This window comes from Sutcliffiella rhizosphaerae (assembly GCF_917563925.1).
Taxonomy (GTDB): Bacteria; Bacillota; Bacilli; order Bacillales; family Bacillaceae_I; genus Sutcliffiella_A; species Sutcliffiella_A rhizosphaerae.
The window spans coordinates 1-108849 of the sequence record NZ_CAKJTJ010000010.1 but is presented as its reverse complement, the minus strand read 5'-3'; the positions used below and the strand labels follow the sequence as shown (position 1 = coordinate 108849).

The 108849-nt window shown below is 37.1% G+C and carries 93 protein-coding genes and 1 pseudogene; 17 read left to right on the top strand and 77 right to left on the bottom strand.

Annotated elements, in window-relative coordinates; all coding sequences use genetic code 11:
- Positions 1-155 precede the first annotated feature (155 nt).
- The 5 genes from LRP81_RS11200 to LRP81_RS11180 all read right to left on the bottom strand — a co-directional run bounded on the left by LRP81_RS11200 (position 156) and on the right by LRP81_RS11180 (position 3813).
- Complete coding sequence (locus LRP81_RS11200) at positions 156-380, bottom strand: DUF2198 family protein (protein ID WP_230501364.1); 225 nt, start codon at positions 378-380, stop codon at positions 156-158.
- 84 nt (positions 381-464) lie between these two features.
- Complete coding sequence (locus LRP81_RS11195) at positions 465-1043, bottom strand: hypothetical protein (protein ID WP_230501363.1); 579 nt, start codon at positions 1041-1043, stop codon at positions 465-467.
- Entirely contained in the window at positions 1012-1569 is a 558-nt protein-coding gene (locus LRP81_RS11190) for a sigma-70 family RNA polymerase sigma factor (protein WP_230501362.1), read from the bottom strand. The genes LRP81_RS11195 and LRP81_RS11190 overlap by 32 nt, the downstream gene beginning before the upstream one ends.
- An 87-nt stretch (positions 1570-1656) precedes the next feature.
- Positions 1657-2088: a hypothetical protein gene (locus LRP81_RS11185; protein WP_230501361.1), complete on the bottom strand. Its 432-nt coding sequence runs from the start codon at positions 2086-2088 to the stop codon at positions 1657-1659.
- 150 nt (positions 2089-2238) lie between these two features.
- Positions 2239-3813 carry a peptide chain release factor 3 gene (locus LRP81_RS11180; RefSeq protein WP_230501360.1) on the bottom strand — a complete coding sequence of 525 codons (1575 nt, stop codon included), beginning with the start codon at positions 3811-3813 and terminating at the stop codon, positions 2239-2241.
- 244 nt (positions 3814-4057) lie between these two features.
- Between LRP81_RS11180 and LRP81_RS11175 the strand changes: the two genes are divergently transcribed.
- Positions 4058-4273 (top strand): hypothetical protein, encoded by a 216-nt coding sequence (locus LRP81_RS11175; protein ID WP_230501359.1) that lies wholly within the window; start codon positions 4058-4060, stop codon positions 4271-4273.
- A 2-nt stretch (positions 4274-4275) separates the two neighbouring features.
- Here the strand turns inward: LRP81_RS11175 and gntK are convergent, their stop codons facing one another.
- From gntK to gnd, 3 genes are all read right to left on the bottom strand, one after another.
- Positions 4276-5811, bottom strand: a complete 1536-nt coding sequence (gntK, locus tag LRP81_RS11170; RefSeq protein ID WP_230501358.1) for a gluconokinase — start codon at positions 5809-5811, stop codon at positions 4276-4278.
- Between the two features lie 103 nt (positions 5812-5914).
- Positions 5915-7258, bottom strand: a complete 1344-nt coding sequence (locus LRP81_RS11165; RefSeq protein ID WP_230501357.1) for a GntT/GntP/DsdX family permease — start codon at positions 7256-7258, stop codon at positions 5915-5917.
- A gap of 19 nt (positions 7259-7277) precedes the next feature.
- Complete coding sequence (gene gnd, locus LRP81_RS11160; protein ID WP_230501356.1) at positions 7278-8174, bottom strand: phosphogluconate dehydrogenase (NAD(+)-dependent, decarboxylating); 897 nt, start codon at positions 8172-8174, stop codon at positions 7278-7280.
- Between the two features lie 172 nt (positions 8175-8346).
- Between gnd and LRP81_RS11155 the strand changes: the two genes are divergently transcribed.
- Entirely contained in the window at positions 8347-9204 is an 858-nt protein-coding gene (locus LRP81_RS11155) for a MurR/RpiR family transcriptional regulator (protein ID WP_230501355.1), read from the top strand.
- A gap of 363 nt (positions 9205-9567) precedes the next feature.
- Here the strand turns inward: LRP81_RS11155 and LRP81_RS11150 are convergent, their stop codons facing one another.
- Together LRP81_RS11150 and LRP81_RS11145 are read right to left on the bottom strand one after the other, a co-directional pair.
- On the bottom strand, positions 9568-10578 hold the full coding sequence (locus tag LRP81_RS11150; RefSeq protein WP_230501354.1) for a DUF1646 family protein: 1011 nt from the start codon (positions 10576-10578) through the stop codon (positions 9568-9570).
- 92 nt (positions 10579-10670) lie between these two features.
- Complete coding sequence (locus tag LRP81_RS11145; protein ID WP_230501353.1) at positions 10671-11270, bottom strand: DedA family protein; 600 nt, start codon at positions 11268-11270, stop codon at positions 10671-10673.
- 267 nt (positions 11271-11537) lie between these two features.
- Between LRP81_RS11145 and LRP81_RS11140 the strand changes: the two genes are divergently transcribed.
- The 4 genes from LRP81_RS11140 (at position 11538) to pdxA (ending at position 16673) form a co-directional block, all read left to right on the top strand.
- On the top strand, positions 11538-13199 hold the full coding sequence (locus tag LRP81_RS11140; protein WP_230501352.1) for a sigma-54-dependent Fis family transcriptional regulator: 1662 nt from the start codon (positions 11538-11540) through the stop codon (positions 13197-13199).
- 161 nt (positions 13200-13360) lie between these two features.
- Positions 13361-14347, top strand: coding sequence for a 2-keto-3-deoxygluconate permease (locus LRP81_RS11135; RefSeq protein ID WP_230501351.1), 987 nt, complete (start codon positions 13361-13363; stop codon positions 14345-14347).
- A 27-nt stretch (positions 14348-14374) separates the two neighbouring features.
- The gene (locus LRP81_RS11130; protein WP_230501350.1) at positions 14375-15676 is read left to right on the top strand and encodes a four-carbon acid sugar kinase family protein; all 1302 of its coding nucleotides are present in this window, start codon (positions 14375-14377) and stop codon (positions 15674-15676) included.
- Complete coding sequence (gene pdxA, locus LRP81_RS11125) at positions 15663-16673, top strand: 4-hydroxythreonine-4-phosphate dehydrogenase PdxA (RefSeq protein WP_230501349.1); 1011 nt, start codon at positions 15663-15665, stop codon at positions 16671-16673. The genes LRP81_RS11130 and pdxA overlap by 14 nt, the downstream gene beginning before the upstream one ends.
- A gap of 145 nt (positions 16674-16818) precedes the next feature.
- On the opposite strand, the gene LRP81_RS11120 is transcribed toward pdxA, so the two are convergent.
- The 33 genes and pseudogenes from LRP81_RS11120 to LRP81_RS10960 all read right to left on the bottom strand — a co-directional run bounded on the left by LRP81_RS11120 (position 16819) and on the right by LRP81_RS10960 (position 50702).
- On the bottom strand, positions 16819-17385 hold the full coding sequence (locus tag LRP81_RS11120; RefSeq protein ID WP_230501348.1) for a DUF4256 domain-containing protein: 567 nt from the start codon (positions 17383-17385) through the stop codon (positions 16819-16821).
- A 340-nt stretch (positions 17386-17725) separates the two neighbouring features.
- Positions 17726-17899, bottom strand: a complete 174-nt coding sequence (locus LRP81_RS11115; protein ID WP_230501347.1) for a hypothetical protein — start codon at positions 17897-17899, stop codon at positions 17726-17728.
- Between the two features lie 121 nt (positions 17900-18020).
- Positions 18021-18221: a cold-shock protein gene (locus LRP81_RS11110; RefSeq protein WP_230501346.1), complete on the bottom strand. Its 201-nt coding sequence runs from the start codon at positions 18219-18221 to the stop codon at positions 18021-18023.
- Positions 18222-18572: 351 nt separating this feature from the next.
- Positions 18573-19769, bottom strand: a complete 1197-nt coding sequence (locus LRP81_RS11105) for a PDZ domain-containing protein (protein WP_230501345.1) — start codon at positions 19767-19769, stop codon at positions 18573-18575.
- Between the two features lie 91 nt (positions 19770-19860).
- The gene (locus tag LRP81_RS11100; RefSeq protein ID WP_230501344.1) at positions 19861-21333 is read right to left on the bottom strand and encodes a S41 family peptidase; all 1473 of its coding nucleotides are present in this window, start codon (positions 21331-21333) and stop codon (positions 19861-19863) included.
- Positions 21334-21536: 203 nt separating this feature from the next.
- Positions 21537-22880, bottom strand: coding sequence for a murein hydrolase activator EnvC family protein (locus LRP81_RS11095; protein ID WP_230501343.1), 1344 nt, complete (start codon positions 22878-22880; stop codon positions 21537-21539).
- Between the two features lie 86 nt (positions 22881-22966).
- Positions 22967-23863 carry a permease-like cell division protein FtsX gene (gene ftsX, locus LRP81_RS11090; protein WP_230501342.1) on the bottom strand — a complete coding sequence of 299 codons (897 nt, stop codon included), beginning with the start codon at positions 23861-23863 and terminating at the stop codon, positions 22967-22969.
- Positions 23853-24539, bottom strand: a complete 687-nt coding sequence (ftsE, locus tag LRP81_RS11085) for a cell division ATP-binding protein FtsE (protein WP_230501341.1) — start codon at positions 24537-24539, stop codon at positions 23853-23855. Before ftsE ends, ftsX begins: the two co-directional genes overlap by 11 nt.
- 360 nt (positions 24540-24899) lie before the next feature.
- Positions 24900-27320 (bottom strand): S8 family serine peptidase, encoded by a 2421-nt coding sequence (locus tag LRP81_RS11080; protein ID WP_399207542.1) that lies wholly within the window; start codon positions 27318-27320, stop codon positions 24900-24902.
- 516 nt (positions 27321-27836) lie between these two features.
- On the bottom strand, positions 27837-28175 hold the full coding sequence (gene cccB / locus LRP81_RS11075) for a cytochrome c551 (protein ID WP_230501340.1): 339 nt from the start codon (positions 28173-28175) through the stop codon (positions 27837-27839).
- A 61-nt stretch (positions 28176-28236) separates the two neighbouring features.
- A complete protein-coding gene (locus LRP81_RS11070) occupies positions 28237-29106 on the bottom strand; it encodes a YitT family protein (RefSeq protein ID WP_399207539.1) in 870 nt (289 codons plus the stop codon).
- A gap of 467 nt (positions 29107-29573) precedes the next feature.
- Positions 29574-30672, bottom strand: a protein-coding gene (gene prfB / locus LRP81_RS11065; RefSeq protein WP_230501338.1) for a peptide chain release factor 2 whose coding sequence is annotated in 2 segments (ribosomal slippage) — positions 29574-30599 and positions 30601-30672 — 1098 coding nt in all. Because the reading frame shifts where the segments join, the coding sequence is not laid out codon by codon here.
- Positions 30673-30835: 163 nt separating this feature from the next.
- A complete protein-coding gene (gene secA / locus LRP81_RS11060) occupies positions 30836-33343 on the bottom strand; it encodes a preprotein translocase subunit SecA (RefSeq protein ID WP_230501337.1) in 2508 nt (835 codons plus the stop codon).
- Between the two features lie 270 nt (positions 33344-33613).
- The gene (gene hpf, locus LRP81_RS11055; RefSeq protein ID WP_230501336.1) at positions 33614-34174 is read right to left on the bottom strand and encodes a ribosome hibernation-promoting factor, HPF/YfiA family; all 561 of its coding nucleotides are present in this window, start codon (positions 34172-34174) and stop codon (positions 33614-33616) included.
- 272 nt (positions 34175-34446) lie between these two features.
- Complete coding sequence (locus LRP81_RS11050; RefSeq protein WP_230501335.1) at positions 34447-34824, bottom strand: hypothetical protein; 378 nt, start codon at positions 34822-34824, stop codon at positions 34447-34449.
- 5 nt (positions 34825-34829) lie between these two features.
- A complete protein-coding gene (locus LRP81_RS11045) occupies positions 34830-35183 on the bottom strand; it encodes a hypothetical protein (RefSeq protein WP_230501334.1) in 354 nt (117 codons plus the stop codon).
- Positions 35183-35584, bottom strand: a complete 402-nt coding sequence (fliS, locus tag LRP81_RS11040; RefSeq protein ID WP_230501333.1) for a flagellar export chaperone FliS — start codon at positions 35582-35584, stop codon at positions 35183-35185. The genes LRP81_RS11045 and fliS overlap by 1 nt, the downstream gene beginning before the upstream one ends.
- A 19-nt stretch (positions 35585-35603) precedes the next feature.
- Complete coding sequence (locus tag LRP81_RS11035; protein ID WP_230501332.1) at positions 35604-37358, bottom strand: flagellar hook-associated protein 2; 1755 nt, start codon at positions 37356-37358, stop codon at positions 35604-35606.
- Positions 37359-37371: 13 nt separating this feature from the next.
- Positions 37372-37716, bottom strand: a complete 345-nt coding sequence (gene flaG, locus LRP81_RS11030; protein WP_230501331.1) for a flagellar protein FlaG — start codon at positions 37714-37716, stop codon at positions 37372-37374.
- Positions 37717-39004: 1288 nt separating this feature from the next.
- A complete protein-coding gene (locus LRP81_RS11025; protein WP_230501330.1) occupies positions 39005-39778 on the bottom strand; it encodes a flagellin N-terminal helical domain-containing protein in 774 nt (257 codons plus the stop codon).
- A gap of 167 nt (positions 39779-39945) precedes the next feature.
- Positions 39946-40173, bottom strand: a complete 228-nt coding sequence (gene csrA / locus LRP81_RS11020; protein ID WP_230501329.1) for a carbon storage regulator CsrA — start codon at positions 40171-40173, stop codon at positions 39946-39948.
- A gap of 15 nt (positions 40174-40188) precedes the next feature.
- Positions 40189-40626 (bottom strand): flagellar assembly protein FliW, encoded by a 438-nt coding sequence (gene fliW, locus LRP81_RS11015; RefSeq protein WP_230501328.1) that lies wholly within the window; start codon positions 40624-40626, stop codon positions 40189-40191.
- 12 nt (positions 40627-40638) lie between these two features.
- Positions 40639-41232 (bottom strand): DUF6470 family protein, encoded by a 594-nt coding sequence (locus LRP81_RS11010; RefSeq protein ID WP_230501327.1) that lies wholly within the window; start codon positions 41230-41232, stop codon positions 40639-40641.
- Positions 41233-41313: 81 nt separating this feature from the next.
- A complete protein-coding gene (flgL, locus tag LRP81_RS11005; protein ID WP_230501326.1) occupies positions 41314-42192 on the bottom strand; it encodes a flagellar hook-associated protein FlgL in 879 nt (292 codons plus the stop codon).
- A 9-nt stretch (positions 42193-42201) separates the two neighbouring features.
- On the bottom strand, positions 42202-44064 hold the full coding sequence (flgK, locus tag LRP81_RS11000) for a flagellar hook-associated protein FlgK (protein ID WP_230501325.1): 1863 nt from the start codon (positions 44062-44064) through the stop codon (positions 42202-42204).
- 11 nt (positions 44065-44075) lie between these two features.
- Positions 44076-44540, bottom strand: a complete 465-nt coding sequence (locus tag LRP81_RS10995) for a flagellar protein FlgN (protein WP_230501324.1) — start codon at positions 44538-44540, stop codon at positions 44076-44078.
- Between the two features lie 9 nt (positions 44541-44549).
- Positions 44550-44813: a flagellar biosynthesis anti-sigma factor FlgM gene (flgM, locus tag LRP81_RS10990; RefSeq protein WP_230501323.1), complete on the bottom strand. Its 264-nt coding sequence runs from the start codon at positions 44811-44813 to the stop codon at positions 44550-44552.
- A gap of 62 nt (positions 44814-44875) precedes the next feature.
- Complete coding sequence (locus LRP81_RS10985; protein ID WP_230501322.1) at positions 44876-45292, bottom strand: TIGR03826 family flagellar region protein; 417 nt, start codon at positions 45290-45292, stop codon at positions 44876-44878.
- 60 nt (positions 45293-45352) lie between these two features.
- Entirely contained in the window at positions 45353-46069 is a 717-nt protein-coding gene (locus LRP81_RS10980; protein ID WP_230501321.1) for a ComF family protein, read from the bottom strand.
- A complete protein-coding gene (locus LRP81_RS10975; protein WP_317987064.1) occupies positions 46062-47552 on the bottom strand; it encodes a DEAD/DEAH box helicase in 1491 nt (496 codons plus the stop codon). Before LRP81_RS10975 ends, LRP81_RS10980 begins: the two co-directional genes overlap by 8 nt.
- Before the next feature lie 84 nt (positions 47553-47636).
- Positions 47637-48479 carry a DegV family protein gene (locus LRP81_RS10970; protein WP_230501320.1) on the bottom strand — a complete coding sequence of 281 codons (843 nt, stop codon included), beginning with the start codon at positions 48477-48479 and terminating at the stop codon, positions 47637-47639.
- 335 nt (positions 48480-48814) lie between these two features.
- Positions 48815-49546: a response regulator gene (locus tag LRP81_RS10965; protein WP_230501319.1), complete on the bottom strand. Its 732-nt coding sequence runs from the start codon at positions 49544-49546 to the stop codon at positions 48815-48817.
- 14 nt (positions 49547-49560) lie between these two features.
- Positions 49561-50702 (bottom strand): annotated as a pseudogene (locus tag LRP81_RS10960) (sensor histidine kinase).
- A gap of 355 nt (positions 50703-51057) precedes the next feature.
- Between LRP81_RS10960 and LRP81_RS10955 the strand changes: the two are divergent.
- Both LRP81_RS10955 and LRP81_RS10950 read left to right on the top strand, forming a co-directional pair.
- Positions 51058-51690 carry a YigZ family protein gene (locus LRP81_RS10955; protein WP_230501318.1) on the top strand — a complete coding sequence of 211 codons (633 nt, stop codon included), beginning with the start codon at positions 51058-51060 and terminating at the stop codon, positions 51688-51690.
- A 25-nt stretch (positions 51691-51715) separates the two neighbouring features.
- Positions 51716-52711 (top strand): LCP family protein, encoded by a 996-nt coding sequence (locus LRP81_RS10950; protein WP_230501317.1) that lies wholly within the window; start codon positions 51716-51718, stop codon positions 52709-52711.
- A 252-nt stretch (positions 52712-52963) separates the two neighbouring features.
- Here LRP81_RS10950 and LRP81_RS10945 read toward each other — a convergent pair whose 3' ends face one another.
- The 7 genes from LRP81_RS10945 to LRP81_RS10915 form a co-directional block, all read right to left on the bottom strand.
- A complete protein-coding gene (locus tag LRP81_RS10945; protein WP_230501316.1) occupies positions 52964-54022 on the bottom strand; it encodes a glycosyltransferase family 4 protein in 1059 nt (352 codons plus the stop codon).
- 242 nt (positions 54023-54264) lie between these two features.
- Positions 54265-55029, bottom strand: a complete 765-nt coding sequence (locus tag LRP81_RS10940) for a glycosyltransferase family 2 protein (RefSeq protein WP_230501315.1) — start codon at positions 55027-55029, stop codon at positions 54265-54267.
- Between the two features lie 161 nt (positions 55030-55190).
- Positions 55191-57242 carry a S8 family serine peptidase gene (locus tag LRP81_RS10935; RefSeq protein ID WP_230501314.1) on the bottom strand — a complete coding sequence of 684 codons (2052 nt, stop codon included), beginning with the start codon at positions 57240-57242 and terminating at the stop codon, positions 55191-55193.
- A gap of 31 nt (positions 57243-57273) precedes the next feature.
- Positions 57274-57774, bottom strand: coding sequence for a hypothetical protein (locus LRP81_RS10930; protein ID WP_230501313.1), 501 nt, complete (start codon positions 57772-57774; stop codon positions 57274-57276).
- A 73-nt stretch (positions 57775-57847) separates the two neighbouring features.
- Complete coding sequence (locus LRP81_RS10925; protein ID WP_230501312.1) at positions 57848-59161, bottom strand: UDP-glucose dehydrogenase family protein; 1314 nt, start codon at positions 59159-59161, stop codon at positions 57848-57850.
- Between the two features lie 45 nt (positions 59162-59206).
- The gene (gene galU, locus LRP81_RS10920) at positions 59207-60088 is read right to left on the bottom strand and encodes a UTP--glucose-1-phosphate uridylyltransferase GalU (RefSeq protein ID WP_230501311.1); all 882 of its coding nucleotides are present in this window, start codon (positions 60086-60088) and stop codon (positions 59207-59209) included.
- A gap of 19 nt (positions 60089-60107) precedes the next feature.
- On the bottom strand, positions 60108-61478 hold the full coding sequence (locus tag LRP81_RS10915; RefSeq protein ID WP_230501310.1) for an O-antigen ligase family protein: 1371 nt from the start codon (positions 61476-61478) through the stop codon (positions 60108-60110).
- A gap of 332 nt (positions 61479-61810) precedes the next feature.
- Between LRP81_RS10915 and LRP81_RS10910 the strand changes: the two genes are divergently transcribed.
- Positions 61811-62185: a hypothetical protein gene (locus LRP81_RS10910; RefSeq protein ID WP_230501309.1), complete on the top strand. Its 375-nt coding sequence runs from the start codon at positions 61811-61813 to the stop codon at positions 62183-62185.
- Between the two features lie 9 nt (positions 62186-62194).
- On the opposite strand, the gene LRP81_RS10905 is transcribed toward LRP81_RS10910, so the two are convergent.
- The 10 genes from LRP81_RS10905 to LRP81_RS10860 form a co-directional block, all read right to left on the bottom strand.
- The gene (locus LRP81_RS10905) at positions 62195-63004 is read right to left on the bottom strand and encodes a glycosyltransferase family 2 protein (RefSeq protein WP_230501308.1); all 810 of its coding nucleotides are present in this window, start codon (positions 63002-63004) and stop codon (positions 62195-62197) included.
- A gap of 37 nt (positions 63005-63041) precedes the next feature.
- On the bottom strand, positions 63042-63959 hold the full coding sequence (locus LRP81_RS10900; protein WP_230501307.1) for a glycosyltransferase family 2 protein: 918 nt from the start codon (positions 63957-63959) through the stop codon (positions 63042-63044).
- Positions 63960-64075: 116 nt separating this feature from the next.
- On the bottom strand, positions 64076-65101 hold the full coding sequence (locus tag LRP81_RS10895) for a glycosyltransferase (protein ID WP_230501306.1): 1026 nt from the start codon (positions 65099-65101) through the stop codon (positions 64076-64078).
- Complete coding sequence (locus LRP81_RS10890) at positions 65101-66210, bottom strand: glycosyltransferase (protein ID WP_230501305.1); 1110 nt, start codon at positions 66208-66210, stop codon at positions 65101-65103. Before LRP81_RS10890 ends, LRP81_RS10895 begins: the two co-directional genes overlap by 1 nt.
- 11 nt (positions 66211-66221) lie before the next feature.
- A complete protein-coding gene (locus LRP81_RS10885; protein WP_230501304.1) occupies positions 66222-67646 on the bottom strand; it encodes an oligosaccharide flippase family protein in 1425 nt (474 codons plus the stop codon).
- A 384-nt stretch (positions 67647-68030) separates the two neighbouring features.
- Positions 68031-70328: a SpoIID/LytB domain-containing protein gene (locus LRP81_RS10880; RefSeq protein WP_230501303.1), complete on the bottom strand. Its 2298-nt coding sequence runs from the start codon at positions 70326-70328 to the stop codon at positions 68031-68033.
- Between the two features lie 25 nt (positions 70329-70353).
- Positions 70354-71091, bottom strand: coding sequence for a hypothetical protein (locus LRP81_RS10875; protein ID WP_230501302.1), 738 nt, complete (start codon positions 71089-71091; stop codon positions 70354-70356).
- Between the two features lie 69 nt (positions 71092-71160).
- Positions 71161-73239, bottom strand: a complete 2079-nt coding sequence (locus LRP81_RS10870) for a cell wall-binding repeat-containing protein (protein WP_230501301.1) — start codon at positions 73237-73239, stop codon at positions 71161-71163.
- A 374-nt stretch (positions 73240-73613) separates the two neighbouring features.
- Positions 73614-78167: a cell wall-binding repeat-containing protein gene (locus LRP81_RS10865; protein ID WP_230501300.1), complete on the bottom strand. Its 4554-nt coding sequence runs from the start codon at positions 78165-78167 to the stop codon at positions 73614-73616.
- A gap of 392 nt (positions 78168-78559) precedes the next feature.
- Positions 78560-79675 (bottom strand): heparan-alpha-glucosaminide N-acetyltransferase domain-containing protein, encoded by a 1116-nt coding sequence (locus tag LRP81_RS10860; RefSeq protein ID WP_230501299.1) that lies wholly within the window; start codon positions 79673-79675, stop codon positions 78560-78562.
- Positions 79676-79749: 74 nt separating this feature from the next.
- On the opposite strand from LRP81_RS10860, the gene LRP81_RS10855 reads away from it, so the two are divergent.
- A complete protein-coding gene (locus LRP81_RS10855) occupies positions 79750-80469 on the top strand; it encodes a PIG-L family deacetylase (RefSeq protein WP_230501298.1) in 720 nt (239 codons plus the stop codon).
- A 51-nt stretch (positions 80470-80520) separates the two neighbouring features.
- Here LRP81_RS10855 and LRP81_RS10850 read toward each other — a convergent pair whose 3' ends face one another.
- The 4 genes from LRP81_RS10850 to LRP81_RS10835 all read right to left on the bottom strand — a co-directional run bounded on the left by LRP81_RS10850 (position 80521) and on the right by LRP81_RS10835 (position 87545).
- Positions 80521-81858 (bottom strand): cell wall-binding repeat-containing protein, encoded by a 1338-nt coding sequence (locus LRP81_RS10850; protein ID WP_230501297.1) that lies wholly within the window; start codon positions 81856-81858, stop codon positions 80521-80523.
- 143 nt (positions 81859-82001) lie between these two features.
- Positions 82002-84278, bottom strand: coding sequence for a cell wall-binding repeat-containing protein (locus tag LRP81_RS10845; RefSeq protein ID WP_230501296.1), 2277 nt, complete (start codon positions 84276-84278; stop codon positions 82002-82004).
- 176 nt (positions 84279-84454) lie between these two features.
- Complete coding sequence (locus tag LRP81_RS10840) at positions 84455-86305, bottom strand: cell wall-binding repeat-containing protein (RefSeq protein WP_230501295.1); 1851 nt, start codon at positions 86303-86305, stop codon at positions 84455-84457.
- Between the two features lie 487 nt (positions 86306-86792).
- Positions 86793-87545 (bottom strand): SGNH/GDSL hydrolase family protein, encoded by a 753-nt coding sequence (locus LRP81_RS10835; RefSeq protein WP_230501294.1) that lies wholly within the window; start codon positions 87543-87545, stop codon positions 86793-86795.
- Between the two features lie 125 nt (positions 87546-87670).
- On the opposite strand from LRP81_RS10835, the gene LRP81_RS10830 reads away from it, so the two are divergent.
- Entirely contained in the window at positions 87671-88381 is a 711-nt protein-coding gene (locus tag LRP81_RS10830) for a hypothetical protein (RefSeq protein WP_230501293.1), read from the top strand.
- A gap of 150 nt (positions 88382-88531) precedes the next feature.
- Here the strand turns inward: LRP81_RS10830 and LRP81_RS10825 are convergent, their stop codons facing one another.
- From LRP81_RS10825 to LRP81_RS10805, 5 genes are all read right to left on the bottom strand, one after another.
- Positions 88532-89224, bottom strand: coding sequence for a DUF4956 domain-containing protein (locus LRP81_RS10825; protein WP_230501292.1), 693 nt, complete (start codon positions 89222-89224; stop codon positions 88532-88534).
- Positions 89225-89265: 41 nt separating this feature from the next.
- A complete protein-coding gene (locus tag LRP81_RS10820) occupies positions 89266-89865 on the bottom strand; it encodes a leucine-rich repeat domain-containing protein (RefSeq protein WP_230501291.1) in 600 nt (199 codons plus the stop codon).
- Positions 89866-89889: 24 nt separating this feature from the next.
- Complete coding sequence (locus LRP81_RS10815; RefSeq protein WP_230501290.1) at positions 89890-91653, bottom strand: CotH kinase family protein; 1764 nt, start codon at positions 91651-91653, stop codon at positions 89890-89892.
- Between the two features lie 15 nt (positions 91654-91668).
- The gene (locus LRP81_RS10810; protein ID WP_230501289.1) at positions 91669-92409 is read right to left on the bottom strand and encodes a polyphosphate polymerase domain-containing protein; all 741 of its coding nucleotides are present in this window, start codon (positions 92407-92409) and stop codon (positions 91669-91671) included.
- Between the two features lie 152 nt (positions 92410-92561).
- Complete coding sequence (locus LRP81_RS10805; RefSeq protein ID WP_230501288.1) at positions 92562-93842, bottom strand: nucleotide sugar dehydrogenase; 1281 nt, start codon at positions 93840-93842, stop codon at positions 92562-92564.
- A gap of 237 nt (positions 93843-94079) precedes the next feature.
- Here LRP81_RS10805 and LRP81_RS10800 point away from each other — a divergent pair, with 237 nt between their 5' ends.
- Positions 94080-94451 carry a hypothetical protein gene (locus LRP81_RS10800; RefSeq protein WP_230501287.1) on the top strand — a complete coding sequence of 124 codons (372 nt, stop codon included), beginning with the start codon at positions 94080-94082 and terminating at the stop codon, positions 94449-94451.
- 120 nt (positions 94452-94571) lie between these two features.
- On the opposite strand, the gene LRP81_RS10795 is transcribed toward LRP81_RS10800, so the two are convergent.
- The gene (locus LRP81_RS10795) at positions 94572-95369 is read right to left on the bottom strand and encodes an SGNH/GDSL hydrolase family protein (RefSeq protein ID WP_230501286.1); all 798 of its coding nucleotides are present in this window, start codon (positions 95367-95369) and stop codon (positions 94572-94574) included.
- 195 nt (positions 95370-95564) lie between these two features.
- Here LRP81_RS10795 and tagU point away from each other — a divergent pair, with 195 nt between their 5' ends.
- Positions 95565-96482: a polyisoprenyl-teichoic acid--peptidoglycan teichoic acid transferase TagU gene (tagU, locus tag LRP81_RS10790; protein WP_230501285.1), complete on the top strand. Its 918-nt coding sequence runs from the start codon at positions 95565-95567 to the stop codon at positions 96480-96482.
- A 135-nt stretch (positions 96483-96617) separates the two neighbouring features.
- Here the strand turns inward: tagU and LRP81_RS10785 are convergent, their stop codons facing one another.
- The 4 genes from LRP81_RS10785 to LRP81_RS10770 all read right to left on the bottom strand — a co-directional run bounded on the left by LRP81_RS10785 (position 96618) and on the right by LRP81_RS10770 (position 99845).
- Positions 96618-97388: a tyrosine-protein phosphatase gene (locus LRP81_RS10785; protein ID WP_230501284.1), complete on the bottom strand. Its 771-nt coding sequence runs from the start codon at positions 97386-97388 to the stop codon at positions 96618-96620.
- A gap of 304 nt (positions 97389-97692) precedes the next feature.
- A complete protein-coding gene (locus LRP81_RS10780) occupies positions 97693-98286 on the bottom strand; it encodes a class D sortase (RefSeq protein ID WP_317987063.1) in 594 nt (197 codons plus the stop codon).
- A 96-nt stretch (positions 98287-98382) separates the two neighbouring features.
- Entirely contained in the window at positions 98383-98700 is a 318-nt protein-coding gene (locus tag LRP81_RS10775) for a hypothetical protein (RefSeq protein ID WP_230501283.1), read from the bottom strand.
- A gap of 365 nt (positions 98701-99065) precedes the next feature.
- Positions 99066-99845, bottom strand: coding sequence for an N-acetylmuramoyl-L-alanine amidase (locus LRP81_RS10770; protein WP_317987065.1), 780 nt, complete (start codon positions 99843-99845; stop codon positions 99066-99068).
- 243 nt (positions 99846-100088) lie between these two features.
- On the opposite strand from LRP81_RS10770, the gene LRP81_RS10765 reads away from it, so the two are divergent.
- From LRP81_RS10765 to LRP81_RS10755, 3 genes are all read left to right on the top strand, one after another.
- The gene (locus tag LRP81_RS10765) at positions 100089-100616 is read left to right on the top strand and encodes a BsuPI-related putative proteinase inhibitor (RefSeq protein ID WP_230501281.1); all 528 of its coding nucleotides are present in this window, start codon (positions 100089-100091) and stop codon (positions 100614-100616) included.
- 266 nt (positions 100617-100882) lie between these two features.
- Positions 100883-102424 carry a hypothetical protein gene (locus LRP81_RS10760; RefSeq protein ID WP_230501280.1) on the top strand — a complete coding sequence of 514 codons (1542 nt, stop codon included), beginning with the start codon at positions 100883-100885 and terminating at the stop codon, positions 102422-102424.
- Complete coding sequence (locus LRP81_RS10755) at positions 102417-105224, top strand: DEAD/DEAH box helicase (RefSeq protein ID WP_451923573.1); 2808 nt, start codon at positions 102417-102419, stop codon at positions 105222-105224. Before LRP81_RS10760 ends, LRP81_RS10755 begins: the two co-directional genes overlap by 8 nt.
- Positions 105225-105427: 203 nt before the next feature.
- Here LRP81_RS10755 and LRP81_RS10750 read toward each other — a convergent pair whose 3' ends face one another.
- The 3 genes from LRP81_RS10750 to LRP81_RS10740 all read right to left on the bottom strand — a co-directional run bounded on the left by LRP81_RS10750 (position 105428) and on the right by LRP81_RS10740 (position 107946).
- Complete coding sequence (locus tag LRP81_RS10750; RefSeq protein ID WP_230501278.1) at positions 105428-105955, bottom strand: VanZ family protein; 528 nt, start codon at positions 105953-105955, stop codon at positions 105428-105430.
- Between the two features lie 76 nt (positions 105956-106031).
- Complete coding sequence (locus LRP81_RS10745) at positions 106032-106496, bottom strand: hypothetical protein (protein WP_230501277.1); 465 nt, start codon at positions 106494-106496, stop codon at positions 106032-106034.
- Between the two features lie 922 nt (positions 106497-107418).
- Positions 107419-107946 carry a single-stranded DNA-binding protein gene (locus LRP81_RS10740; protein WP_230501276.1) on the bottom strand — a complete coding sequence of 176 codons (528 nt, stop codon included), beginning with the start codon at positions 107944-107946 and terminating at the stop codon, positions 107419-107421.
- Positions 107947-108218: 272 nt separating this feature from the next.
- Between LRP81_RS10740 and LRP81_RS10735 the strand changes: the two genes are divergently transcribed.
- Complete coding sequence (locus LRP81_RS10735) at positions 108219-108647, top strand: YwpF-like family protein (protein WP_230501275.1); 429 nt, start codon at positions 108219-108221, stop codon at positions 108645-108647.
- Positions 108648-108849 lie beyond the last annotated feature (202 nt).

The window sequence follows — 108849 nt, the reverse complement described above, 5'->3', positions numbered from 1 at the left end:
CCGCCCGCTTCCTTCAGATTCCACGTCGCCATGGACACCCTTGCGTTAAGCTAACTGCTACTTCTGTCTTCACAGTTCGGGACTTGCACCCTATAGATTGCACCCATGCCGGGCGCACATATAAAAAGAAATGGAGCATATTTTCGCTCCATTTCTTATCTAAATTTCTTTACCATTCTTTTTGCATACCAAAAGCCAATCACCAACGACACGATATCTATTAAGATGACATACCATTCATTCCCGTGCCCCTTGTATAAGGAACCTGCTAGCAGGACTACTGCCAGACAAGTACCAACATATAAATTATATGTGACTCGTGTAAACAAAATAACAAGTAACGCGGGGAGAACTAGTGCCAATAAAAGCTTTACTAACAAAATAAAAACCTCTTTTCCATCCTTGCCGATATTCTATTATTGTTAGTATAGCAGTTTTTAGCTATTGAAAATAGAATCAATCAGTTACGGTGCAATTTCTTCTACTTTTTCTCCCCAAACTGAATGAATGAGCGTTTTTCCGGCATTATTTTTATATAGCACAGAATAACCTGCCACATGGTTATTGGAATCAATAAATACTGACACTTGCATCCCCATCATTCCCGTTTTTACCCCTTCAATATCTAATTCATCAATGCTCGTTATAAACTCATACCCTTCCTTTAGCGGGTAATCATAACGATGCAATTCATATTTAGGACCGCTATCCTTACTTGGTTCTACTTCTAGATAATCTGTTCCTAAATAACTCCACACTTCTTCCTGAGACATTCCCACATAAAGAGTATCTATTACTTCTTGTGCTGATAAAACCTCTTCTTGATTGCTCTGGTTTATCAACACATACAAACTTCCAGCTACGATGAATAACAGTAGGATGCTCAATGCCATTTTAGGATTACCCCACCATTTTTTTCTTCTTTTTGCACGTTCAATGCGTTCGAGAATTCGGTTTCGGTCAACCCCCGTAAACATTGAGTGTGGGGAGATATAATGATCCATCTCTTTTTTAAAGTGATCCTTTTCTGGATTCCTGTTCATAATCGAGCCCTCCTTTTGCTAAAATGCCCTTTATTTTTTCCCTTCCTCTTCGCAAATGTGTTTTTACCGTATTTTGTTTTAAAGAGAGAAGCTCCGATATCTCTTCAATGGAAAAATCACGATAGTAATGTAGAATGAGTACTTCCCTATATTTTAACGGTAAAGCCATCACTAATTGAGCAAGCTCTCTGTTTTCTTCAGACGCCAATGCCTTTTCCTCTGGTTGTTCTTTACTTACGAGTATTGGATTAACCAACTGCTGCACTTTATATTTGAAACTGCTTAAATAGTCCTTACATATATTAATGGCGATTCGATATATCCATGTCTTCATCGTACTTTCGCCTCGGAATAAGTGAAGATTTTTATATACTTTAACAAATACTTCTTGAGATAGATCATCTACTACAGAATAATTGCGGACATATGTGAAAATGAGGCGTTTAATCTCCTCACCATGCTGGTTCATAGCCGAAATCACAAGCTCTTCTCGTTTCTCATCCGATAAGGTGTTCCTCCTATCCATCTTGCACCCCCATTCTTTTTCTTAGTTTGACGGAAAATATAAGAAGTAGGTTTCGTTAAATAAAAAAACCACCTTAATAAAGGCGGCTTATTCTACTTCAACAGCTGTCTCTGTCACACTGCGAAGCTTTTTCTGTTTATTTGCAAGCTGGATTTTATTAACGAATGTATGTATCGTTTGTATGTCTTGATCATCTTCTGTTATTAATTCCACCAAATATGTATATTTCCTTTTCTTCGTATTCGCATGCATACCAATAATGGTAGCTTTAAAGTCAAGGTCTTGACCTGCCACTTGAAAGTTTAACCCTAGCAGCACATCACTATTTTCAGGGATTTGTACTTTAGAAATAAAACGAATTTTTTCCATACTAAGTTCTTCGAGATATATCTTGGTCCTACCTGTGGAAACTTCCTTTCCATTTACTTGTAGGATAGTCATAGTCCCAACAACAAACTGTCTGGTCTTGTATAGATGTTCTAACATCCATTTTTTATCTTCCGGTGCTTTATTTGTCACACAGTTTCCCCCTTTTATCCCCTTTGTTCTTTTTGTTTTATATCGGATGAAAAGAGGGTTTGTTTTAGATGATCTCTGCACTTTTTGTCGAACATTATTTTTTCACTTAAAAAACCCAAAACTTACCTTCATGGCAGTTTTGGGCATACTCTATTCTTCTTCCTCCATAATGTCAATCAACCCAACATCTGGATTTTTATCTTGGAACCATCTTAAGGAGAAATCACTATCAAATAGCGCGACATATTGGTCATTGCGGTCTCTCACTAAAATATTGCGAGAGTCAAATAAAGATGTATCGACTTTTTGATCTTCGAGCCAACGCGGAATTTTTGAGCCTATAATATTATAGACAACCTCGACATTGTACTCACCCTTCATACGATATTCAAAAACATCAAGTTGAAGCTGTCCTACCGCTCCTAAAATATAGGACTCTGTTCCATATTGACGGAATAGTTGAATGGCACCTTCTTGTACAAGTTGAGTAATTCCTTTTCCGAACTGTTTCCCTTTCATCACATTCTTAGCTTCGACTCGAACAAAAAGCTCTGGAGCAAACGTTGGGATTTCATCAAATTCAATGTTCTGATTTCCGTCGAACAACGAATCTCCAATTTGGTAGACACCAGGATCATAAATTCCGATAATATCCCCTGGATAAGCCTGATCGACAGTTTCACGGTCAGATGCTAGAAACTGCTGTGATTGCGTTAGCTTAATAGTCTTGCCAGTACGACTTACTGTTACAGTCATACCGCGCTCAAACACACCAGAACAAATTCGTAAGAACGCTAGTCGGTCCCTATGTGCAGGATTCATATTTGCCTGGATTTTGAAAATAAAGCCGGAGAATCCTTCTGATTTTGGTACTATTTTTTCTGTTTCCGTTTGACGTGGTTGAGGTTCACTAGCTAAATCTAAAAACGTACGGAAAAACATTTCCACACCAAAATTAGAAATAGCACTTCCGAAAAACACTGGGGTTTGCAAGCCATTTTTCACCTTGTCGATGTCAAAATCGTTACCAGCCTCTTCTAAAAGTTCAAAATCCTCTTTAGCCTGAATAAAGGTTGGATGTGTAGAAATTTCTTCCACATCATCCAGTTCATTAAATGGAATGCGTTCTTCTTCATCTTTTCCTTGATAACGAATAAACACCTCATTGTAGCGATCATACACACCTAAGAAGCGTTTACCCATCCCGACTGGCCAGTTCATTGCATAGGATTCGATTCCTAGCACTTCTTCTATCTCTTCAAGAAGCGCAAGTGGTTCTTTTCCTTCACGATCAAGCTTATTGATGAACGTAAAAATAGGAATACCACGCATACGACAAACCTTGAAAAGCTTGATCGTCTGAGGTTCAACCCCTTTTGTACAGTCAATAATCATCACGGCACTGTCTACCGCTGTCAATGTCCTGTACGTATCTTCACTGAAGTCTTCATGTCCTGGAGTATCCAGAATGTTGATATGTTTATCCATGTACTCAAAGCTCATCACACTGGAAGTTACAGATATTCCACGTTTTTTCTCAATTTCCATCCAATCCGATGTCGCAAATTTCCCTGACTTTTTACCTTTCACTGTACCCGCTGAACGAATCACATTTCCGAAAAGTAAAAGCTTCTCCGTCAACGTCGTTTTACCAGCATCCGGATGCGAAATAATCGCAAATGTTCTTCTGCGGTCAATTTCTTTATTTAAAAGTTCTTGTTTCACGTATACGTACCTGCCTCTCAAAAATTACACAATAGTGTTATTATAACAGAAACTAACGGATGAAAAATATAGGGAATAGGTGAATTTCTATTTCCAACTTCCTCAATTTCAATTATACTCTTGTTAATGGTAAAAATTGTAGTTAAGACAAATGCTTACTTTATTTTGATATGCATTTTTCTTGCACAAAGTACATTTTATTTACTACTAGTTACCATGTAACAATACGTTAGGAGTGATGAAGATGGCAAAAAGCAAAGCAAAAAAAATGCGCGAAAAACAAATTCGAGAAGGTAAACGTAATCCAGAGTATGGGAGGGGAACTTATTCGTTGGCTGATATGCGAACACGCACAACAAAGACGAAGCAGGAAAAATGGAATCAAGTATATAGAAAAGAACGACAATCTCGGTATGGTAGTGATAGTGAGAATGTCGTTCTTTTTTATTTGGCATTGTAATACTATTTTACTTCTTTTTGAAACTCAACGACTGCATCAAATTCCTGCTCATACAATCGGCTTAAGCGAATAAATAGTGGTGTCAATTTTTTGTATACATCCACTTCTTTTTTATCAGGGACATATCCATTTGTTGTACCTACCATATCATTCATCACATCAAAGGAATCAATTTCACCAAGTGCATACATACCTAGGACTGCTGCACCTAAACAAGAACTTTCCACACTTTCGGGTATGCTTACTTCTTGGTTAAAAATATTGGCAAGCATTTGGCACCAAACTTCCGAACGAGCAAAACCACCAGTTGCATGGATTTTTTCCGGGATGCCAATAATTTCTTCCAACGCTAGTAAAACCGTATAGAGATTTAAGTTAATGCCTTCCAGTACTGCCCTCATCATATGCTCTCGCTTATGGTGAATACCAAGCCCATAGAAGGATCCGCGAGCATTTCCGTTCCATAACGGTGCACGCTCACCAGTTAAATAAGGATGGAAAAGTACACCTTCCGCACCCGGCTTGACTTGTGCAATTTTCTGTGTCATGACACCATAAGGATCCACACCGAGTTTAGCCGCTTCTTCCACTTCCCTTTGGCAAAATTCATCCCGTAGCCACCGCATGATCATTCCGCCATTATTGACAGGACCACCGATAACCCAATGATTTTCTGTCAAAGCATAACAAAACGTTCTCCCCTTTGGATCTGTTACAGGACGATCAGCAACTGTACGAATTGCACCACTAGTTCCTATCGTTAAGGCCACCACCCCTGGCTGCACCGCATTGACTCCAAGATTGGAAAGAACCCCGTCATTTGCACCAATGACAAATTTCGTATCAGTAGTCAGTCCAAGTTTTTCTGCCCATTCTGGTAGTAATCCGCTCATCACCTCTGTTGTAGGAACTAATCGGGAAAACTTGTCTACCGTTACCTCTGCTACTGCTAGTGCACTTTCATCCCAGTCAAGCTTTTCTAGGTTAAGCATTCCTGTTGCAGAGGCAATGGAATGATCCACGACATATTCTCCAAAAAACTGATGAAACACAAACTCTTTAATAGAGATGAATTTATTTGTAGCATGAAAAATTTCTGGATGTTCATGACGCAGCCAAACCAATTTCACAAGCGGAGACATAGGATGGATTGGTGTCCCCGTTTTTCGATAGATCTCATATCCATTCCATTCATTCTTTATTTTTTTCGCCCATTTCTCACTGCGCTGATCTGCCCATGTGATACTTTTCGTTAACGGGCGTCCGTCTTGATCCACTGCAATGACACTATGCATTGCAGCACTAAAGCTTATATGAGAAAGCTCCTCTAAGTCTATTCCACCGAGTGTCACAGCCTCACGAATAGAAATCGTCACAGCTTCCAGTATTTCATTTGGATCCTGTTCAGCCGCTCCCATCTCAGGTGTGTATAACGGATATTCGACAGCATGCTGACTTTTTACCTTTCCATCTTTCGTGAAAAGTACCGCTTTAGTACTTGTTGTACCTATATCAACGCCGAGCATATAAGTTTTCATGATGAGATTCTCTCCTTCTCTTCTAATCATATAAAGCCTCAAAAATGAACGTGCTAAACAGATATCGGGCCAAGGAAACGGTTTCCTTGACCCAATGTAGCTTTTAGCTTATGAAAAAACCAATGGTCAATGCAATAGCAAACCCAACTAATCCAATAATGGTTTCCATTACTGTCCAAGATTTCAGTGTATCTTTTACATTCAACCCGAAGTACCTGTTCACAAGCCAGAAGCCTGAATCATTCACATGAGAAAGTACAGTTGCTCCAGATGCAATGGCAATAACGATTAATCCCAGAACGGGACCTTCAAGACCGAGAATGCTAATAAGTGGTGTTATTAACCCTGCCGCCGTAACCATTGCCACAGTTGCAGAACCTTGCGCAACACGGACAGCAGTTGCAATTAAGAACGCTAGCGCGATTGGAGGTAGTGCTGAACCTGCCATCATTTCACCAAGCACATCCCCTACACCTGAATCTATTAATACTTGCTTAAATACTCCACCGGCACCAGTTACAAGAATAATAATTCCGGCTGGCTCAAGTGCTTTAGTTGCAATATCTTGCACTTCTTGTCTCGTGTACCCACGCTTTGTACCTAAGAAATAGAAGGTTAATAGAGTTGCTAATGTTAACGCAACGAATGGATGCCCAATAAAGGTCGTAATTTGACGTACGATATGCTCTTGTTCGTATATAACAGTTGAAAACGTATTCACTAGAATCAAAACTAATGGAATTAAAATGATAGTAGCAATTAATTTAAAACTTGGAAGATCCTTATCATATTCTTTATCTTCAACGTCCATATAAGAAGGAACCATTACATGAATTCTCTTCCCAATATATTTACCGAAAATCGGACCTGCAATAATCATTGCTGGGATACCAGCGATCACACCAAATAGGATTACCCACCCTAAATCAGCACCTATTAATTCTGCAACAGCCATTGGTCCGGGAGTTGGCGGAAGGAAGCTATGTGCAACAGCAAGTCCTGCTAGTAATGGTATACCGTAGTGTAATAGAGATTTACCTGTCTTTTTAGCTAAACCATAAAGAATTGGTACTAAGATAATAAAACCAACATCAAAGAAAACGGGAATTGCGACGATGAATCCTGTAATACCTAGTGCCCATTGTGACTTCTCTTCACCAAACTTCTTCATAAGGGTTTGCGAAAGTCTTTCTGCTCCACCAGATACTTCAAGCATCTTACCGAACATAGCACCAAGTCCCACTACGACTGCAACGAAACCTAAAGTGCCTCCCATCCCGCTCTGGACGGAAGCTGTTACTTCATTTAGTGGCATCCCTGAGGCAATACCTACTAGTAAACTTACAAGCAAAAGTGCAACAAAGGCATGCAGCTTTGTACGAATAACTAAAAACAGTAGCACAAACACAGCAGCTGCTGCGATTAAAATTAACATAGATCCAGACATTATGTCTTCCTCCTAAAAATTAGTTTTTCTCTACGGCATGTCCGCCGAATTCGTTCCGCAATGCTGCTACCACTTTACCCGAAAACGTATCTGGCTCTAAAGAGCGATATCTCATCATTAATGACAGTGCAATAACTGGAGCTGCTGCTTGGAGATCTAAGGCCGTCTCTACCGTCCATTTTCCTTCTCCTGAGGAATGCATGACTCCTTTAATTCCTTCTAATCTAGCATCCTTACTAAAGGCATTTTCCGTAAGTTCCATTAACCAAGAACGAACGACCGACCCATTATTCCATACCCTAGCAACCTTTTCATAGTCAAAATCAAAGTCGCTTTTCTCCAAAATATCAAAGCCTTCCGCAATTGCTTGCATCATGCCATACTCAACGCCATTATGCACCATTTTCAAGAAGTGGCCACTACCAGATTTACCAGCATATAAATAGCCATTTTCGACGCAAATATCTTGGAATAACCCCTCGACATGCTTGAAGGCTTCTTCGTTACCGCCAATCATGGTGCAAGCTCCGTTTCGTGCACCTTCCATGCCACCGCTCGTGCCGACATCCAAATAATGAACCCCTTTTGCAGCAAGCATATCCGCTCTTTTCAATGTATCTTTATAGTTGGAGTTGCCACCGTCAATGACAATATCTCCTTCCGTAACTAAACCACTTATCTCTGATAATACGTTTTCGGTAATATCGCCAGCAGGTACCATCATCCACACAACTTTAGGGGATTCCAGTTTTGCTAATGCCTCTTCAATAGTAAAAGCGGCGATTGCACCAGCTTGTTCACTTTTGATAACGTTTTCACGATCAACATCAAATGCGACCACCTCATGCTTGTTCTCTATCAGATTTAATGTTAAATTGTAACCCATCTTGCCTAACCCAATCATTGCAAGTTTCATAATGTGAAACTCCTTTCTATGTAAAAAATCTCTTCGAGGAAAAATATTTTTTATCTTTTACTTATTATGAAAAAAAATTCCTCGAAATGCAAGCGTTATCAAAAAATAGTTTCTTTTTTTTTTATTTCTATTTATGATAGATAATAGATTACGAGTTTTGGAGGGTCGCACCATGAACAGTCAAGAAACGCAATACTGTATGATGCGCATACGTTCTCGTTACCCAAAGTTTAGGGGAAAAGAGCTTGTCATCGCGGACTACATTCTCCATAATCCTCAAAAAATTGTCCACAGTACGATTAACCAAATCGCAGATGATCTTGGAGTAGCGGATTCTACCGTTTTTCGATTCTGCCAACGAATCGGCTTCAAAGGCTATCAGGCAATGAAAATTGCATTAGCGGCTGAAATTGTGGAACCAATTCACGATATCCATGAAAACATTATGGAAGAGGATAGCGAAAAAACAATCGCAGAAAAAGTATTCCGCTCTAATATTAAAACATTAGAGGATACGCTGAAGATTATTGATGAGGAACAATTCAAAAAGGTAATTGACACTATACTTGGCGCCCGAAAGGTAGAGTTATTTGGCAGCGGGGGCTCAAATGTAATTGCCATGGATGCCTATCATAAACTTATTCGAACGGGAATTTCGGTAAGCGCTTTATCTGATACTCATATGCAATTGATGTCTGCCAGTCAATTGACGAAAGAAGATGTCGCTATCATCATCTCCCACACAGGAGCTTCCAAAGACATGATGCACATTTTAGAAGTCGTCAAGGAAAACGGAGTACAAACAATCGGAATCACTAACTTTGCAAAATCCCCACTTAGTCAAGGTGTGGATACACCATTATATACTGTGTCAGAAGAAACAGATTATCGATCAGAAGCACTTGCCTCAAGGATTGCTCAGCTAGCAATGATCGATGCCATCTATGTAAACGTACTAATGGCAAAAAAAGATGCAGGAAAACAAGCCCTGCAAAAAGTTCGTGCCGCTATATCTGTAAAAAGAATATAAGGAGCAGGGGATTTCCTCCGCTCCTATTGCGCTCAAATAGAAATTAAGTGCCCGGAAATTAGAAAAATGAGAAATATAGGCACTCATTTGGGGATTAAGTACCCGCATTATTGCAAAATAGAAAATGCGGGCACTCATTTGGGGATTAAGTACCCGCATTATTATAAAATCAATATATCGGGCACTCAAATGGAGTACCAGTTCCAGGATAATTGCAAAGTCATCCACTCTTCACTACTGCTTTTTGTCTTCATCTTGCTTATGATGACATTTTCTTCGATACTCACAACCGTTTTTTGTCTTCATCCAACTTATGATGGCATTTTCTTTGCTACTCACTACTGCTTTTTGTCTTTATCCTGCCTATAAGACAATAAAATAGTAAAGCACCATTACACACAAACCTATGGGCACACCGTATTTTGCCCAATCTTTACTGGTGATACCCAGCTTGCCAGCTGCAATAATATTGGGAATATTACCTGGAACCAGCATCCCCCCACTAATCATAAGACCAAGTAGGATAACTCGGATGACCGATTCACTTAAGTCTGGGTTAATTTCAGCCGCTGCTAATGTGGCATTATCCAGTATCGCTGAAGACATATTCAACCAGTACAACAATGAAGGATCCAATCCTAAGAAGTATGCTGATATAAATGGTTCAAAACCTGCACCTAAAAATGTCAGGCCCATAACAAAAAAATATATTTTTAATCCCCTAATAAAGATGTCCTCATAGTTTTCTTCCTGATTATGCTCTCCCCCACGCTCTTTTTCCCCTCCGGGGGATTTTATTATAATGGCTGCTAGAAAGCTGAACAACAAAAGAGCTAAAAGTATTTCTACCCCTATTAAACGCAACAAGTAAAAGAAATCACCATTCAACTTACTGATCGTTACGATGGAAAGTGGTTCACCAATCGGAGTCAATGCAGCTCCTAATCCAATAGAAAAGCAAGAAAGGATAACTAGTAAAAGTTTATCCTTTTTAGCAAGCCCGAGTTCAATTACGATAAAAACCAACATTAATGCAGCGATAATGGCTGTGATGACACTGGAGATTAAACCAAGCAACAGCACAACCATAAAAATGAACAGTTTAAATGGAATTCTATCTTTAATAAAATGAATCATATCACTCAATGGCTCTTGCAGCCATTTGAACAAGATACCAGCGATAATAACTGCTATTGAAATAAAGATAGGATCTGTTGCTGCAATAAAAAACAGCATTTCACTATATACCCCACTTACCATGCATGCCACAATTCCCATTACTAACAGAAAAACTTCGATATTTTCCTCTACCTTTTTTATAAGCAAAGGACCGAGTAACACCAAAATAAAAATGATTGATAATCCAATTTCCATCGTTATCTACACTCCCGCTATCTTCTTTTTTGTTATTTAGATAACGGTTAATATATATGCAAGAGTTGGACAATCATTCCTTTTTAACCTCTCTATCTTTTTCTTAGTTTAGATCGGTATTTCCATAAAAAGAAAAAGGTTAATACTACTAAAATGACAATCCCAATTGGCTTTAAATATACTGCTATGAGTGAGGCAGCGTCCGTCCAATGCGGCCCCAATGTATAACCTATATACACATATATTGCAGTAATAGGGACCATTGCTAGGAATGTGTACAATGAAAAAACCCAAACATTCATTTTAGCTATTCCACAAGGTACAGAGATTACTGTTCTAACGCCTGGAATAAACCTTCCTAGAAAAGCAATAATCGGACCGTATTTATCAAAGAATTTTTCCGAGGCAACCAAATCTTTTTCCCGAATAAATAAGTACTTTCCAAACTTTTCAACTAACGGACGACCTCCGAATCTTCCAAGAGCATATAGTGTTAGCGGGCCAGTTACCCCACCAATACTCCCCGCACTTATTGCTAAAATCAAATTTAAATCCCCTTGATACACCCAATATCCTACTAAAGGTAATACTAGTTCAGCAGGTATAAATTCGAAGGTTAGTGCTAAGACAACCCCGAAATAGGATAGACTTTTAAATGCATGAAGAATAGTTAATATAAACTCCTCGAACAAATGGTTTCCCTCCACTACATAAGCTTTAAATAATTCTAGTGATTCTTCTTCCTATCGAATATCATACTATATTAGAACACTTTTATTTATGAGAAATTGATTAAAAATACGTTACTGCACCTAATTAAATATCTTTAAAGTATACCAGCACCATTTTATTCTTCACTAGGAAGTTAAATTGTATGAAATAGTCCTTAAACTACCTTTTTTTCTTTTATTATGTTTCAATATTTATAACAACTAATTAATTTTAGGAGCAGGTTAACTATGTTACGCATTCATATTATTGCACCATATTCTGCGATGGTATCGGTTTTAAACGACTGCATCCCACTTTTTCCAAATTATGAAATTACGTACTCTGTAGGTGATTTACAAAAAGGTGCCGATATAGCTATAGCTAAAGAGCAGGAAGGTATTGACTTATTCATAAGTCGAGGTGGGACAGCGAAACTAATAAAAGGCGTTGTGTCGGTGCCTGTTATTGATATCCATCTTTCAGGATATGATTTAACAAGGTCCCTCACGTTAGCTAGTAGGATTAACGAAAAAACCGCTGTAGTTGGTTTCCAAAACATAACCACTGGAGCAAGCGCCATTATTCAACTCCTACATTTGCCAATAAACGTGTACACCATCCACTCAGCAGATGAAGTTGCGGGTTTATTAATTAATCTAAAAAATAAAGGGTATGACCACATTTTAGGTGATGTAATCACTATAAACACATCGCACAAATTAGGACTAAAAGGGATGCTGCTTCAATCTGGTAAAGAATCGGTAATACGCGCTATAGAAGAAGCCATCTATTTATTAAATACGCTATCCAAACGATCAAATGTTGAAATGATAATAAAAAAATTATTTTTAGATGAATATAGAAACATCATGATTTTTGATGAAGAAAATTCACTCATTTATAAGCATTTAAAGGATTTTAAAGAACCACTCAAGGATAGTGAATGGGGCTTGTTACATACAAGTTTATCTGTCCAACCTACCGTTGAAAAGCACTACGTGAAAAATTCGGATGGGATACAAGTTAAGGGAAAAATTATTGATAAGACGTTTAAAATTTATACCTTAAATAAACATACCGTCACTTTTGACGGCCAAGGATTAAGAATAATTAAAGATGTTGCGAAAGAGCCTGTTGCAAGTTCTTCTAAACAATTGTCTAATCGATTGAACGTATTAAAAACTTTGTTTGACCAAAAAGAGCCCATTCTCTTAACAGGTGATAAAGGAACAGGGAAATATTTTTTAGCCACTCAATTACATTTTGATCACTCTAGTAATGGACTTCTTATTGAAGTGGATGCAAATAAATTTGATTATACCAACATGAATCAATTAATAACATTAAATCCAAGTACAATCCTTTTAGTAAATTTTAATAGGGATACTAATATGAAGTTATTAAAGAAATGTATCCAAATTTGTAACGAACATGGAATCAATTTCATTGCTATTAGTAATGTTTTTTGGGAAGAATCCGATTTACATAACATAAAATTAAATCATGTTCATTTACCTTCCTTATCTGATCGAAAAGAAGATATTGTAGATTTGGTTAACTATTTTTTAGCTGATTTTCACCAGAAATTTGGAACAAAACCAGTTGCCATTTCAAAAGAAGCTTTACATTACCTTCAAGACCTTTACTATGACCACAATATTCATTCATTGAAGCAATTACTTCAAAAGGCAACGTTGGATGAAAAAGATTATGTACTTCAAAAAGAAACCATTTTAGCAGTGACAAATGAAAATAAACTCGCTATTAATTTTCCAATTAGTGGTACGTTAAAAGAGATTGAAAAAGCAATTATTGAACAAGTATTAAAAGAAGAAAAAGACAATCAAACCCAAGCTGCAAAGCGTCTTGGGATAAATAGGGCTACTTTATGGAGAAAGCTTAAAGAGTAAATCTTTAAGCTTTTTTCGTGGAATTGATTGTTGCATTTTGAAACACTTTTAATAGTTTTTAAGTATTTTAATTTTATAGTGTTGCATTATGTTACTTCGTATTTTATAATGCAAGTAAGCTTTGATAGTGAAAGCGCTTTATAAAAAGGGAGGCATTTTAGATGAAAATTAAGGCAACGTTAGATCGTATACCTGGTGGAATGATGGTTGTACCTTTACTATTAGCAGCAACCATCAATACATTTTTTCCAAACGCATTAAGAATCGGTGGCTTTACTGAAGCACTATTTGTAAATAGTGCTAGCGCATTAATCGCACTATTTTTATTAATAGCTGGTACACAAATTACGTTTAAAACAGCAGGTACTTCTGTTAAAAAGGGTGTAACTTTACTAACTTTTAAATGGGGAATTGGAGCTGGTATTGGATTAATTGCATTATTACTAGCAGACTCCAATGGATTATTTTTAGGTCTAGCACCTTTAGCAATCATTGCAGCAATGACAAATTCTAATGGTGGGTTGTATATAGCATTAGCTGGTCAATACGGGAAAGAAGATGACAAAGCAGCTTACCCATTTCTAGCCCTAAGTGATGGACCATTTTTAACAATGGTTGCACTAGCTATTTTTGGGACAATGGGATTCACACAAGGTATGTTTACGATTACTGACTTTGTAGCTGTTTTACTACCATTGTTGGTTGGTATTGCTATCGGTAACTTAGATAAAGACATGGGAGATTTCTTGTATAAAGGAAGCGACAAGCTAGTTCCATTCTTTGCATTTGCATTAGGTATGGGAATTAACTTTAAATCCATTATCCAAGGTGGAATAAGTGGTATACTATTAGGCGTTCTAACTGTACTTCTTACAGGTGGAATTGGTTACTTTATCTTTAAATGGCTTCGCTGGAATCCTATTGTTGGTACAGCTGAAGGTTCAACCGCCGGGAATGCAGTAGGAACACCGATGGCAATTGCCGCAGCAAATGCTTCCTTCATGCCTATGGCTGAGATTGCAACAGTTCAAGTAGCAGCAAGTGTAGTGACAACTGCGATATTACTACCAATTTTTATCGGCTTTTTAGCTAAACGATTAGAGAAAAAACATGGCAAACCGGTAAAAGAGATTAATGCAACTATGTAGTGGTTTGTTAACTAAAGGAGAGGAATTATGAAATTAGCAATTATTGCAGATGATTTAACAGGAGCAAACGATAGTGGCGTCCAGTTAGCAAAATACGGACTAAAAACCTCCGTGTTCTTTAAAGAAGATGAAAAGCATATCATCGGCAAGGATGCAGCTGTTTTTGATACAGATAGTCGTGCAATGGAAAAAGGAGAGGCAGCAGACCTTGTCGCAAATGTTACCAAATTCCTTCTTGACCAAGGCGTAGAATATATTTACAAAAAGATCGACTCTACAATGCGCGGAAATGTTGGGTCAGAATTATTAGGTTTTCAAAAAGAACTTAAACAAGATTTTATTTTTATCGTTCCAGGTTATCCTAATAATGGTCGAAAAGTAATTGACGGCTACCATTATTTGAATGACCGAAAATTATCAGAAACAGAAATCGCCAATGATCCGGTTACACCGGTGCTGGAATCCTATTTACCAAAATTATTAGGCGATCAAATGGGACAAAAAGTAGGCTTAATTACATTAGCTGAGCTTCGCAATACAGAATTGTTTCAAAACAAGCTAATCCAATTTAAAGAAAATAATGTCGCATTTATTGTGATTGATTCTGAGTTAGACTCAGATTTAGAATTGCTACTCGAAAAAATTAAGAATGTGGCATACAAAGTCGGATTAGTCGGTTCAGCTGGCTTAGCAAATTATTTGCCGAGCCATTTTGGTTTAGAAGCTTCTAGCATTAATTTTACAATTGAAAATAAAAACAAGCCTATTTTGACTGTAGTAGGAAGCGTTAATGTTCAATCCAGAAAGCAGTTAAAGATACTATTGCAAAATAAAGATATAAGCTCTATAAAAGTGGATTCCTTTAAAGCCGTTTCAGATATGGAGTCTAGAGATTCAGAAATAGACAGAGTCTATTCTGAAGTAAGAAAACTAGCAGAAGAAGGAAAAGATGTTGTCATTTATTCTGCAGGTGAACCTGAGGACATTCAATACGCTCGTCAAATTGGTGGCACAAACGGCTTTAACTATACGGAAACGAGCAAAGAAATTGTGAAGATGATTGGCGAAGTATCTTCTAGACTACTTCAGGAAGAACTCTTCCAGGGCGTCGTGATGACCGGAGGAGACACCGCTAAAAAAATCTGTGAACAATGGAATGTTACAGGCTTCCAATTATACGATGAACTAGAAGTAGGCGTACCAATTTCCTCATTCATTGGTGTAGATGGACTCTATGCCATTACAAAAGCTGGCGGATTTGGACAAGAAAACGTCTTACTAGATTCCATTGAGAAATTAAAGGGAGAACTTAGCTATGAAAAAGAATGACCAAAAACCAGTAATAGGAATTACAATGGGTGATGCAGCAGGTATTGGACCAGAAATTATCGTAAAAGCCTTAAATCATCGTGAAGTATACGACCATTGTAACCCCATCGTTATAGGCGATGCCAAAATACTAAAAAAAGCGCTAGAAATTACGAATACACATCACCAGTTACGTGTCATTAGTGACCCAGCTGAAGCAACATTTGACTTTGGTACTATTGACGTTTTAGATATGGATCTACTACCAGAAGATACACCATTCGGGAAAGTATCTGGAATAGTCGGAGACGCTGCTTATCAATATTTAGCAAAATCTGTTGAATTGGCTAAAGCAAAGAAAATAAACTCTATTTGTACAGCACCTTTAAACAAAGAAGCTCTTCATCTAGGGGGGCACCTGTATCCTGGGCACACAGAGATACTGGCTACTTTAACAGACACAGAAGATTTCTCTATGATGCTAACTACTCCAAACTTACGAGTCATTCATTTAACGACTCATGTTGGACTAATTAAAGCAATTGAAAGCATTAACCCTGAAAGAACTTATAAAGTAGTAAAACTAGCACACGAAACATTAGTAAATGCTGGTTTGAAATCTCCTAAAATTGCAGTATGTGGAATTAACCCTCATGCAGGTGAGAATGGATTATTCGGAAACGGAGAAGAAGAGGAAAAATTACTGCCTGGCATTGAGCGAGCTCAATCAGAAGGTATTAACGTTGAAGGTCCATATCCTGCCGACACACTTTTCTTTAGAGCCGGCAGAGGCGATTTTGATATCGTTGTAGCATGCTATCATGATCAAGGACATGCACCAGTAAAAGTTATGGGAATTGAAGAAGGCGTAAATATTACGGTCGGATTAAAAGGTGGCATTATCCGTACATCCGTCGACCATGGAACAGCCTTTGATATTGCAGGAAAAAACATTGCAGATGAAAAAAGCATGATTGTCGCGATTAAATCTGCCAGTGATTTAGCACCAATTTGGTAATAAAAATGCGCAAGGCGGTGAAAAGGTAGGGCTTCACTTTCTTCATCGGCGTTGGCAATGCTCTAAACTATAACTTTATTACCTCTTCTAAATTTATGACAAAAGGTGTCCGGAAGATTTCGGACACCTTTTGTTGATTTAACTTTTACACTCTTAGCATGCCCCGAAAACCTCTGGCAGCATAGTAGGATTCAGCACCGTTGTGATACACAAATACTTGGCCATATCGGTAATCACAAAAAAGTGCTCCACCTAATTTTCTGATATCATCAGGGGTTTGCACCCAGCTCGACGTCTTATCAAAGCTTTCAAGCTTCTGTAGCATCCGGTACTGTTCCTCTGTCAACAGCTCTATTCCCATAAAAGTCGCCATATCAAAAGCATTATTTTCAGGCTTATGTTTCTTTCTTGACTCTAGTGCTTCCCGGTCATAGCAATAACTCCTACGCCCTTTAGGACTTTCCGCTGCACAATCACTAAATAGGTATTCATCCTTCTCTTTGTCATATCCAATAACATCTGGTTCACCACCGGTATTTTCCATTTCATTAAGCGACCATAGTTTCTCCATATTAGCATTTAACTTTGCTTGCACATTAGTCCATTCTATATCTTTATGGCGATACCTATGTTTCTCAAAACGCGTTTTTAATACTTTAAGTAATTCTTCACCTTGTTCAAAAGACAATTCCTTTTTAATACTAACTGTCATATTATATACTCCTTTTTCATTCTCATTATAGTTTATGAAAAAAATGCAGTATTCTTTGTACTTCTCACCAATAATTATACTTTAAAGTATACTAATATTTTAATTAAAAACTATCTTCCTCTTAATTTCGCCATTTGTCAGAAATGCCATGATGTGATAGCCAAAAATGTCAATTCACTAAAGATGATAGGATTTATAAAAAAACACCATCCTTTCTCGTAAACTTCTTACGATAAGCATAGTGTTTTTACATTAATGGAGGTATTATTTTTTAATTAGCTTGATGGGTATGGGACAGGGTCCCCCATTAAATGATTCGTAGCAATGTATAAACATCCAGTTATTTCTTATGTTTTACTAATTCTTCTTCAAAGAAAAAAGTATTAGGATATTTATTGACAACATAAGAGTATCTTTTCATATTTTTCACATAATGACTTTTTGAAATTATTACTAATTCATTAGATTTTCTGATATTTACTATTTCCCCAACACGAAACATTTCCAAGCTCATAGTCCTCATCCCCTCTAGTATCAAACATGATAAAACTTATTTTTTGATGTTTATTTGTTTCCTCTAACCTAAAGAGATAATTAAAGTAAAAAGACTCCAAGATGGAGTCTTTTCACTTTGGTTATGCTTTATTAACGTTAGCAGCTTGTAGGCCGCGTTGGCCGTTTTCGATATCAAACGTTACTTTTTGACCTTCTTCTAACGATTTAAAGCCTTCGCTTTGAATAGCACTGAAGTGTACGAATACATCGTCTCCGCCTTCTCGCTCGATGAATCCGAATCCTTTTTCTGCATTGAACCATTTTACTGTACCTTGTTCCATATTATCGTCTCCTATTGTGGGATGTCCCACACTTGTATTACTACCCTTGTTCAAACATTCTATCTTAAGAAAAAATTTCTATTGAAGAGATTTCTCTTCTCGCAATTTTACACCGAACAAAAATAATTAATTTTATTATACCATTCTTAACTGAATTTAGCAAATACAGAAAAAGTGATTTATAATTTATTAATTACCACGAAGGAATTGGCATTAACAAAATAAAAAATTCTCCGGAAAAAATAGTACCACTTTAACAATGTGGTTGTATAACCAGTTTCTTTTAGTTTAGCATCGTCCATACACTTATGAAAATATACTAGAATTCCGTTGAATTCTGGAAATTTACGACTAACTCACTTCCGCCCGTTTCCATTTCCTTCCCTCTTGGATGAATAATAGACCTAATTCATGATGGTCTCCTTCATATAAGGCAGATTGCGCAAATCGTATCTCCCCATTTATATCGACAACGTGAAGCTTACAGAATGCTCTGTTTTTCTGAAGTGCTTCATAAAATTGAGGGACGGTTTTTACTGGGATATTATTTACTTTAGTAATGATTTCTCCTATTTGGAGATTCATTTTTTCAGCAGGGCTATCTGGGATCACTCCTAGGATGACAAGACCATCATCACGTTGGACAAAGAGTGGTCGTTGCCGGTCTTCCTGTATCCTTGTACGATATTGTAACCAGCCTCGTCCAAAAATTGCTACGATAGCTGCGATAATGGCAGAAGTAGCCCATAGTAAACTGCTAGCACTTATTAGGAAAACCAATAGTCCGAGGAAAAATAGCTGTTTCCCTAATATCGGAATAGTCACTTTTGGCAGACTTGCCCTTAGGTGCTGATAAAAGCCTACTGCAAACGGAACAAGCCATATGGTAAGTGTGTGTTCGCCTACTTGCAAAACTGGCCACCAATCAAAATATGTTGTGATACCGCCAGAAGTCACTGGTACAAACAAAAATAATGGCAGGATCCAGACGCGCTGCACAACATGAGAACCAACTGGAAGTCCGCGCTTACTTTTATGGAGCATGGGCGAGGTTTGAAAAGATGCTTGCTTCCAAACAAGTAGTCCCTCCACCACGATAAGCATTCCCATTAACAGTGCAAGTGTCGATAAATCGGTTCCAGCAATAGAAACAAACAGACTTTGCAGTAGAGAAATACTAGTTTCAATATTTGGTAAAAGGATTACACCTAAAAATGCAAATCCAAAAATGTACGCTGAAGATAGCAATCTTGGTTTAATAAATAGAGTAAAAAGGATGGTAAATAGACCTAGAAGAACAATGGTACCAAATGGCAAAATAACACCGATACCAATGGTAAAAACAGACAAGGCTATGCCAATGAGTAAACTTTTACAAGCCTTTTGAAATTCTGTCAATCCGTATTCTATCCTTATGAGAAAATCATATCTTTCTCGCTTAACACGGAAATATCCTAATACTACTGCAACAGCTAATGTTACATATAAAACAGGGTGGATAAATAGACGCCCCACACCTTTTAATAGTTCAAATACCCATGATTCCATTTGTGAATCACCGCCTACTTATACAAACTTTCTTTTTATTTTATCATATAAAAGTCAGCCCCCACCATAGCAGGAGCTGACTTGAATAAAATTATTTCAACAATGTGTTAATTGCTTCTTTTAGTTGAACATCGTTTTCTTTCGAACGGACCGCTTCTAGCAGTTTTGTTTGCAGCTGTTCAGCAGTTTGGTTAGTCACTTTTCCTGTATTAGGAATGCCATTTTCGCTTTGGAAGGATTTCAAGGCATTTTCCGTTTCTTTACTGAAATAGCCGTCTTCTCTTCCAGGATCAAAACCAAGTCCTTTTAGCATCACTTGGACATTTTTTACTTTTTCATTATTGTCATCAAATGTTAGCTCTTCATTTTCATCTAAGCTAATTGGATTAGCATAAAAGTAGTCAGGCTGCTTTACTGGTACCGTCGGCTCTACTCCGTCTTTATGGATCCAGTTACCATCTGGAGTTAACCATTTATACATCGTAAGCTTCAGGTTGCTGCCATCTCCAAGTTCTAACGGCTGCTGGACTGTTCCTTTACCAAAGGAGGTATCTCCAACCACTTCGTACCCACCTGCTTCTTTTAAGGCACCGGCAAGTATTTCTGAAGCGGAAGCACTTCCATTGTCGATTAATGTGACAATCTCATAGGGTTTCTTCTCGGTTATAGAAGAGAAGAAACGCTGCTTTTCTCCATTGCGTTGTTCAATTTGCACATAAGGCTTCTCTTGGGTCACAAGCTCTGAAGCAATAATTTGAACCTGATCTAAAAGTCCACCAGGGTTTCCTCGGACGTCTATCACCAGACCCTCAATATTATCGCTTTCAATGGCAGCTAACTGTTCCTTAAAGTCTGCCCCTGTATTTTGGGAGAATGAAGTAATTTGGATGTACCCCACTTTTTTCCCTTCCTGTTCATATGTTTCTGAATAAACTGTTTCAATCGGAATTGTATCTCTTGTTACGTCAACATTAAATGGTTCTTGAACACCTGGACGTTGGATTTGTAATTTGACAACCGAGCCTTTTTCACCACGAATTTTTAGCACTGCCTGGTATAGATCAAGTCCTGCGATATCCTCTTCATCCACTTTCAGGATTTGATCATTTGGTTGCAGTCCGGCTTTTTCAGCTGGAGAACCGCGAAAAGGCGAAACGATTGTTACTTTGTCATTTTGCATCCCGACCTCTGCACCGATTCCTTCAAATGAGGATTCAAGGGATTGAGTGAATTGCTCTGCTGTATCTTTATCCATATACACGGAGTATGGGTCCTCTAACGTATTAACCATTCCTTGAATAGCACCTTCAATTAATTCGTTTGGTTCCATTTCTTCAACATAGCGAGAAGATATAATCTCATATGCCTTTTTTATTTTCTCCATGTTTTCAGCGATTTGTTTTGGTGATTCTTGAGGAGCTGCTGCCTGCTCCGAATCTGTTAATGAATTGGATGGAACAGCTGCAACAGGACCATTGTCAAACCAGTGAATTCCCGCATACATCCCTGCTGCTCCAATTAAAACTGAGACTAGCATTAATACTGTGATTATTTTGCGATTCATGAAAGCTCCTCCTCATCCTTGACCACTTGCCGAACGATAGATATGACGCAATTGTACCATAGCTTGATGATGGTTGGTATTAATATAGCTTATGTAAAGGTCAAGCTACGACATGGTAAATTGCAAGAAAAGGCATTACACCATTAAAGTGTAATGCCTTTATATCCAGTATATGTGTAGCTTGTACATAATATGTGGATAGATTAGAAATTAATATAAGAAGCAGGGTTTACCGCATTTGATTTAGATCCGTTCCATGACCCTCTGTGTAATTCAAAGTGTAAGTGAGGACCTGTGGAGATGCCTGTGTTCCCCATATTTCCGATAAAATCTCCTTTTGAGACGGATTGTCCTGCACTTACACCAATGCTATCAAGATGTGCATAAACAGTAGTCCAAGTCTGTCCATCCATATAGTGTGTAATGAAAACTACATTTCCGTAAGAGCTGGATTTGTATGCTTGGAAAACTGTACCGCTTCCTGCTGCAACGACTGGAACATTACCTGTTCTTCCATTTTTACCGATATCAATACCGTAATGCTGTGATCCCCAACGAGAACCAAAACCAGACGTCACACTACCAGTTGCAGGTCTTGTCCAGTTTCCGGATGAAACTGGTGGTGGAGGTGATGAAACCTGTGTAGGAGGGGGAGCTGGCTTACCTGCTGCTTTTGCTGCAGCTGCTGCTTCTGCATCTTTCTTACGTTGTTCCTCTTCCAGACGTTTTCTTTCCGCTTCAATTCTCGCACGCTCTTCTGCTTCTTTTCTTGCTCGCTCTTCCGCCGCTTTAATTTCGGCACGAATCGCTTTTTCCTGTGCAGCAAGAACTTCCGCTTCATTTTCTAATTGGTGAATTTCATGCATTGTTGCTTGTTCTTTCTGTCTTAGTTCCTTCATTAGCTTATCTTTTTCAGCAATTTGCTTTTTAAGTTCTACTTCCATATTTTCAAGGTCAGTCAATTGTTGTTCTAGTGCTGCAAGTTTTTCACGCATTTCAAGCTCTTTTTGCTCTAATGCTTCTTTATCCTCTTGATGAGCTTGTAGAATATCACGATCGGCTTGAACAATAGTTGCTACCGCACCAACGCGGTCCAGAAAATCTCCAAAGCTTTGTGCACCTAACAAAACATCTAAATAGTTAACGGCTCCTCCACCCTGTTGGAAGGAACGAGCGCGATCTTCTAGAAGCTCATTTCTCTTTGCAATTCTTTCTTTTAGAACTTCAATTTCTTCTTTTAACTTTTCGATTTCTTGGCGAGTAGAATCAATTTCTTCTTTTTTAGCACTAATTTTATTTTTCGTTTCGGCAACTGCCTTATCGAGTCGATCCACTTCAGCAGCTAAATCCTTTTGATCTGATTGAAGCTTATTTACTTCGTTTTGTTTTTCTGATCTTGATGATTCATTATTTGATTGTTGATCTTTTACCTCGTTGAGTCGTTGTTGCATTTCATTGGCAAATGCTTTTTCTGTTAATCCCGACGAGAAAAATCCGGAAAAACCAATGACTGCAGCAATCGCAACGATACCAAACTTTCTTCTCATCCCTTACTTTCCCCCAAACTCTTATGTACTCTTTTCAGGAACAGATGCGATGCTCCCGAAAAGTTTTCTTTTTTAGTCATAATCTATTAAACTCTCAAGAATTTACGGACGGACATCATGCTTCCCCACATACCGATGAAGGCTCCAATTGCGACCAGGATAGCAATAACCTGGAAAGCAAAGGGGTAAAATGGTAGCAGCTGTATAAATGTACCTTGTGGGATTCTAGGTTGTACCAAATCTATTAAATAATAGTAGGATGTGAGAATAATTCCAATTGGCACTAGAGAACCAAGGATTCCCAACCACAATCCTTCTAGGAAAAATGGCCAACGGATAAACCCGTTTGTCGCTCCAACAAGCTTCATGATTTCTATTTCTTTTCTTCTTGCAAAAATGGTAATCTTAATCGTATTGGAGATTAAGAACATAGCCGTAAAGACTAAGCCAAGAATGAGAGCAAGTCCAATATTCCTTGCAATCTCAAAAATGGTGAAAAGCCTTTCTACTGTTCCTGCTCCATAAATGACATTGTAGGCATTATCCATTCCTTCAATCTCATTCGCAACTTTTATCGTATCTTGCGGCGTTGCTGTCTTTACGATAAAAACATCGTAAAGAGGGTTGTTTTGTTCAAACAATTCAAACGCGGTACCTTCTTCACCAAAGCTGTCAACCAAGCTTTTTAACTCATTTTCCTTTGAAGAGAAATCAATCGATTCCACTTCAGCTATATCTAAAATTTGCTCTCTAAGTACTTGCTGTTCTTCTTCTTCGGCCGTCAAGTCAATATGAACTCTAATTTCCACATCGTTTTCAATTTCGGATGCTACATTGTTCAAGTTCATCATGATGACTAAAAATACACCAACAAGCAGAAGCGTTACAGTTACAGCACTAACAGAAGCAAATGTCATCCAACCATTTCGTGCAAGACTTTTAAAACTTTCTTTATAGTGACGCATCAGAGTTCTAGGCTTCATATCCGTAGTCCCCCTCTGCTTGATCACGCACTATTTTTCCATGCTCTATGGCAATAACACGTTTTTTAATTGTGTTTACAATTTCACGGTTGTGGGTAGCCATTACTATAGTGGTCCCTTGAGCATTAATATCCTCAAAAATACTCATGATTTCCCAAGACGTATCTGGATCAAGATTCCCAGTTGGCTCATCGGCAATCATGACTTTCGGTTTATTTACAATGGACCGCGCGATGGAGATTCTTTGCTGCTCTCCTCCAGAAAGTTCGCTTGGGAGATGTCTTGCCTTATGTTTAAGTTTTACAAGATCTAATACTTCCATCACACGCTTCTTAATATTCTTAGGACTTTCTTCAATAACTTCCAGCGCAAAAGCAACATTTTCATACACAGTCAATTGTGGCAAAAGCTTGAAGTCTTGGAAAACTACCCCAATGCTCCTTCTTAATATTGGAACCTTCTTTTCTTTTAGCTTGGACAGATTTACTCCATCTATGACGATATCCCCACCAGTAGGCTTCTCTTCCCGATACATCATTTTGATGAACGTGGATTTACCAGCACCACTAGGGCCAACAACATAGACAAATTCGCCTGCTTTTATTTTTATATTAATACCGTCCATAGCTTGAACGCCATTTGGGTATTTCTTATAAACGTCTTGCATTTCAATCATCTTATCACCTTTTGGGTAAAAATTTGAATCTCATTGCAGAATCCCTAACATTCGACAACTTCATTAGGAATGTATATAAGAGCAATAACGGAAAAGCAAAATATACGACTTTTATATTAAACTATGTATATTTTCACAAGCTCCCGCATAAATTCACTTTATTATTATAGCATCTATTTCGACAAAATAAGAGTATTTATTATTACAGTTTCTTTTCAAATTATCTAATAGATTGGAAATACAGGGTTTTACTTCCATTTTCAAGGAGAATGTCGAAAAATATCGTCATTTTTTATACAAAAAAAACCACCTTCAGATATACAACCTGAAAGTGGTTTTTGAAATTGACAATTTATTAACCTATCGAATAGTTAGAACATCAGTAGCAAGAATAGCTCGGTCGAAATTGCCCTTCTTCGCATATACCGCAAGTCTGTAATTCCCTGCAGGGAGAGCTCTTCCGTCTACAAGCTTCCCATCCCAGTTATGGTAGTTATATCCTTTACCAAGATTGCTGTCATAAAGAGCATCACCTACATATGTTCCTAAATCACCACTGGCAGTTGCTGTGTAGATCCAAAATTCTAGCTCGTCTGCACCACCAGGAAGGTAGCTATATAGTTCAAAGTTATTATCTCCCAATACTACAAAACCAGCAGTTGTTACTCGAGGATAATCTAGTTCTCCTACAAATAGAATGGTAGGAACTTGAATTGTTTTACCCCCTTCTGAGATTAGTAAATGTCCCTCATAATAACCATCTGACAGCTTAGAAGCATCAACCTGAACATTCACATTTACATTCTGGCTTTTGCCTGGCTTTACTTTTGTGTTATTGCTAGTCGTTACTTTTACATGTTTACTTACTTCATTTTTAAATTCAAATTGAATGTTATAGCGTTTTTCTTTATTAGATAGGTTTGTAATCTCAAATTGCTGTCTTTCCACTTGCTTACCTTTCGTCTTTTCAAACACTCCGAAAGAGTAGCTGCCTGGATTTACAAGCGTTTCAGCTTGCAATGCATCTACAACACGGATACTACCAGTTCCTTGCGTGTTGTGCGGGTATTCTGCACCTGTTGCAGGGTTAATCAGCTTCTCTGCTGTATTCATTAAAGCAGATTTCACTTCATACACACCCCAATCAGGATTTGCCTGAAGAATAACTGCAGCTGCACCAGCTACGTGTGGAGAAGCCATACTTGTTCCTTGCTTCGCACCGTAACCATGAGGAGCGTCCGGATTGAAAGTTGGAACTGTACTTACAATATTGACACCAGGAGCAGATACATCAGGCTTAATCATCCAAGTATCAATAACAGGACCACGGGAAGAAAAGTCTGCCATTGTTTCTCCAACTCTTTCAGAGAAAGCAATATCAAAGCTTACTGTTACATCGTTGACTTTAGCTAAAAGTGCTTGTCCATCAGCCTGATTCAACATGATAGTTGGAACATCCATACCTGGAACGTTCGGCATTACACCTGCAACGTTGTTATAAATGATAGCTCCAACTGCACCTGCATTTTTAGCAGCAGTAGCTTTATCTACAAAAGCAATACCAGCACCACGGCTGATTAGTGCAATTTTACCTTCTACATCTTTTCCAGCAAATTCTTGCGGTGATCCAAATCCTACATCGACTAATTCAAAATCTTGACCGTTCAATGATAATAGCTCATCTTCAGATGGGAATCCTTGAACAGCAGAGGAAGCATAAGATGCTCCATCAGAAGAAGTAGTTGTTGCTGTAAATACATTGTAAGGTAGTTGGGTTGCTCCAACAGAGATTGCTTCACGGGAAGTACCCGGAGATCCTACTGTCCAGTTATTAGGACCAGCGTTACCATTAGAAGTAACTGCTACTACACCTTCTGCCATTGCTTGGTCAAGTGCGATAGATGTTGCCCAGTCAGGAGAGTTTAATGAGTTCCCAAGAGAAAGGTTCATTATATCTGCTCCGTCAAGAACCGCTCTTTCGATTGCTGCTACCACATTTTCCGTAGAACCACTTCCACCAGGACCAAGGACACGATAGGCAAGTAATGTCGCATCTGGTGCCACACCTTTAATTTGACCATTTGCTGCTACTGTACCAGCAACGTGCGTTCCATGAGTCGTTGCCGCTCCACGAGGGTCACCAGGAGGGGTTTCTTGCGGATCTGCATCATTATCAACAAAGTCCCATCCTAAATATACACCAAAGTTTGGTGCAAGGTCAGGATGTGTGTAATCAACACCAGTATCGATAACTGCAACCGTTACACCTTCACCAGTAAATCCTAAATCCCAAGCATCGTTTGATCCGATAAATGGAGCCGAATCAAACATAGCTGGACTGAATTCTTCATTTGTCAATACTTCAGTTGTTGTATATTCCACATTAGGATATACAGCTTTTACACCAGGAGTCGCTAGTAAACTAGGAATCTCATTTGCAGGGATTTCCAAAGAGAACCCAGAGAATACATGCTCATACTCGCGCTCCACTTTACTTTTGGACGTACGTTGTGAAACTTCTTTCTTTACTTTATCGCGAGCATTTTTCAGGTTTTGTTTAGATTGCTTTTTCCCATTGTGCTTCGCTTCAACAATTGATTCTTCTTGTAATTCAACAATTACTTTAACGGCTTTTGAGGATGATAAATCAAAATCCCCTTGTAAGGTCGCCAACTCCACCGCTTTGTTTGAGTTTGCGGATACACCACTTGATTGGAATGTACTAAATACTAGTACTAAAACCAATAAAGGCATTAATGCTGCATATAACTTTTGCTTCAAATCATCCCACTCCCCATTTATATATATTTCATGAAAACCGGCAAAAATTCTAGACTCTACCTTCAGTACCAATTACTTACGTTAGTCCAAAATCTTTACAATCCAAATTATATTTTTAACAATCGTAATTTTCAATATACATTATTGCATTAAACGAAAAATTCCGACAATTAAGTTAATAAGTCTTAGTATATTTCCACTATTAACCACTTAAAAACCCAACAAAAATACTAGTAGTTTGGTGGATGCTAATCCAAACTACTTATTAGTTGATTATCTAATATAGTCGAATTCAGTTGCATTTCTTCTTTCGTAAGTAATACCTGACCATCCTCACTTTCCTAAGTTTTTTTAAAAATCAATAATTAGTTATCGCCTCCTTATTAATTGTCCTATCACACTACACAGTTATAATTATAGAGGTTCATACAATTTATTTCAATATTAAGAACAATTAAATTCTTTATTGGGAACAAGAAAATCAAAAAGAACTCCCTTGAAAGAGAGTTTTCCTTATTACTTGTGTTCAGCTAGCCAGCCAGCAAGTGTAGCTGCTTCCGCATCATCATTAATCACTACAGGCATAGACCCTTTACCATTTAAAATAATGTTTTTTATTTCATCTTCACTGTATTTGCTACCAACTTTTTGGAGGTTTGGTCCGCTGCCACTTTCCATGTTTCCTCCATGACAGCCGATGCAGCTTTGTTTATACAACGATTGCGCTTCATCATTTTCCACCATGGTGAACTCGCCACCACCAGTGGTTGTTTCCTGGTCTTCACCGCCACCACCACAAGCAGCAAGAGTAAGTAGTGATGCTCCCATCACAAAAGCCATAAAATACTTTTTCATAGGTAGGTCCCCCATTTTTAGAGATGTAATCATTATCAAGATTGATTTTATTATATCCTAATTACTCTCTTTTAAAACCCTCTCCAAGGACCTCTGATGCGTTCGTAACGACCACGAATGCAGACGGGTCAATGGTGCGAACCACTTGTTTCAATTTTGTGAATTCCGTCTGATCCACCACACACATTAAAACAGGAAGCTCTGTTTCTGTATATCCACCATAAGCAGAGAGCTTTGTCACACCACGATCAATTTTTGTGAGAATGGCTTCCTTAACCGCTGTTTCATTTTTCGTAATGATAATAGCCATTTTAGAATAGCCAAGTCCCACTTGAACAAAATCAATTGTTTTACTTGTAACAAAAAGACCTATCAAAGCGTACATTCCTAGTTCCAAGTTAAATACGATCGCCGAAGATACTACAATAAGTCCGTCAATAATTGCGACACATGCCCCAAGTGTGAGCCCAGAGTATTTATGGATAATTTGTGCCGCCAGATCCGTTCCACCAGTTGACGCTCGACCGCGGAATACTAGTCCTAAACCAAGACCGACTCCCATTCCACCAAACAAACTACCTAAGAGTGGATCCTCCGTCGCTGGTGCAAGCCCACTAGTCCAAAGTACTGTAAGTGGTAATGTGATAGTTCCCACTAACGTTTTTAAACCAAATTGCTTTCCCAATAGCAATACACCTGCTAAAAAAAGCGGTATATTGAAGCATAGCTGTACAATTCCTGGCTCCCAGCCCACTACAGAATCCAAAATGGTACTGATTCCACTTACTCCTCCTGATGCAATTCTGTTAGGAAGTAAAAACAAATTAAAAGCTAGTGCCACAATAACTGATCCAAGAATGACATATGTATATTCCTTTATACGATCGTACAAAGGATTCCCTTTGTTACCATTTCTATTTTTACGACTCAATTTGTGTCCCTCCAAAGAAGTTTCCATTAAAATTTCACACAACGAGCAAGAGTATAGCATGGTATGGCAAGGGTGTAAATGGTACCGAAATAACGTGGTAAAGCGTTAATAAAAAGGGGAGGAGTCGGTAAATATGCATATAGTTTTTTCCTATTTAGGTTGGGTTATTCGAGGGTGAGGGGGGGTGACTTCGAACTAGGTTGATTTATTTTCACTAAACAACCACCTTTTGAGGTATTCGGGAAACCTTTCGAGATCTTTTAAAAACCTTTGATGCTTTCTTACAAACCTTTCGAGGTATTCCACTTACCTTTGATGGTCTTTTATATTCCTTTGGAGGTAGGTATCATTCCAAGCAACATACAAACAAATTCCCAAAACCGATAATATGACAAAAATCTTTTAGAAAAGAGCCTATAAAAAAACACCTCTAAGCAATTGGAATTGCTAAGAGATGCCTTGGACTTTTATAACTTCGAACGTAAGTAAGCATCAATAAACGGATCCAAGTCACCATCCATCACAGCTTGTGTGTTCCCTACCTCTTCGCTAGTGCGGTGATCTTTTACCATCGAATAAGGATGGAAGACATAGGAGCGAATTTGTGAGCCCCAGCCAATTTCCTTCTGCTCTCCACGGATTTCATCTAATTCTGCTTGTTGTTCATCCAGTTTTTTCTGATAAAGCTTAGCTTGCAACATTTTCATTGCACGTTCGCGGTTCTTAATTTGAGAACGCTCGGTTTGACAAGTAACCACGACTCCTGTTGGAGTATGTGTAATCCTTACAGCAGAGTCCGTCGTGTTAATATGCTGACCACCTGCGCCACTTGCACGATACGTATCAATTTTTAAGTCCTCCGTCCGGATATCAATTTCAATGTTGTCATCAAATTCAGGCATGACTTCACAGGAAACGAAGGACGTGTGACGGCGACCAGACGAATCAAAAGGTGAAATACGTACAAGACGATGGACGCCTTTCTCGGCTTTTAAATAGCCATATGCGTTATGCCCTTTAATCAGCAATGTTACGCTTTTGATTCCAGCCTCATCACCTGGAAGGTAATCAAGTGTTTCGACCTTGAAGCCTTTACGCTCTGCCCAACGCGTATACATACGTAGTAACATGGAGCCCCAGTCCTGTGATTCTGTTCCACCAGCACCAGGGTGTAATTCAAGGATGGCATTATTTTTATCATGCTCACCACTTAACAATAATTGAAGTTCAAATTTATTGAAATCCTCTGCTATTGTTTTTACTTCACTAGCAAGCTCTGCTTCTAAATCAGCGTCTGGTTCTTCTTTGACTAATTCATATGTTAATTGTAGATTTTCATAGTTTTCATTTAATTCATGTAACTGAGCAACTGGTTCTTTCAAAGCATTTGCTTCATTAATGATAGCCTGAGCTGCATTCTGATTATTCCAAAATTCAGGATTGGACATTTCATTATCAAGCTCTGCAATACGACGTTCTTTTGTCTCTAAGTCAAAGAGACCCCCTAAACTCAACTAATCGCTTAGCCATTTTTTCTAACTCTTGACGAATCTCTACTAATTCCATCTTGTTCACCTCATTATTTTTTCCCGTTCATAGTAACAGGGCAACTAATAGTTTATCATATCGTATTTCATGAAAATAAAAAAGTACCTGGAGTGGACCTGAAACATCATTCATTAAACATAGGAAAAGTGGAGCACACTCGCCCCACTTCAGTTAGCTTTTATTATCCACAGCAATTTTTATATTTTTTACCACTTCCGCAAATGCATGGGTCATTACGACCTATGTCCATTGCTTTTTTTACAGGTTTCTTCTTAGGTGGCTCGCCGCCATCCTCTTTCGGAACGACTGCTTGCCCTTTTGCTACTTCTTCACGTTGCAGGTTATTGCGAATTTGGGCTTTCATTACATACTTCGCCACATCTTCCTCAATTGCCGCAATCATGTTTTCGAACATAGCAAATCCTTCGAACTGATACTCACGAAGTGGATCAATTTGACCGTAAGCACGAAGGTGAATACCTTGACGTAGCTGATCCATTGCATCAATGTGATCCATCCACTTGCTATCAACTGCACGAAGAACGACTACTTTTTCAAATTCACGCATTTGTTCTTCTGTTAGCTCTTGCTCTTTTTTATCATAACGAGCCTTCACTTTTTCAATGATTAACTCAGAAATTTCTTCTGGCTCTTTACCACGGATATCATTCAGCGTCACATCGCCTTCTTCTAGAAGGTTTGCGTCCACATAATCAATGATTCCTTGCATATTCCAATCTTCTGGAACCTCTTCTTTCGGAGTAAATAAGCCCACTTGTCGTTCAATGGCAGAAACGAGCATTCTTTCTACCACATTACGTAGGTTTTCAGAATCAAGCACTTCAAAACGCTGCTTGTAAATTACTTCACGTTGCTGACGAAGGACATCGTCATATTGTAAAAGCTGTTTACGAGCATCGAAGTTGTTTCCTTCCACACGTTTTTGGGCAGATTCCACTGCACGAGAAACCATTTTACTTTGGATTGGTTGAGTGTCATCCATTCCAAGACGCTCCATCATCGTCTTCATATTATCGGAACCGAAGCGGCGCATTAATTCATCTTCCATGGAAAGATAGAACTGAGTTACCCCAGGGTCCCCTTGACGACCGGAACGACCACGAAGCTGATTATCAATCCGTCGGGATTCGTGACGCTCTGTACCAACAACAGCAAGACCGCCAACTTCCTTCACACCTTCACCAAGCTTGATATCTGTACCACGACCGGCCATATTTGTCGCAATCGTAACTGCACCTTTTTGACCAGCATCTAGAATGATATCCGCCTCACGAGCATGGTTTTTCGCATTCAGGACATTATGTTTAATTCCACGTTTCGTCAACAATTTTGAAATGACTTCCGAGGTTTCAATCGCAACCGTACCAACTAGGACAGGCTGTCCATTTTTGTAACGCTCTGCAATATCATCGGCAACAGCGTTAAACTTCCCGTCAATTGTTTTAAAGATAAGATCTGCACGGTCGTCACGAACGATATCTTGGTTTGTTGGAATCGCGATAACGTTCATATTATAAATATTACGGAATTCTTCTTCCTCTGTTTTCGCAGTACCAGTCATACCTGCAAGCTTTTCATACATACGGAAGTAGTTCTGGAACGTAATCGTTGCAAGCGTCATGCTTTCATTTTGAATATCCAAGCCTTCTTTTGCTTCAATAGCCTGGTGCAATCCATCTGAGTAGCGTCGACCTTTCATCAAACGACCTGTAAATTGGTCAACGATGACGACTTCGCCTTCTTGGACTACATAATCAACATCATTATGCATCGTCACATGTGCCTTCAATGCCTGATTGATATGGTGGTTTAATGCCACATTGGAAATGTCATACAAATTTTCAATTCCAAAGGCTTTTTCCGCTTTTGTAATTCCGTCTTCTGTTAGCTGCACACCCTTAGTTTTGACATCATAAGTAAAATCCACATCCTGAGTCAAAGTACGGGCAAATGCGTTTGCTTGAATATATAATTTCGCAGATTTTTGTGCACTACCAGAAATAATAAGCGGAGTACGGGCTTCATCGATTAAAATGGAGTCCACCTCATCAATAACGGAATAATGAAGGGGTCTCTGTACCATCTGTTCTTTATATAACACCATGTTGTCTCGAAGATAGTCGAAACCAAACTCATTGTTTGTCCCATAGGTGATATCTGCTTTATACGCTTCAATTTTCTCTTCGCGAGTTAGTCCATTAAGATTCAAGCCAACTGTAAGACCAAGGAACTCGTATAACTGCCCCATCTCGGTTGCATCACGGCTTGCAAGGTATTCATTTACCGTTACAACATGCACACCTTTTCCAGTTATAGCATTTAAGTAAACCGGCATAGTCGAAGTCAGGGTTTTACCTTCCCCTGTTTTCATTTCGGAAATGTTTCCTTCATGTAAGGAAACGCCCCCCATTAACTGAACTTTATAAGGATATAGCCCCAACACACGTTTAGAAGCCTCACGGACTACCGCAAATGCTTCAACTAGCATATCATCCAATTTCTCACCCTTTTGATAGCGGCTCCGGAATTCAACTGTTTTCTCACGCAGCTGGTCATCCGTTAACTTCGCCACATCTCCATTTAGGGAATCAATCTGATCCGCCAATTTTTCCAAACGCTTTAACTGACGCTTATTCATATCAAACACTTTATTCAGTAAACCAAGCATACAAACGCTCCTCTGTAACTATAGTCGTATAGCTAAATATAATATTTAAATTTTAACACTTATTGGGGGTTGGTACAACTTATAGAGGGATATAGAAGCTTATCTTTTCAGAAAATTAGCAGGAAATGACACAACACCAATTAGAATGACATTTCCCGAGAAATAGCGCTAGGTAAAAATGTCGAAATGCAAAAAAACATATTTCACATGGAGTAGGAATAGCCAGAATCACTTAAAAAGGGACCCTCCTGTACGAGGTCCCTTTGTATATTAGTAAGACTCAATCAAGCCATATTTACCATCATTACGTTTGTAAACGACATTCGTTTCGTTCGTTGCAGCATTTAAGAATACGAAGAAATTGTGACCCAGTAAATTCATTTGAAGGATGGCTTCCTCGCTATCCATTGGCTTTAAGTTATAGCGCTTCGTACGAACTAAGTCAGCTTCCACCTCTTCATCCTCAACTGCTACGTTTGTTGGTGCACCATTTTCGATAACTTCATTAAATAAATATTTAGGAGAACCTGTGTCCCGAAGCTTGCGATTTACTTTTGTTTTATGCTTTCTAATTTGTCTCTCTAATTTATCTACGACGAGGTCTATTGCGGCATAGAGATCTTCATGACTTTCTTCTGCACGTAGAACTAGTCCTGTCATAGGAATTGTTACTTCGATTTTTTGGTAGTTGTTGTAGACTTTCAAATTAACTTTGCTTTCAGCATTTTCTGTGGAATCAAAATAGCGTTCAATCTTTCCGATTTTGTTTTCAACATAATCTCGGATTGCTGGAGTTACCTCAATGTTTTCACCGCGAACGTTGTACTTCATAAATCGAACTCCTCCTTTTGTTCCTGTTTAGGAAAAACCCAAACATTCTGCCTACATATTCCTTCCTGAAAAATGGAAGGTTAAGCTTTTATGAAAGCTATGTAAACATATTTCTACAATACCCTACACAATTCCTGCTTAAACGTTAAAAAAATGTTAAGATTTTGTGAATCCTAGTCCAAACCTTGTTCTGAAGGGGTGAATCAAGTATATGCGGATAATTGGGAAAAGTTTCTTATCAATTTAAAAACCCTCTTATATAGTAAGAGGGCTTAATGAGCAATATACCGGAAAAGGCATTTCTGCATATTATTTTTCCATAGACTGAATAACGGATAAACCTTTTCAAGTAGGAATTCTTGTTGAATAGAAAAGTCCTGATAAAAATATCCACTATCTTCCAATTCATTCAAAAAACTTGAAAATTCATGTAAATAATCAGAAATTGATTGATGGTTTTTAAGAATTTCTTTAACCGTTTTGTTTGTTTCATTTATTTTAACTACCGCTTCCTGACTAGCTAATAGCACTTGTTCATTCACCTTATCAGAGCAGTTCCCTGATTTATCACGAAGATGATTATAAGCTTCTGCTAATGCATCTAAAAGGGCATTATAATCCTGCAAAAAATAAAAATCTTGTTCGTTCATGATTATTAGTTCCTCTTATCATAATACATTCCATCGGCAGTCGGTGCGTTGTATGGGTTCTCGTAAGCTTTCACAGTCTTTTTGGACTGTTGGAGCTGACCCCACTCTTGCTTGATTTGACGTTGAAAAGCCTCCAGTTTTGTGGGGATTTCCTGGCTAGCTAAAGCTACCTTTTTCCCAATTACCATCTCTATATCAGAAAAAGGAGGTGAAAGTTTCGCTATCAACTCTTCTCTTGCTTGTAACACTTGGTCAATCTCTTCCATAAATGAATCACGTTTCTCTTCTGCTGGTAATGGACTTTCCAATAACGCAATTAAGTGACTAGTAATCTTGTCCAAACTTTCTACAATTGTCATTAGACACTTCCGCCTTCAGCATAAGCTTGTTGGCGAGATGCTTGAATTACTTGCTTCCATGTGTCTCGAAACTCCGTCATATGAATTTCGATTTCTTCAATTATGCTTTGATCATTTTTTAGATTTGCTTCGATCAATCTGCGGTTCATGTAATCGTACAACGACATCATTGATTTTCCGACATCTTGAGATACGTCCAGAGTCACCATCAATTCCTGAATGATATTTTGCGCTTTGATAAGATTTGTGTTTTTTAATTCAATATTATTTTCTTCGATTCCCTTTTTGGCAAGCTTCATGAATTTTAACGAACCGTTATAAAGCATTAATGTTAACTCGCCGGGAGTCGCAGTATTAACAGAATTCTGCTGATAAGCCTGATATGGATTCTTTATCGCCATCGTTGTTCACTCCTTTTTATCAGCCATTGTTAAAGTAACTCATTAATTGCATTGATTGACTATTTGCTTGTCCAATCGCCTTTTCCATTGCGGTAAATTGGCGCCAATAGCGTGCTTCTACAGTTTGCATACGGCGTTCGAATGCTGATATGCGTTTGTCCACGTTTATTAACTCGCGGCCAATTGTGAACTGTTGAGCTGTACGACTGGCATTTCCTGCACGTGCTTCAATACTTCTTATTGTACCTTGAGCAGCTTCTCTTAGCTTTCTTGCAATACCAATACCTGTTTCGTTATTTCCATTTGACGTAAACATCATCATGACAGAATTCGGGTCTTTTTCAATTGCTTCCCGAAGTTTGTCATCGTCAAAAATAAGCTTCCCTTTATCCATATATTCCGTACTTGTTGTTATTCCTATCTGTGCTAAATGGCTAAAAGAACCACCTAATCCCCCTACTGTTTCATACAGTGAAGTTCTCATCTTACCTAACCCAGAAGAAAGGATGGAGTCATTTCTCAACAAACCACTCCTCGCTCTTTCTTCCCACTGCTCAATTTGCCTATCAGAAAGTGCTTCTCTTTCGTCTTTAGAAAGTGGTTTGTAATCACGGTACAATGGTTCTCCGAGTTTGGCATTTATTTTTTCAATCAATTCGTTGTATTTAGTTAAATAATCCTTAATCGTATTAAACGTTTGTTCAGTGTCGTTAGCTACGTTAATAACTGCAGATTCACCAGGGGCCATATTTTCATTTAGATTGAAGGTAACGCCGTTGATGGTGAAGTTGTTAGAGTTACGTTCCGTTTCAACTCCATTGATGGTCACTTTTGCAGAAGTACCACCCTGTTCATTATTCTGGTTAAGATTCATTACATTGGTAAGGAAAGCACCTGAAAATTCTATTTCGTTTCCACCGTTATTAAAATCACCGGCTTCTCTCTTTGTTAAAACGAGACCACCATTAAAATCATCAAAAAAGGCAGTAAGCCCCAGTTTCGAACTATTAATTTGCGAAATAATCTCGTTCATTGTTGCGTCAGCTCGAAAACTGAACTCGTGTACTAATGGTTCACCCGTTTGATTATATGTAGTAATCGCAAACTTATAATTAGGTGGAGCCTCAATGACAGAATCAGCTTCTAAAGTATTGCTAAAAATTACTTCTCCAGTAGACTCATCATAGAAAGCTTGGTTTTCCCCTTCTTGGAACTGGTCAGTACTACTAACCATCGAATAGGTGCTAACCTCACCTTCATTATTAGTCACTTTAATTAGAGTTAGCTCCTTAGGATCAAAGTCGGTTCCAACAAACACTCTATCAGTTTCTTGTGTAACCGAACGAGGATCCACAATAGAATTTAACGAATCATAATTTGCAATATCCCCACGCTGTTCCCACAAACTTTTTGCAGTGTCTAGCTTTTTCCCGCTAGTCATCATTGAGCTTGACGAAGCATTTGTAGCTACAGTCGCAACCTTTACATTTGAAAGAGTGTACGAAACATTAGCTGCCGTAGAAGTGGCAGTGGCCGAAACGCTAGTGTTCGTTGATGTTACCTTCTTCTGCGAATAACTCCTCTGTAACGTCATATTAAAAGAAAGATTGCTAAACTCATTCAACAAACGATTAACTTCACGGTAATCGTCACGTTTCCACTCTAATAACTGCTTTTGTTGTGTTAACTTATTCATAGGTATACGTTGAGCCTTCATTAAATCACTAACCATTTGATTAATATCTAATCCACTCTGAAAACCAGTTAAGCGCATTATTAATCACCACCTAAATCTTTTTATCAACAAATAACCCCATGTATTCTGTCATTGCTGCATACATATCTAAAAATTTCTTGGCTGGAATCTCCCTTATCACTTCATCAGTAACTGCATCCACAACAGTCACATAATACTCATTCAACTCTTCGTGTAGCTGGAAGCGTACCGAGATGTTCATCGGCTTCATGAAATCATTCATGCCGTCCACAATCGTTTCCATTTGAGCTCTATTTTCTTCTGGTTGAGCTTTTTTTGTTTGTTTTACTGAATTATCAATCTTGCTTGAAATCGTTCCTTTTGAAAGTACTCTTGCTGTGGAATCCAAGTTGCTTGCCGTTGGCGAAATTTGCATACAGGTCCCCTCCGAGAAATTGTTTTCTATTATTAATATCGGATGGATTTAGTAAACGTGAAGTTTTTGTATTCATTATTGTTTAGGAATTTATCATAAGTAAAATAACACGCACATTCCCTTCAAGGTCAAAGGGGGATATTGTGTTTTTACCATAACAGAAGTTCAACATTAGTAAATAGGAGGATGGCAAGATAATAAAAATAATAGAATAGAAGGACGAATAATAGTTATAGACAACACTACTCCACCGTGTTAAAAGAATATAGATATCGAAAGGTTTTTCCAGAATAGTTTTATGCTCCCCTCAAGAGAAACACCATATGATCGGCTTCTTTTCCTCTTTCATCAAGTTATTTCCATATTTTTTTGACAGTTAAAAACCATTCTTCACTAAGAAAAAATTATGAATAACGTTCACTTTCGAAATCGTTTCGTATTAATCACCTAAAGAAAGCGTACTTTACTCCCCATATTTCTCTCTGCTTACAATGTTGTTCATAAGTCGAATTGTTCGTATGAAAGGTTTACAGTTTCTCACAGTCTTCAATTCCTTTTAAATTCAGCAAAAAAATTGAGAAATGTTTTGGATTTTAATCAGCATGTACAAAAGACACTATGGACTACCTTGATTATAGTTCAAACAGTGACAAGTGTGCATTTTTTAAAATAAACTAGAAATACCTAGTAGAAAAGTAAATATCCAGAGGATGAAGTTATTCAAAGTTGTTGTGAAAAATATAATAGTGAGGAGATACAGGAGCTAACAAGACCAAAAAACATATAATTTGACTAATACATTATTAACCTAAAATTCTAGCAGAAGTTGTTGGTCAGTAGTTTATCAATTGAAGGTAGATTAGTTATAACATAGTAAAAAATACTCTTGGAAAGTCCAAGAGTATTTTTTGAATATAATTAACGAAGAAGTTGTAAAACTCCTTGTGGTTGTTGGTTCGCTTGCTTTGCGACTGCATCTTTCGATTACAGAATAGACTATATCTTCATCCATTTTTAATGGAGCTGGGCACTTCGAACAGTTATTGCTGCCCTACGAGATTCATAGTCATAGTTCTCACCTTAGACCGTTTTCTCTAGTCGTTGAACCTTCTCCAGAGTTTCCTCACAGGAGCTTGGCTGCTGATTATCCATTGTTCATCTTCTTCATTTTCATACCATCACGCTTATCGTTTCCAATTACGTTGTGGTAGAGGAAGCTTTAGGAAGTTCCAGCAATTCACCCAGTTATACTCTAGCTCGTTACCAAACTAGACGCCCTCTAAATCAATTATCTCAATAGTTGAAGTACACCTTGAGGCATTTGATTGGATTGAGCCAACATTGCTTGAGATGCTTGCGCAAGGATAGAGTTCTTTGTTTGCTCCATCATTTCTTTCGCCATATCTACGTCACGAATACGAGATTCGGAAGCAGTTAGGTTTTCGTTCGTTGTGTTTAGGTTGTTGATAGTGTGCTCTAAACGGTTTTGTTGAGAACCGTATGTAGCACGTTGTAAGTTGATTTCATCAATAGCAGCGTCAATTTCCGCAACGGTGCTCTCAGAGGTTAAAGCTTTAGTTAAATCAAGTGTAGCTGCCGCAATTGTCATTTTTACAGAAGCATCTTGAGTAACAGTAATGTCAACTTCTGTATCGAAAACATTCTTCGTATTGAATTCAGTAGTATCAAAAATGTTGTTGATTTCTTCAGTTAAAGAAGTCATTTCCAAGTCGATGTTTGTGATGTCTTCTTCGTTATACGTTCCATTTTCCTTTTGAACTGCAAGTTCCTTTAAACGAGTAGCCATTGCAGAAACTTCATTCAAAGCACCTTCAGCAGTTTGCAAGAAAGAAATACCGTCTTGACTGTTTCTTGAAGCTTGATCCAAGCCACGGATTTGGCTACGCATTTTTTCAGAAACAGAAAGACCTGCAGCGTCATCCCCAGCACGGTTAATACGTAATCCAGAAGATAGTTTCTCCATAGACTTCATTTGAGCGTTGTTTGCAGTACCTAATTGACGGTGCGTGTTTAATGCAGCGATATTGTGGTTAATTCTCATTTCATTTTCCTCCTTGAATGGTTGCCGATTTCACTTCCTTGTGTAATCGGTATAATATTTGCAGAAAGATCAAAAGTCGGCCGCCTTTTAATTCTTTCCGCTTACATGTTTTATATCGACCAAGTTCAATAAGTGTTTAGTGAGGAATGAAATATATTTTTTTGGATTTACTTTTTAAGGTTATTTGATAGTGCCTGAAGCATATCCAAGGAGGAGTGAGATGCGGCATTGTTTTCTTCCTGGATTGAAAGGTAGATTTCTTTTCTATGAATCTCAATATGCTTTGGTGCCTGAATACCAAGCTTTACTTGATCTCCACTCATTCCTAAAATAGTAATTTCAATCTCATCACCAATTTTAATTGCCTCTTTTATTTTACGTGTAAGTACAAGCATGCAACCTCCTCCTTTCTATTTGACTACTCCCTCTGAAAACAACTTATGTTTTGTTTGATAGCTTGTACCTGTTAAAATAACCTGCTTTCCAAGATTCTTTTTTGAATTCAAGATTATTGGAGCTTGAAGGTTAGCAGTTGTGTTTTGAAATGGTTCCGCTATTGTCAGGATGGAATAGACCAATACATCCTTTTCAGATTCTAAATCCAGCGTTTCCACTGCCTGTTCCTCTAAATTAAAATCATACTGTGGATTAAATGAAAATGGATTTGTCAGCACAAAACCAAGTTCAGGGGTTTTCGTGGATTGTAAGATTAAAAAAGTTCTGTCTTCTGAAAAGGGAATAATTAAGAACTCTTTTTCTTCCATAAAACCAGGAATGCCATTTGGAAATTGAAAAACGTCTTCTTGATTGTAATCAATTAATCCATGATACTTTGTTTTTATTTTCATCTAATCACGACCTTATATTTTTTGTTCATAACCACCTGTTCCTACATGGCGAAGATTTTCAAAGTCAATATTGATAGAGTTATAGTTTGCAAGATTCACCTGTGTGAATCCAGGAATATATTGGTGAATCGGCTTTTTCACCTCTACATCTACCACTGGTCTTCTTACCTGCCACTGGATATCAACTGAACCTGGCTCATAATCTATTTTCACACTAAAATGAGAGGGAATCCAGCCAATATTAAATTCTTTAGGCGGGCCTTCGCTATTCCGTTTTGCCTGTCGTACAATTGCTCCGCCACCATTTTCAATTCTCATCATTTCATTGCCGTCTTGGGCAACGCGGGCAAGTCCAGCAAGCCAATTCTGATAACCTAGCTGGGCTGCTTCCTCAATTCTTCTACCAACACTCTTTAAATCCATATCCTCGCGAGCCTGGGTTTGATCGATGGTTAGTCTGGAAGGTATACGTTCCATAGTCAGTTCAGCTTTTGGCTGTTCCATGGTCATTTCAGCATTCGGTTGTTGGATTTCTTGTATTGGCTTTTCAATCTGCAATTCTGTCTGAGCAAAAGTCGATCGCAATCTGATTTGCGGGAAGAGCATTATTAAATCCCCTTTCTATACTGAAAAAACTGTCTTTAAAGGACTGTCAACTAGACAGGTACCTCTAAGACAGTCCCTCTTCTATCGTAGAAAATCTAATAAAGATGGTTGAATAACACGGGCACTTACACCAAGAGAAGCACGGTGTACACTTTCCTGAGATGTCAAATCTGTAATGACCTTTTCAATATCGGCATCTTCGTTGTCAGAAAGAATACGAGTTGCAATCACCTCTTGATAGCCAATTCTGTCGTCAATCATTTCCAGGCGATTATAGCGTGCACCAAGCTCGGATCGCTCTGCCGAAATAAGATCTGCACTTTTATCAAATCGCTCTTTAAGAGTTGATAACGCAGCAATATCATCATTTTCGAATGCAGCTTGGATGCCATTCCAAATCTCCATCATTTCCTGGTTGAACACGTTGTCAGAGTTAATGTTTGACTGAAGTTTAATTCCTCTTGATACTTCCACTTCAAACGGAGTATTTTCATTACTCACAGAAGTAGGGTCATTCGCATCCAAAATCCTTGGTTTATCAACCGCTGTGCCATTGAATATATACTTGCCTGCCACTTGAGAATTGGCCACTTGAACGAAATCAAGCTTTAATTGTTCGATTTCTTTTGCAATAGCCACACGATCTTCTGGTGAAAGTGTACCGTTTGCTCCTTGGACTACTAGTTCACTTGCACGATGCATTACACTTTGAACGTGCTCCAGTGCAGCCTCAGAATTTTCCATCCAAGCATAGGACTCACTCAGGTTTCGCTTGTATTGTTCAAGCTCTGTTAAGTTAGTACGGTAATACATCCCCTTCATCGCAACAACTGGGTCATCGGATGGTCTAGAGATTTTTTTTCCTGTGGACAGCTGTTCCATCAGCTTTCCCATTTTACTATAGCTTGTACTAAGCTGACGCAAGGAGTTTTGCGTTAGCATACTTTGTGTCACTCGCATTTTTTACACCTACCTTCCGCCTATTCCCATTCCATTAATAATTCTATCTAAAAGCTCATCTGTTAATGTAATCATTCTTGCTGATGCATTGTATGCGTGCTGGAATTGAATCATATTGGTCATTTCTTCATCCAGAGAAACGCCACTCACAGACTGACGACGCTGATCTACGGATAATCGCAGGGTTTCACTGTTATAGGCAAGTCGGTTAGCTTCCTGAGCATCAACCGCCAAGCCCCCAATGACACTCTCGTAATAGTTTTGGAACGTAGTGGATACTCCGTTAAGCTGCAGCGTCCTTGCTTTAACTTCCGCAAGGGCAATAGCATTGCTTCCGTCCCCAACACGACCTGCCACCTCTCCTGTGTTTGGAATATTCACTGTAATGAAGTTTCCTTTGGTAAGGTCCTCATTTCGGACAAAGTCCATGTTAAAACTTACGGATGGGTTGCCGTCTTCATCGACAAATTCTTCCGAAAGTGTTGCTGCAAGCTCTTCTAAACTTGCAAACTCTCCAGATGTTTTCAATTCCTGTTTAGGCGACTTAGAAGCATCGTATATTTTGTACGTAAATTGCTGCGTTCCGTTCGCGTCTACGGTGGATTGTACCGTGATTGAAATATTCTCTACTCCGCTATAGCCATAAAATTCCCCTGTTGCAATGACTCCTTGGTTATAGCCGGAAGCAGCGATATTATCAAGGGACTGAATGATATCTGCTGATACTGTGAAAAGCTTCGCTGCATTTTTGATGTTACCAGCAGAAATATCTGTATTGGTAAATTCGAAAAATTTAAAAGCGGTATGCTCTCCAGACTCCATGCTAGAAACACTCCAGCCCGATTGATGGACTCTGTTTATTTCTTGTGCAAATTCAAAGGCAAGTGTATCAAGGTGATTTAACATATCTGGATATATTCCCTTTTCTACATTGCCTTGCATGAATCCAAAGGAATCGATGAGCCCGCGCAACTTACCAGAGGCTTGCATACTCTCAATGCCGAAACTTGTATCAGCGAGCTTAAATCCATCAACAAGCCCTGTTTCTGCACGGTACTCTAACGATAAATTGTTTACACGAAGACTGTTAGCATCAACAAGCGTCCCGATTTTCCGGCCAGTTTCATCTACCATGTCGATGGTCAGCTTTCCTTCTGCGATGCTGCTAGGGTTTCCGCTGCTTGATACTATTGTCGTTTTAATATTCACAAGCTTGGAGAGCTCGTCCACAAGACGGTCCCGCTCATCATACAAGTCATTCGCAAGGTAACCGTGTGGCTCCAATTCCCCAATTTGCTTGTTGATGTTATTGATTTGCTGGGACAATGCGTTTACTTGTTTTACCGTGACATCTAATTCGTTTTTCATATCAGCTTGAACAGAAGATAATGAATCAGATAGATACCGGAACGTTTCGGCCACTGCAAGTCCGCGTTGCCTTACAACGGAACGGGCACCGGCATTTGTCGGGTTAACAGCAAGATCCTGAAAAGCCTGCCAAAAGCGGTCTAATGTAGTGGATAGCCCTGTTTCTGATGGCTCATTCATAATTTCTTCCATCTTTTGCAAGGATTCGGCACGTGTTTCCCAATATCCAAGCTTGTTGTTTTCACCACGATACTGGATATCCAAAAAGCTTTCTCGTACACGCTGGATATTCCCCACCTCTACGCCAGTTCCCATTTGACCTGGTATTTGAGGACGGTTTAAAGATGCTGGTGGATATGGTTCAGTTTGGACGAAATTTACTCGTTGTCTCGTGAAGCCTGGTGTGTTGGCATTCGCAATATTATGACCAACTGTTTGCAAGGCAGTTTGTTGAGCTACGAGGCCACGCCTCGCTACCTCAAGACTATGAAATGTTGAACGCATGGGTTTTCCTCCTAAGCTTTTGAATCGAACAAAGAACGTCCGGGCGCACTGGGACTTTTCTTAGAGTTCGCAGGTTTTTCATAGTTTACAGCAGTTGGCTGCGGGTTTAAGGTGTTCATTGTCATGGTGACAAATTGGAGCGATTGCTGTAAAAGCGATTGGTTCAGCTCGTTTTGAACTTTAATTTTTTCAATCGTATCTAGTAGTTTCTCTTTTAAATTGAGCAGCACTGTCTTTTCTTCTGGAGAACTCACTTCTGCAACCTCAGAAATCGTTTTGTTCCCTGATAACTGCTCCCTCTGTTTTTCCAATTGGACAATCGCTCGTGTATATTGCTGCTCTTCTCTTGTAATTTGCTGCAGTTCATCCACCTTATTTCCCTTGACTACCTCCTCTTTCCGGACAGTTAGTTCATAGAGGTAGGCATGTAAAGTAGACATCTTTTCCAATACAGTGATAAGTGTAGAAGTTGACATAGGCACTCCTTATTTATTGAAATAATAATCGATCATTTTATTGGCAACTGCCTTCGAGTCTACTTGATACGTGCCGTTTTCAATTGAAATTTTTAGCTTAGCAATTTTCTCTTGGCGTGCTTCCGTAAACTGTGATTTCTCTTGCATTTCTTTCGCCTTATTGGAGATTTCCAGCTGATCTCCTTTTGGTTGGTTATTCATTTGTAGCTGTTGATGTTTTAAGTGATTTTTATACGGGTTCATACCTGAAGGTCCAACATTATTAATTTTCATTGTTACCGCTTCCTTTCCGAACAACGTTTCTACCTATCTTATCGGCAATTCCATCTTAATGTTTATTTATATTTTTGATTTCCTGCATGGTACGTTTTTCCTTGGCTCTTTAATGCTTGCTGTCTTTCTTCTTCACGATCCAGCTCTGTTAGCTGGCCATGAATATCTTTTTTACAAGACGGACATAATTTATCTTCTCTTATTATCGTACCACATCTATCACAGGGATACCCTAAATTAGGAAATTGAGCAAGCTGAATTCTGCCTTTTCGAATAAATTTTAAAATAAGGGATTCTGATACTCCAGTCTGCTCCACTACTTGCTCTATATTAGCCATTCTGTTCATACGTTGTCTAATAAAGGAATAAACCGTTTGATAAGCAGTTTCTTCCTGACGATAGCAGGCTTCACACACTTCTCTAATGGTATTTTTCACAAAAATGGCATCACAGTTTGGACAATTTTCGAGTTGAGACATAAGGCAACTTCCTTTCGTACAAAACGTTCTACTCTTTATATCGTAAAATCTCGGGAAATGTTAACTGCGAATCAGTGTTAATGCCGAAATACTTGTAGCACCCGCATCCCGAAGTAATTTAGCTGCCATACGAAGCGTTGTTCCCGTAGTGTAAATATCATCCACTAATAAAATTTTTTTAGCTTTCACTTTTTCAGGCGAGACAATATGAAAGGTGTTCTCGCGCACCAATCTCTCCTGTCGTCCTTTTTTAGATTGTTTAGGAGCATCTGCTTTTGTAAGTATGTCTGCCACCGGTTCACCTAATAACTCCGCAAGTAACAACGCTTGATTGAAGCCTCTTTCGTAGAGGCGTTCTGGACTAAGTGGAATCGGGACAACAAGCGGCTCTTCCTTTTTATAAAACAGATTAAAGCCTTCCTTAAAAGAGGATTGAAAAACGTTGGCAATCATGGCATCCCCTCTGAACTTGTAGCTAGCCAGTATCTCTTTCATATGCTCATTGTATTTATAGATGGAACGGTTCATTTTTAATGAACCTTTGGCTTCGAGGGAATATTCCCATTTGAAACAATCTGAACAAAGATCTCCGTGACGATTGTCTAAAGGAACAGCTTCCCAAATCCTTCCGCAAATAACACATAGCTTTCCCGTAATTTTCTCAAATTCTTGTTCACAAGCAAAACAGATAATGGACTTTTCAGAAGACATACCGAGAAAATCATTCCACCCAAACGATCTTGCTAACTCTCCATGACAGATGAAGCAATTACTCACCTAGGAACCCTCCTTGTTTCGCACGATAATTCATTCGTCTAATATGATTTTTAGCAGCGACCATTTCATTCGTTTTCCCGTAATGAAAAAAGCGGACATCCCCATTTGAATACGTACTGCTGCGACCCGCTCTCCCAGCAATCTGTACAAGGGCACTTTCTGTAAAAATGGTCCCTTCTGCTCCAAGCACTCCCACTTGAACATTTTCCACCGTCACACCACGCTCCAAAATGGTTGTGGTGACAAGAATGCGGATGGTCCCTTTTCGAAAGCTCTCCACCTTTTCTTTCCGTTCCTTGTCTTTAGCATGGACGCCTGCCACAATGTCTCCATATTCTTTTTGTAGGAGAGAGGTTACTTTTTCCAGGCGCACAATTTTGGGAACAAATAAAAAGATCGGTCTCCCATTTTCGTGATGCTGTTTGATCCATAAAAGCAAATTCCTGGGCAATTTGTTTTTCTGTAATTTCTTCTCCCAATTGCCACACCATTCAAAGGTTGGGACAGGTAGCATTTTCCCGTGGTATCTTGCAGAAATAGTGACAGCTTGTAGCTTGTTCACTTTTACTTGGGCTTGCATCTTCGCTGAAGGGGTAGCGCTAAGGTAGATGGTGCTCGCCGTCCTTTTTCGTGCTTGAGAAGCCGCATACTCCAATGTTTCATCAAGTGAATAAGGAAAGGCATCTACTTCATCTATTATTAAGGTGTCAAACGCCTCGTAATACCGAAGGAGCTGGTGGGTAGTAGAGATGGTAAGTGGGGCATTTTTCCCTCTATCTTCACTACCTCCATATAACGTAGCAATGTCGACGGCAGGAAAAACCTTTTTCAGACGTGGAGAAAGTTCGAGGACGACGTCGGTTCTTGGGGTAGCAATGCAAACTCTTTTACCATTGGTGAGGGCTGTGTGAATACCTGCAAAGAGTACCTCTGTTTTGCCAGCCCCGCAGACAGCCCAAACTAATAGAGATCGTTGATGGTTTATAGCTTGGACGACTTGATTGGACGCAAGCTGCTGCCCTTTGGAAAGCGTGCCCTCCCATGCTAGATTTGTTTCTTTGTTAACGAACTGTTCCGGTTGTGCACCATTCCAACTTAAAAGGGGTGTGCATTCACTTACCCTCCCCATCATGATACACTTTCGACAGTAAGTACATTGCTTAAGGCAGCGTGCACATGCGAAAGTGAAAAAGAGATGTGATTCTTTATTTCCACAACGATTGCAAACATAACCTGTCTTTGACTGTTGAACACCTTTAGAAAAGATAATATATCCAGTCTGATAATGTTCTTGAACCATTTCTATTGGAAAAGGGAGTTCATCAGGTAGCAGTCTTTTTCCGAAGAGATAGTACTGAAGCTCTTTGTTGAAAGGGAATTTTTGTTGTTCAGTTGGATGGGGAATAGTCTCAAATTCGGAGATGCGTTTTGCATCAGGTTTAGTTGAGGGTTTGAGGATGTTGTTTTGTAGATGAAATAACATTACTTTCCTCCTTTTTCACTTGGTATACATATGAAAAAACACCACAAGCAGCCCTCTGCCTATGGTGTTATTCATGTAAGTAATTTAGCGTTTATACCAGCCAAGGCCAAGTGCACCTTCACCGAGGTGAGTGCCTATTACCGGACCAAAATAGCTAAGGTAAAATTCCACATGTGGATATTTTTGTTCGAGTTCCTTTTTCAATTCTTCTCCTTCTGCCTCACGGTTGCCATGAATGACAACTGCCCGCATCGGCACCTGTTGCGACGCATCTTCATCGAATAAGTCGAGAATTCGCTTCACTGCTTTTTTGCGGGTACGGATTTTTTCAAAAGGAACAATTTTTGTATCGACAAAATGAAGGACAGGCTTCACTTGTAGTAAACTGCCAACAATTGCTTGGGCACTACTTAATCGGCCTCCACGTTGTAAATGTGATAAATCATCTACCATAAAGTAAGCCCGATCAGATTCTTTCATTTGGTTCAAACGTCCTAAAATCTCCTCAGGACTTTTTCCTTCTGCTGCCATTTCAGCAGCTTCCAACACATAAAATCCTTGGATCATACAACTAATTTCGGAGTCAAACACATGTACATCCGTTTCATCTACCATTTCACCAGCAGCAACCGCTCCTTGATAAGTGCCACTAATTCCACTGGATAGATGAATGCTAACAATAGCGTCATATTCCTTTGCAAGCCGTTCATATAGTTCCACAAACTCGCCAATTGCAGGTTGTGACGTGGAAGGCAGGTCACGATTATTTTTTACTTCCTCATAAAAATGCTCGATTTTTATTTCCACTTCCTCTTGGTACGACTCGTTTCCAAAAATCACATTAAGTGGAATCATATGTATGTCATGCTTTGCGCGTAATTCTACAGGGATGTAGGCAGTACTATCTGTTACAATAGCCGTTTTCATATTAGGTGACCTTCCTTATCCAAATATTCGTTTCGTTCTATTAAATTGTACATGAAATAGGTGGAAGTTTCATCTATTGTTTGAATTTTGTGCAGAAGATGGTAGTGAGGGTGATTGAGCTTACCTTCTCGAAGGTGTCATTTATGTTTTATTTGCTATTTTCAAAATTTATTTGCCAACTTTTTAATTTAATTGCCATTTTTCGCTTTTATTTGCCAATTGGAATAGTTTATTTGCCATTCGACACATATTTAGCAAATTTCGCCGTCCGCAAATCCCCGTCACTTTCCCAGCCACAGTAAAAAAAGAAACCCTGGAGAAATCACTCTCCAAGGTTAGCGGACCTCTACCCAGCCGTTCTTGATGGCAACGACAACTGCTTGGGTGCGGTCATTTACATTCATTTTTTGAAGGATGTTACTGACATGGTTTTTCACTGTTTTTTCACTAATGAATAGTGCTTCGCCTATTGCTTTGTTGCTTTTACCGTCCGCTAAAAGCTGAAGCACTTCACACTCTCGACGTGTTAACAGATGAAGCGGGCGTCGAATTTCTACTTGCTGATATGTAGCTGAGGCTGTTCCGCCACTTCCACTGCCGTTACGCCCCCCATTTGAAATACCATTTTCAGTCAAGCGGCGGTATTCACGTACCAAATTATGCGTGACCTTCGGATGAAGATAGGAACCCCCATCTGCTACCACTTTCACCGCATCGACTAGTGCATCGGCATCCATTTCTTTTAAAAGATAGCCTCGTGCGCCTGTCTGAAGAGCGTGCGTTACATAATTTTCGTCGTCATGAATGGACAATACGATGATTTTTGCTTCTGGGTTGGCGTCGACCAAACGTCTTGTTGCTTCTACCCCATTTACTTTTGGCATGTTGATATCCATGATGAATACGTCAGGATCATGCTTGGCCATCAAGTCCAGCGCTTCTTCCCCGTCATCCCCTTCTGCTATAACGTGAAAGTTCGCTTCAAAATCCAAAATGCGTTTCACACCTTCACGGAAAAGCTGATGATCATCAATAATCACGATTTTTGTCGTATCCAATCCTCTCATCCTCCCAAATATCTTTAGCTTAACGGTATTTTAATGAATACGGTAGTACCTCGATCAGGCTCGGACTTGATATCCAGTTCTCCACTGATCAGCTGCACACGCTCTCTCATACCTATCAAGCCAAACGACTTTTCTTTTTTTCTGTCGTGTCAAAACCTACTCCGTCATCTTTTACAAAGACGGTAATATGGGTAGACTTTACTTCCAATTTCACATTTATGGAGCTCGCTTGTGCATGTTTAATCGCATTTGTAAGCGACTCTTGCACTAACCGAAACACCGCAACTTCCAAATTTGATGAAATACGGTGCTCTACCCCCAAATTAATAAATTCGATTCGAGGATAACCCTTGTGATATTCCTCGATAGTCGAAATATATTTTTTCAATGTAGGCACAAGTCCTAAATCATCAAGTGCCATGGGCCGGAGATCGTATATAATTCTTCTAACCTCATATAAAGCGGTTCGTACCATTACTTTTAACGATCGAATTTCTGAAATAGCTTCTCCTGGTCCACGCTCTCTGTATGTACGGTCAATCAAGTCGGAGCGCATCATAACATTGGCAAGCATTTGAGCTGGTCCATCATGGATTTCCCTAGATAGTCGACGTCGCTCTTCTTCTTGTGCCTCCATAATCTTAAAGCCAAACTCCCGCTTTTCTGTAGCATCTGCAATCATTTGCCCAACATGCTGTAAATCGCTAGTAACGTAGTTTAGCACAACTGATACTTGGCTAACAAGTCGATCTGCTTTCGAAATGGTTTCCTCCAAATTGAGGAGACGCCGCTCAATTTCATTTCTGCGGTTTCTGAGTTGCATTTCTTTTTGCGAAGTCGTATGTAGTTCTAATTGAAGCTCATGTGCATGATCATAGGCTTGTCTAATTTGCTCTTCTGTGTAATTTTTAAACTGCCTACTTACTTCAGATAAACGATTTCTTGCTTTACGGACCTGAATTTCCAGATTATCCTGTTTGTTAATCAGCTCTGTCACTTCTTGCTTTACTGCATGTAATTCTTTCCCTAGACTTTCAAATTCTTTTCGGGAATTTTCCCCAATTTCAAATATTTCATCCTTACTTGATTCTACCGTTTTTACCATTTGTTCAATAATCATATCTAATTGTTTTGAGTTTATAACTTTCCGAGACATAGGACATCCTCCAAAAGACCCGGTATTCTTAAAAGAATATCGAGAATGCTTCTTTTTAGATATAGTACTTTGTACCCGACTGAACAAAATAGACTATACCATAAATAATTCGAAATATTCCAATCCTTTTTGAGGGTACACTATTAAATAGTTTACCCAGATTATATCGGACAAAAGTTTTACCTGTATAACATTCCTATTACAATCGCATTAAACTTTGTCGATTTCTGGCATATAAAGGAGCTTTGTACTAGTTTTTAATTGATGTCCTGCTCTCCAAGTTTTATAATAGTAAGAGTATGACTTTTTGATAATCCAGTCAAATGTCGCCAATTTTAAAAGGAGAGTTGTCATATTGCTATCTTATTACTATACCGTAAAAGGGCAAGGAGAGCATGAAATTATTATTCAAAAATCCAGATTTATTGCTCACATCGCCCGGGCAACAACAGAAGAGGAAGCCCAAAACTTCATAGCAGATATAAAAAAGAAGCATTGGGACGCAACACACAATTGCTCGGCCTACTTGATTGGCGAACAAGATCAAATCCAAAAAGCAAACGATGATGGTGAACCAAGTGGTACTGCAGGCGTTCCCATTCTCGAAGTGCTGAAAAAAAAGAAACTTAAAGATACCGTAATAGTTATTACCCGATATTTCGGTGGAATTAAACTTGGTGCTGGAGGATTAATTCGCGCATACGGAAAAGCCACTTCTGAAGGAATTAATTTTGTTGGAATGGTGGAAAGAATATTAGTACAAATTATGCATACAACAGTAGAATATACGATGCTTGGAAAAATAGAGAACGAGCTAAGATCTTCCCAATATCAAATTAAAGATATACACTATTTGGAAGATGTCACTTTTGATGTATATGTAGAAAAGGATGCTATCCAACCATACATTGATTGGATGACAGACATTACAAACGGAAAAGCGCAAACGACTTCAGGAGATCAATTGTATTTGGAACAAGATATGTAAATCTTTTTTAAGAGGAGACAAAACATTGGTTAATTCAAGATTAGAAAAGAAGAAGAGGAAAGGCAGAAGACTGAAACGAGTATTATTCGTTTTCCTTACACTTTTCTTAGCAGTCGTTGCTTATGGTGGATATGTATTTTTTGAAACATTCCGCGCTGCAAATCAGGCATATACTGAGCTTGATAGAGATAAATCAAAATATCGGGATACACAAATCGAAATTAATAAAGATCCATTTTCCGTGCTTATCATGGGAATTGAAGATTACTCTACTGGTGGACAAAACGGACGCACTGATACCCTGATTGTTGCAACATTAAATCCCGAAGAGAAAACCATGAAATTGTTGAGTATCCCTCGGGACACTCAAGTATATTACGAGCATCTTGGTTATTATTCTAAGATTAATCATGCACATGCATATGGTGGTAAGGAAATGACGATCGAGAAAGTGGAAGAACTGTTGGAAGTTCCGATAGATTATTTCACCACTGTCAATTTTGAAGGCTTTAAAAATATTATCGATATTATCGGCGGAGTAGAAGTGGAAGTTCCGTTTGATTTCACTGAAAATTCGGATGTGGATAACTCCACCCTTTATTTTACAGAAGGTAAAATGCAACTAAGTGGTGAAGAAGCACTAGCTTATGCAAGGATGCGAAAACAGGATCCTCGCAACGATTTTGGCCGCAATGACCGTCAAAAGCAGATTATCCAGGCAGCAATCAGTAATGTTTTATCACCGGGGAACCTTTTCAAAGTAGATGATATTGCAAAAGAAATGGGTGAAAATGTAGAAACAAATATAAGAGTAACGGAAGGAATTGGTCTAAGTAAATTATACGCTGGATTTAATTCCTCCAATATGGAAAACTTAACACTTGAAGGTGCTGATGACACTAGCACTGGGACATACTATTTTATTCCTTATGATGAAAGCATCATAGAGGTTAGAAGTGCAATTAAGAACCATTTGGGTCTTGAAAATACAACTGTCCAATCTCAAGTTGACACTGATTAATTTTAACAAATTAAAACTAGGGATGTTAATATCCCTAGTTTCAGACCGTAAGACAAACCCCCATTTCAGCATCAGCTGAAATGGGGGTTTCGTTGATTTAAGGCATTTTGCTAGTAAGGGCAGAAGGTTACCAGGCCCAACTAGCCAGTTTTTTTAGATTGGAAGAACACAATCCAAGTGTAAAAAAACACCCATCCCTAAGATGAGCGTTTATCTATTAATCTAGTAATTATTTCCAATCTGATGTAGCAATTACTGCCTTCCAAATACCTTGCGATAGAATTTTATGAATGGTTTATTACCTTTAAAGATTCCTACAAGTTCTGCGATGAATTGAATTAGCATAATGAGTAATACTGTTATTAGTATAGTTCCCCATAATGTAGCAGATGTGAGGAAAATTGCACACGCTGCAAAGATAACACCAAATCCATAAATTACAAGAACTGTGTTCTTATGAGAAAGGCCAGATGCTAATAATCGATGATGGAGATGGCTTTTGTCTGGTGCAGATATAGGCTGTTGATTTAGTATTCGCCTTACAATAGCAAAAGCTGTATCAAATACCGGGACTCCCAAAATAATAATTGGAATTACGAAACTGAAAAGAGTAACGCTTTTGTATAGACCTAGAAGAGATAATACAGAAATGCAGTACCCTAAAAATAACGCACCAGTATCACCCATAAAAATCTTAGCAGGGTGGAAATTATAGAAAAGAAAACCAATTGTGCTCCCCAAAATAATAATAGATAGTGTCAATATAAGTTCTTTTCCACCTAATCCTGCAATTACAGCAATTGTTCCTATAGCAATTGACGATATACCTGCAGCAAGACCATCAAGTCCATCAATAAGGTTTATAGCATTAGTAATTCCTACAATCCATAAAATTGTGATGGGGATAGAGAGCCAGCCTAAATCTAACCTATCCACAATAAAGGGAATAGTAATAAATTCGATTTTAAGGCCTGTATAGACAATAATCCCAGCCGCAGCTATTTGTCCAAGCAATTTTGTTCTTGCTTTTAATTCGAATTTATCATCAAAAATACCAAGAACGACAATAATAATGGCTCCTATTGTAATACCTGTTATTCTTTGATCATATAGACCAGCAAACATATAACCAACTACCACTCCGAAGAATATGGCAAGTCCGCCAAGTCTTGGCATTATTTTTTGATGTACTTTTCTTTTATTAGGTTTATCTGTTGCTCCGATTAAATGAGCAAACTTTATTACTAATGGCGTAGTTACAAGGACGGTGATTATTGACACTAGGAAAGCAAAGACTAATTGTAAATTCATTTGTCGTCACCTAATTTCTTGTTCTTATTTTATCTTTTGATTTATCGAAACAAACATGTCTAGTTTTTTTATCCAATTGATGTTTAGCATCCTTTGTCATTTTATCAGATATGTACCCGATTGAAAATAAAAATATTCAAAGCGTAAAAGAAGCATAATATTGTTGAAATTACTTTTACATTTTATTTTATCAAGTAATAATGCATCTGACTTTTATGCTCAGTGACAATATTTCGAAATGTCTATGCTCTTTTTCTTACCCCGTTATAGGCGTAATTTACAAAACACCATAATGATTTAAAAAAGCTCAGTCTCTCTATTTGACGATAAACATACCAATTTCGTTTCGCTGTTTTAAATTTATTGCTTGAAATAGATCCTTCTACATATCTATATTTTGCTAATGGTTCCTGGATACCGTAAGCTATATGACCTTTTTTCAAAATGGAAAGCCAAAACGCAAAATCTTGTCTAGTCCTTATTAAAGGCATTTTCATTTTACCTATTTTTTCTATATTTAACATAACTGTTAAACATCCGATGATTGTATTTTTTAAATAACCTTCATAGTCAATATTATCAGGAATATTCACGACTTTTCCGAGGTCATTACCACTTTCATCAATAATGGAATATTTCGTAAAAGAAAATGCAATATCTTGCTCTTCCATGAAGTTAACTTGTTTTTCTAACTTTGTAGGTACCCATAGATCGTCACTGTCGAGAAATGCAATATATTTTCCACTTGCTGCTTCAATAGCTGTATTTCTAGCGACTGCTGCACCACTGTTTTCTTTTAATTGGATAACATTTATTTGATGATATTCTTCTTCATATTGTTTTATAAGGGATAGACTTTTATCTGAGGAACAGTCATCAACAAGAAAAAGTTCCCAATTGCCATAAGTTTGGCTTAGTATGGAATCAATACAACTTTGTATATGTTTTTCTGCATTATATACAGGTGTTACAATAGAAACTAAAGGAGTATTAGATGTGTCGTTCATTATTTATTCCTCCTACAATAATAAAGCTATAATAATATTTATAGTTGCCTAACCACTTCTTATAAATTATGGTTAATCTAACTAAAAAGAGTAATAATAACCAAATGGCTACCGATATACGATAGCCATAGAAATTATAATACTATGAATCTAAATAAATACTAATTGCCATTAAGTATTTTGTCAATTTTCCATACCACACTCGAATGAATTGCTTTTTTTCCGCCTAGCACACTATAATTTTGGGTAGGATTTTGATATAGAAAAGTCTTTGTGGTGTCATCTATCGATAAATGCTTTACAAGCATAAGCCCACTATTCTCTTTTGAGGCAAGCAAACCACCTGTTAAGGCATCTTTATAGTCTGATCCAGTAGCAAAATAATATGTTTCATAAGTGGATTGGAAATAATTAACAACAGCGATATTTGTTTCATATCGGTTTGCACCCGATATACGTTTTGCTTTTAAATCTTTTTCTATGGTTTTATTTACTATTCGGGTACCTCCAATAATGTATTTTTCAGAGAAATTACCCTTTTTCAAAAAATCTTTCGTTGCGGCAGGTATCCATGATTGTTCAACAAAAATTATGGGCATTTCCTTTTTAGCTGCTTCCACCGACGCTGATAAAGCATCAGGAAAACTATTTCCGTTTACTATCATCACTTTCCCGCTATTCGGGTCTAAAAGCTCACCTATTTTCACTGCAGTATCAAACCTAGTTCTCCCCGCAATTCTTATTGTCCTTAGGCCAGAGTCGTTTAGTTTTTTCTCTACATTTGCACTTATTGCTTGTTCTCCGCCGATAATGATAACATGATTTACACCTAATTTTTCCATGGAAGACATAGAAGCTAACGGTAAAAAATTTTTCTCAGATAAATAGATGGGACTGTCCAATTTATAAGCTAATGGTACTACTGAAAGGCTATCAGCAAAGTTTTGATTACTCGCTAAAATGGCAAATTTTCCTTTCCACTCCACACTTTCATTTGAAAAAGAAGTTTCCTCAATAGACTTCCATCCCTTTTCAGCTATTTTTACTGCTGTTTCCAAAGAGTTTATTCCATATATTCTATTTTTATCATGATAAAATTCTATTGATTCACCTATATCAATTTTACCGTGACGAACTGGATATGCAGCCTTTTTCACACTTGATGTTTCAATAATATCTATTAATTGTTTAGATGTTAGATTCTTATCCATACTTTTTAGTAAAGCAGCTTGGGATGCTACCATTGGTGCCGCCATACTAGTGCCATCCATCCATATATACCCTTGCAATTGCGTGGTTTTATTCGTTGGGAATGTACTTAAAACTTTAGATCCTACAGCTACTACAGATACTGAATCCCCAAAATTTGAAAAACCCGCAAGTTCCTCAGATATTGAAATTGCTCCAACTGACAAAACACCCGGATAGCCTGCTGGGTACTCTATTGTATCGGTTGCATTATTTCCTGCAGCAGCTACGACTAATATACCCATATTTGTTGCCTTATTGATTGCTTCCTGGACATATCTATTTTTTGGTCCGGCGATGCTAATATTTATTATTTCCGCTCCATTGTCGATTGCATATTCAATTCCTTCAGCAATATGAGATGCATATGCCCCGTGTTCATCCCCAACTTTAACAGGCATAATAGCGACGTTATGAGCAATAGAAGCAATTCCAATTTCATTGTTCGTTTTAGCACCAATAATTCCTGCTACATGGGTTCCGTGACCAAGTTGATCTACAGGTAAACTACCCGGTTCTAACACATTGTACGGTTTTATAATGTTTTCCTTCAAATCTGGATGCAATTGGTCAATCCCTGAGTCCAATACAGCTACTGTTACATTGTCGTTTTGCTCTATTTTATTCCATCCTGTTTGAACGTTCATTATTTGGAAAGACTTTTCTTGATAACGGAAGTACGGATCATTAATATTTGTATAGTTATAAAAATGGTCTTCCTCCACATACTCTATACCTTTGTCTTTTTCCCACTCTTTTTTATAGCTCTTGAACTTCTCCCTTTTTACTGTTTTTATTTCAACTGTACGATCATTATTATTGGAAAAGCCATTCTTAGCTAGATTATTATATTTAATAATGACTCGCAAATTTTCCTCTTTTTGTAAAGCGTGGACTTTTCCATATAGGCTAGGAGTACCCCAAATCAATAAAAGTCCTAATAATAATCCTAAAAACATTCTCATTCGTTTTTCTCCTAAATATCCCTATTTACTACTATATAAATTGCATATCTTTTATAATCCAACCGTTCCCATTCCGCTCCACTACAACAGATATTTCCATATCGTAATGTTTATCGATCCACCGAACAAGCACTTCTTTTTCCCCCATGAGAATGTACACCGGTTCTGATTCAATATCAGAATCTAACGTAGTGAATTGCTCTACAAAAGAACCCAATTCCGGATTTTTCCATGACCAATAATCCACGAGATCTGTTAGGATTGGATCAGCAAAATAATTGGAGAGATAATCGATAAGTTCATCCCTAGTCATGTTTTCCGGGTTTGGTTCATGTTCTTCCATAGTAAGGTTATGGAACTTGAATTTTGCTATTTCAATATAAGACATGATATTTCTCTTTTGACCAACGCTTATCTCCATTTCAGGCTCTACTTCTCTATTGTAAAGTGCCTCTTCACTGTCCAAGAAGAAAAAACCCGAGACAAATAGTACACCGAAAGCAATTATTAGGATGGTTTTCCATCTCTTCATTTAGTAACACCTCATTATCCTAATATATAATGACCAAAAGATGTGCATAAATCGTGCACATCTTTACTTTAACTTATTTTATGTTCCCTTTTACTGTTTTACGTCCAATAGAAGCATAATAATAACCAAGTTCCTCCATATCATCTAGGCTAAACATGTTTCTTCCATCGATTAATACAGGTTGTTTAACCACGCCTTTAAGCGTAATTAAATCTAAATTTTTAAATTCTTCCCAATCTGTAAGTATAATTACAGCATCCGCATCTTGTACTGCTTCTATATAACTTTCAACTGTTTGCAAGTTAGGAATTTCCTTGTGAGCATTTTTCATTGCTACAGGATCATATGCTAGTACTAATGCACCTTCTTCCTGAAGTTTAGGAATAATATCAATAGATGGTGCTGCTCTCATATCATCAGTATTAGGCTTAAATGCAAGCCCTAATACGGCTAGCTTCTTACCATTTAAATCACTGTTGAAAGCTTCTTTAACCTTATCGTATATACGGAAACGCTGATTTTTATTAACATCTTCTACATCTTTAACAATTTTTAGGTTATACCCCGCTTTTTCTGCTATATTTATTAATGCGTTAGTATCTTTAGGAAAGCAAGAGCCTCCATACCCAATCCCTGCCGCAAGAAATGCTTGGCCGATCCGATTATCAAGTCCCATTCCTTCAGCAACCTTCGTTACATCTGCACCTACCAATTCACAAATGTTTGCTATCTCATTGATGAAACTAATTTTTGTTGCCAAGAATGCATTTGCTGCATACTTGATCATTTCTGCAGTTTCTATATCAGAAATGACAATATTTGTTTTAAAAGGTTCGTGAAGTTTTGTTAACCACTCTTTTGCCTTTTCACTCTCTACTCCTATGACAGCACGTTCCATGTTCATAGTATCAAAAATAGCAGAACCTTCACGGAGAAACTCAGGATTAGAAGCGACATCAAAATTATTATGACCCGATTCTTTCTCAATGATTCCTTTTATCCACTTACCTGTTCCGACTGGGACTGTGCTCTTTGTTACAATCACTTTATAATTATTCAGTTTCTTCCCAATTGAAGTTGCTACTGCTTCGACAAAACGTAAATCAGCTTCTCCATTCTCTTTTGGAGGAGTTCCTACCGCAATAAAAATTATCTCTGCATTTTCCATTGCAGTATTTAAATCTGTAGAAAAACTCAACTTTTTAGCTTCTATGTTTTTGACTACCAGTTCCTCTAAACCTGGTTCATAGATTGGAATGATACCTTCTTTTAAGTTGTTTATTTTATTTTCATCTATATCTACACATGTTACCTTGTTTCCTATTTCACTAAAACAAACACCGGAAACTAGACCTACATAGCCTGTTCCAATAACACAAATATTCATCAAGATCCCTCACTCGCTTCGATATTCATCGCTTTCTCGCTGGTCTTAGTCTAATTTAGCAACTAAATCTTTTATCAAATTAGATACAGGTCCTCTCAAATCTTCCCTCATTAAAGCGAATTCTATTTGAGCTTGTATAAATCCATACTTATTACCAATATCATACCTTGTTCCCTTGAAATGATAACCGTATACGTCTTGCGATTTTGTCAGTTCCTGAAGTGCATCTGTTAACTGGATTTCATTTCCCCTGCCGGGTTCAATTATTTCCAGCATATCAATTATTTCCGGAGTTAAAACGTATCTTCCCATTATTGCAAGATTAGATGGGGCATCTTCCAATTTCGGCTTCTCCACAAGAGTTTTTACTTTAAATGAGTCCTTGCCACTTTCGCTCTTATCATAATCAATAACGCCATAACTGGATAGGTCTTTGTCTGGAACCTCCTGCACGCCAATAACTGATGCAGATTTATTTTCAAACTCGTTTATTAATTGTTTAAGACAAGGTGTAGTTTCTGACATAACGATATCGTCCCCTAGCATTACTGCGAAAGGTTCATTTCCGATAAATTTACGAGCACACCAGATGGCATGCCCAAGGCCTTTTGGTTCTTTTTGACGAATGTAATGTATATCAGCCATATCGGAAATCATTTTTATCTCTTTTAGTTGATCATACTTTTCTTTTGCCATTAACGTTTCTTCTAATTCAAGTGACCTGTCAAAATGGTCTTCGATTGCGCGCTTTCCTCTACCTGTCACAATTAATATTTCTTCAATTCCCGATTGGATTGCTTCTTCGATAATATATTGGATAGTTGGCCTGTCTACTATAGGTAGCATTTCTTTTGGCTGGGCCTTTGTAGCAGGTAGAAATCTTGTCCCTAGTCCTGCGGCTGGAATAATTGCTTTTTTTACTTTCATCCTCTTACACCTCTTCCCCTTATTTTTTCAAGCTAAGTGAACGCATACCTTTTTCTCTTTTTCCTAATTCTATAAATATAAAAATGATAATGACTACGGCCCAAAATCTTGGAGACACAAAATCTGAACGATACGTAGATGTTATTGCCAAATGAATCCATAATATTAATGAATATAGAAAATACTTATGTTCATTTCTTACCTTGAATAACCGATAAGCTATAAAGATGAACACTATAGTAATGGCCAGAAAACCAAGAATACCATGCTCAAACAATAGGTCAATAAAAATATTGTTTGATGTAACACTGAGTGGTCCTTGATGATGCAAAAATTTCGTCTTGGCTAAAAACCAATAGCTACCCGGACCGAATCCAAATACACTATTTACCCATGAAAAGTCAAAAAGCCAAAATAAAGGCATCACTAGCATATACAATCTACTGTGACGATGAATGTCAAACAATGTATTAAATCGTCCTGTAATAGGCTCAAGCAATTTTAATACAAAATCCCATTGGATAATTAAGATAAGCGCAATTGGGATTAACGCAAATAAACTGTATTTCAGTATTTTTTTCTTATTTTCTATTTTTGTTGTCAAGAAAATCAGGATAAGGAAACCTATCAATAGAGCAAGATTAGCATATCCACTAACAGAAAAGGAGAATATTAAGACAAATAAACATGGTAAAAATACTTGTAAAAAATACTTCTTTTTACTTGTATATATAAGGAGTCCTATTATAAGGGCATCAATTAAAAAAGGTACAAGATAACTTGGCTCATCTGTTATAGATGTTAATCTAAAATTGAATAAAACATTTGAATCCACACTATGGACAAAAGACCTTGTATTTAAATCAATCATTGGATAACCGAACATAAAATGGAAAAATTGCCAAATTCCAATTACAGTAATCACCATTACTCCATACAAATACCATTTGGAAATTGTTATTAAAATTTTATCGTTTAAAAATGAAATGAATTTGAAAAACAAATAAAAAAGCATGAAAAATAAAATAAGGTTAATAATTCGATTGGGCATTGCTTGTGTCATATAGTTAACATAGTGAATGGATAACATGACAGACAAATTATAAAAAGCAGCTAATATAGCTATTACCCCTGGTATGTATAACCCGCTTAAGAATGCTTTTTGTTCCAAATTTAATGGGTGCAATTTTTTCCACTCTTTTAAATGGATAATAAAGAGTAAGAATAATACACCTGAAGTAAAAAAAGTAACAAGGACAGAAGAAGGAACTACTGTCAGTTTTTGATAAATGCCAGAAACAGAGAAAGGTGCTAAAAACATAAATAATCCCATCGTAAGAAGAATTATTTTTTCTTTATGCTCCCTCATTGCTGTAATTAGATAACCCATTTGATCATACCAATCCTTTTCTTAACTTTTTTATCTTTTGGCTGTTTCCATAAACTTTTTAGTTTGTACAGAGTTTACAAAAACTCGAAATAATTGCTGCATTCTGCTCTTTTTTTTTACTTAAGTTTAGGAGCAAATGGATAGTTTTAGTTTATATTGAAAAGCCTATTTTTTATACTCACCTAATTAGATATAATAGCATATGATTAAATAGTTTGCCCAGTTTGCCCTTACTAATTTGATTTATATTGAAAAAGCTATATAATATTGAAAGAATATTACCTATTTGCACAAATAATACGGTATATAAATACTACTTGTGGGGGAAGAAAATGAAGTTTAATCTGTTTTGTTTATTTGCAATACTTACGCTATTCTTAACCGCATGTGGGGACAAGGTACTAGTAGTTCGCACTCCTCTGGAAGGAGATCATTATATTAGAAGTAATATTGACTCTCTGGAATGGAAACATTTCTCTGGAATGGTTGCAAGCGGAAGTGATATTAATGAAGAAGATTTTAATCAGTTAAAATGGACGTTGGAATATTATAATAAGACTAGTTATATTATGGTTTCCAATGAATTATTCCGTTTTAACCAAGATGGTAGAATGGTCTACTACACAGATTGGATTGAAGAAGATGGGCAATACAAAATAGAAGAACTTGGTTTTCCTAACTATGATACTTCTGGAGATATAGAGTAGAAGACGGTACTATGGCCGTCTTCTACTTTTTTTGTATTTTATCATTTCCTTTATTGAATCAAAGTAAAATGGAAATGGTTTTTCTAGATGACTGTATTTTTTTATAAATAAAAAAGTTAACATGGCAAATCCAATAGGTGTATTAAATATTCTTTTAAAAAGTGGCCCTTTACTTAAGAAAGCTTTATAATTCAATCTAGTATCCATACTTGGTTTTGCATGATAAACTACTACCTTTGGCACGTAACTTATTTGATACCCCTGCTTATACATCATGTGTAAAAATATATTTTCTTCTCCACTTGGATATGCTGCTCCAAGACCGAACTCTTCATCAAATACTACTTTCTTCTTTTCAACCACATCCAATTTTAAAAATATCTCAATGGAGGATTTTCTGAAAAGATCTCGAAAACGGAGAGCATTTTGCTCTTGTGTAGGATACTCTTTATAGTATTCTTTTTTCACCGGATCATAAATTTGATAGCAAACAATGCCCACATTATTATTTTCAAAGAAATCATTTACCTCTTGAAATGCATTAGGTTCATACCAGCAGTCATCATCTGAGAAGGTAACAATATTTCCATTTGTGTAGTTAATCCCCTCGTTACGTGAATAAGAAAGACCTTTACGATGTAACGATACATGCTTTACGGGAAAATCATATCTATCAAGGATTTCTTTTACTAAATCATGGTTATCTTGGGAAACCACAATTGCTTCAAAGTTTTGATAGGTTTGTGCTTCGAGACTTTGAAATAGACGTTCTAACTCTATTTCTCTCGTTCCTAATGTAGGAATGACAACGCTAATCATTATTATCGCCCTCACGATCTTCTATTTTAAACATCGATTATTTTCTGTTAGCAGGTTGAAAAATTGTAATTAGTGCAAGCAGGGTCGGCGGTAAAAATAATGCCATCGCCTTAATATTGGGATTGTAATAAAAACTTTTTAATGAATACCTCAATGAGTATACATAACTATTTCTATGCACTGCTTTCGAAAGATGCAAAAATCTGGATGACTTGAATTTTTTCTGTAAAGAAATATCTTTTTGTTCCAAAACTTCACCATACTTTTTAAACAAATAACTTAGTGCACGATGGTGATTCTCACTTTTTCCACTGATTTGATTGTCTGCATTTTTTGCAACTGTATACCTTACATTGTATTCATTATCATGAGAGATCTTAGTTAGCTTACAGCACCTAATCCATAGGTCATAATCCTGCATTGCAGGTAAATTTTCATCAAATCCTCCAGCCCTTTTAAAAATTTCCTTCTTAATGGCTACTGATGAGGTTGTTCCTATATAATTATCTTCAAAAATCTTAGGATACAAATCCCCTTTTAGAATAGCGGGAATTTTCCTAATCACTTTTTTTCGATTTGTATTGTAAACAACTAATTTCCCTGAGTATACAAGACCGACTTCAGGATCTAAATTGAATTGCTTAATTTGACTTTGAATCTTTCTATTCTCCCATGTGTCATCATCGTCCAGGAACATCAAGATATCCCCAGATGCCTTACTAGCACCCAGATTCCTTGCATAGCATGCTCCTTTGCTTTGAGAAATTTTGATGAATTTGAAAGAAAAGTGATTTGATTTGTACTGAGATAGAAACTGTTCCGTCTCTTCATTTACACCATACATAACCACAATAACTTCATCCGGCTTCTCCAGTTGCTCTTCGATACTTTTTAATGCCAGAAGCAAAAGATGCGGTCTATTATGCGTAGGAATGATGACAGAAATATTATTCATAAAACTCTCACCTTAACCCTTCGTTTTTCCTACTTCCTTACTAAATACAGCTTCATAATTATTGATAACAGTCTCTTCCTCCATTTTTCTAAGATGTTGAGAAAGAGCTGTTTTATCTATTTTTTTCCATTCTTTATATAATCTAAAATAGAATTGGCCATTTCATCCGAATCACCAACTTCAACAAGGGTGCCAAATTCGCCATTTTTAAGAATCTCCGAAGGACCACATTCGCACGCAGTAGATATAACAGGGGTACCCAGATATAATGCCTCAACTAATACATTTCCAAATCCTTCCCACTTAGAACTAAGTACAAATAGAGAAGCTTTTTTAATAAATGGGTAAGGATTATCTACAAATCCATGGATATCTATGGCATGTTCCATTTTCCCTGATGAAATTATCCTTGCCATTTCATCCTTAATCGTCTTGTTCCCATCACCTAAAATGATTAGTCGTGCATTAGGAATAAAAGAAAGTACTTTATTGAAAGCATTTAATAACATAGGATAGTCTTTCGCTTCAAAAATTCTGCCAACCGCAACAATAGTGAAGAAACTTGAATCATCCAACCAAGGATGCTCTACAGCATCCAATGCCATTTCGTTCATATTTTTGTCTATTGCAGGATTGTAAATTACTTCTATTATATCATTGGGTATATTTAAAAAAGCACCCGAATTTTTTGCCACACAACTAGACACTGCAATAAATCCATCAGCCCTACGGAATAGATTCCTCATTAAGTATGGGTAGAAGTGATGAAAAATTGTTCTAGGATGCTTATATGACTGTTTCAAATTAGTATGAAGTGTTATGAAATGTTTTGTGTTTACATTTGCCATCCTCGTTGCAATACTCGCAACAATATTGGCATTATCTAAACCTGATAGGAATACATCTGGCTGGCTGGATGTTAAATATCGACGGAGTTTCATTATGCTTAGAAAAGTTTTATTCGCTCCAAGCTCTACTAACTTTACCTTAGGAGATACTTTTTTGATAAGTGCCCCCTCACGCTTTATGATTACTAAATCCACCTTATGCCCTTTTTCAACTAAGCCATTAGCCAATGAAATGACAACTTTTTCAGCACCGCCATAAGTCAATACTGGAATAAACAATGAAATATGCATCATTAATTTTGCCTTTGATTCATTATTAGTTTTTCATAACTGTCTGCACTATTCTTGATCGTAAAAAATAATGATCGCTCTATAAGTTTATCTTTTGGTAGTGGATGTTCTAGGGTCCATTTCATTGCCTTAGCAAGAGCAATATAATCACCGACTGGGACTAACTCTCCATAATTGCCACCATCTAATATCTCGCCAGGGCCGCTAGGACAATCGGTCGACACAACAGGGGTCCCTACTGCCAACGCTTCCGCTACTACGTTACCAAACCCTTCATAAGCAGAAGACAATACAAATAGGTCCGCCTTTTTCATAAAGGTGTAAGGATTGGATTGAAATCCTACAAAATCGACAACCTCATGGAGATTGTATTCATCTACAAGTGACTGAAGGCGCTCTTTTTCAGAACCATCTCCAACAAAAATTAACCTAGTCTTCTTACTTTCCTGAATCACTTTTAATGCATGTAATAATGTCGGATAATCCTTAGCCTTATCAAACCTTCCAACTGTCACAACTACAGGTATTTCTTCAGCAAACCAATGGTGGTCATTATCCTGTTGGGATTTAGCTAGAAGTTCATCTGTAACAACAGGGTTATATACGACATGGATTTTCTTTTGATCAATCCCAGTTATTTGGTGTAAATCTTCTGCAACTCCTTTAGATACACCGACAATGTGATCTGCATAGCGGTAGAAATGCTTAACCAACTTTGCAATAACTTTAAATGAGCGGGAATTCAAAACTTCTAGTTGACGGCTAATATTCACCCTCGTACTCACAATAAGGTTTGTATTAGATCTAGCCATTAACTTCGCAAAAATAACAACCAGATTTATATAATCTTTTGCTGAAATAAAAGCAACTGGCTTCTTTTCCTTTAAATATTTTCTTATATCGGGTATACAAGAGAGTAACCTCTGCTTTTTTAAATTTATTAAATTTATCCCGGCAGGAACTAAATTCCTATACTCCCCTTCCGCATCCGCAACTAGTAAGTCCACATCGTAACCGCGGTTAATAAATTCTTCTGACAGGTTCAAGGTCATCCTTTCCACTCCGCCACCACCAAGGTTAGCCAAGATAAAGGCAATTCTTTTCTTCTCCATACATATCCCTCTTATCTACTAAATTTCTTTAATATTAAATTCCTTGCGTTCATAGTATTTAAAACGATCACTGCACCGACAAAAGCTGTTCCCCCAACCAGTAATTGGACAGCCAAGAAAAACAAACCAGTTTGCTGGTGGAATGGCCACAATGCTAATGCCATAATACAAGAGGCAGTTAAAACACTAATGAAATCTTTCAAGGGGAAAGGCAAGGGACTAATCTGTATATGAACGATAATCCAGCTAATAGCAACTGCGAAAGCATATGCAATGACTGTTCCCATTGCAGCACCTTCAATCCCATACTTAGGTATAAGTAGGAAGTTTAGGACAACATTTAATATTGCCGCTCCAACAACTGGATAAATTTGGAGAGAAGTTCGCTGCTTCAAGTGGAACATAATATCCACACTGTATAATTTAAATCCTTTAAGCAGAGCACCAATCGCAATATAGGGTATTAAAGAAAGAGCTTCTTCACGAAATGATTCGCCCAAAAAAACATTTGTGATGTTTTGGGATATAAGAATAAAGCCAGTTACAGCTGGGATTGCTATTAAAAAAATGAGTGAAGTATTTTTCTTCACTTGTTCATAAGCTGCCAATTCTCCTTTTTCTTCCATTACTTTCACTGCAATAGGAAAAGCTGCAAGGTTGATAATCATCATCAGGGTAAAGATCGTTTGTTCTGATAAATCATACGTTACAGAATATATACCGGTTGCACTTGTATCCAATAAATAGTCAATAATTAGTCGGTCAGAGTTATGAATAATAACGCTAAGCAAAAGAGTTATGGTCAAAGGCATTCCATACTTAAGAAACTGTTTTAGATAATCGGTTTGAAAAGCTTTATAATCCAAACCTATTTTCCAATATTTCAAAGTAGGTCTCATTAACGTAATCCAAAAACCTAACATAAGACCTATCAAAAGTCCAATTTCAGCATATCCTGCATAAATAAATGCGGTACCCAAAACGAGCCCTAATGTAGTTCTGCTAAATGCCAGAATTCCATATGACTTTGGAGAAAGTTTAGCTCTCATTAACGTTAAATTGATAGAATTCCAAGACTGTGTCCAAGAGAATAACAAGGTCAATAGTATGAAAACAGGGGAAAATGCTTTTCCTTGGAAAAAGAACATCGTCAATACCCCAACAACGAGTGATGCAACCAGCAATCCAAGGAAGGAAAGTTTTATGGTTTCAAAAAAACGATTGTCTTCCTGATATCTTGAATAATAACGGAGTAAACTCAGTTTTAACCATTCAAATATTACCGCATTTATCATACCTGCAATTGCAAATACTAATGCATACATACCATATTCTTCAGGTGTTAACATTCTAGTAAAAATGGCAATACTGGCAAAACTGACAAGCGCCGGTACTCCGTGTGATAAAAAATATGCAAAAGCGTGTTTCGACATCATGAATATGGTCCTCCACAATAAGACAAGTGCAAGTGCCTCAATCGGCCCTGGGCAAGTATATTGGACTTCTTGAAGTACTCTTGCACTAGACACTGATTTTTTCTGTACTATCTCGAAAAAAATAAGTACATTCCCTCATTTATTATACATAAAACTATAAATAACGAAAACATAAGGAGAAATGGTAAATCTACACCAGAAGCTTTGATTCGTCTTGTCAAGCATATGCCAAGCCCTCAAGAAGATGGGATTGTCCTTCTTAAGGGCTCGGCTTTCAAACTCGATTGGCTAGACACTGAAAAAAGAAATTTTTACATCTCACAAGTTATACTTCTTATTTCGTAAAAATAAGACTGTCCAGAGAAATAGGACAGCCTCATTACTTTATCGTAAGATTTCATTTTGGATGTTGTTTCTCGTGCTTTGTGAAATGGCACCTGTTCCACCAAGGTAATGAATAGATGGTATAAAATGAATCTTTCCATTTAAATAGTTTCTAACTTCAGAAGGCAATTCATCTTTTTTAGTTAATAATAGAGGAGCTTGCATATTCGCCGCTAGAACTGAACCAGGTAGTGCATCAATAAATTGTTCGCCACGTGCAAAGAAAAGGTTTCGTGGATCTAGTCCGAATGCTTCCACAATCGCTACACTTGTAGCATAACGGTTTGGACCACTTACTCGAACTACTTCTTGTCTTACAAGATTCTGCAATTTTCCCTTTACATTTTCAGATACAGCATTAGTACCACCAATAATGGTTACTTTGTTAATATTATTATCTTTAATGTATTGTTCTACATTCTTAGACAACTCATCGGTTTTTGTAAATAAAATCGGAATCTGCTGTAATGCCGCGTGTGATGCAATAGATAGTGCATCTGGTGAAGTTGAGCTACCAGAAGTAATTATGACTTCATTATTAGTGTCAATTAGTTTCGCCACTTCTACCGATGTCGTATATCTTTCTGGGCCATTGATTCTTTTAACAGTAGTTGCATACTTTTCAAGTTGATCATATGTTTTACTGGAAATAGCCGCCTCTCCACCAAGAACAAATATTTGGTGAATAGTTTGCTTACTCAGCAAATCCTTTACGGCAGTCGGGATTTCATTTGTTTTTACTAGTAAAAGTGGAGCATTGTATTTTTTAGCTAATACACTTCCTGTAAGTGCATCAACCGGGTTGTCTCCGCGCCCTATCACAACAGTTTGGAAACCAGAATTCCAACCGTAATTTGCGATAGCAACACTAGTTTCATAACGATCTAAGCCTCGTAAACTTGAATTGATATGACTATCAATATAGTTGGCAAAAGTTGTTCCCCCATAATAGAAGCCCAAAATATCTTGATACGATTCTCCTTGGTCTGCCATAGCTTTTGCACCATATTGACTCATACCAACGCCGTGTCCCCAGCCTTTTCCTTTAATTTCATATATACCACTTTTCAGAGAAATGGAAGTAACAAAATGGCTCTTAAAATCATTTATGCCGAAAATAGAGCGCATATTGGCAATTGGTGTGTTGGTTTGTTTTAATGTATGAAGCTTAATTCTGTTTTCGTCTTTTCCATTTATTCGTAAAGTTTCCGTTACAAAACTTCCATCTTTATTTTTCACAAAATAATTTATAGTATAACTACCTTGCGTTCTTCTTTGTCCAGGGGTCAAAGTGTTGGAAACTGCAACATCCTTTACGTCTACAATTTTAATTTCAGCATCTTTCAAGGATGCATTTTGGTTTTTCAAGTAGCTTTTAACGTTATTGAGTATTTTGGTTTCGATAGAGTTAGGAAGAGGTTGAGAAACTCCGATCTCACTAGTTGCACTCCACCATCCCTGTGGGTTTGTTAAATCTAGGTTTTTCGTGTCGATTTGATTCTCTCTAAATTGCAGGTTCCAATCAAATGCCGGGTCATACTTGTCCTTTTTCGCTTGTAAGTAAGGTAGTTGGCTGCCACCTGGCCATGCGCCTTTATTACTTTCAACGTGACCACCATTATTGGAACTGAACACTGCATCTATCAAGGCTCCATTGTATGTCAGAACCTGTCCCTTTGTTGAGTTCACCGCCTCATTAGTATTTTTATATTTAGCCTCATCCCACCAAATATATCCATCATACCGCTGAGAACCAACATCGTCTGTCATTACCGTATGAACTCTTTTAAGAGCATATGTTCTCGCTGCAACAGCTTGAGCTTTTAAGGACTCAATATGCCAGCTTGGAAATATCTCACTTGGTAGTACTCCCTTCAAATAATCTTCCATCGGGAGCCTATTTATTGGAACTAAGTTACCATTCTCTAAAGTAAAACGAATACTTCCTAAATAAGGACGTCCGTTAAGGCGAACGTAATTATCTTTCCCATACTTTGTAGGTTTTATTTCAAATTGACCATTAAAACTTGTAACCTTTGTGCTACCATTATATAAATCTATTGCACTTCCATTCACTCTAACGTCGAAGCTTTGATTAGTTAGCTTGACAGAATTGTTACCTACAATTTGATAGGTTCCAACAACGTCTATCGGAATTGTCTTTCTCTCTTTCAAATGGTATTTCAATTTGATTGAAACCTCATTTGGTATAGTGGATGATGCGTTTACCTCTATACCGGTTAGACTTGGCACTAGTATTAGACACACCGCCAGTAAAGAAATTATAAGTTTTTTCACCTTTTTTCCCCCCTTAAGGAATATCTTAATTTTCAACAGTAGCTAGTTCTGTTTCGCCGGAGTAGCCATATTCCCCAGTCAGTTCTACATGTTCTTTGATTAGACCAATACCAGGAGCATAGTAACGGGTGTAAATCGTGTCAGCATTCTCAACTTCATCAGTTATTTTTTGAATAACGTATACATTTTCAAATTTCCCATAGTTAACTTCAAGTTCGACTCCATTTTCAACCAATTCCCAAGTTGTTACTTGATTATCAATAGTAGATAACAAGATTTCCTGTTTACTTTCGGTAGAAAAAGAGTCCAGTATGTTTATTGAGGAGTCTTCAACTGCTACTTCTTCATAAACCAAAGTCAATTCATCTGCTGTCCATTTATATATTTGTATAGTTTGATTTGCTCCAAGAGTAAGAGAAAACTGTACATATTCATCTTTTATTGCAATTACTTCTTCTGTAAGAACTATTTCTTCACCATCAGTGAATTTCTTTATTGTTCCTACTTCAGGGCGGTAAATTGTCAGACCGGGTTCTTTTTCTTCCTCTACTCCCGTTTCTTCTGTTGACTCTGTTGGAGGCTCTTCTGTTGGACCGTTATTATTTTGCTCTTCCTCATTCATATCGGCAGACTCTTTCACTTCTGAAGTATTTTCTGATTGGTTTCCATTCGGACCGCCAACTTCCCTATCTTCTGTTTTAGAACACCCTGCGAATATTAGACCTAAACATGTTGTAATAAGGAGTACTTTAAATTTTTGCAACACAATCACCTTTCAAAGAAGCTCGATAAAGGAATATCCTTATCGAGTCTTCTCTTTGTTTATTTTCAGTTATTTTAATTTCGTCTCAATAGTTGTGATTTGTGAACCGTTCAGTGCGTTAGTACCACCGATGACCGCTAATTCATTAACACGGACACTATTTGTATAGGCCATAAGGAATGATTCAACATTTCTATTACGGTTCTTACCTACCAATACAAGTGGTGCATTATTGTGCACTGCAAGGGGTGCTGAAACTAGAGCATCTGGGAAGTTGCTACCTGTAGAAATTAAAACTGATTCCCCTTGCAAATCACTAGAGTAATTCCAAAGAAGCTTTGCAAGTGTTTCATATCTGTCAGAACCTGATACTCTAGATAATTTAGACGCACTTTTTAATGCTTCTTCTACCTTTGTTGATACTGCCGCACTTCCACCAACAATAACTACTTCTTTACCTTCAATAATAGGTTGTGCAGCTGTAGATATCCAACTCTGTTCGGTAAGGAGGATTCCCCAGCCTTTATTGGCTGCGATAGGAGCTGAAGCAAGTGCATCAGCAAACCCTTGACCCGATGCGACGAATAGCCCGTTTACATTACCTAATTTTTCTATAATGGCACGGTTTGTCGCATATCGATCTGTTCCAGAAATTCTTTCCGTTTCCACCCCAAGGTCTTTGAAAATGGATTCTGCGCTTGATGGCACAGCACTTTTCCCTCCAATGATGGCTACCTTTTCTGCACCAAGTCGAATAACTTCTTCAATTACTTCTACATTAAGCTCTGAAGATCTTGTAAGTAGAATCGGTGCATTTCCATATGCAGTTGCAAGGGGGCCAGCTGATAAAGCATCGGCAAATGTCCCTCCTGTAGCCAAAATAACTGTTTTTTCTTCTTTGTCACTTACAAAGCCATTTGGATACATTTTCTTGGACGTTTCAATAGCTGTTAGATATCTATTAGTGCCCGATAAGCGTTCAACTTTTATGCTACGATCTACGGAAACCCCTTTGATATTTGTCCATAACACCTCTGCTTGTCCAAGTGAAGTAATTTTGGATTGGTTATAGTTCTTTGCAATACTTAATGCGTGCTCATAATCAAAATACTTTCCAATCAGTGAGTTTTGGTTATAGACTTCATATTTTTGGTCAATATAATTTGACCACACAACATAACCTGTTGTATCTTGAACAACTCGTACATTATTTGTTTTTTGTGCATAATTGACCGCATCTTGTTGTGTAAAGAATTCACGTAATACACCATTTAATTTGTCAAAAACTTGATATTTATCACTTGTAAAAATGGTCTGTTGTTTATCTTTATCCCAAACTTCCACATACTTTGATTGTTTCTTAGCAAAATTAATTGCATCGTCACGCTTATCAAAAGTTGCCAATTTATTTTTATTTTGGTCATAAACCTCAAAGACCTTAAAGTAATTTATTACTGCTGTTGCCAGCCCTTGAGCAGCATTTTGCTGAAATTGAGGTGTTTTAATCAATCTTTCTTCATCTCTATTCGTCATGAAGCCAAGTTCCACTAGAGTAGCAGGAATTTGTGCATTTCTGATAACAAAAAACGCCTGATTATTACGGACACCTCTATTAATCAAATTTATTTTTTTTAATGTCTCGTTATGTACTAAATGAGCAAACTTCCCACTTTCTTTAGCTAAACCCACTTGAATTGGGTCGGGAGGATATTGTCTTTCTGAAGCACTCATCGCATTGTAATCATAGTAGTATGTTTCAAATCCTCTAGTTAAAGTTGAACTAGGGTGAGCATTATGATGTATGGATAAAAACAAACTATCTTGGTTGTTACCTTTTACAAAGTTATTAGCGACGATCATTCGTTGTCTTAAATCTTCTTGAGAAGTTGAAGCAAAATCCTTACTATTATTTTCACGGGTCATATAAACCTTAATATCTGTGTTTTTAAGCAATTCTTTTAGACGGATCGCAACATCAAGGTTTGCATGCTTCTCACAATATCCAGTTTGATTTCCTGAGAATCCACATGTACCAGAAAATTTACCTCCGTGCCCTGGATCAATTACAATTACCTTTTCTGCGAAGGATACAATAGGGGCAATAAAAAAAAGTAACACTAGCAAACTACTAACTTTTAAATAATTCAATTAACACTTAACCTCCCAATAATGATAATTTTATCGAATCTTGTTATATTATACCATCGAAAATTACAGTTTTGTGTCATTTTTTACAAGATTTAATATACAAAAATTCACAACTGCAGTATTAAGGCTTTTCTTAACTTTTCACTCTAAAAAAGGGGAGAATATACCTAAGATTCACATACGAACTTAAGCACAATTATAAGCCTAGTATTGTTCTCAATAAGGTAGTATTTTACCATTTTGAGGTTTTATTTATTGCATAGGGGGACGGATACGCACCTAGAAACTGTCTATTAATTAAATATTTTACAATTCTATTAAAAAACCGCCATAGAGGATAATCCTCTATGGCGGTTAGCACTTAAAGCAATATTTTACTTTACTATTTTTGCTAAGGAATCTAGTACTTGAGCAGAGACAGCATTCTCTCCACCAATTACTGTTAATGTAGCTACATCTTCAGTAGTCAAGAAATCTTGAACAGAGTTTGATACATTTGAACCTACTAGTAGAATACCAGTTTGGTCATGTGCAGCAAGAGCAGCACCAGCTAATGCATCTGCAAACTGTCTACCAGTTGCTACATAGTAATGGTTTGCATCTAAACCAAAGTGTTTTGCTACATTGACAGCTGTCTCATAACGAGTTTGCCCACCAATTCTAGTAGAATTATGAAGGGAATTTAATACGTGATCAGAAACTGCTGCTGTACCACCTACAACAATTGACTCTTTCGGGCTTAGAGCAATTAATGCAGCATTTGTTTCTTTCGGCAATTCTTTTTGATCTGTTAATAGGATCGGCATGCCATTTTGAGCTGCATAAGATGCAACAGACAATGCATCCGGGAAGTTCTTGCCGTTTACAACAACTACTCCGTTCGCTCCATTAGGCGCCACTTCAGTTGCTATCGCTCCGGCAGTTGACCATCTAGTAGAACCAGATAGACGTTTCACTTCAAGACCTTGATCTTTAAGTGCCTTTTCTACATCCTTACTTACTGCTGCTGTACCACCAAGGATATAAACTTTCTTCGCACCTAATCTTTCTATCTCAGCCTTTGTTGCATCAGGTAGAGACGCAGTTCTTGTTAGTAATAATGGTGCATCGTATTTATGAGCTAACGGTACACCTGCTAATGCATCTGCATAATTATCACCACGTGCAATGACAATAACATCTGACTTTTCCCAACCTTTTTTACTTAACTCAACAGCTGTGTCGTAACGATTTGCACCTCTTACTCTATCCACACGCTCTGCAACTTCATTACGGTAAACTGTTACATCTTTCGTTACAGTATTGCCACCTAGGTCCGTTAAACGGAATACAAAGTGGTTAATACCTGGTTCAAGATTCAAAGTTGTTTCATACTCCACACTTGCAGGCTCCATGATTTTTACTGGGCTTGTAAATGGCTGTTCAAACTCATGGTTATCATTTACATGTAAAGATAGATAATTAAAATTATCTTCAAGTAATGTTTTTGCTGTTACTTTTTCAACATCTTGGTCAACGAACTTTGGAACATTAACTGTTAATGTTGGTGCAGTTGTATCAATGAATACTTTTCTTGATATTCCAAATTCATTACCAGCTCCATCAATAGCTGTAATAATTACATCATAGTATCCATCTTTTTCATAAGTGACCGTAGTATCAAATTTATATCGAACTTGATTATTAACCGTTTCTTGTGTTAATGGAACTTCCTTACCATTTACTAACACTTTGTCTACTCGAACATTATCAGTTGCATATCCAGCAACAGGTATAGTATTTGTATTGTATTCAGCAAATGCACCAGGAGAATCCATGTAAAGTACAGGTTCTGTAGTATCGCCTATTGTCAGAGTATCAAACCCGATGTTCCCCACTCTGTCAACAGCAATAACTTCAACATCATTAGTATCTGCATCTGGTAATGTTATACTTGTTGCTTTTGCATCAAGTGGAGTCAAATTACCATTTACAGAAACAACAATACCACGAATACCTACACCTTCATCAGAAGCTGTCCATTTAAGTAAACCTGTTTCCTCATTGTATGAAGTAATTGCTATTTCAGGGGCAGTGGTATCTACAACAACAGGGATTTTCTTGGATTGCCATTTGTTGGTGCCGTCTACAAGAGCATTAATCTCATAGAAATATTTACCGTCTGCAACTACTTTACCACCAACTGTTCCATTCCATAGTCGTGAACCACTTAAGGAATAGTAAGAGCCATTTCCACTATTAAAGAAATTTTTTCTAACATAATTGGATGTTAAAATACGGCGTAATTGCTTACCATTTTCGTCTAATACATTGTATTGAACTTCTTTTGCATTACGGAGGTATGCATTAATAAAGTTAATACTGTCGTTCAGTCCATCTCCATTAGGACTGATTCCATAGAAAAGATTACCTGCTTCATCTTCAAGATGATCGATAAAGTATGTTTCTGCGTCTACTGCATCGGAAGGGAATCCTGCTTCATAGTATTTGTCTTCTCCAAATACTTTAAATCCGTCTAAAACTGATGGAGCACTCCAGTCACCATAGAAGCCTAAGAATGGAACTGAAAGATCTGCTTCATGAGGATGAGATAATGTTACAAAACCTTCAACAAAAATATTTTTAACTAAATCCATTTTTGCAGCTGAACCATCAGCATTAAATCCTGGAATTTTAGCATTGGCGAAGTCAATCGTAACCGTGAAGTCTTTCGCTTCACCCGCCTTTAATGTAAGTTCTTTTGGTGCAGTAACTTTTGCACCTTCTAAAGCTCCAGTTGTAAGTGCATTTAATGTTGGTCCATTATTTTGCTTTAGGAAAGAATCTGTCAATACTGAAGTATCAACTTTGTAAGAAACTTCATAATCTGCAATATTTTTTGCAGTAAGTGTAAAGCTTACTTTTTGGGAATCAAACGCTTTTAATTCCACTTTTCCTTCACCGGAACTTTTTTCTACAACATAAACCGGTGTGTCAACCGCAGCAAACAATTGCATCATACCTGCTCCTTGGCGACGTGGAGAAAAATCATTCCCATGTAAATCTTCAATACTTGCAGCTGTGTTCATTAATAGAGTTTTTGCAAGTCTTGTACGTTGCTCCGCATTTAAACCTACAAATCTATCATCAGTTCTTAGGTATTGTTGTACCAGTGCAGCACCCCCAGCAACATGTGGAGCTGCCATAGAAGTACCACTCATAACACCATATCTATCATTATTTAAAGTAGATTTGATATTTCCACCTGGAGCTGTTATTTCTGGTTTAAGCTCCAAGCTCGGAGTAGTTCCCCAAGAAGTAAATTCTGTCATTTTACCCATTTCAGGGCTTTCTTGCTGATTTAATCCTTGAACACTGCCTGATTTATTTCCATCATTGAGTGCTTCTTTAATTGCAAGACCATCGCCATAGCTAAGTTTCATAAACGGAATTGCCCAGCCACCTTGATCCCTATGAAATACTGCATTTGGATCGTGATTATAAACTACAATTCCTGCAGCTCCTGCTGTTGCAGCGTTTTGAGTTTTATCGTGGAATGTCAGTTCTCCACGAGCCATGACAACTACTTTACCCTCAACATCCACACCTTGATAATCTCCAGGATGCCCAAGACCATTAAGTAATACTAACTCAACATCAGCTAAATCTTCCCAGCTATCAATCCCGTAACCTACTCCCGAGAAGCTTGTACCTTCGATAGCTAAGCTATGCTCGTATAAGAAAGCTGTGTTTCCTGAAGCCGCTACTTGAATAGTATCCTTGTTAAGACCAGGTGCACCAACCACTCCAATATCAGGGTTTTGGAATAATGGGTTGTCCCATCCACGTCCAATATGTCCTGAATTACCAGCTGAAACGGAAGAAACAATACCGTTTTCAACAGCACGAGTGATAGCAAGATCTTCAGCACTTTCTACTTCATAAAAAGAAGCTGTAGAACCCAAACTCATATTCAGAACATCTGCTCCAAGTTTAATAGAGTCATCAATTGCAGCTAAATAAATATCAGACCAAGTAGAAGGATATCTTGGATCGTTAGAGAATACCTTCATCCCTAATACTTGAGCTTCAGGAGCTACCCCTTTGATTTCACCGTTTGCCACAACTGTACCAGACACATGCATCCCGTGTTCAGAAGGGGCTGGTCCGACATCTCTAATTTCTTGGTTTTGATCGTAATAGTTGTATCCATATGGCACTTTTTCAGTATAGAATTTTCCTTTTAAACCTTCAGAAGCAACTAGGCTATCCACAAGGTTCTTCGTTAAGTATTCTTCCGTGCCTTCGCTTAACACGAAATCTTTATGGGAAGGGTCTACTCCCGAATCAATAACGGAAACTACCATGCCTTCTCCCTTAAAGTGAGCATCAACCCATACCTGCAATGACTGGATATAATCATGACTTGTTTCCATATCTGGCTCTAACTCTGGGCGATTATACTCATTTGCTAAGTATACATTTGAAACACCTTTTACTGTTTCAATTTTAGCAATGTCACCAAACGCAACTTCTCCACTAAAACCATTAAAGGCAGTAGTAAAGTTATGCTTGTAAGTCATTGCTACACCTTTTGAAGAAATCGCATCTTTTACAGATGCCTGTTCCTTTTTAACAGCATCAGTTAAGGATTTTTTAGTAGATTCATTTAAATCCTTGTACAATACATTTTGTTTAGTTGCATATTGGATTGGAGCTTCTCCATCCATTTCAACTATGACACGGACTTTATCCTGCGCTGAGAAAGCTGATTTCGCAGTTTCTGCTTTTTCCTCAAACTTTTGTCTCTCATCAAATAATTCTCTTACATCGTCAAAATTGACCCCATTAGTTGTTTTCGCTACTGATTGCGCCCCAACTGCAAATTGCAAGTTAGAAAAAACCAGCAAGAAAGCAACAAAACTAATAAAGTACCTACGTAAATGCACTAACTAAAACCTCCCCCGATTTTTGTTGTAAAATGAAATATTAAGCAAAAAGGAGTACCTTCTTTCTTCCTACATAACATTTCAAATTACACTATAATTTTACAGATGCATTACTTTTTAGTCAATTGTTTATATTTCAAATATTTAGAATCTTAGTTTATTTATGAAAAAAGACCCTATGCAAAGGGTCAACTTTTAAAACTAATTATTTATTATCGTTGAGTATTTTTCTGACAAAATTATAGTAGTTTATATGTCGATTTTAATTTTTCTATAAATATTAAAAAAATTAGGTGCTTATTATAAGAAATAAGAGGAACTTTTAGATGAAACCAATTTCTGATATGATAGTTGAATGAACTTCTCGAGAACAAATTTCCCCTCCAAAAGATTTATGCTCTTATATATTTTTTCTTAGCATGTAGGACTATTGCAATAAGAGACCAAATCACGATAAAAAATAAGCTGTAAAAGAGATGCGGAAATGGTAGGTACTTATTTAAAAGGTTAAATAACAGCTCACTTAAGGTTCCTTGTGTCTCAAATAATGTTATGACCAGTTTACCAAAAATAATAAAAACAACCATTTTCCCAAAATATATGAGGAAGCTGTTCCTTCCAATAGACTCTAGGTACCATATGAGCCCCCTGTTAAATGTTCCTTTCTTTTTATTTTTATTATTATTATCTATCAAAAAGAACATGATAGCCAACAGGGTAATTAATATTCCGCTGGCAAGCAATGCAAATGATGGACTCCACAATCTTTTATTAAAATCTATGAATTGTTGAAAAACAAATGATAGAAGTACTAAACCAATGCCAGACATAATAAGCTTGGGCATTATTTTTTTCCTATTATGGATTACCATTCCAATAGCGTACCCAAATAAAACATTGGACATAGCACTAAAAACAGAGAAAATACCCTCCGGATCAAATCCACGCTCTCCCTGTGCATATACATGATTCTCTCCAAAAATCATACTGTCCACTACTCCTGAAAGGTTGCAACTGGTCCTTGGTATTCCACCCTCACAACTGGTACTAGTAATTACTAAAACAGTTGTATATATAGTAGCAATAATCAAACCTGATACCATTGCCCATTTCCAACTTTTAAAAATACGAGATATAATGACAACGCCTAATCCTGTTACAGCAAACAATTGCAAGACTCCCGTATATCTTAAAGTTTGTAAATCTAAGCTCCAAGATGCAATCAAATTAAAAAGAAGTCCGTATACAATTAACATTATTGTTCTTCTAATTAAATTTTTCCATTTCACACCATTCCTATAGGCAATCGCTAAGCCAATACCATACACTGTCAAAAAGGCGGGGAATATAAGGTCCGTTACTGTCACACCATACCAATAGGCATGCCTCAAGTATTCATAGCCTCCACCTGGCAACGCACTAACAAATATTGCAAGAAGTACGACTATACCCCTTGTTACATCTATTGACCTAAAACGCTTCTTAGATTGTAAATTATTTTCACCCATACTTTTTTTACACTTTCTCCACATAAATTTGTTAGAATAATTGTAGCATAATTGGCGAAAAGAAAGGAAAAGCGATGAAAAAACTTCTAATTCTTATTTTTATCATCCTCACGGGTTGCTCATCAAAAAATGATCGTCTTGAGGTTTTTTACGCTCCACATGCCGATGATGAGGTTTTAAGTTTGGGGCCAGCTATTATTCAGGCACTTGATGATAGTGACGAAGTACATATTGTCCTTCTTTCAGAAGGAAAAGCTAGTAAAGCAATTAATACTGTAAATGAATTACTAAGTAAAGATGGTTATCCCCCACTTACTAAAGAAGATTTTGGACAAGCAAGAGTGAGGGAATTTAAAGCCTCCATTCAATCTCTCGGTGTGAGCCCTGAGTCTATTACTATTTTGGATCTTCCAGACGGTTCAATTTCTATCGATAAGGTAAAAGAAATTATTATTGCGAAAGAAAGCCTGCATACAACCGTTACCCACCATGTAATGAGTGAACATGATCCTCATGATGATCATGCGTCAACCGGTAAAGCATTAAGAGAGTTATTAGATGAAAAATTAGTGAATGAGGGAAAATTCTACATTCCTATACAGGAACATAAGAAGTTGTCATATGACGAGACGGTAAACTTAACTAAAAAGGTACATCAAAGAAAATTAGATGAAGCATTAAATAGTTATTCGGTTTGGAATCCCTCTGAAGGAAACTACTCCATAGGAAAAATCTCAGTCCCAGACTATTTTATTATGGTACAAGAGGGAATGGAAAGCAGATACCACTATTAATAAAAATAATAAACCGGAGCTCCATTAGCTCCGGTTTAACGATTATTGATATTAGTGATATCGTTTAGCACCAAGGTATAAAGGTGCAAAGTAGGAATTAGACATTTCGTCAATCGTAACTCCTATATTTGAACCTGCCGATTTAGCATGAATAAATTTATTGTTACCAATATATATTCCAGCGTGCGATGCACTGTTCTTCTTTGGATCTGTCCTATAAAACACCAAGTCTCCCACCTCAAGCTTTGAGACCGCTTTTCCTCCAGCATGTAAATCTGCTGTTGTACGAGGAGTGCTTATTCCATGCTTTCCAAATACGAATTGGATAAATCCGCTGCAATCAAAGCCCGATGGTGAAGTTCCACCATATTTATATGGTGCTCCTATGTATTGTGTTGCTGTATTAACAAGTGCAACTGTATCAAACCCCTCAAGCTTGTTCTGAACATTAGCAGAAACAGCATTCGTTCCACCAATAATAGTAACTTTAGAAGCACTTACTTTGTCTAACATAGATTGGACAGGTGCTGGAATTTTATCCTTTTGCACCAATACAAGTGAAGATTTATTTTTTGCAGCCAAAACAGATCCCGTTAACGCATCTGCATAACTTTGTCCTGTTGCCATATAAACTTCATTTCCAAATTTAATACCTAGCTCATTCACTAGCTTTGCTACTGTATCATACCGGTCTTTCCCAGAATATCTTTTTGCATTCGGCATATGTTTTAATTGCGATTCAGAAATGACACCAGATCCACCAACCACAATCGTATTTCTATACTTGGACAATATCTTTTTTGTTTCACTTGGAAGAGAGTCAGATTTTGTCAATAATATTGGATAGCCATTTTGTGCAGCATGGGCCGCAATTGCCAAGCTGTCCGGGAAGTTTTTCCCATAGACAACCACCGCAGTATTTGTTTGTCCTGAAAGTCTTTCCGCAATTTTTACGGATGTTTGATAACGGTCAGATCCGCTAATCCGATCTACCTTTAATCCCATTTCCACCAACTGATTATAGACATTATTACTAACGGCATTTGTTCCACCTAATATAATTGCATCTTTAGCCTTTAGACGAGAAATTTCTTTTTTTGTCTCACTCGGCAAAGTACTGTTTTGAGTTAATAAAATCGGAGCATTAAGAGAATAAGCTAGAGGTGTTCCTGTCAGAGCGTCCGGAAACTGATTTCCTGCTGCAATAAGAACGGTACCGGAACTTGTCCAACCTTTCTTAGAAACCTCCACGGCAGTTTTATATCTATTTTCTCCACTAATTCTATCTACAGTAAAGCCACTTGCATCATTAATGGAAGGTAAAGAAAGTAAAACTACCATACCAAAAACTATGGCAACAATGGATTTTTTTAATGCATAAGTAATCATATTTCCCCCTAAATCTACATTATATTACACTTTTTACTTGTATATTATAACATTAGCAAAATAGGAGAAATATTAAAGATATGTAACAAAAAAGAGTCTTATATGTAATAATATAGACTCTTTTTTGATATGAAACTAAAGGATTATCTATAAATAGGAAGAATACTTTCAGTGCGGACTGCAGCTGTACCACCAAAAATAGAAATCTTATTGAATCTATTATTCCGCGACAATTGTAAAGTCTCTGAAGGTAAATAATTTGGATTCATCAATAATAATGGAGCGTTACGTTTGGCAGCCAAAACAGATCCTGTTAAAGCATCTGGAAATTCAGTGCCACTTACAGCAAACCCTTCATTATTTGAAAAGTTAAATTGAGTACCAATTTTTAGGGCCGTTTCATATCTAGTACTTCCTGAAACCCTCTGAGCTCCATTCATACTTTTCAATAAGTTTTGATTAATAACAGCAGTTCCCCCGATTACAATTGTTTTGTTTGCTGAATTTACTAACGATTTTGTTGCACTAGGAATGTAGGTCTTTTCTGTTAACAAAATAGGGATCCCATTCCGCGCAGCATACGGAGCAATTGCCAATGCATCCGGGAAACCATATCCATTCGCTACCACAACTGTTGAGAAATTACTCCCCAGTTCATTTGCAATGAGTCTCGCTGTCTCAAATCTATTTTGACCTGCTATTCGTCTAACCTGTATTCCCATATTTCTGACGGAATCGGAAACAGAGTTAGTTATTGCTCCAGTCCCGCCCAATATAATTACATTTTTTGCATTTAATCGGATCAATTCATTTTTTGTTTCCTCTGGCAATGCTCCATTCCGAGTTAGTAAGATTGGCGCGTTCAACTTGTATGCCAAAGGTGTACCCGCTAATGCATCGGGGAAATTATCTCCACGAGCTAGAATAACAGTATTTGCTTTATCCCACCCCTCTTGAGAGATACTTACGGCAGTTGCATACCGATTTGGACCTGAAATCCTAACTTTATCTAAGTAGCTTGAAGCAATATAATACGTTTCATTTGAGTTCATGTCCCTAACTGGATACCAAACAAAATGATTATTATTATTGCTTCCAGCTTGAAATGGGCCTACCACCTGTAGAACCTCACCCGCCGTAGTGAAACGTACTTCTGCGCCTTCAGGTGATCTTCTTAACCTTACTCCACTCTCCGTTGCTTTCACCAATTCATTTTCAGAAAAAACATGTTTGGATTTAGTAAATTGCCCATTTATATGATATTGATCTCTCCTAAAATGTAAAGATCCTGCCGTATTATAATAAATATCGTTGTGAAGGTGGGTTACAGGAAATTTAGAAACACTCATTTGAGCATATCGTTCCACATGACGATAAATGACATCTTGATACGTATTGTTAGGATAGTATTTCGGATCATTTCTACGAGATATCCCATTATATGCCATCACCGCAAAATACCAATCTTCTAACACGTTCATGTCGTTTCCATTAATTTTTGGAATCCTGCCCCAGTTATTGTAACTCCACTTCTCTTTAAGGATTCTGATACCTTCCTGAATATTGTAGCGAATATCTTCTTTTAATCGTCTTTCTCGTTCAGAAGCCATATTAGGTTCTGTAATTTGCATAATTCCAATTCCACCATCAAAAGAGACAATCGGATCACCCTTTTTCCAAAGGCCAGATGGTTCGTCATTAGTGCGGAATTGCCTCCATGTACTCTCCTGCCAAGCTATTGCTTTTATTATTTCTGGAGGTACACCCGCCAGCAGGGCTTCTTGGGTTAACATTACATTTATTTGCGCAACAGATGGGTTCTCTCCTCTTATAGAAGTGCTCTGTAATTGAAAAGAATCCTCTTCTCCAGCTTTTTCTGGGATTACTTTTAGTTTTTCCCCAGACAATGAAATATGGAAAGAACCGTTCTTCTCTTGTGAAAATTTGTCTTTTTTATACGTAACACTATCTATTAGACTTGCATTTTCCTCCGCATAAGAAACACTAAATTCACCAGATTCTTCTGATATAAATCCCATCAGATAATCTTCAGAAGTATAAACTTGACTACTTTCTCCATCTTCAAGCTGCAATACAGTAAATTGCATGTATCCTCCTGTACCTTGCTTTTTAAATTCAAACAAAATATAGTCTTTATCATTAAAAGACCAGGTAAAAACACTGGAGAAAATAGCTAAATCTATATCGAGCTTTTCTAGAATATTACCATTAAAACTTATCACTGCATTGGAAGTTTCCCCATTCATTATAGATACTTCAAAATCTCCAAGTAGAATCTTGCTTGTTTCAACTGGTCCAAGTGAATACTTTTGAACCTGTTGCTCAGCAAAAACTTTCTCCATGGACAATGCAAGCATAAAAATCAAACATAACTTTACAGCAATGATACACTTTTGCACAAAAAGCCTTCCTCCTTAAAACAATTTGTTTATTTTTTTCATTACGATAATAATTCTAACAAATAAATTACAAAGCCTTGAATAGGTAATTTGTCTATAATTTAACAATTACACATTCCAAATTAATCCAAAAAAAACACCAAACTGATTTTTATCAGTTTGGTGCTACAATAATTCTATTTAATAATCAATTTAGCAAGTAGTTGATTACTAACTGCTGCACTTCCACCTAAAACTTGAAACTCATTAACCTTTTTTTTCTTTAGGAGATTCGTAGTTTCCAGTCCTGTATTTTTCCCTACTAACAGAACCGCAGCTTCATTTTTGGCAGCTAAAACAGACCCTGTTAGTGCATCAGCAAAACCATTTCCACTTGCCACATAGAGTGAATCCGTTGACAAGTTAAGTTCTTCAATAATTTTTGTGGCCGTTTCATAACGGTTAATCCCTGAAATTCTCTTTCGATCTTGAGGCAGTTCTCCATAAGCTTGTGGGCTTACAGCAGACTCTCCTCCCACAGCAATAGTTGAAGATATTCTCAACTCTTTTAATGTTCTAGCAGTGTATTCGTTCAAGCCGAACCGCTTTTTCTGATTGTCCTGCCCTTTTGTTAACAAAATAGGAAAGCCATTTTGAGCTGCATAGGAGGCAATTGCCAATGCATCAGGGAAGTTAGATCCGTTTGCAATGATTGCTTTTGATGGATTTCCACCAAGTTCCTTTGCAATCTTTGCAGCAGTTTCATAGCGGTCTACCCCACCAATTCGTTTTACGCTAAGTTTTAATTCTTTATTTAACGCATCTTCTACTTCCCCTGAAACCGCACCCTCGCTACCGAGTATAATTGCATTTTTAGCTCCCAACTGTTTAATCATATTTTTCGTGTCGCTATTTAAATGAGCTTGTTTTCCTGAGGTTAATAGAATAGGAGCATTCAATTTATATGCTAAAGGTGCGCCAGAAAGCGCATCTGGAAAGTTAGTACCATTGGCAATGATTACCGTATCCGCTTTATCCCAACCCTCTTGTGCAATAGCTGCAGCTGTTAGGTAACGGTCTGATCCAGATATTCTTTTCCCAAATGGTTTTAGGTATGAGGAAGCTACATGGCCCGATACGCCATTTTTTTCTCCATTAGAAGCGTAATACCAGCCAAAATGGTTAAATGAAGAAAGATTCTCCTTAGGAGTCATATCTGTTTTAAAAGTACTTTCCACTGAAAGTATTCCAGGTTGAAAATCCGTAGGATACCGGTCCTTATCGGTTCGAGGCTCTATCCTCCTGCTCACCTTTTCATCCAATCTTACGAGATCATTCACTTGAAATCGATGACTTGTGTAATTTAATGGACCATCATAGGTGTATTCTTTCTTAATAAAATTGATAATATCTCTATCTCCATTCCCTACAGGAACATATTCAAGATCATCCACTTTAACTTGTTTATCTACCAAATTTAATTGCATTCCAGGATTGGACCTTTGCAATATGTTAAACACTTTATATTGATAGGATTCTTTATTTATTTGCCCATGTGTTTCTCCACCTCTGCGATAAATAGGGCTATTGCCGGAACCTATACCATTATAAGCCATCACAGCGAAATACCAGTTTTCAATAATATCAGGATTACCGTCATTAATTAATGGTAAATTTGTTTGGTTGAATTTCCGCTTAAGTATATAGACTCCTTTTTCAATATTATAATGAACATCCTTAAGTTTTTCTCTCTCCAGACCGTATTCATTTTCGTGATCTGTTACTTGCATCACCCCTACTCCTCCATCAGGAGAAACAAGAACCTCACCATTTCCTTCACAATGTTGCCAGCCCTTGGCTTCAGCAAAAGCAATTGCCTTTACTATTTCTGGTGGAACGCCTTGCTTTAAAGCCTCATTTGTGAGCAATTTGTCCATTTCGTTTCTTGTGTTTGGTTGCGAACACCCCTCATTAGCCTCTGTCTGAATGGGATGTGGCATCAACAAAACTACCATCATTAGTACAACTATGAATCTAATTTTCTTCAAATTACATATCCCCCTTAAATTTTCTTCCTTTCTTTATGATAACAAGAATGGAAGGTGAAATCACAAATTTTCGCTAAGACATATTAAATAAAAAATGGTGGATCAGTAGATTCACCATTTTTATTGATATCTCCCTAAAAATAACTGTGTTCAGTGATTCCCATCATCTTTATACCCTACGACCGAATGAGAAATATCATCCAAGCAATAACCACCTGCTTGGGGCATAAATAGCGTCTGGAAATATTTTCAACGACAATCGTGAAATCCATGTTAAAAGAAATCTAGCATTTCAAATGGAGAACCATAAACAGGGCTATAATAATTGAAATAACTGTTAATCTTCATATTAAGAGATTTATCATTTGGAACCAGGCTTGATTGCTCATGTGCAGACACAGGTGTTAACCAGGCTTATCCTTTCCGTATTAACAAATTCAATTACTCTTTTTTTCCAGAATTAAAAAACATAAATATAAGGAAGTTACTATTTAGAAATAAAGTAGTTTATAAAATAATCTGCCCATAATTGATGACCCTGCTCATTCGGAAAATCTCCTTCTAAATAATCACCCACTTCTTCACCTACAGGCCATATCTCCCAATGATTAAAGTATTCTATACTATTTTCTTGTGCATAATCTTTTAATTCATTTACTTGCTCTTCATATATTGGGGCATTCAATATTGGATTAGCTGGCTGTAATATCAAATAAGTATCGTGCTGTTCTTTAAGTATTACATCTATTATTGAAGAAAGATTTCTCAAGGAATCTTCTATTCTTACAAAACCATTGTCATTCAACAGTAATGGTTCAAAAATGATAATATCCTGTTTTTCTTCTAGTAACTTTTTGATGCTATCAGTTTCTATAAAAACATTGGTACTAACGAATTTTAAATTTTCCACTTGTAGTTTAAATATTCCCTCACCATAGTTTTCTATTAATTTTTGTTCTAATAAAGACGGCCAAGATAATTCTATGTTTGAAGCAACTAATGCATTTGATCCGACAATTAATATATTTATTGTTTCATTATTATTAATTTTATTTTGTATTATTAGATTCATATCTTCACTTAGATTTTTGGTCAATTTTGTTAGATCAATATTTTCTTCAACTGGAATTTCTGATGAACTTTTACCAGCAGCCGCAATTTTGCTATCGTAATGCAACTTACCAAGGTAAATAAGAGATGCTCCTAATACACATAAAACCAAAATAATTATTTTTTTCATATTTTTATCTCCCAAACTTTTACATACTGTTATATTAAACATATTACAACAAAAAAAATATAATATAAACAAAATTTGACATAATATGATAATATAAAAAAAAAACTATTTCAGGAGGAGAAATGATGGAGATAAAATCTTTAATTCTTTCAAGTTTACTTTTAATTAATCCCAGTTTAATAATGCACTCTGAAGTAACTAATCAATATCAATACACTTCGGCTACTATTAACCCTATTGTTGATCCTATAGATGACCCAGAACCAGATCCAACTCCTGGGCTAGAACCTACTCCTACTCCGGAGCCAGAGCCAGAGCCAGAACCAGAACCAAGTCCTGCTCCAGATCCTAAACCTGAACCTAAGCCAGAGCCAGAACCTAAACCTGAAACAGATCCTAAACCTGAACCTCTACCACAACCTAAACCTGAATCTAGACCAAATAATAACATTAAACCAGAAGAGAATGTTGAAGTAAACGTTCCAGATGAACAGAGTGCTTTTGAAGATGAAGTTGTGGAAGATGAAATTCTTGCTACTTTTACTCAAGAAGAATTTTTTTCACTCTATAATACTTACCCTGAATATTTTTCATCAATGGATGATTTCATCTTTAGTAATATTGCTTCAATACTTTTTCAAGATATCCCTGCATCTGAAGCTTTCTCTGTTTATAGCAATGATTTATTAAACGATTTGGCACAAAAACTATCAAATAATCAAATAGAAGATTTAGAGGCATTGTTGAATCACAATGAAGTTATACAAAATAACAATACATATGGTTTATTAGAAAAACTTAAGATAGTTAAAGAAAGAAAAAGTGATCAATTTTAGAGAAATGCCCTTCAACGGCATTTCCAAAATAATGTTCAAAAGGCGTCTAGAATTGTTACATTCTAAACGCCTTTAACATATAGTTAATTATTCTTCACACATTAGAAACACACAAGCTCCGATTTTATCCTATTAACTAATAATTCTCAGTTATCTCCCTTCATAATTCACATAATTCATACTGACCTTCAAATTGGCGTTACGATGACGTATCTCGTCAATGATTGTTTTATCACTTATACCTGTTTTGTTATTAATTAAATATTCTAATTGAATCATGGTACCCAAATTGGTTGTTTCTACTTTTTGTAAAAATACTGATTCCATGTATTTTTCGAAAAGGTCATCAAAAAGATTCTCATAATGAAGATTTTCAGGCACTGTGATTCGCAATCGTTTCGTCGCCTCTCCTTTTCTAGCATAGTTGAATAAATACAAAATGTAGATAAGAATGGATAAAGATACTGTAAACAAGATGGCAAGTAAATAAAAACCCAATCCACAGGCAATTCCAGTTGCCATTCCGAAGAAAATAAAAGCGATATCCTTAGGATCACTCATGGCACTGCGAAAACGAATAATGGAAAATGCTCCAACAAGCCCAAAAGCAACAGCAACATTATTACCAATGACAATCATAATTACTGAAACAACTACACCCATAATAATTATCGTGTGGACAAACGATTGGGAATAGTTGTTACCTTTGTAAGTCTTCTTATATACTTGGGTAATAATAATTGTTAAGACAAATGTAAGGAAAATTGCAAGAAATGCTTGCAGAATTGTAAGTTTAGTTGTAATATTGGCGAGCTTGGAAAACTCTTCTAATAGTTGGTTCATATATGTCACCTTTCCCATTGCCTTTTGTCTAAAGCAGAAATTTAGAAATCTTTGTTCTCAATTGACGGGTAATAATGATTAACAGGACTATAATCGACGATTGGATTTCCCTCTAAATAGAGCCGTAATGTTAAATATTCATGATTTGCCAATGAATCTATATTCGTTATCTGATTATTTCTAAGGTTAACATCCTCTAAATAAGGAAGAGTTGATAGTACCGATATGTCATTTATCAGGTTGTCCCGTGCATTTAACACACGTAATTCTTTTAAATTCTCAAGCGGTGTTATATCAGAAATATTATTTCCCCTTAGATTAATTTCAGTTAACTTTGTTAATCCCTCGATAGGTGACAAATCAGTAATTTGATTGTCTCGAATATCTAGTTTTTTTAATTCAGATAAAAAGTGCAATCCCTCTAGACTTTCAATGCCAGCGTCTCTAACTTCCAATTCTTCGATAGTTTTTAGTTGATCCATTGTAATCAAACCATCATGTTGTATAGCAATCCTCACTGCTTCTTCTACTCTTTCACTCGAAAAATATATTCCTTTTTGGGATATTTGAAACATGAATCCCCAAAGGATAAGAAGGGGAATAAGTAGAACTAGTACCATAAGTATTTTATTCTTTTTCAAATGACTTCTCTCCTTGTTACAAAGTTACTGAGCTTTGATAAGGAATTGTTGTGTTCCTTTTAATTCAAGTATTTCGAGGCTAACTACTTTGTTTGAATACGGATTAATATAGCTAGGAATGGTTCTTATTTCGCTTGATTCCATTACTTCAGCTAATTGCATATACCACTGATCTCCTGTAGGAGTATCTTCCATATACCAGTTCTCTTTGCCTATCCATCCAGTATCATTTCTGTAATATAGAGTTAACGTACCACTTAAAGAACCTTTTGATGTTTGAATAGTCCAAACCCTATCTATTTCATTGGATAAAGTGCTTTGTTCAATAGAGATACTTAAATTATCTGCACTATTGTTTTCTTCTACCTCAATTTTCCCAATTACCCACCCTTTTTGATCTGTTAAATATAAGGTTTCTCCTTTAACTACATTACTCACATCTAAAGAAGTATGATTTTCCTCTATTCCAAATCCTCCTAAGTACTGTGTGAGATATTGGTAACGTAGTTCTACAAAATCCAATAAGTTTTCTTTATAGTAATCTTCAAACTCAGGCTCACCTATTGAGTTTTTTCTATGAAGGATAAAGCTTTGTTCCGCTGTGTGTTCTCCATTTTTTAAAAGTACTTCTGAAAGTTCTGCAACTTTGCTTTCAAAATAATTTGGAGTAAATACTTCTTTCATCAAATACTCCATGCGAACATTCATCATATCCCTAAACTCTGGAGTAGCTAAAAATTTCTCTAGCAATTTATTTCCAAACCTTGAATTCACAGGTGATTCGTAGGCAAAATAGTGATTTCCAGTTCCTACTTCAGATCGATAATGCGCTCCAAAAGTCAAGTCTTTATCCCAAGGAATTAGCTGCCATTTAGCTTCTGGATCATCTTGATCAAGGTACATCCAATAATCATCTGAAAAAGCATCTACATCCGCAATTAAAAAATGAAGGATTAACCAGTCCATAAAAGATGGAATATCTACATAATTCCCAAATTCGGCTGCATATTCCGCCCCAGGCTCAGTTTCATACACCCATTCCTGAAGTTCCATAAATGCTTCCCAATTTGGGTTATTTCTATAGCTGGTTGTCTGTTCTAAAAATTCTTCTTTATTCTCAACTGAGTTTAAGTCAAAATTAAAAATAGAACTAACTTCAATATTTGCAATATGCTGATTATGACGGAACTGATCTCTTATTAATGTCCCCCGTGGATTATTACCCGTGAATGCAATCATATGCTCATCTATTCTATCAACGGATAAATAAACACCTTCAAAAATTCCATTTATATAAACATTGTAATAACTAGTTTTGGGAGCTAGTAGACCCAGATCATGAAACATATCCAATGAAATTTTTTCCCTCATTAGTGATGGATCTGTATACATTGCGTTAAGGTTTAAATGGGTCCCACCAAAAATAAAATCTTTCGGTTTATCAAAACGCAAACTTAATGGTTTTTTATTTAGCCCTCTTGAAGAATTTCCTCTAAAACGTATTTCTGTTTGGTGTTTAGTGGTATCATCCCCAATAATTACTGTACCATCTATTCTATTGTCATCAAATCTGTCTCTGCTGTATAAATAAGACAAACTCTCTTCTCTAACATCAAGGTATAAATCAATAATTTCATTTTTTCCTTCTTGTGTTTTTTCCTCATTTTGATTTTCTAATTCTATCCTTTCGTTAAAGGTAGAACTCTGAGAAGGAACGAGATAGAAGGCAATTCCAAAAACGGAGAAAATCCCTAAAGTTAATCCGAAAAAAGCAAACCATTTTTTCACTATCATCACTCCTATTCAGGTGCACGACAAAGTAGTCTCTTTACTCTCTTCTGCCATCAAATCTATACTATTGCAAAATTTTGATACACTTTGCCTAGGGCACATGTACTCACTTAATAAATTTGACAACCACACCGGAACACTATGAGTAACTTTCACTTCCATTATGACTTTGTCTTGATCAACAAAGTTCTTTCCGTATGGTCCATTTTCTAGCTTTAGGTCGTAAGAACGGCACAAAAGATTATAATCAAATGTAACACGTAAATCCTCATCGTATATTCCATGGAATGCTTGTCTATCATAGCTTACTAACACTTCTGGTTGGAGATTATAAAGAGAACGAAAAGAATGCACTTCATTCATAATTTGCGGATTGGAAATTGCTAAATCACCAGGAAGATAAAATTCGCTGTGGTTTAAATAGCGGTATGCATCTTTTAAGGGGAGTTTTGTTCTTCTTTTATTTACAACTTTTTTATATTTTTGTTTTACTTCAAAAAAAGCAGGATCTTCTATTGAGACCTCATTATAAACTCGTAACCTTAATTTCTGACGAAAAAGCAGTTTGTTACGTGTTTCATTGTAAATTCTATAATCAGGAGAATCAAAATAAAGACTAACTATATTGTACTTTCCTTCAACTCCAAACTTATCATTCCTCATGTAAGGTTTCATCTCTTTAACTAGTTGAAGATAAATGTCATATGGGATCAAATATTTTAATTCATAGCGACTAAAAAATTCTTTTGCCATCTATTCGGCCAACCTCCTTTGACTATTAATTCCCCCATCATAATTATTCTACATGTTAATTTATTGTAAATAAAGTGTAAATCCTATGTAAATTTTCTGAATAAAAAAAACCTTAGCTCCAAAAATGGAAACTAAGGTCCTCTAAATTTATTTTATAATCTCCAAAGTGTAATGCCTTCTGGGCACTCCTCTTTTGGTAACTTACTTTTTATGTCCACAACTACACCTTTTCCATCTTTTAATAGCTTCTTAAATTGATTCCAACCTTTTTCTATATAGATGTGATGTGGAACTGCAAATATTACAGCATCTGCCGATTCTAGATTACTGTAATCAATCAACTCAATACCATACTCTTTATAAGCATCTTCTTTATCTGACAATGCGTCCGTTACTTGTACTTCAATTCCAAACTCTTTTAATTCATTTATTACATCAATTACCCTTGAGTTTCGAAGATCTGGGACGTTTTCTTTAAATGTCAAACCCAGAATAGTAACCTTTGCTCCTTGAATGGTCATTTTTTTATGAATCATTTGTTTAATTAAGGACGTCGCAATAAATTTACCCATATTCCCATTTATTCTACGGCCAGAAAGTATTACTTCAGGATGATAACCTACACTTTCAGCTTTAGATGTTAAATAGTATGGGTCCACACCAATACAATGTCCCCCAACTAAACCAGGAGAAAAAGGTAAGAAATTCCATTTAGTTCCAGCTGCCTTTAAAACTTCTTCCGTATCAATATCTAAACGATCAAAAATTAAAGCTAGCTCGTTCATTAAAGCAATATTCACATCACGTTGAGTATTCTCTATTACTTTTGCAGCTTCCGCAACTTTAATAGAACTTGCCCTATAAACACCTGCTTCGACCACAGAATTATAAACAGCTGCTATTTCTTCTAAAACTTTTTCATTTTGTCCTGAAACGACCTTTGTAATAGTTCTGAATGTACGTTCCCTATCACCAGGATTAATTCTCTCAGGGGAGTATCCGATATAGAAGTCCTCTCCGCCCTTTAAACCAGACTTTTCTTCCAAAATCGGTAAGCATACTTCTTCCGTTGCTCCAGGGTAAACAGTTGATTCATAAACTACAATAGCTCCTTTCGACAAATTGCTGCCAACCGTTTCTGAAGCTTTAATAAGCGGGGTTAAATCTGGCTGGTTATTCTGATTAATTGGTGTTGGAACAGCTACAATAATAAAATCTGCTTCTCTTAAAGCAGATGAATCAGTTGTAAAAGCAATATCGGCATTAACTAATTCATTTGAAGCGACTTCGTTTGTGTAGTCTACCCCTTGCTTTAATGTATTTATTCTATGTTCATTTATATCAAATCCAATAATTCTGTGGTTTTTTCCAAATTCAACAGCCACTGGTAAACCAACATAACCTAGTCCTACTATTGCTATTTTCTTATCCATAAATATCCTCCTTGGAAGAGAAAGCTTCTTCTGCTTGTATGGTTTTGCACCATAATCTCCTATTATAAATACATCTTAAAACAAAATCCACTTTTCTGATAGCTTGTAACGGGAAAGTAACATTTATGTGTTTAATTATAAAAGAATAATGGTATGTATTATTATAAATTTTCTCTATTAAATATATTCATAGAATAGGTAACTTCACCATAGAATGAATAAAAAGGGGGCTTTTTTATGGTAACAGTTACTGGAAGATTACTTCCTTTTGCAAAAAATATATTTTCTTTTTTTAAGAAATTGAGACCCAAATGGAATTGGTCTGAGTTTCAAACGGTTATGAATGCTTATGGATTAAGATTAATTTTCCTAACTTGCTTAAGTCCTATAATAACCATTATCCCTGCTTTAACATTTAAAATTGCAATAGAAACATCCTCAATTATTGGGTATCTGTTAGCACTTATCCTATTACTTCCTTGGGTTTTGATTCCAACTCTTTTCATTCAACACATATCTAACCGTTCCAAATTCGGAAAAACATTATCATATGGGTATGCCGTAATGTTAATAGTTAGTTTTTTCCTATGGATTTATGCAATTACATAATTAATAATTTTTATATGTAGTGCCTATTATTGAAAAATACAGCTATAAATGAAGATTATTCAAAAAAAACATGAGCTCTCTTAACTGAGCTCATGCTTTTTTTCCATTTTTAAAAACCTATTATTCTTTACTCATAAATAAATTCAATAAATATTCTGCCCACACTTCATGACCTTTTTCGTTTGGGTTGAAGCTTTCATGTATGTAATATTCTTTGAATTCCACTGAGTGATAATCTGGCCAATTACTCCAATGGTCGATATATGGGTGTCCGTGTTCCTCTGAATAGGTTCTCAATGTATTTACATCATCCGGATAATATATTGCATTGTAAATTGGCTGTCCAGGTTGGAGAAATAAAAATAAATCAGGATTCATGTTTTTTATTTTCTCAATCATCAATGTAATATTCTCCAATGAGTGCTCTATTAATATATAGCCATTACTATCCAAAAGAAACGGTTCAAATATGACGATATCTGGGCTAATATCTACATTTTCCAATAGTAGATCTCTCTCAATCACATCACTTGTAGTGACTTCTCCTGGAATCGCTTTTATTGTAATGTTAAAAAACCGACCATATTCACGCTCTAATTCTTGTTTGAAAATGGTAGTCCATGGACGTTCTCCCATTTCGATTACTTCTGAACCAATTACAAGCAACTCTACAGATTCACCATCTGACATTTTTTCATTAAGGAAGGTTGAAACTTCAGTCGGGAGATTTGGATATTCATTTTCTCCAACTACTTTTGTATGCTCTTTTTTATCCTTTGTAGTTTCCGTTTTGTTATTTATGGTAATTTCTTCTTCTTTCCCTACAGATGCGGAACCAATTTTATGATTCCAATGATAATTACCATAAATAATTGATCCAATACATAGCGATATAACCACTGTTAATAGCGTTCTCATGCATTACCACCTCATACCAAATATACTACTATTTAATTTTTTTTCAATAGAATGGTTTCCTTTATATTAATATTAATGCAGAAAATAATAGAATTTTGTTACAGAAAAATGAAAAAAATGTATTTTCTAATTGTATAATAATCAATTTACAAATATAATCAAAGTTAATGATAAAAAAAGAAGGAAGAGTGTTAAATGTTTAAAAAGAAATGGTTTGTAATATTAATAAGTGTCCTCGGAATTGCGACTATCGGCGTAGGTATTTTTACTTTCACTGTTTATAAATCTTTGCAAAATACTGCTGCTTCCATGCATACTCCACTGGAACGAGATAATCCCAGAACCACAGAAATTGATTTTAAAAATCAAGATCCACTATCTTTCTTAATTCTTGGAGTTGATGAAAGACCTGGGGATAAGGGACGCTCCGATTCCATGATAGTAATGACGGTAAATCCAAATAAAAAATCCATTAATATGGTTAGTATTCCGCGTGATACAAGAACTGAAATTATAGGTAGAGGCTTTGATGATAAAATTAACCATGCCTATGCATTTGGCGGACCAGAAATGTCAATCGCAACAGTCGAGAATTTCCTTGATATTCCAATAGACTATTATATTCAAGTAAACATGGAAAGTTTTAAAGAAGTAGTGGACACTGTTGGGGGAATTACAGTTAACAATAAACTGGAGTTTAGTCAAGATGGTCATAATTTTCCACTAGGTGAAATTCAATTGAATGGCGATAAGGCTCTTAGTTACTCACGGATGCGGAAATTGGATAGTGACTTTGGCAGACAACAAAGGCAACGTGATGTTATTCAGGGGGTAATTAGTAAAGGAGCTTCAATCTCTTCTGTGACAAAATTTGATGACATTTTGGACGTCCTTGGCAACAATGTACGTACAAACCTAACTTTTAACGAAATGATTGACATTCAATCCAATTATAAAGAAGCACGCCATAACTTGGCTCAACACCAAATTATCGGGACGGATGCAAGGATAGATAATATCTATTATCTAATCGTTTCCGAAGAAGATCGGTTAACACTTTCCAGTGAGTTACGTCAGCATCTAGAGCTTGATTCAGATGTTGCTCAGAACTAAAAGTGTAATTACTTCCATTCCTATGCAAAGAGCTTAATGCGTAGCTGCATTTAATTACATGTAGCTATGCTTAGGATTAAATACATTTCATATTTTCTTAAAAAGCGCCGACCAATACATTGGTCAGCGCTTTTTTTATCCTATTAAACCAAAAAGCTTCTTTTTTTTGATTCGTTCTGGAATTTCCTTTATTATCATCGACCCTTCAACAAGCAATTCTGCGTTCTCCATTAATAAATATGTTGCATCCGAACCACATTCTTTTTCAATTATCTTATAGGCTTCACTCATTTGGAAGCTTCTATTTTTTAAATTATGTGCATCTGACGCTACAAAATGGGTAAGGTTTGCCTCAATCATATCAATTGCAAACTTTTTTATTTTTTTCCCAAATTTCCCGACAACACTTGCAGCTGTTACTTGAGTACATGCACCATTTTTAACAAGCTGATAAAGCTTTTCTGGGTTTTCAATTAATTCTGCATTTCGCTCAGGATGTACAATAATAGGAGTAATTCCCTTTAATTGTATGTCATATATTATTTGTTCAGTATATAGAGGAACTTGACTTGATGGAAGTTCAACGAAAATATATTTGTCCTTATCGTTCATTGTCAAGAGCTCTTCTCGATCAAGTTGATCTAGCATTTCACCAGAAATACGACATTCCTGTCCAGGTAAAATGGTAATATCTATTCCTTCTTTCTGAATCCGACCATTAAGCTCTTTCACTTTTTCCATGATATCTAGTTTGGTATTCATATATTGGCCATTATTATGATGCGGTGTTGCAACTATTGCTGTAATACCTTCTTTCTCAGCTGCTCTTGCCATTTCCAAGCTCTCTGTCATGTGTTTTGCTCCATCATCTACTGATGGAAGGATATGACAATGAATATCAATCATTAAATCTCCTCCATTCAAATAGTCCTTTTATACTATCTGTCTTTTTGTCTATCATAATATTATCATGATAAAAAGCTTTGTTAAACGTGTATATTTTGTCGAAAAAGGCATTAAATACTATTTAACAAGAATGGAGCATAAACTTAAACTTGTTTTAATTATCCTACTATACCACAAAATGATAATTGATTTACTATATTCCTTTTTAGTCAGTTTTGAAAAAGATAATTTTAAATAAAAAAATTACTTCTACCCATTAAAGTTTGGCGAGAGACAAATTCGGAAATACACCTCCAAAGGTGTCTTATCTTGAATTCACTGGTTTTGCATATAGAATATATCTCTCAGGAGCAGCTCCAGTTAAGGTGAAAGGATAGCATGTTGTAAGTATTAAATCTTCTTGTTCTTTTTGCAAAGTTATGACAGTTCGATCATCTTCATCGACAATTTTTGAATCATATATTTCATACATATATTCTCCATATGGCATAAAGACATAAAACTTGTCACCGATCTCCAACTCGCCCAAACGTAAGAAAACAGTATCCCTATGACCTGAAAACACAATCTGGCCTAATTCTCCTGGAAAAGAAGAACCTTTATAGTGCCCCACGCCTTTTTCTAATTCAGCAGGGTCTGTCCCTTCTACAATTGGAAGTTCTGCCTCTAGTCTAGGGATTTTCAGTAATCCAACCACTTCACCTGTTTCAGGTTGGAAATCGTCAGGCTTTACTGGACGCTCTTTTTCCTCTGGGTTTACTTTTGCTGTGATTGTTACGGCATCCCTCAAGGCAGCTTCTGTTTTTCTTTCTATTTTTATTTTTTCAAACAGTCCATATCCTATGAATGAAAGACCTGCAACCATAAATACAATGGCAAACACCATTCCTTTTTTCACTGTGTCCAGTCTCCTCATTTTCACTTTTTCTATTTACCTTATTCTACCTTATTCTACCTTATCTAAGTAAAACATCAATCGTAATCTTTGTCGCGACTATAGGACCTTATCAAAAATCACGGACATATTTTTCATAATAAATGGTAATAAAGAAGCGAAAAGATGTAACACAAGAAGTGCAAAGTGGTAAAACCTTTGAGTAGTAAGGCGAAAAACCAACGGAACGAGAACTAAAAATAACCCTGCAACACTTATTAATGAGTAGATGAGTGTTCCTTGGCTTTCTCCAAATGTAATTAATAGGTAAAAAAATCCGATGATGCTGATATTATAGATTAGAAAGAGGAGCGATAATGAAAAAAAGATAAAATTAATGAATTTCCTCATTTTTGGCCCCAATGTAAATTTCCCCATTCGTACTGAATCCCCCTAAATTTTATATCTCTATATACTAATACATTCGATAAACAAGGACATTTCTCCTGTTTTATTGTAAGTTTTTTGGGATACAAAAATAAAATCCCCTAATTGGGGATTCCAGTGTGTAGACAAAGGTACATTTTTATTTAAATCCATGCAATTCCCTTGTTGATCGTAGTGGAAGACGCGCAAACTCCTGCGGGAGGAAGGGACATGGGAAACCCCGCAGGGCGCAAGCCCGAGGAGGTTCCCGGACCGCCCGCGGAAAGCGAAGCGTCTGCAACGAAGATCAACAATTAAATGCAAGTCTACAAATAATTTGGGTTTGTCAACAGTCTGAAATCCCCTAATTGGAGATCCTACACACTAATAAAAGTGTTATAGCCTTGCGCCCGTAATGTAGCCGCTAGGCGATCGGCGTTTGCTTTTTCGGAGAAAGCTCCGGTCTGTACTTTATATAAACCTTGCTCTTGAAATACAAAAGTATTGAATCCTTTTCTTCTTAATTCTGCTGCAAGATTGTCGGCGTTCTCCTTTGCTCTGAATGCTCCAACTTGTACTTTGTATATTCGGGTAGTTGGTGGGGGTGTCGACTTTAGCTGGAGATTAAAGTATTCTACTAATCCAGCAGCAATGGCTAACGCGCATGTTCTTCGGTAGCTGTCGGTTTTTAGCAGTTGTGCTTCTTGATAAAAGGTCATAAATCCACATTCACATAGAACGGATGCCATGTTCGTTTCACGAAGAACATGGAAATTTGCGGACTTTATGCCCCTGTCTCTTCTTCCAGTAGATTGAATGAGCCTACGGTGTACCATATTTGCCAAGCGGTCGGAGTTCGGGGAATCAACTGTGGGAGTGTAGGTTTCAATACCTTGAGCTGTATTCCATCCCCCATTGCCAAATGCATTGGCATGGATAGAAACAAACGCTCTTGCCTGCCAATTGTTTGCTCTATTTGTTCTTTCCTGTAGAGGGACATCCCTGTCATCTGAATGCGTAAATAAGATTTCGACGTTCTGATAACGAAGCAGTTCTTCTCTTGCGTATTGTGCAACTACCCTGTTGAACTCGTATTCTCTCATTCCGTCTGGCGTACGCTTTCCTTGTGTGTTGTATCCGTGTCCTGCATCTAACACAATCCTCAATCTTTCCACCTCTTTCTACAAAATCGGACCGTTTGTACTATTATTCTATGTACACCCTGTGAAAAATTTACAAAAAGGGGCATTTGACCCACTCTTTGCCCACCTCCCCTCTGTAACTTTTTATATATTTTTCCGTCTAACTTTACAAAGATGTGTAACGTCTGTTTATAGTGGTAATAGAGAAGTAAATGGACGGTTCTACGATTAAAATTCAACGTATATGGAGGCGGCAATATGAACAGAATATTACTTTTGCTTATAATTTCGTTGTTATTAACAGCTTGTGGAACTGGGGGTAATTCCTCACAGGAAAATAACGGAGAACAGAATGAATCTGGTCAAGAAAACGTTCAAGGCGATTCACCTGATGAATCTAAAGATGAAGCGAAAAAACAATTGGAAGAGGAGCATCAAAAAGAGGGAGAGCTTCAAGGGCAGCTGGAAGCTAATGATTCTAAAGATTTCCTTTTCACTGTTACAAATGATAAGGAAGAAGATGCGGAAATTTATTTTTCATCCGGACAAGAGTATGATTATGTCGTCATTGATGAATCCGGAGCTACTGTCAAACAACTCTCTGCACATGCTATGTTCATCCAAGCTACAAAAGAGGTAATGTTGCAACCAGGAGACAAATTAGAGTATCCTGTTTCATTCGAAGAAGTGACAGCAGATTTACCACCAGGAAACTACTCTATCCATTTCACCTTCACGGATACGAATCATCATGCAGCAGCAGAAGAAGATTTTACAGTCGAATAAGAGGGTACCTCATGAGGTTGTAACTGGAAGTTAAAGTAACTATAATAGTAAGAAGATAAAGGTCTACTAGATGAAGTAGACCTTTTACTTTTTAAAGGATGAGCAGAATGTATTGTATAACGCCTAACTCCTTGAAGTCATAAGTCAAGCTTACGAAAGGTGAAAGCCATCCTATTCATTGACTTTACTTATGCTTGTCGGGATTGTTATAGGCGCTTACGCTCTTCTTATTTTTATTGCTATATGTAATTGGATGGTGACATTAAATGGAGCATTTTGCTACATGGCTTATTAATACATATCCCCTTTCTTCAAATAATAATAGGCAACTATTACAACATGGCCTAAGATTATTTCGACAAGGTAATGTGATTGATGCTTATGTAGAAGAAACAAGCATCATCGGGAAAATTCAGGATAACGGGATCAAGCACGTGCTTATCGATACAGAAATAACAGACCTGAGCAGATGCTCCTGTGGTTTAAATGATCTCTGTGCCCATCAATTGGCATCCTTTCTCACTATATGGTCTCAAACAAAAACCATTGCATCCCTTATCGATAGCTGGAAAGAAACGAGTGACAGCACACCACTATCTATGGAAAACCCTAAGAAATCAACAACTTATGTTGAAGATTCACTAACAAGCTGGCTGCAATTTCTAGAAAATCAACATGAGCAATTTAAACAAGCTATTCCAACAAAAAATACGTATTTAACAGGATTGACACATGCCTTTTTTCCGAAGATTAGGTTAGTCGCTCCAAAGAAAACGGAGATTCGTCCACTATTTTTATTGCATGCTTCCTTTTTCTGTATGAAGAAGGTAGTAGCCTGTTATGACAATTCTCAACCATATCAATATATAGCTGATATTCTTCATCGTTTTGTAGATATAGTGGAAGAAGAAGCAAAAGGATTATTTCATAGCGCGATCGCATTTCAATTGGATTCTCTTTTAAATGAAAGTAGGCAACTGATTCGATCAGAATTGCTTGAACAAGAAGAACCTTTTATTCGTGAATGGTTTTATGTCTATCAATTCACCTGGAATGACGTATTTCAACGTAGAAACTGGATGACTACTGAACTAAAAGAACTGGAAAATTACCGTTCCCTTCAAGCAGAACTTGCCAAGACGCATCTGTTGTTTTTGCAAAAGAGGGATGAGGAAGCCCTTAAATTAGTAAAAGAATATGAGGACGTTTATGCACCATATCTGTTTCATTGGATTCAGGCATTAGTACTACATAAAGCTAATAATCGACTTGAAAACTGGCTTTCGGTTTCCTTACCAATCATGACAAAATATATTCATTCTGAACCTACCTATGAGCGAAAAAGGCAGTTAACAAAACACCTATTAAAGTTGTTAAGCGACTTTTCCCTTCATATGAAGCAGGATGCCATCTTTTTAGAAGCGTTACGCACTCTTTTGCCATACAGCTATGGCGAATACGAATGGCATCTATTTGAGAGAAAAGAATTTCGAAAATGGGTGGAGCTCCAGCTTTGGATGGGGTTTGAACTTAACGGATTGGAAACATACAAATTAAATCAAATAAAAAAAGCTGACCCGTATGCCCTTTTCCCACTCTATCACACTGCAATTCACAAAGCGTTGGAGCAGCGTAATAAGACTGCCTACAAAGAAGCAGCATCCTTATTGAATGTTCTTCACTCCCTATATAAAAAAGAAAAACTGGAAGATGTATGGCTTCAATATTTGTTTCAACTGAAAGAAAGAACGAAACGATTGCGCTCCTTTCAAGAAGAACTAAAAAAGGGAAGATACAGCTATGATTAATGAGGCTTTATATGCCAATTCCATATATTCGCAGGAAAAAAATTATTTCTTTCTGTTTGTGAAACTCAAGTCTTCTGTTCTACCACCTGCAAGATATACACATCTCTTATTTAACTGGCACGAAGGTACTTTTTTTGGTTCTTTTATGCAGGAAGGAACTCTTGACGGTATTTCCGGGGTTTATCTAACCCCTAATGATGCGCTTGAACTTTTTACTAATAATACGGAGAACTCCTTTTTGCAACTAGAGTGGTGTGATCAATCGGAGTTGTATCGCCTTCTCGCTCCTCCGGTCACCCACATTTTGAAAGAACGTGCCTTTAAGCCCCGTTTCTCCTCTTGGCAGGAAGGGAAGTTATCTTTTGCGCTGACAGAAGAAGGGCAAGCGTTCTTATCGACTAATCCCTTACTCCCTACGTATCAATCCCGAATAGAAAGCTGGATTGATGCAATAATGAGAAATTGGATAGATAATGATAATCTGGAGCACTTAGAAACCTATTGGATGAATTATAAAGGAGATCTTGTTGCATCCATGCAGAATGGAAACCTCGTGGAGCATCTTGATGAAGAGGATTGGCTTTTGGATATCGGCTGGACAAAGGATGACACCCCATTTTTGTTAGGCTTAAGACTTTTGGAGCCTGAAAAAGGGCACCAAGATTGGAAACTTGAAACCTTACTTAAGGATAAAGAATCGGAAGAATTGTATGTCTGGGAACAAGATACCCTACCACTCTCTTATAAAAAGTACATTAATGAAGTTAATAGAGGTTTTAAAAAGTGGCAGCAGCTTTCTCCATCTCTCTTTTCAAATGGTCAAATCCGGATGTACTTGACCGAGGAAGATGCATGGAGATTTCTAGTGGACGGAAGTGAAAAGCTACTTGCAATTGGAAGCTTTATTCATCTTCCTCCATGGTGGCAAGCTATTAAGGATTCCCGCTTAAAAGTGAAGGCTCGTGTGAGCAGTTCAAAAAAGTCAGGTCATGCTCCATCTTTTGTTGGTCTTCAATCTCTTGTAAATTTTGAGTGGCGCTTTTCCACAAGAAACACCGAGCTTTCGGAAGAAGAATTTCTAGACCTTGTCGAACAGAATCGACGACTAGTCCAGATTAAAGGTGAATGGGTTGTATTAGACCCACATTTCATTAAAGAAATTAAGCGAATGATGAAACAAGCCGAAGAAAATGGGATTCGGATGGAAGACCTCTTAAAAAGCAATGCTGGAAGCAACCTGACTAATGATGAGATTCAGAATGACAGTTACTCTCTTGAAACTATCTCTTATGAGGTATCAGATTCGGCACAACATTTATTAGATCAGCTTTATCAAAATAAAGATATTCCTGCTTTTCAAGTGCCAAAAACTTTTCGCGGGGAGCTCCGACCTTATCAGGAACATGGTGCTGCATGGCTGTTATTTTTGCGTGAACACGGGTTTGGCGCATGCCTTGCAGATGATATGGGACTTGGGAAAACCATTCAACTAATTGCATATTTCTTGGCATGTAAAGAAAAAGAAGCCGAAGGGCCACCCGTTCTAATTATTTGTCCCACTTCTGTACTTGGCAACTGGCAAAAAGAGCTAGAAAAATTCGCCCCAGAATTACATGTGATGCTACATTACGGACCAAATCGAAAAAAGGGAACTCATTTCCGCCAATCTATACATCGTGCTGATGTTGTACTAACATCTTACGCGATATCACACATGGATGAAGAAGAGTTAACTAGTGTTGGTTGGCAGACTGTCTGCCTGGATGAAGCGCAAAATATTAAAAATGCAGATACTAAGCAATCACAGGCAGTACGAAACTTAAGTGGAATGCATCATATTGCTATGACTGGAACACCTATGGAAAATCGCCTGACAGAGCTTTGGGCAATTTTTGATTTCATTAACCCTGGTTACCTTAGTTCGTTGGGGGCTTTTCAAAAGCAGTTTGTCTTACCAATCGAAAAGGATCAGGATAAAAATAAAATTCAGCAATTACAGAAACTCATTCAACCCTTCCTGCTTCGTCGAACCAAACAGGATGAGCAGGTTGCACTAAACCTGCCTGCTAAACAGGAACAAAAAGAGTACTGTCCACTTACTATCGAGCAAGCTTCCATCTATGAACAGCTTGTAAAGGAAACGTTGGATAAAGTCGAACAGCTTGGTGGTATCCAAAGACGTGGCCTAGTATTAAAAATGCTAGGTCAGCTTAAACAAGTTTGTGATCACCCTGCTTTGTATTTAAAAGAGGAATCTCCCGGTAAGTTGTTAACGCGCTCTAGTAAAATGGAAAAATTGGTCGAATTGGTGGAACAAATTCGCCAGCGTGGTGAAAGCTGTCTGATATTTACGCAATACATCGGCATGGGAAATATGATTATGGAGGCATTGGAGCAAACTCTTGGTGAGAAAGGACGTTTTTTGAACGGAAGTGTCGTCAAAAAAGAGCGTGATCAGCTTATTCAAGATTTTCAGGATCAGAAATTCCACGTGCTTGTCCTCTCTCTAAAAGCAGGAGGAACAGGTCTCAACTTAACAGCAGCCAACCATGTCATCCATTATGATCGTTGGTGGAACCCTGCAGTTGAAAACCAAGCAACAGACAGAGCGTACCGAATCGGACAGAACCGCTTTGTTCATGTTCACAAATTCATTTCAACAGGGACACTGGAAGAAAAAATCGATGCAATGATTGAATCTAAACAAGCATTGAATGAGCAAATCATCACAAGCGAAGGCTGGATTACAGAACTTGATAATGAAGAATTAAAAGAATTACTTTCATTCAAAAAAGCGTAAGGCGCCCGTTTAGCAACGTACAAACTTTGTCTAGTTGCAGCAGCTAGCTCCTCGAGACATAAGTCATCTTTCCTCCGGAGGCAAAGACCAGCCTCCTACTGAAAGCTGCCTTATGCTGGTCGAAGCTGAACGAGCTGCTTCACTTTTCGTGGCACTGAGCCGGATGAGATAAAGAAAACACGAAAAGCGCAGCCCTTCTCATCTTACAAACGGGTCTGCGCTTTTTCTATTGATTGTCTACGTCTTTTTTGATTATATCCTGCCACAAGTCCTGTCAACACACCTTTTACTCCACCTATACAATTTAGCCAAACATCTGCCCATTGCCCACTTCTTTCCATTTGTAAGTATTGTAAATATTCATCAAGCATGGAAATGATAAGTAGAGTGAACATGCTGAAAACAAAAATCCTTCCCTTTTTATATCCTAAAGAGCTCATAAAGTAACGTGAAATCACATACCCTAGTATGCTGTAAAAAAAGAGGTGCGCACCTTTTCGAAATAAATATTCTAAAAAGCCATAAGCTCCCAGATTCTCTACACTTATCTCACTGTTAAGAAAGGGTATGTTTATTTTCGAAAATACAACCTCTAATTGGTTTTCCGTGATAAGCATTTGTAAGTAAGGTCTAATTGTTTGTTCTGAAAAAGACATAGAAGAAAGATAGAAAAGTACTAACGTCCATCCTAAAACCAAAAGTAAATAATAAAGGACATTTTTTTTCCGCAAGGGACACCACCACCATAATTACTTCTTAGTAACGGTTTGTCCTTTATACATATTCCTTATACCATTTAACAACGGATTATTTTCTTGAAATAAAGGCAGTACCTTTAGATTCATTAAGTGTTAAAAAGGCTGTTTTTCCATCATGCTTGATTAATATTCTTTTCAAAAGCATTTCAACCACGTCATGATTTATTTTTTCAGGTGAGTTCACTTTTAGGAATGCTTTTCGGTGTTGATACCATACATAAGAGGAAATATCAAGGTGGTAGCAAGAGAGGTCGATTGTTACTGCGATGATAAGCTTATTGGAAATGGAACGAAAATGTAATTCTACCGCCTGATTGCTCATAATTGAAATAGAATACCAATTTTCTTTTTGTGAAGTGGCTTCTTCCTTACATAATTCAATTGCATCAAAAAAGGAAAGTCGTTGCTCAGAATAACTTTTTGCATGCTTTACATACACAACATACTTAGATTCATCCTCCCATTTATTAACCTTACTTGGATAAAAGTTCACTGACATTAATTGATAACCCACCAACATCACTCCTTTTTACAAATATGATTTCTCTTAAAGTATAAATACTACAATGAGTCTTTTTACCTACGTTTCCGCAGTCATACTTTCCTATTCTCTTAAATTCGCTATTTTATGCATTTTGCGACAATGTTCTATACAAGAAAAAAGAATTAATTGTTCCGAATGAGAACAATTAACCAACCTTCTATCTATTACGTTAAAAGAAATGCAGAAATAGAGGCAGGCGATTTCGATGAACACTTCCATTTTGGCAAAAAATATTAAATTCCTTAGAAATCAAAAGAATTTATCACAACAAGAACTAGCAGATCAGCTGAACCGAGTACATAGCACAATCAGTAAATAGGAAACAGCAAAGGAAGTTCCCCCAATTGAGACCTTAATTGAACTTTTCTCTATATTTGAAGTCTCCATTGATTATCTATTAGGCAATCATTACGAACAAGAGCAGTATATTAAAGAATTCAAACGATAATATCAAATAGAAGATCAAGTAGATCCGGAAATAATGAAGATCTGGATTATCTGAAACAGCACCCTTCCTTCAAAGAAACACTCTATAAATATAACAACAAAACATATTAGAGCGGAAAGTCAAGGAAGGTATGTTCCGGGTTTTTGTCGAAAAGGGAAGCAAATAACTCGCTGAGTCTAATATTTCATGAATCGAACCCTCTAACAAGATTGAAGTAACCAAAAAAGCCAACCCTCATTTTTAGGTTGGCACCATGGATTGGAGATTTAAAGAGGCATTTTTTTTCTCTATGGAGAGGTATAGAGGACTTATCTACTGATTCTGATAAGTAATTTTAGAAAAGGCAGCTTGTTTCCGCAAGTTGCCTTTATCGTGGAAAGGCGAAAGCAGAATTGGGAGGGGAACCCTTCTGCTATACTTTGTAATCACAGAATTAATTACTTCTTAAACTCCTATTTTATCAGGGGCACCTGGACTTGGTGGCACATTTTCCTGCATTGACCTAAAATCAGAAGTTTGGGCACGAGCTTCATGTCTATTTTGTGCAAATTGTGAAGGAGGGTACTCTCTAGCCTGTGGCGGAGAAGTCGTGAAATCATTCCTCACCGAATTAGACTGTTCTTCACTTTTGGAAGTTTTATGCTTCTCATCCCGTTTCTTTTCTAAAAAACGAACATTATCCACTACAATATCTGTAACAAATACGGTGGTTCCATCTTTTGCCTCGTATTTTCTCGTTTGAATTCTGCCCGTCACACCTACGAGAGATCCTTTTCTACAGTAATTCGCGGTAGTTTCCGCTAGATTTCGCCATGCTGTGCATGAAACAAAATCTGCTTCAAAAATCCCTTCTTGATTTTTAAAAGTTCGATTGACAGCCAGCCGGAAACTCGCAATCGCAGTTCCCTCATTTGTATAACGCAACTCTGGATCTCTTACCATCCGACCTACAAGTACCACTTCATTAATCATTTCCTTCCCTCCTTTCAATCAATTTCGTGTTTCATCGTTATCATAATTGCTTCCAGTCGCCGCGTAAAATCAAGGTTTCCCTTTTTTGATAGGAATTTTTTAAAGAAAATCTGCTTTTTATCTTTATGAAAAAATCGCTTTGCTTCCTTGACCGTTTATTATGAACTATTATTATTCACAAAATTGAAATTTCTTTACATGCCTCTGTTATCCGTATCTTTTTCATTAGTTATGTTATAATAATACAAACTAATACCTGTTGGAGGATGAGGATGAAAACGTTTAAACTGGTTGCATTATCGCTTGTCCATGGTGAAGAAGTTGAACAATTAGATTTACTGGACGGATTAATCATTAATAGAGAATATGGGAAAGAAAATTGGCTGATTGAGGCTTTACTTCCAAAGATAAACCCAGACAAATTTCAGGCATTCCAGAAAAGTGGAGATAGCCTGCATATTCAGGCAACGATTTCTAAGCCAACTAATGACCCTGCTTCATTTGAGGCAGTAATCCGAAATGTTGCTGTGATGGAAGAAAGGATTAGTATCCTTTTCGAAGGAGAGCTTTTTAGAAAGAACGCCAACTATCACGAAAACCTACTTGAACAACTCATAAATGAAGGCCTTTCCGGCGAAGAGCTAGTTAATGCCTTTAAAGATAAAATAAAAGAAAAACCGGTTTTAGAAAAAAGCAAATAACTTGTAAAACTGAGGCTAACATCGATTTGCCTCAGTTTACTTAATAGATGATATAAAATTAATGGGGCTGGGACAAAAATATTTTAGCCTAAGACAAAACCGAACTTATTTGAGTGATTGATCAAATATGTTCGGTTTTTTAGTATAAAAATATGCTTTTATTTTTTAGATTACACTAGCGGTTGATTGGAGGGCAAGACGT

Excerpts from the sequence above, each read along its gene's own strand:
- LRP81_RS11195 (WP_230501363.1), bottom strand. The coding sequence starts at position 1,043 with ATGAACAGGAATCCAGAAAAGGATCACTTTAAAAAAGAGATGGATCAT.
- LRP81_RS11190 (WP_230501362.1), bottom strand. The coding sequence starts at position 1,569 with ATGGATAGGAGGAACACCTTATCGGATGAGAAACGAGAAGAGCTTGTG.
- LRP81_RS11175 (WP_230501359.1), top strand. The coding sequence starts at position 4,058 with ATGGCAAAAAGCAAAGCAAAAAAAATGCGCGAAAAACAAATTCGAGAA.
- gntK (WP_230501358.1), bottom strand. The coding sequence starts at position 5,811 with ATGAAAACTTATATGCTCGGCGTTGATATAGGTACAACAAGTACTAAA.
- LRP81_RS11165 (WP_230501357.1), bottom strand. The coding sequence starts at position 7,258 with ATGTCTGGATCTATGTTAATTTTAATCGCAGCAGCTGCTGTGTTTGTG.
- gnd (WP_230501356.1), bottom strand. The coding sequence starts at position 8,174 with ATGAAACTTGCAATGATTGGGTTAGGCAAGATGGGTTACAATTTAACA.
- LRP81_RS11155 (WP_230501355.1), top strand. The coding sequence starts at position 8,347 with ATGAACAGTCAAGAAACGCAATACTGTATGATGCGCATACGTTCTCGT.
- LRP81_RS11150 (WP_230501354.1), bottom strand. The coding sequence starts at position 10,578 with ATGGAAATTGGATTATCAATCATTTTTATTTTGGTGTTACTCGGTCCT.
- LRP81_RS11140 (WP_230501352.1), top strand. The coding sequence starts at position 11,538 with ATGTTACGCATTCATATTATTGCACCATATTCTGCGATGGTATCGGTT.
- LRP81_RS11135 (WP_230501351.1), top strand. The coding sequence starts at position 13,361 with ATGAAAATTAAGGCAACGTTAGATCGTATACCTGGTGGAATGATGGTT.
- LRP81_RS11130 (WP_230501350.1), top strand. The coding sequence starts at position 14,375 with ATGAAATTAGCAATTATTGCAGATGATTTAACAGGAGCAAACGATAGT.
- pdxA (WP_230501349.1), top strand. The coding sequence starts at position 15,663 with ATGAAAAAGAATGACCAAAAACCAGTAATAGGAATTACAATGGGTGAT.
- LRP81_RS11120 (WP_230501348.1), bottom strand. The coding sequence starts at position 17,385 with ATGACAGTTAGTATTAAAAAGGAATTGTCTTTTGAACAAGGTGAAGAA.
- LRP81_RS11115 (WP_230501347.1), bottom strand. The coding sequence starts at position 17,899 with ATGAGCTTGGAAATGTTTCGTGTTGGGGAAATAGTAAATATCAGAAAA.
- LRP81_RS11110 (WP_230501346.1), bottom strand. The coding sequence starts at position 18,221 with ATGGAACAAGGTACAGTAAAATGGTTCAATGCAGAAAAAGGATTCGGA.
- LRP81_RS11105 (WP_230501345.1), bottom strand. The coding sequence starts at position 19,769 with ATGGAATCATGGGTATTTGAACTATTAAAAGGTGTGGGGCGTCTATTT.
- LRP81_RS11100 (WP_230501344.1), bottom strand. The coding sequence starts at position 21,333 with ATGAATCGCAAAATAATCACAGTATTAATGCTAGTCTCAGTTTTAATT.
- LRP81_RS11095 (WP_230501343.1), bottom strand. The coding sequence starts at position 22,880 with ATGAGAAGAAAGTTTGGTATCGTTGCGATTGCTGCAGTCATTGGTTTT.
- ftsX (WP_230501342.1), bottom strand. The coding sequence starts at position 23,863 with ATGAAGCCTAGAACTCTGATGCGTCACTATAAAGAAAGTTTTAAAAGT.
- ftsE (WP_230501341.1), bottom strand. The coding sequence starts at position 24,539 with ATGATTGAAATGCAAGACGTTTATAAGAAATACCCAAATGGCGTTCAA.
- cccB (WP_230501340.1), bottom strand. The coding sequence starts at position 28,175 with ATGAAAAAGTATTTTATGGCTTTTGTGATGGGAGCATCACTACTTACT.
- secA (WP_230501337.1), bottom strand. The coding sequence starts at position 33,343 with ATGCTTGGTTTACTGAATAAAGTGTTTGATATGAATAAGCGTCAGTTA.
- hpf (WP_230501336.1), bottom strand. The coding sequence starts at position 34,174 with ATGAAGTACAACGTTCGCGGTGAAAACATTGAGGTAACTCCAGCAATC.
- LRP81_RS11050 (WP_230501335.1), bottom strand. The coding sequence starts at position 34,824 with ATGAACGAACAAGATTTTTATTTTTTGCAGGATTATAATGCCCTTTTA.
- LRP81_RS11045 (WP_230501334.1), bottom strand. The coding sequence starts at position 35,183 with ATGACAATTGTAGAAAGTTTGGACAAGATTACTAGTCACTTAATTGCG.
- fliS (WP_230501333.1), bottom strand. The coding sequence starts at position 35,584 with ATGGCGATAAAGAATCCATATCAGGCTTATCAGCAGAATTCTGTTAAT.
- LRP81_RS11035 (WP_230501332.1), bottom strand. The coding sequence starts at position 37,358 with ATGCGCTTAACTGGTTTTCAGAGTGGATTAGATATTAATCAAATGGTT.
- flaG (WP_230501331.1), bottom strand. The coding sequence starts at position 37,716 with ATGCAAATTTCGCCAACGGCAAGCAACTTGGATTCCACAGCAAGAGTA.
- LRP81_RS11025 (WP_230501330.1), bottom strand. The coding sequence starts at position 39,778 with ATGAGAATTAACCACAATATCGCTGCATTAAACACGCACCGTCAATTA.
- csrA (WP_230501329.1), bottom strand. The coding sequence starts at position 40,173 with ATGCTTGTACTTACACGTAAAATAAAAGAGGCAATTAAAATTGGTGAT.
- fliW (WP_230501328.1), bottom strand. The coding sequence starts at position 40,626 with ATGAAAATAAAAACAAAGTATCATGGATTAATTGATTACAATCAAGAA.
- LRP81_RS11010 (WP_230501327.1), bottom strand. The coding sequence starts at position 41,232 with ATGCTCTTCCCGCAAATCAGATTGCGATCGACTTTTGCTCAGACAGAA.
- flgL (WP_230501326.1), bottom strand. The coding sequence starts at position 42,192 with ATGCGAGTGACACAAAGTATGCTAACGCAAAACTCCTTGCGTCAGCTT.
- flgK (WP_230501325.1), bottom strand. The coding sequence starts at position 44,064 with ATGCGTTCAACATTTCATAGTCTTGAGGTAGCGAGGCGTGGCCTCGTA.
- LRP81_RS10995 (WP_230501324.1), bottom strand. The coding sequence starts at position 44,540 with ATGTCAACTTCTACACTTATCACTGTATTGGAAAAGATGTCTACTTTA.
- flgM (WP_230501323.1), bottom strand. The coding sequence starts at position 44,813 with ATGAAAATTAATAATGTTGGACCTTCAGGTATGAACCCGTATAAAAAT.
- LRP81_RS10985 (WP_230501322.1), bottom strand. The coding sequence starts at position 45,292 with ATGTCTCAACTCGAAAATTGTCCAAACTGTGATGCCATTTTTGTGAAA.
- LRP81_RS10975 (WP_317987064.1), bottom strand. The coding sequence starts at position 47,552 with ATGTTATTTCATCTACAAAACAACATCCTCAAACCCTCAACTAAACCT.
- LRP81_RS10970 (WP_230501320.1), bottom strand. The coding sequence starts at position 48,479 with ATGAAAACGGCTATTGTAACAGATAGTACTGCCTACATCCCTGTAGAA.
- LRP81_RS10965 (WP_230501319.1), bottom strand. The coding sequence starts at position 49,546 with ATGAGAGGATTGGATACGACAAAAATCGTGATTATTGATGATCATCAG.
- LRP81_RS10945 (WP_230501316.1), bottom strand. The coding sequence starts at position 54,022 with ATGAATTTACAATTAGTCTTTGCTTTCCTAGTGTCAATAATCACCGTC.
- LRP81_RS10940 (WP_230501315.1), bottom strand. The coding sequence starts at position 55,029 with ATGAACGACACATCTAATACTCCTTTAGTTTCTATTGTAACACCTGTA.
- LRP81_RS10935 (WP_230501314.1), bottom strand. The coding sequence starts at position 57,242 with ATGAGAATGTTTTTAGGATTATTATTAGGACTTTTATTGATTTGGGGT.
- LRP81_RS10930 (WP_230501313.1), bottom strand. The coding sequence starts at position 57,774 with ATGAAGAGATGGAAAACCATCCTAATAATTGCTTTCGGTGTACTATTT.
- LRP81_RS10925 (WP_230501312.1), bottom strand. The coding sequence starts at position 59,161 with ATGAATATTTGTGTTATTGGAACAGGCTATGTAGGTCTAGTTTCCGGT.
- galU (WP_230501311.1), bottom strand. The coding sequence starts at position 60,088 with ATGAAAGTAAAAAAAGCAATTATTCCAGCCGCAGGACTAGGGACAAGA.
- LRP81_RS10915 (WP_230501310.1), bottom strand. The coding sequence starts at position 61,478 with ATGGGTTATCTAATTACAGCAATGAGGGAGCATAAAGAAAAAATAATT.
- LRP81_RS10910 (WP_230501309.1), top strand. The coding sequence starts at position 61,811 with ATGAAGTTTAATCTGTTTTGTTTATTTGCAATACTTACGCTATTCTTA.
- LRP81_RS10905 (WP_230501308.1), bottom strand. The coding sequence starts at position 63,004 with ATGATTAGCGTTGTCATTCCTACATTAGGAACGAGAGAAATAGAGTTA.
- LRP81_RS10900 (WP_230501307.1), bottom strand. The coding sequence starts at position 63,959 with ATGAATAATATTTCTGTCATCATTCCTACGCATAATAGACCGCATCTT.
- LRP81_RS10895 (WP_230501306.1), bottom strand. The coding sequence starts at position 65,101 with ATGATGCATATTTCATTGTTTATTCCAGTATTGACTTATGGCGGTGCT.
- LRP81_RS10890 (WP_230501305.1), bottom strand. The coding sequence starts at position 66,210 with ATGGAGAAGAAAAGAATTGCCTTTATCTTGGCTAACCTTGGTGGTGGC.
- LRP81_RS10885 (WP_230501304.1), bottom strand. The coding sequence starts at position 67,646 with ATGATGTCGAAACACGCTTTTGCATATTTTTTATCACACGGAGTACCG.
- LRP81_RS10860 (WP_230501299.1), bottom strand. The coding sequence starts at position 79,675 with ATGGGTGAAAATAATTTACAATCTAAGAAGCGTTTTAGGTCAATAGAT.
- LRP81_RS10855 (WP_230501298.1), top strand. The coding sequence starts at position 79,750 with ATGAAAAAACTTCTAATTCTTATTTTTATCATCCTCACGGGTTGCTCA.
- LRP81_RS10850 (WP_230501297.1), bottom strand. The coding sequence starts at position 81,858 with ATGATTACTTATGCATTAAAAAAATCCATTGTTGCCATAGTTTTTGGT.
- LRP81_RS10835 (WP_230501294.1), bottom strand. The coding sequence starts at position 87,545 with ATGAAAAAAATAATTATTTTGGTTTTATGTGTATTAGGAGCATCTCTT.
- LRP81_RS10830 (WP_230501293.1), top strand. The coding sequence starts at position 87,671 with ATGGAGATAAAATCTTTAATTCTTTCAAGTTTACTTTTAATTAATCCC.
- LRP81_RS10825 (WP_230501292.1), bottom strand. The coding sequence starts at position 89,224 with ATGAACCAACTATTAGAAGAGTTTTCCAAGCTCGCCAATATTACAACT.
- LRP81_RS10810 (WP_230501289.1), bottom strand. The coding sequence starts at position 92,409 with ATGGCAAAAGAATTTTTTAGTCGCTATGAATTAAAATATTTGATCCCA.
- LRP81_RS10805 (WP_230501288.1), bottom strand. The coding sequence starts at position 93,842 with ATGGATAAGAAAATAGCAATAGTAGGACTAGGTTATGTTGGTTTACCA.
- LRP81_RS10800 (WP_230501287.1), top strand. The coding sequence starts at position 94,080 with ATGGTAACAGTTACTGGAAGATTACTTCCTTTTGCAAAAAATATATTT.
- LRP81_RS10795 (WP_230501286.1), bottom strand. The coding sequence starts at position 95,369 with ATGAGAACGCTATTAACAGTGGTTATATCGCTATGTATTGGATCAATT.
- tagU (WP_230501285.1), top strand. The coding sequence starts at position 95,565 with ATGTTTAAAAAGAAATGGTTTGTAATATTAATAAGTGTCCTCGGAATT.
- LRP81_RS10785 (WP_230501284.1), bottom strand. The coding sequence starts at position 97,388 with ATGATTGATATTCATTGTCATATCCTTCCATCAGTAGATGATGGAGCA.
- LRP81_RS10775 (WP_230501283.1), bottom strand. The coding sequence starts at position 98,700 with ATGGGGAAATTTACATTGGGGCCAAAAATGAGGAAATTCATTAATTTT.
- LRP81_RS10765 (WP_230501281.1), top strand. The coding sequence starts at position 100,089 with ATGAACAGAATATTACTTTTGCTTATAATTTCGTTGTTATTAACAGCT.
- LRP81_RS10760 (WP_230501280.1), top strand. The coding sequence starts at position 100,883 with ATGGAGCATTTTGCTACATGGCTTATTAATACATATCCCCTTTCTTCA.
- LRP81_RS10755 (WP_451923573.1), top strand. The coding sequence starts at position 102,417 with ATGATTAATGAGGCTTTATATGCCAATTCCATATATTCGCAGGAAAAA.
- LRP81_RS10740 (WP_230501276.1), bottom strand. The coding sequence starts at position 107,946 with ATGATTAATGAAGTGGTACTTGTAGGTCGGATGGTAAGAGATCCAGAG.
- LRP81_RS10735 (WP_230501275.1), top strand. The coding sequence starts at position 108,219 with ATGAAAACGTTTAAACTGGTTGCATTATCGCTTGTCCATGGTGAAGAA.